The organism is Rahnella sp. PD4, from assembly GCF_049199325.1.
GTDB lineage: Bacteria > Pseudomonadota > Gammaproteobacteria > Enterobacterales > Enterobacteriaceae > Rahnella > Rahnella perminowiae.
In genome coordinates this window covers 749,464-864,806 of record NZ_JBLZQF010000002.1, presented here as the reverse complement: position 1 = coordinate 864,806, position 115,343 = coordinate 749,464, and the positions used below count along the sequence as shown (strand labels likewise).

The window sequence follows — 115,343 nt, the reverse complement described above, 5'->3', positions numbered from 1 at the left end:
CGACAAAAACGATCTTCTTCTCAACGGCTGACAGTTCAAACTGAATCGTCGCCAGGAATTCCTGTGCTGCCGCTTTCAGTGCGTCCGCTTTATCGGCGGCAACCGCCAGAGTCGCAATGGCTTCACGCGGGATGGCGTTACGCAGCGTGCCGCCGGTAAAGTCCAGCAGGCGCAGACCCAGGGTCCCCGCGTTGTCTGCCAGGAAACGTGCCAGCAGTTTGCTGGCGTTGCCCAGACCTAAGTGAATTTCAGCGCCGGAGTGGCCGCCTTTCAGGCCTTTCAGGGTCAGTTTCAGCACGCTGAAACCGGCCGGAACCGCTTCACGGCTCAGCGGCAGTGTGGCGGTAAAATCAATCCCGCCGGCGCACCCCATGTAGATTTCGCCTTCGGTTTCAGAATCGGTGTTGATCAGAATTTCAGACTGTAACCAGTTCGGTTGCAGGCCGAATGCGCCCGCCATGCCGGTTTCTTCGGTCATGGTCAGCAGCACTTCCAGCGGGCCGTGTTCTACGCTGTCATCAGCCAGAACCGCCAGCGCGGATGCCATACCGATACCGTTGTCAGAACCCAGCGTGGTGCCGCGGGCTTTTACCCAACCGTCTTCAATAAATGGCTGGATCGGATCTTTAGTGAAATCATGAACAGTATCGTTGTTTTTCTGCGGCACCATATCGAGGTGAGCCTGCAGGGCAACGGCTTTGCGGTTTTCCATGCCCGGGGTGGCCGGTTTGCGCAGCAAAATATTGCCAACTTCATCACGCTCAGCGTGGATACCCTTTTCCTGTGCCCATTCAACGATGTGTTTTGCCAGCGCTTCTTCGTGATAAGAAGGGTGCGGAATAGAACAAATTTTGGCAAAAATATCCCACAACGGTTGTGGCGAAAGCTGAGACAGTTCAGACACTATAAGTCTCCTGTAACAGTCAGCTCATTCAGGCTCCGTTTGCAGGGGAACTGACTGAGATGCTGTAGGTTTAAGGTTAAGTAATCCCCGCCAGACTGTGTGGCGAGTGGCCTGACAGAATATCACTTAATCTTAACCTGTGCGCGGGCACGGGGAGAAATTCCGGGATTTTTGGGGCGCAGGGACCCGATAATCGCTGGTTTTTGTGAGCCGGACTCACTATAATCTCGCGCAACCTTTTTTCCCCCCACTACTTTTTTAGAAGCCGTTAATTCACTGGCTGGGACACCTTTATGAGCGAAAAATACGTTGTAACCTGGGACATGCTGCAAATCCACGCCCGCACCATGGCTAAACGCCTGCTGCCGGCAGAACAATGGAAAGGCATTATTGCCGTCAGCCGCGGTGGCCTGGTTCCGGCAGCGTTGCTGGCTCGCGAGCTGTGCATTCGCCATGTGGATACCGTCTGTATCTCCAGCTACGACCATGATAATCAGCGCGAAATGCAGGTGCTGAAACGCGCAGAAGGCGACGGTGAAGGCTTCATCGTGATCGACGATCTGGTGGATACCGGCGGCACCGCGAAAGCGATCCGCGAAATGTACCCGAAGGCGCATTTCATCACCATCTTCGCAAAACCAGCCGGTGCTCCGCTGGTCGATGACTACGTGATCGACATCCCGCAGAACACCTGGATCGAACAGCCGTGGGATATGGGGGTTGTCTTTGTGCCTCCGTTAGTGGGTAAGTAATTTTCCCTTACTGTTGATAAACGCCTGGCTCATTGCCGGGCGTTTTGCTTTTGTTGACTTGAAATCCTTTCCGCTTGACCTCATACCTCAGTTGTCGCAACGTGGGCGGGTTATAATCCCGTCTAAATGATCGCCTGCGGGCGACCTGCTGCTTGCTAACGGAGGATCTTGCATCATGGCTCCAGCCAATCTTACGGAAAAACTGTTTAAACCTTCGTTCAAATACCCGGAAACATCGACGCTGGTTCACCGCGTTCATCACCATAATACGCACCCGCCGATGCACTCTGCACTGGAAGGCGACACGGTCCATTGCTGGTACCGTACGATTAACCGTTTGATGTGGATGTGGCGCGGGGTCGATCCGCTGGAAGTGGAAGAAGTGCTGTCGCGCATTGCTGTCTCCCAGGCGGAACACAGTGATCCGTTGCTGCTTGATACTGTAATTGGTTACCGTAATGGCAACTGGATCTACGAATGGTCAAAACAGGCGATGCACTGGCAGCAAAAAGCCGCCGAAGAAAAAGACCCGGATGTGGCGAGCGACTACTGGCTGAAAGCCGCCAACCTTTACAGTATTGCCAGTTATCCGCATCTGAAAGGCGATACGCTGGCGGAACAGGCGCAGGCGCTGGCCAATAAAGCCTTTGAAAAATCCTCGGAACATTCGCCTTATGAACTGAAAGAGCTGGAATTTAAGATCTCCGGCGGCACGCCGATCACCGGTTTCCTGCACCTGCCGGACGCAGGCAAAGCGCCGTTCCCGACGGTGATGGTGTGTGGCGGTCTCGATACCTTGCAGAGTGACCATCAGCGCCTGTTCCGTTCGTATCTTGCGCCGATGGGCATTGCCATGCTGACCATTGACATGCCGTCGATCGGTTTTTCGTCGAAGTGGAAACTGACCCAGGACACCAGCTTCCTGCATCAGCAGGTGCTGATGCAGCTTTCGGATGTGCCATGGGTTGATGCCAGCCGCGTCAGTTTGCTCGGCTACCGTTTTGGTGCCAACGTTGCCGTGCGGCTGGCGTATCTCGAACCGCGCCGCGTGCGTGCAGTCGCCACTCTGGGGGCGCTGGTGCATACACTGCTGAGCGACCCGAAATGCCAGGAACAAGTGCCGGACATGTATATGGATGTGCTGGCGAGTCGTATTGGCATGTCGAGTGCGTCTGATTCGGCATTGAAAACCGAACTTAATCGTTATTCTCTGAAAACGCAGGGGCTGCTCGGGCGGAGAACGCCGACGCCCATGCTGGCTGCATACTGGGAGAACGATATTTTCAGTCCTAAGAGCGAAGCTAAGCTGATTGCGGATTCTTCCGCTGACGGCAAGCTGTTGCCTATCCGCAGCGAGCCGCTTTACGGACATTTTGACAGCGCTTTACATGAGATTTGCAGCTGGCTGCAAAACCATATGCGTTAACTTAACAGTTGCTAATTCCTAACGGTTTGTTAAAAAGGATCGTCTTTCTATGGAGGTTGTACTATGACGTTACCAAGCGGTCATCCTAAAAGCAGGCTAATGAAACGTTTCGGTACACTGGGACCGTACATCAGAGAAGGGAAATGCGAAAACGACCGCTTTTTCTTTGACTGTTTAGCTGTCTGCGTGAACGTTAAGCCCGCGCCGGAGAAGCGTGAATTCTGGGGCTGGTGGATTGAATTACAGGCCGAAGCAGAACGTTTTACCTATGTTTATCACTTCGGATTGTTTGATAAAGACGGCATCTGGAAAGCGCAAAACATTAAAGATGCTGAAGTGCGCGAGAAACTTGAGACGACATTAAAAGGGTTCCACAAAAACCTGAATGCTATGATTGAAGAGATGTCCCTCAGACTGGAACCCGCTGATGATTTCAGCGAAGATCCGGTGAAGCTCTCCGCCTGACTTTCTGTACTACCCATTCCCACGATGAATACTGCTATTATAGCGTTATGCCGGTTGGCATAACGCTTCTCACTGGTTACAAAGACAAAGAAGCCCTTCTTTTTCACATTAATGGAACGATTATGAGTGGTAGTCAGACACTGGTTGTAAAACTGGGCACCAGCGTGCTCACTGGCGGCTCACGCCGCCTCAACCGTGCTCACATTGTTGAGCTTGTCCGCCAGTGCGCGCAGCAACATGCGGCAGGGCACCGGATTGTGATTGTCACGTCGGGCGCGATTGCCGCCGGGCGCGAACATCTTGGCTACCCCGAACTCCCCGCCACCATTGCTTCCAAACAACTGCTGGCTGCCGTCGGGCAAAGCCGTTTGATCCAGCTGTGGGAGCAATTGTTCTCGATTTATGGCATCCACATTGGTCAGATGCTGCTGACGCGTGCCGATATGGAAGACCGCGAGCGGTTCCTGAACGCCCGCGACACGATGCACGCGCTGCTTGATAACCATATCGTGCCGGTCATTAACGAAAACGATGCGGTGGCCACCGCTGAAATTAAAGTCGGCGATAACGATAATCTCTCCGCGCTGGCCGCTATTCTGGCGGGTGCTGATAAATTGCTGCTTCTGACCGATCAGCGTGGTCTGTTTACTGCGGATCCGCGTACCAACCCGCAGGCAGAGCTTATCCGCGAAGTCATGACCATTGATGATGAACTGCGCGGCGTGGCGGGTGACAGTGTTTCCGGTCTCGGCACCGGCGGCATGGCCACCAAACTGCAGGCGGCGGATGTCGCGTGCCGTGCGGGCGTCGATACCATTATTGCTGCGGGCAGCCTGCCGGGCGTGATTGGCGATGTCATTAACGGTATTTCGGTCGGCACACGTTTTCACGCGATGGAAACCCCGCTGGAAAACCGTAAGCGCTGGATCTTCGGCGCACCGCCAGCCGGTGAAATCACCATCGACGACGGCGCGGTTTCTGCCATGATGGAGCGCGGCAGTTCGCTGCTGCCAAAGGGGATCCGCGAAGTGAAAGGCGATTTCTCGCGTGGCGAAGTGATCCGCATCCGCAACCTGAACGGGCGTGACCTCGCGCACGGCGTCAGCCGCTATAACAGCGATGCGATGCGCATGATTGCCGGTCATCATTCTCAGCAGATCAGCGAAATTCTCGGTTACGAATACGGCCCGGTTGCCGTTCACCGTGACGACATGATTGTCAGTTAAGGAGCTACAGATGCTTAACGAGATGGGAAAGGCCGCGAAAGCCGCGTCCTGGCAGCTCTCCACCCTCAGCACCGCGCAGAAAAACCGTGCGCTGATGCTGATGGCCGACATGCTCGAGGCCAACAGCCAGAGCATTATTCTTGCCAACGAACTCGACATGGCCGCTGCCCGCGAAAGCGGCATGAGCGAAGCGTTATTAGACCGCCTGCTGCTGACGCCCGCGCGTTTATCGGCGATTGCCAGCGACGTGCGCGATGTATGCCGCCTGAGCGATCCGGTCGGGCAGGTGATTGACGGTTCACAGCAGGACAGCGGTTTGCGTCTTGAACGCCGCCGCGTGCCGCTCGGCGTGATCGGCGTGATTTACGAAGCGCGTCCGAACGTCACCATCGACGTCGCCAGCCTGTGCCTGAAAACCGGCAACGCCGTGATCCTGCGTGGCGGTAAAGAAACGCACCACACCAATCAGGCGACGGTTAACGTCATTCAGATGGCGCTGGAAGAATGCGGATTGCCGAAAGCTGCGGTTCAGGCGATTGAAAGCCCGGATCGCGCACTGGTCGCAGAACTGCTGCGCCTGGATAAATACGTCGACATGCTGATCCCGCGCGGTGGCGCGGCGCTGCACAAACTGTGCCGCGAACAATCCACCATTCCGGTGATCACCGGCGGAATCGGCGTGTGTCATACGTTTGTGGATGAAAGCGTCGATTTCGACAAAGCGCTGACCGTGCTGGAAAGCGCCAAAGTGCAGCGTCCGAGCGCCTGTAACAGCCTCGAAACCGTACTGGTGCATCAGGCGATTGCCGCCCGTTTCCTGCCGGAACTGAGCGACAACATGCACCGCGCAGGCGTTACGTTGCACGCCAGCGAATCCGCGATGCCGTATCTGCAAAACGGCCCGGCGAAAGTGCTGGCGGTGACCGAAGAAGATTATTCAGATGAATGGTTGTCACTGGATCTGAACGTGACGGTGGTGGATGATCTGGATGCCGCCGTGGCGCATATCCGCACCTACGGCACCGAACATTCCGATGCGATCCTCACCCGTTCCATCAGCAGCGCGGACAGGTTCGTGCGCGAAGTGGATTCCTCTGCGGTTTACGTCAACGCCAGCACCCGTTTCACCGACGGCGGCCAGTTCGGTTTAGGCGCAGAAGTGGCGGTCAGCACACAAAAACTGCACGCCCGCGGCCCGATGGGATTAGAAGCCCTGACGACTTACAAATGGATTGGTTACGGCGACGATTTAGTCCGTCCTTAACCCGCGGCACCGGTGGATTTTTCGTCATGAAGCCGGTGCTAAATCCCTATTTCATTCAGGGTGATGAGAAAAGCAGCAAACGCACAGCAGGGGGCTTGACGGCAGCGTCAGATTTCACTAATTTAGCACCCCGTAGTTCCCCGGTAACACTTCAAAATGCCGACTTAGCTCAGTAGGTAGAGCAACTGACTTGTAATCAGTAGGTCACCAGTTCGATTCCGGTAGTCGGCACCATTTCAGCTTTAAACTCCTTGATTATCAAACGTTCATGTAGAATGGCACCTCAGCTTTCTGTCTATTTTTGTTCCTGTATTCCCATCAAAATACCGACTCGGCCAGATCTCTCTAGCTTCAACCCCAATCGTCTTTGCAATAATCATTTCACCTTTCGGCCACGGTCTTGCCAGCGAATTGGAAAGGGTGGATGAACTCAACCCCGCGTCCCTCGAAACAGCTGCCATTGTTGTCCCTTTCTTTCTGATTGCCGGATGATATCTGCAGTGTGCCAATCTTTTGAACCTGTCATATAAGACTCCCTGTTAATGGTGAATACTAAGTTATCCTTAGCATGTGTGGCGCTTAAAAATAACACAATAGAAAACTAAGAATAACTTAGTAAAAGGTTGGCTCCGGCATCATGTTGATCAAGAGACTCAAGGAAGCGCGTTTGCGTGCTGGGCTTTCTCAATACAAGTTAGGCGTTCTGGCGGGTGTTGATGAGGCATCGTCGAGCGCACGGATGAATCAATATGAAAAAGGTAAACATCAGCCGGATCTGGAAACGGTGAAGCGAATTGCGAAAGTATTGGATGTGCCTGTGGCTTATCTCTATGCCGAAGAAGACGACCTTGCTGCGCTGATTATTGTATTTCATGAAAATAGAAAGCAGTCAGTTTAGTGTTTTCAAGCTCAGGGAGCCAAAAAAATGAGTCAGAAACTTTTAACCTTCGCCAGATCATTTATTAATGGCGAGATCTCAGCCGAAGATTTCGCCGACCCCTATCAGATGTTATGGAAAACTGAGGGTGAAAATGGTGATTTGCTGAAAGATCCCTATCAGGACAGCGAAAAATGTTCGACCATTTTTTGTCTTGCAGATCAATTCAATCCTGACAATGATCGTGAGAAAGATGAATTTGATGCTGATGAACTTAAAGCGCGGGTTCGGGCCGTTTTGGATAACGAATGACCCTCAGGTTTCAACTGAATCCAGATAAGAGAAAAATATGCAGCTCAAAGATACGTTTGAAGAATACTCGGAAACCGAATTTATTGCGCTGGTGAAAGATATTTTCGATGTGCATGGCAGCGAGTCATATCAGGACAGTTTACTGGAAAATTTCAGCCGGGTTACCGGGCATCCTTCAGGTACTGATTTAATTTTTTATCCTGAAGGCGATAAAACAGTAACTCCAGAGAGTATAGTTAACGAAATTAAACAGTGGCGGACTTCTGTCGGGAAAGCATTGTTTAGAATCTGATGAATCTCTATGTCATCCGAATTCAGGCGGCAGATCATATTTCTGTTGCCTGTGATTTATCACGAATGTTATTTCTCTGCATTTTGCGCAGCAGCGATAAGTTTACCGCATAATGCCTGGCTTTCAGCGGGGCAGGATTCAGATGACAGCGTAATGATCCGATTCAGGTCATCCGTATCGAGTGTAGAATCGAAGTAGTGCCAGAAATGAGAGCGAGTGACAGAACAGTTACGACAATTTTCATTTTATATCCATCAATTATCATGTGTTATTTTATGCGCTGACTGCATTTTAATGTTGAACGTAACCTTACATGAAGAAACCTGTAAGGGTATTTGTGCCATAAATATTTTATATACATTTACCATAACCCCTTATTAGTAATGATGGGTCTTTTTTGTCTTATCTGTTTATATGAATGAACCCGGTAATCTAAGCAATTTATCTCTTATGATTTAGCTCAATCTTTATGGGTTTATATTTATTGTTCGTTGTGGGTGTTTATTTTAGCTGCTTATCATACCGGTGAAACTCACCTCAACGGACGAAAAATAAATATGGAAATGCAATTCACTAATGAACTGAATCAGGAATTACTGGATGTTATCAACGCCTCTCCTTTCACCACTGAACAACTGGCTGAAATGGATGATAGCGCGCGGGCGGTGGTTGAGGAACAGACCGCGTTTGCCCGCCAGCATCCTGTGATTGCGATTTACCGGCTGGCGGTTCCGGGCATCGGAGCATAACGGATGGGGTATCGCTCAAATTGTTATGGTCGCGGGCAGGCGCTGCACGGTGATAAAACCACGACGGGCGCGGTGTGTCTGACCTCTCTGCCCAATGCGACGGAACACGGGCTAGGTGTGATCCGCATCGGTGATGTCACGACCGCCTGCCCGAAATGCGGCCTCACCGGAAAAATCACCAGCGGAGAACCGCATTCCACCTTTGACGGCCTCGCTTCTGCTGTGGACGGTTCGGATGTTTTATGTGGTTGCCCGCCGGGGACGAACCGGGTTATCGCACCGCTCGGACAGTGGATGGGAAAAGGTAAATCCCCTTCTGAACTCGCACAGGAAAAGTGGGAGGCAGGGCGGGCCGCAGTATTACAGGTTCAGGCTGAGAAAGAAGCGGCAGAACAGGCCAGACGCTCAATGCCGGTGTTTGCGAAATCCGCGGAATGTGGCGCAGGAAATACCGAAGCACGAACCTGTGAGGAGCAGCATCATAACTTCGGGCGGATGTCTTACGGCGTACCGACGCCGGTCGCAGGCATAAAGCCCGAAATTGAGCAGCACGCGCAGGCGGCGAAGCGTAAGAAGTCAGCCGGTGATAAAACGCCGTGGTACAAAAAGATGTTTGGCGGGAAGGCTGATACGCCCGCACAGTCTGGCATGCCGCTGGCACTCCCCGTGGCAACGGGGGGCAGCACTCAGCTAATCGCGTCGGGCATGAGTGCACTGTACGGGGTGACGTCAGTCCGCCTCGGCAGCCTGTTCGTGAATCCGGTAACCGTCGGTGTTATCGGAACCTTTTATTCGAACGAGCTGAACGCTGGTGAGGCGGATATTTTAAGCGACAGCCAGCTTGCGGCACTGGCCGGAAAGTCCGCCCCGACGCGGATCCGCTTTCAGTGGACGAAGGATAAATATGGGCGGTTAATTCCCGTGGCTTATCACACCGGCGCTGACAGCGGTCTGGATCAGGTTCGCGTGCGCCCGATGGAGCGGAACACATTCACGGGTAACTATGAGTTCTGGGCGGATGGCGCGGAAAAGCCCACCATCATCTGGACACCCGACGAGCTGGAGTTCAAAGTCCCCGGTAATACCGGTAGCCGTGATCAACCGTATTTACCTTCGACCATCACCGTATTACCGTTACCCGGCGCGGAAGAAATGGGCAGTACCTCAACCTCGCTGCCGATCCCGGATGAATCCTCATTTGATGATTACATCCTGGTCAATCTGCCGTACGGCATGCCGCCGGTTTATATTTATCTTAGCCAGAGCCGGTCGGGTATACCTAATAAAGATTACGATTACCATCCGGCTCCTGAAACAGAAGAAATCTCAGGTCTTTCAGGATTGAGACAATCCAAAAAGAAAACACCAAAGCAAAGTGGTGGTGGATTAAGAGAGCGCTGGGTTGATAGCAAAGGGCGCCGAATTTATGAGTGGGATTCACAGCATGGTGAACTTGAGGAATATCGAGCGAGTGATGGTGAACATCTTGGTTCCGTAGATCACAAAACAGGACAACAGCTGAAACCCGCTGTTAAAGGTCGAAATATTAAACGGTATCTGTGAGGCTTGAGATGGGATTAGCTCTGAAACTTGAATGGTTTGATAAAGCTGATGAATTGTTAGTTGGTAAAGAAGTATCTGTCGACCTGGGCAATGATGGCAGCCTTATAAAGAAATTTTCCCTGCCTTTTAATGGAAGGATTTACGATGGTGGATTTGATGTGTTACAGGCGTGGAGGAGTGATTTACAGCCATTATTTCAGCACAGAATTGATTTCAGTCGATATGATTATCAGTTGGTTTTCAAAAGAACAGATAGTTAATAAGTAGTGAATGCTGATGCCCTTATTGTAAACAGTAGCTTTCTATGAGAAGGCGGTAATGAGATTTGGAGATTAAGATCTCCAGGTCCTCAAATCATGAATAATCTCAGACTAAAGATAACTAGCCCTAATCCATCATATTAGGGCTTTTGAATTTTCAGCAATTGCTTCTTGTCAACCCAGTTCCGGCAGCCCCTCAATCAGTTTGTCCAGCGTGACCGGATAATCCCGCACCCTGACGCCCGTTGCGTTATAAATGGCATTGGCGATGGCGGCGCTGACGCCACACAGGCCCAGTTCGCCGACGCCTTTGGCTTTCATGGGTGAAGAAATCGGGTCGGTGTCTTCCAGGAAAATCACTTCCTGATCGGGAATATCGGCGTGAACCGGCACTTCATAGGCTGCCAGATCGTGATTCACGAAATATCCCAGATTCGTATCGACATTCAGCTCTTCCGTCAGCGCCGCGCCGATGCCCATGGTCATGGCACCGATCACCTGGCTGCGTGCTGTTTTCGGGTTAAGTATCCGGCCCGCAGCGCAGACGGCAAGCATCCGGCGGACACGGGTTTCGCCCGTTGCGATATCCACGCCGACTTCCGCAAAGTGCGCGGCGAAAGTGGATTGCTGGAATGTCTTGTCCAGTCCGCCGAATTCTATGGTGTCTTCCACGGTGAGGGTTCCGCTGGCAGCAGCCTGTGCGAGCGGAGCGGTGCGGGCGTCCTGACAAATCAGTCCGTCGGTAAACACCGCTTTATCCGCATCAAAACCGAGTTTTTCAGCGATGGCCTGGCGCAATTTTATGCAGGCGGCATACACACCGGCGGTGGAGGTATTGGCCCCCCATTGCCCGCCCGATCCGGCGGAGACCGGGAAGTCGGAATCCCCCAGCCGTACCCCCACTTTTTCCAGCGGTACGCCCAGCATCTCGGCGGCAGTCTGGGCGATGATGGTGTAACTGCCGGTGCCGATATCGGTCATGTCGGTTTCGACGGTCACGGTGCCCCGGGCGTCGAGATGCACCCGTGCGCCGGATTTCTCCAGCAGGTTGTTACGAAAGCCCGCTGCGACGCCGATACCCACCAGCCAGCGTCCGTCGCGAACCTGCGCCGGAATGGCATTACGGCGGTGCCAGCCAAATTTCTCCGCGCCGGTGCGCAGACATTCGATCAACTGGCGGCGTGAAAAGAAGCGTTCAGTATTGAGCGGATCGACCTGCGTGTCGTTAAGGATGCGAAACGCCACCGGATCGACTCCGGCTTTTTCCGCCACCTCATCAATAGCGATTTCCAGTGCCATCAGGCCGGGCGCTTCGCCGGGTGCGCGCATGGCATTGCCTTCCGGCAGATCTAATTGAGCCAGCCGCAGTCCGGTCAGACGGTTTTTGCCCGCATAGAGCAGCTCACTTTGCTGCACCGCCGTCTCAGGTGTGCCGCCGGGCAGGTTACCGGACCAGCTTTCATGGGCGATGGCACTGATGCGGCCTTTTTCATCCGTGCCGATGCGGATGTGCTGAATAGTGGCCGGACGGTGCGTGGTGTTGTTGGGGATCAGGGGGCGCGGCAGCATGACTTTGACCGGCCGGTTGGCGGCACGGGCCGCCAGCGCAGCCAGTACGGCATCACTGCGCAGGAACAGTTTGCCGCCGAAACCACCGCCGATGTACGGCGATATCACCCGCACGTTCTCTTCAGGGATATTGAGCGTTTTAGAAAGCTCGCTGCGACACCAGGCGATCATCTGGTTCGAGGTGCGCAGGATCAGTTTATCCCCTTCCCAGACGGCCAGCGAAGCATGCGGCTCCATCGCCATATGGCTCTGATCCGGCGTGGTGTACAGGGCATCATGCTGCACCGCTGAGGCCGCGAAGGCACGGCCAAAATCGCCAGCGGTTTTATCCGGCGTATCTTCCGGTGGCGTAGTGACAGCAGGCTTTTGCTCCGCAAGGCTGTACGCGCCTTTCCCGCGCAGGTAATCCACTTTTATCAGTGATGCCGCAGCGCGCGCCTGTTCGAAGGTCTCCGCGACCACCACGGCGATCGCCTGATGATAGTGTTCAATTTGCGGGCCGCCGAGCAGGGTCGCAGCATTCATGTCGCCTTTGCCCAGCTTACCGGCGTTGTCAGCGGTGACAATCGCCAGCACGCCGGGCGCGGTTTCGGCATCATGTAAATCCATGGCAGTGATCCGGCCTTTGGCAATGGCGGAACCGACCACATAACCGTACGCGGCACCCGGCACGTCATTCTGCCATTCATAGGCGTAGGGCGCGGTACCGGTGGTTTTTAACGGACCGTCGATACGGTCATGCGGTTTGCCCACCACTTTCATCTGGTCGATCGGATTGTCTGTTGCAGGCGTATCGAATTTCATCTGTTATGCCCTCGCTTCAGTCAGCACGGAGGTGAGCGTTCGCTTTGCCAGTATCAGCTTGAACGCATTCTCAGGTGTCGGTTGCGCATCGGCGAATAACCGCGCGTAAACTTCCCCCGCGCCTTGCGGCACCTGGGCATCCGCTTCTGCCAGCCGCCAGGGTTTATGTGCGACGCCGCCCAGCGCAACACGGCCCGTGCCATCGGGCTGAACGATGGCGGCGACAGACACCAGCGCAAAGGCATAAGAGGCGCGGTCACGCACTTTACGGTAAATATGGGTGCCGCCGGCGGGTGGCGGCAGGGTGACGGCGGTGATCAGTGCTCCCGCAGCCAGCACGGTTTCCAGATGCGGCGTGTCGCCCGGTGCGCGGTAGAAACCGGCAAGCGGAATACGGCGCACCGCACCGTCAGGGTTGACGGTTTCGACCACAGCATCGAGCAACTGCATCGCAACGGCCATGTCGCTCGGATGGGTGGCAATGCAGGCCGTACTTGCGCCGACCACTGCATGCTGACGACTGAAGCCTTTCAGGGCCGCGCAGCCACTGCCGGGCTGGCGTTTATTGCACGGCTGATGGGTGTCGTAAAAATACGGACAGCGGGTGCGCTGAAGCAGGTTACCGGCCGTCGTGGCCTGGTTGCGTAACTGGCCGGAGGCACCGGCCAGCAGGGCCCGCGACAGCACGGCATAGTCGCGGCGGATACGTAAATCTGCCGCCAGATCGGTATTGCGCACCAGCGCGCCGATCCGCAAGCCACCGTTACCGTCGGGTTCAATGGTATCCAGCGCCAGCCCGTTGACGTCGATCAGGTGAGAGGGTTGCTCAATCTCCAGTTTCATCAGATCCAGCAGGTTGGTGCCGCCTGCAATAAATTTTGCGCCCGGATGTTGTTGTGCGCTGCCTGCGGCGTCGGCGGGCGTTTGCACCCGTTCATAGGTAAAAGCTTTCATGGTTTTTGCCCCCCGGCGACGTCTTCAATGGCGGCAAGAATGTTGGAATACGCACCGCAGCGGCAGATATTGCCACTCATGCGTTCGCGGATCTCTTCTGCGGTTCGCCCTGGCGGTGAGACCAGATCCGGCGTGACGTGGCTCGGGATCCCTGCCTCGATTTCCTGCAACACCGCTACTGAGGAGCAGATCTGCCCCGGCGTGCAGTAACCGCACTGGTAGCCGTCGTGTCTGATAAACGCAGCCTGCATCGGGTGCAGATTGTCAGGTGTGCCGAGACCTTCAATGGTGGTGACATCGGCATCCTGATGCATAACCGCCAGCGTCAGACAGGCATTGATGCGGCGGCCATCAACAATAACGGTACAGGCGCCGCACTGACCATGGTCGCAGCCTTTTTTGGTGCCGGTCAGTTGCAGATTCTCCCGCAGCGCATCCAGCAGGGTGGTACGTGTATCAACGACCAGCTGGCGGATCTGACCGTTCACTTTCAGTTTCAGGTGGGACTGATGTATTTCGTTGCCATCGTTGTCATGGTTGCTCATACCAGACCTCCGGTATTACAAAAATTAAATCGGAAAAGGGAGATGTACTCGCGGGTTTTTTTCCGGAATTTTTTATCACGAAGCTTTAAGCATAGTCGGCGATGGCGTTGGGATTAATCCTGAAGTCCGGTTTCTCCGGTGTGTTCCTCTTTTCGTCCTGCATCTTGTGATCGCACATTTAGTTAACGATCATTAAATAAATTGCTTGCGCAACCTCTCGCAGGCGCTTAGTATTTACTTATCGAACGTTAATTAATAAATAACGTTGACCTGAAACCGGGACACCTGAAACAGGCTATCCCATCAAAATTCGAAGAACAGGAATTAACATCATGAAAACTATCGCAATGACTCTCGCCGCTCTGACACTGGCAACCGCTTCTTTCTCCACCCTGGCAGCAACTGAAGTGCAGTCAGCTCCCGCAGGTCAGCAATCCCTGGGTGTCGTCGGGGCGTCAACCACCGGTTCACTGTCAGGCCTGCAATCAGAACTGAATGCTAAAGCCACCCAGGCGGGCGCAAGTTCATACCGTATTATCGGTGCATCCGGTAATAATCAGCTTTACGGTACCGCAGAAATGTATAAATAAGCTGAGCAGTAACAAGCAGTAAGCAGAAGAGGCGGCGGTTGCCGCCTTTTTCGTGTCTGCGATTAGCGGAATTTATGGAAGTGGTTATTGCGGATTTTCCGGTTGATATAACCATGCAGGCCGCTGCCGGCTTTTGCCATGGCGATCATGTGGTCAACGTCCGTTACCCCCGGGCGGATGGTATTATAGATGTAATGCCAGCCGTCTTTGAACTTTACGGTAATTGAATCTTCCGTCGTCGTGAAAGCGATGATACCCGAATTGCCCCCCGGTTTTGGTACTTTTCCATATTCCCCTTCCTGATTGATGAAGCCATTCACGACCTGAATAATAATAGCTATAAATTTTTGCAGGTTATGTGAGTAAGAAAGCTTTTTTGGCAAAACGTCCCGGCGGCATCCCTGTGTAGCGGGTAAATGCCACACCGAAAGCGCTGACCGAACGGTAACCGGTGCGTTCGGCAATATCGGCAAGGGGCAGTTCGCCTTCTCTCAGCAGCCGTTTGGCGATCGCCATTCGTAAGGCCATCAGATACGCCATCGGCGGCATGCCGACGGCGCGGTTGAAGCGCTCGCACCAGCCGGATCGCGACATCGCCGCTGCCCGTGCCAGTTGTGCGATTGTCCAGCCCGCTGCGGGCGAACCGTGCATACAACGCAACGTGATGGCCAGTTTCGGGTCCGATAATCCGCGCACCAGGCCCGGTGACGCCGCAGTCACAGCCGCTGAGCGGAACGCTTCTATCAGCAATACTTCCAGCAGGCGGGTCATCACCATTTCCCGCGCGGGTTTATCCGCGCGATATTCCTCACCGAACATCTGCACCAGCGTCGATAAACGTTTTTCTCCGCGAACGTGCAGCCATTGTGGCAGCAACGACACCAGCAGCGCTGAATCCGGCGAACCGAAAACGCAATTTCCGACCAGCATCCGCATATCCACCACGCTGTCAGGGTTACCGACACGTGCGCCACCGGGCATAGGTGTGATGGGTGTGGTGATTGTTTCCCCGGTAACGGGCGGCTGGCGGTCAAGGCTGGAGGTTGAAAAACGCTTTGCTTCCGGGATCAGCACAAAATCGCCTTCGCTGAGCAGAAGCGTTTCACGATGATCATCGTTTTCTATTGTCAGGTAACAGGATCCCTCCAGCACCGCGAAGTAGAAAGGGCGTCCTGTTTCAGCGCGCTGAACCGCCCACGGTGCGGAGGCAGCCACCAGTTTTGAGAACGGAGCGCCAGGCTGAAGTAACGAAATAACGTCTGCTAAAGGATCTACCATTTGGACGATCTCGACAAAAAGATGGATATCTGAACATAGGGATCCCGGAAAGAGTTGCCTATCTTAAAGATCTTGTCCACTGTTACGGAGTTTTCCATGTCATCACCATCAACCATTCTGATCACCGGTTGTTCTTCAGGTTTCGGCCTCGACATTGCGCGTCATTTTCTTGACAAAGGCTGGCGGGTGATCGCCACGATGCGTACACCCAAAAACGATCTGTTGCCGGGATCCGACGCATTGCGCATTCTTCCGCTTGACGTCACCGACCCCGAAAGTATCCGTCGCTGTTTTGAAGACGCCGGGCCAATAGATGCACTGGTCAATAATGCCGGTATCGGCCTGATTGGTCCGCTGGAAGGGGAAAAATTCAGCAGCGTGCGTCAGATTTTCGAAACCAACACCTTCGCCACGATTGCCATGACGCAGGCGGTATTGCCGCAGTTCAGGGCGCGCCGGTCCGGGGTGATTGTAAATGTGACGTCGAGTGTGACGCTGAAATCGCTGCCGCTGCTCTCGGTTTACACCGCCAGCAAAGCGGCGGTGAATGCTTTCACCGAATCCCTCGCACTGGAGCTGGCGCTGTTTAACATCCGCGTGCGGCTGGTTCTGCCGGGGCGTGCGCCGGGCACCCGCTTTGGCGCTAATGCCCGACATCTGATTGCCGATACCCTTCCCGAAGCCTATGAGGAATTCAGGAACACGGTCTTTTCTTCGTTGCAGGACACCAGCACGCCGGTGACTTATTCACAGGATGTCGCCGATGCGGTTTGGGCAGCGGTCACCGATCCTGATGCGCCGATGCGAATTCCAGCCGGAGCCGATGCGGTGGTCCTTTCCTAAAGTTTAACGCCTGATAAACGAAGCAAAAAGAAGGCGCTTTTTAAGAATACGGGAGTAGATAACGCCAGGCGGCGGGGAATAGAATTGCCCGTCGTTTTACTCTCATTACGAAGGCTCAGAATGAAAAAACTCTTCCTCATTGTCATGGTTTCAGCGCTGGCGGGTTGCGTGGGTTATCACCATAAAGCCGAAAGACACCAGACCGGGATGGCGAATCCTGCCGCTGTGTATTGTCATGAAAGAGGCGGGAGATCAGTGAGTGTGCAAACGCCTCACGGCGTTCGTGCAGACTGCGTATTCCCTGACGGCCGCGGTATTGATGAATGGGAGTTATACCGCCGGGATCATCAGTAAATCTGCTGTCCGCAGGCTGAAAATCAGGCTTTCCCCGCAAGAGGAAAGCCTTTTTTAATCACCCGTTATCCGTGAGCCATTATGTGTGGATTTCCCGTTTATCGGTTCACGGCGGGATGTGATACTTTGGAACAGTATCGTGCCGGTGGGAATCTCTCACCGTGTTGAATTCAGAACAGCACAGAGGGTTTATGGCGGTCATTTCCGGACAGATTATCGAGCAGGCGAAGCAGTGGCGTCGCGACTTTCACAGGCGACCTGAACTTGGCCTGAATGAGCATGGCACCGCAAAAATAATCAGCGAACTGTTATTGTCTTTTGGTCTTGACGTGCACACCGGCATTGCTGTGACTGGCATTGTTGCCACATTGCGAAATGGCGAAGGCCCCGCGATCGGTCTGCGTGCGGATATCGATGCATTACCCATTCATGAACTCAATGATTTTACTCACCGGTCACAAAACCCGGGCCTGATGCATGCCTGCGGGCACGACGGCCATACCTCCATTTTGCTGGGCACGGCAAAACATCTGAGTGAGAATCGCCATTTTCGTGGCACTGTCCATTTCATTTTTCAGCCTGCTGAGGAAAACATCGGCGGCGGTGAAATGATGGTGAAAGAAGGGCTGTTCGAGCGTTTTCCGATGCAGGCAGTTTACGCGTTGCATAACTGGCCGGGGCTGCCGGTTGGTGAGGTGGCGGTCAGTCAGGGGCCGATGATGGCGTCGCAGGACAATTTCTATATCACGCTGACCGGCAAAGGTTGTCACGCGGCGATGCCGGAACGGGGAGCTGATCCTGTGGTTGCCGGTGCGCAGCTGATTTTATCATTGCAAAGCCTGATTTCGCGCCGTTTGTCACCGCTGGAACAAACGGTAATCAGCCTGACCCAGCTTCAGGCGGGCGAAGCCATCAATGTTATTCCTGAAACGCTGCATATGTCGGGTACGCTGCGCTGCCTGAGTAGTCATACCCGTGAAACCTGCTGGCGGCTGATTGAAGAATACGTCAATGCGGTGCCGTTGCCGTATGGCGTGAAAGGGGAAGTGCGCTGGGAATTAGGCTATCCGGTTACGCAGAACCATGCGGCACAGGCGGAAATTGTGCGCGATGCGGCGAAAAACACGCCGGGCATTGAGAAAGTGCATTTCAATAATGCGCCGTCGATGGCTGCAGAGGATTTTGCTTATCTGCTGGAAGCGTGTCCCGGCGCCTATTTCTGGCTGGGGGCCGATGGCGCCACGCCTTCGGACTCGCTGCATAGCCCGCGCTATGACTTTAATGATGACATTATTCCGCTCGGCATTGGTGTACTGACGTCACTGGTGGAACGCGAACTGAAAGCGTAATGTGGCGCACTGTCGGAAAAAACCAGACGCTTCACCGTGTCTGGTTTTTTTGTTAACGGACCAAACGGCCTGTCGGGTGAGTTACACCCGGAAGTGTCCGACTGCGACGGCCAGTCCGGTGGCTTGTTGCTGCAATGCGCCAGCCGCCCCGGTGGATTCCTGAACCATCGCCGCGTTCTGCTGCACCATGCCGTCGAGCTGGGTGATGGCACGGTTAATTTCGTGAATACTCAGCATCTGCTCTTCAGACGCATGGGTGATTTCCAGCATGACACTGCTGACGTTCGACACATTGCTGACGATTTCGCTCATGCTGTCGCTGGCGAGACGTACCTGCGCTGAGCCGGACGCCACGCTGCTGACTGTCGATTCGATAAGCACTTTGATCTCTTTCGCCGCCTGCGCGCTGCGCTGTGCGAGGCTGCGGACTTCGCTGGCGACCACCGCAAAACCGCGTCCCTGTTCACCTGCGCGAGCGGCCTCGACGGCGGCGTTCAGCGCCAGAATGTTGGTCTGGAAAGCAATACCGTCGATCACACCGGTAATATCCCCGATTTTTGACGAAGCGCTTTCGATGCTTTCCATCGTTGTTATCACTTTGGTCACCACTTCGTCACCGCGTGTGGCTGCTTCGGAAGCGGCTTTCGCAGTATCGGATGCCTGCTTAGCTGAGCTGGCTGACTGAGAAACCGTCGCCGTGATCTGCTCAAGTGAGGCAGCCGTTTGTTGCAGACTGGCCGCGGCAGATTCCGTACGGCCGGACAGATCGTTATTCCCGGCGGCGATTTCATCGGCAGCGATTTTAACGGATTCACTGGTGGTGCGGATTTCCGACATCACCTTACTGAGTTTATCGACGAAAGTGTTGAAGGCATGCGCGATTTGCGTCACTTCATCATGTCCGTCAACCGGCAGGCGCTGCGTCAGATCATCCTCGCCCGAACTGATCGCATTGAGCGTATCGCGCACCACCGACAGGCGGTGGAACGATTTGCTGATTATCAGCCCAATGACGGTGGCTGAAATCAGCACAATCACCAGCAGGGTAACGACCGATGAAGTCAGCAGCGATCGCATTCCGGCTGTGGACTCCTTCTTATCCTGCGCCACCAGCGTGAACCATTCCGTGCCTGCCACCGGCATTGCACGGACGCGTTTGATCGCGCCATTCAGACGAATATCCACCGGCGCATTCGCGGTAAACACATCCTGCAAATTCACCCCTTCTGCCAGTGCGGTAAACGGCTTCAGCGCCAGACTGGCGTCCGGATGGGCGATAATTACGCCGGATTTATCCACCAGCATGCCAAAACTGCCCGGCGTCGGATGAAGGGTATTAACGTTGTTAATGACGCTGTCCATCGATACATCGCCTGCCACAACCGCTTTCAGAGTGCCTGCTTCCATCACAGGTACGGCGAAAGTGACCACCAGTTTACCTGTGCCTGCGTCGATATAGGGCGGTGTGGCCACCGGATGGCCGGCGGCTTCAGCCTGCCTGTACCACGGGCGGCCGGTCGGGTCGTAATCTGCGGGCACACCGGCCGGATCGGAAAACTTCGCGGTGCGGTTTGCGTAACCGACGTACACGTTGGTAAACCCACCCGCACCGGCGATTTGTTTGAGCACCGGGATCGGATCTTCGGACATTGCGACCTGTTGCAGTGAAACGATCATCCTTGTTTTCGAACTTACCCAGTCGCGGATCCCTTGTGTCTGGCTGATGGTCAGGGCGTTCAGCGTGCTGTCTGTCGCCTGACTGTTGTACTTGTTTGCAACGGTATAACTCAGGAAGGTATTGATAATCAGTGAGCAGGCCACGATGGCGATGCAGGCCGTGATAATGCGCGAACGGATAGTCTTAAGCATGGGCGTTTCCCTGGAAGGAATCTTAAGTTTCAGGTATCGGCAAAGGGGCAAAAAACTTGACCCTCCGCCTGCCCGATCTCGCATCAATGTCCGAAGTCAGGATGAATATCCTGCCTTTTTGGCGTTTAGCGCAGCATTACGCCTCACCGTCCCCGCCGGCTTTCTTCTTATCTGCATGTCCCAGTGAACGTTCCGGGAAACAGATATCGCGTACACGCTGTTTGAGCGGTGCGGCGTCCGGAAAACCACCGTCGCGTTTGCGTTCCCAGATGACTTCGTCATCGACTTTAATCTCGTAAATGCCGCCCGTGCCGGGGATCAGCGTCACCGATGCCAGATCGGTACTGAACGAGTTGAGCAATTCCTGCGCCATCCATGCGGCGCGCAGCAGCCAGTTGCATTGTGAGCAGTAAGTGATGGTGATGGCAGGAAGTTTTTCCATGATATGAACCTCTTAACGCAGCTTTATCGAATTTTTAGAAAGCAGATAAAACCCAGAAAATAGCATGATGCGATGTGATTTTCTGCAACAGCAGATGTGGCCGAACGTTGTATCCGCTGATAATCCTCGTAAATCAGCAAATTAGCGTACAGGCAGAAAAAGCTTTCTGCCTGTTTTTCTTCTGTCCTTTCATTCCTTTTCAAATCCACGCAAAATCCCAATTCTGGCAGGCGATAATAAGAGATGCGGGCGTGAATTCAGGTTTGATGGTATTACATGGCAATCACTCAGAAGCACTGAGGGACGTGCTGGTCACGTGGATGGCGGCGCATCCGCTGTCGCCGCTGGAAAATGAAGTGATTCTGGTGCAGAGCAACGGCATCAATCAGTGGCTTAAACTGGCGCTGGCACGCGATGTGGCCGAGGGGGGCTGCGGGATTGCAGCGGCGCTGGATATCAGCCTTCCGGCGCGCTTTTTCTGGCAGGTGTACCGCGCGGTGCTCGGCAAAGACCAGGTGCCGGAATCGTCGCCTTTCGACCGTCCGCTGCTGACCTGGCGGCTGATCCGCTTGTTACCCGAACTGCTCACCGAACCGGTTTTTGCGCCACTGACCCGTTTTTTAAAAGATGACGGCGACATGCGTAAACTGCATCAGCTGGCGCAGCGTCTGGCGGATTTGTTTGACCAATATCAGGTTTACCGCGCCGACTGGCTGGAAGACTGGGGTAACGGGCTGGATGTTCTGCGCACCAGCCGCAAAGGCAGCGAACCTTTGCCCGAAAATCTGCTGTGGCAGCCACAGTTATGGCGCGCATTACTGGCGGATGTCCCTGAAAGCGAACGCGGCACCAGCCGTGCGGCGCTGCATCAGCGGTTCCTGCAACACGCGCAAACTATTCCTGAAGATCAGCGTCCCGACGGGTTACCTGCCCGGCTGGTGGTGTTTGGTATTTCCTCTCTGCCGCAACAATCCTTTGAAGTGCTGGCCGCCCTCGGCCGCTGGACGCATATCTTTATGTGCGTACATAACCCGTGTGAACACGACTGGAGCGATATCATCGCTGATAAAGATCTGTTACGCGCGCAAAGGCTACGTCAGCAACGCAAACCGGGAATGCCGCCGGTGATAGCCGAAGATGAACTCCATCAGCATGCACATCCGCTGCTGGCGGCGTGGGGCAAGCAGGGGCGTGATTATATCGGCCTGCTGAATGAATATGACAATCACGAATCTTATGCGTCACAGCTGGCACCGGTGATCCCGCGTATTGACCTCTTTACTTCAAACGGTACCGATACACTGTTGCATCAGTTGCAGGAGGACATTTTGCAACTGCGTCCTCTGGCCGAAACAATCAATGAATGGCCGGCCGTTGATGTTCAGCATGACGATTCCCTGCGTTTCTTTATTACCCACAGTGCTCAGCGCGAAGTGGAAGTGCTGCATGACCGGTTGCTGGCGGCACTGGCTGCTGACCCGACGCTGAAAGCGCGCGACATTATTGTGATGGTCCCTGATATCAACGGTTATGCGCCGCACATTCAGGCGGTATTTGGCCTGACGGAGCGCAGTGATCCGCGCTATATCCCGTTCACTGTGGCCGATCAGGGGCCGCGTCAGAACACCCCGTTACTCGGTGCGCTGGAAAGCTTGCTGGCGCTGCCGCAGTCGCGTTTTGCAGTCAGCGATTTGCTGGATTTACTTGACGTACCGTCGGTGCGTCAGCGCTTCGGGATTGAAGAACAACAACTGCCTCTGCTGCACCGCTGGCTCAGAGCCGCCAATGTACGCTGGGGGCTGCATGCTGAACAGCGTCAGAGCCTTGAGCTGCCGTTATCGCCGGAACAAAACAGCTGGTTCTTTGGCCTGCAACGCATGCTGCTGGGTTACGCCGTAGGCAGCGGCGATGCCTGGAAAAATATCGAACCACTCGATGAAATCGGCGGGCTGGATGCGGCGCTGATTGGCCCGCTGTCACATCTGCTGAACTGCCTCGATGACACCTGGCGTCAGTTACGTGAACCCGCAGCACCGCAGGTGTGGGGCGAGCGGCTGCGAACCCTCCTTTCCCGGTATTTTGCCGAAGATGACGGCGAAGACGGTTTTATTTTAGTGCGTCTTGTCGGCGAACTGGAACTTTGGCTCGAAGCCTGTGAAAGCGTAGATTTACAGGCCGAACTGCCGCTTTCTGTGGTACGTGATCACTGGCTGGCGCAGATTGACCAGTCGGGGCTGACCCGGCCGTTTTTCGGCGGCGCGGTGACGTTCGCCACGCTGATGCCGATGCGTGCCATTCCTTTCCGCCACGTGTACCTGCTGGGTATGAACGACGGCGATTATCCGCGTAACCGCGTGCCGATGGATTTCGACCTGATGGGGCGGGATTACCGCCCGGGCGACCGTTCACGTCGCGAAGACGACCGGTATTTGTTCCTCGAAGCGCTGCTTTCTGCGCGTGAGCGCTTACACATCAGCTGGGTTGGCCGCAGCATTCATGACAATACCGAACGCCCGCCATCCGTGCTGGTGGCCCAGTTGCGCGACCATCTGGCGGCAGGCTGGGAAGCAGACAATGGCGAAAAATTATTGCCTGCGCTGACCACCGAACATCGTCTGCAACCGTTCAGCCGCGACTACTTCTGTCAGGGCAGTCCGCTGTTCAGCTATGCGCATGAATGGCGCGCGGGGCTGGAAGCTGAAGCCGCCGCCGTGGCGACACAACCGCTGCAACCGGTAGCGCAGGAAGGCGCACTGACGCTGCGTCAGCTGTCAGATTTCCTGTCAGATCCGGTGCGCAGTTTCTTCCGCCAGCGGCTGAACATCTGGTTTGAGCTCGAAGATCCGGGCAGTGAGGATCAGGAGCCGTTCGACATCAATGCGCTGGTAAACTGGCGGTTGCAGGACGAGCTGATCCGTGCGCAAAAACGGGCGCTGGAAGCGGGCGTTTCGCGTCAGGATGTGTTGCGCCAGCAACTCGAACGCATTGAGCGACGCGGTGAGCTGGCACCGGGCGAATTTGCCGTCGTACTGAGTGAAGATCTCGCTGAGCCGATGGACACCTTATTCGCCAGTTATCAGCAGGTCCTCGATGCATGGCCGCAGCCGCTGGTGAATGAGGCGCTGGAATGGCATGCGGGCGAGGTCAGTTTCTCCGACTGGCTGGTGGATTTACGCGCCAGCCCGCAGGGTGACCGTGCGCGCGTGGTGCTGGAAAGCATCGGCATCATGACCAAAGAACGCAGCTACCGTTTCGACCGGCTGCTGCCGTATTGGGTCGCGCATCTCGCCGGTCACCTTGGCGGCAAGCCTATGCACACCGTCATTATCAGCAAGAATGGCACGGCTGAACTGCCGCCGCTGGAAATTGCACAGGCGCGTGCCCTGTGGGACACACTGATCGAAACCTGGAAGGCGGGGCAGTTGCGTCCGTTGCCGCTGGCGGTGAAAACTGCATTTGTCTGGCTGAAAAAAGAAGGGACAGAAAACAGCCCACCGGACAGCGACGCCTGGATTTCAGCCCGTGACAGTTATGAAAATCACGATCCGGCAAACATGAAATTCGGTGAGCGCGACAGTAATCGCTATCTGGCCCGCGCCTGGCCGGATTTCAGCGCACTCTGGTCTGACGGTGAATTTGCCCGCCTCGCGCAGACGCTGCTGGCGCCGCTGAGAAATCATCTTTCCCGCAGTAAAAAAGGAACGAAGGAATGATGGAACAATGTTTAACATCAGCATCAGCGGTGCCTTCTGTGGTGCCATCAGCGCTGAATGTGCTCAATTTTCCGCTGACGGGCAGTCGTCTGATTGAAGCCAGTGCCGGGACGGGGAAAACCTTCACCATCGCGGCGCTTTACGTACGGCTGGTACTCGGCCATGGCGGCAACAATGCCTTCGGCCGCCCGCTGACGCCGCCGGAAATTCTGGTCGTAACCTTTACCGATGCGGCCACTAAAGAGCTGCGGGATCGTATCCGCGAACGTCTTTCTACTGCGGCGATGTGTTTCTTAACCGATCCGCTGGCACCGTCTGCCTGCGACGAATTTTTGCAAACTTTGCGCGCGGAGTATCCGCCGGAGCAATGGCCTGGCTGCGCCCGTAAGCTGCAACTGGCGGCAGAATGGATGGATGAATCGGCCGTTTCGACCATTCACGGCTGGTGTAACCGTATGCTTGGCGAACACGCGTTCGACAGCGACAGCCTGTTCACCCAGACACTGGAAACCGATCAAACCGAACTGCTGATGAATGTGGTGCGTGATTACTGGCGCAGTTTTTATTTCTCCCTTGGCGGACAGGAAATCCGTACGCTGCGCGGATGGTGGCGTTCGCCTGAAGATCTGCACCGCAGCGTGATGCCGCTGCTGGAATATGCCGCAGAACTGGGCTCAGATCAGACGCCCGCCGATGTGTGCGAAACGGTGAATAACCAGAAAGCGGCAGAACTGGCGGCGCTCAAACAAGACTGGCCGCAATGGACTGAGGAACTCAATGTTCTCTTAGACGATGCTTCCTCTAAAAAACTTGTCAACGGAACAAAATTACGCCCCTCTTACTACGAGCCGTGGCTGCGTAAACTTCGGATCTGGGCAACCACAGATGACGTTAAACCTGATTTAGGCAAAGGCTGGGACCGTCTGACTCATGCAGGATTAAAAGATGCCTGGAAACAGGGTGAACCGCCTGTACACCCGGCGCTGACTGCGATGGAAACCCTGAAAGCCCGGCTGGAAAGCCTGCCGGATGCCCGCAGCGGGTTGCTGCAACACGCCTGCCGCTGGATCAAAAACCGCTTTGACGCCGAGCAGAAAAAGCGCGCGCAAATGGGCTTTAATGATTTACTGATCCGCCTGGATGCTGCGCTGGGCAGCGATAACGGCGAACGGCTGGCGGAGATCATCCGCACGCAATTCCCGGTGGCGATGATCGACGAATTTCAGGATACCGATCCGCTGCAATACCGTATTTTCGACGCCATTTACCGCGTGGCGGAAAACGTGCCGGAGCAGGGGCTGATCCTGATCGGCGACCCGAAACAGGCGATTTACGCTTTCCGCGGTGCCGATATTTATACCTATCTGCGTGCCCGCCGCGATACCGGTGGCCGCCACTACACGCTGGCGACCAACTTCCGTTCTACCCGCGCGATGGTGGCAGCGGTGAATCAGGTGTTTGAACTGGCCGAGAAACGTCTGGCCGGTGAAGGCGCATTCCTGTTCCGGCGTGGTATGGAGAATCAGGTGCCGTTCCTGCCGGTGGAAGCCAAAGGACGCGCTGATACGCTGGTGATTGATCATGCCGAAGCCGCTGCGCTGACGCTGTGGTATCCGGAAAACCAGCCGGAAGCATTGCCGAAAACGCAGTACGTTCAGCTGATGGCGGACGGCTGTGCGACGGAAATTGTTCGCTTACTGCAGCTTGGTCAGCAGGGCGCTGCCGGTTTTGGGATCCCCGGCGAAACGCTAAAGCCGGTGATGCCGGGCGATATTGCCGTGCTGGTGAATACCGGCCGTGAGGCGTCGGCCATGCGTGCTGCGTTGTCAAAACGTGGTGTGCGTAGCGTGTATCTGTCTGATAAAGAATCAATTTTTAAAAGCGCCCAGGCGGCTGAATTACAATACTGGCTGGCGGCCTGTGCCGCGCCGGAAAACGATCGTCTGCTGCGCGCTGCGCTCGGTACGCCTTCGCTGAACCTGAGTTGGGAAGCCCTCGACAGGCTGAACCAGGATGAAAGCGAGTGGGAACGCTACGTAAAACAGTTTCAGGATTTGCGCACCTGCTGGCGCAGGCAGGGCATTTTACCGATGCTGCGTCGCCTGATGTGGGAATTCGATGTACCGCGCCGCCTGCTCGGGCGCGGTGACGAACGTGCGCTGACCGATCTGCTGCATCTTTCCGAACTGCTGCAACAGGCCAGCGTTCAGCTCGACGGCGAGCACGCGCTGATCCGTTATCTGGCGCAACAGTGTCAGGATGAACATCAGGGGGGCGATGCGCGTAAACTGCGCCTTGAGAGTGATGCTGCTCTGGTGAAGGTGGTCACGGTGCATAAGTCCAAAGGGCTGGAATATCCGCTGGTGTTCCTGCCTTTTGCCTGCGCTTTCCGCGCAGTGAAAAAACAGGACTCACCGCTGAAATGGCATACACCGGAAGGTGAGCTGAAAGTGGGGCTCAGTGCCTCCGACGAGCAACTGGCTCTGGCCGACCGCGAACGTCTGGGGGAAGATCTGCGTAAGTTCTACGTCGCGTTGACACGTTCACGTTATGCATTGTGGTTGGGAATGGCTCCGCTGAAAGAATTTGAAAAGAGTGCACCTGGCTATCTGTTCCACGGCGGCGAGGCCATCGCTGCGGATACACTGCCTGCCAGTTTGCAGGCGCTGGAAACCGACACGATTCGCGCCTGGCCGCTGCCCGTTGCTGATAGCGCAATCTATCGTGGCGAACAGACGTTGCCTGAGCTCGGGCCTCGTCCGCCGCTGCGTACGCACAAAGCCCCCCGCTGGTGGGTGTCGAGTTTCTCCGGTCTGCAAATCGCCCCGGCGGGTACGTATATCCTGCCGGAAACGCTCCTCCGCGAGTCTCTGAACCGCGAACTCCCTGGTGAAATCGAAAGCGCGGCGCAGGACAGTTATTTAGAAGATCAAAAAGTGTTTGTGGAAGAAAAAGAGCCGGTGGCGGCTCTGTTGCAACCAATGACCGGTGAAAATTTGTATGCGTTCCCGCGCGGTCCTGCGCCGGGAAACTTTCTGCACGGTTTGCTGGAATGGGCGGGTGACGAAGGATTTGCGGCGCTGGCGGCCGATCCGGCGAAAATCGCCGATCAGATCGCCCGGCGTTGTAACCGGTGGGGCTGGGAAAAGTGGATTGTGCCGCTGACCGGCTGGCTGACAGCACTACTGACGCAGCCGCTAGGCCTGCCGGACGGCGAAGCCTTCATGCTGGCGGAACTGCCACCTTATCAGGTCGAAATGGAATTCTGGTTTTCACTCAAACAGGTGCCGACCCGTCGTCTCGACATGCTGGTTCAGCAATACACGCTGGAAGGCGCGGAGCGCGCGCCGCTGCTACCGGAAGATCTCAACGGCATGCTGAAAGGTTTTATCGATCTGGTGTTTGAACATAACGGGCGTTATTACGTGCTGGATTACAAATCCAACTGGCTTGGTGATGATGCCAGCGGTTATGACCAAAAGAATATGATGCAGTCGATGCTTGATCATCGCTACGATTTACAGTTCACGCTGTATCTGTTCGCGCTGCATCGCCTGCTGAAATCCCGCCTGCCGGATTATGACTACGACCGACACATCGGCGGCGCGGTCTATCTCTTTCTGCGCGGCAGCCATGCGCCGGGCAACGGCATCTGCGTTCAGCGGCCGGATAAAGCCCTGATTGAACAACTGGACGTTCTGTTCAGCGGCAGTGAGGAACGCGTATGAAAATCAACAGCCGTGAGGACATTGAGTCTCTGCTGGCGAGCTGGGTGGAATGTGGCTGGTTGCGCGAACTGGATCGTGCGCTGGCAACGTTTCTGGCGAAAGCAACGCCGGATGCCCACCCGTTGTTATTACTGGCTACCGCGCTGACCAGTTATCAGCTCGGGCGGGGACATGTGTGTCTGGATTTACAGGCCACACTTGATGACTGCGCCTTTTCTCTTTCGCTGCCGCCGGAGGGCGATCATGCTGACGGTGCGGTGATCCGCCCGGCTGCGGTGCTGGATAATCTGAGTTTGCAGGAATGGCTGGCGGCGCTGGCTCACCCGACGCTGGTCGGGCACGGAGAAGGATGTTCGCCGCTGGTGCTTACCGGCCAGCGCCTGTATTTGCGCCGTTACTGGCAGTACGAACAGAACGTGCGGGCGGCAATTGAACAACGTCTGGCACGCAGCGTGCTGCATACGCTCCCGGTGGCGTCGCTGCGTGCACCGCTCACTGCGTTGTTCCCGGCAGAGGGGCAATCCGCTCACACGAACTGGCAGAAACTGGCCTGCGCGCTGGCGGCGGGCAGTGCGTTCAGCATTATTACCGGCGGACCGGGCACCGGTAAAACCACCACGGTGGTGCGACTGCTGGCGTTATTACAGACGCTGGCGCTGGAGGAAAGCAATCAGCCGCTGCGTATCAGGCTGGCCGCGCCGACCGGCAAGGCGGCAGCCCGGCTCAATGAATCCATTGCCGGTGCGGTCTCAAAGCTGGATCTCAGCGCCCTTAGCAACGGCAATGCGGTGCGCGAAAGTATCAACACCGATGTGGTGACGCTGCACCGTCTGCTCGGCAGCCGCCCGGATACGCGGCATTTCCGCCATCACCCGGGCAATCCGCTGATGCTGGATGTGCTGGTCGTCGATGAGGCATCAATGGTCGATCTGGAGATGATGGCCGTATTGCTGGCGGCATTACCGGAACAGGCGCGTCTGATCCTGCTTGGTGATAAAGATCAGCTGGCGTCGGTGGAAGCGGGTGCCTTGCTGAGTGAGTTATGTCAGCGCGCCAGCAGCGGCCATTATCTGCCGCAAACCCGCGACTGGCTGCAAAGTGTGACCGGCGAACAGATCCCTGATGCGCTGGTTGATCCCCAAGGTACGGCGATGGATCAGGCGGTAGTGATGCTGCGACACAGTTACCGGTTTGATGCACAAAGCGGGATCGGTCAGCTGGCGGAAGCGGTAAATGACGGCGATGTGAAAGCGCTGAAACAGGTCTGGCAACACGGATACGCTGATCTGGCACAACTGACATTAAGCGCAGATGATGACGCCGGACTGCGTGACTGGGTGGTGAAAGGTGGTGCGAAACATTTCCCGGCATCGGCAACACGCGAGGGCGCGGAATCCCCGGCTGGCTATCAACATTACCTCAACGTAATGATCAGGGAACGGCCGGCAGACGATGAACCGCCGGAAGCGTTCAACCGGTGGGCGACCCGCGTACTTCTTGCTTACAGCCAGTTCCAGCTGCTGTGCGCCTTACGTGGCGGACGCTGGGGCGTGGAAGGGCTGAATCAGCGTATCGCTGACATCCTGCGAAAAGAAGGGTTACTTAAGGCCTCGCTCGGCTGGTATCCGGGGCGTCCGGTACTGGTGACCCGCAATGATTACAGTCAGCGCCTGATGAACGGCGATATCGGCATTACGCTGGAGATCCCGCAGCGTCTTACCGATGGTACTGTAGTGCCCACCCTGCGTGTGGCATTTCCGGCCGGAGACGGCACGCAGGATATCCGCTGGGTGATGCCGGGGCGTTTGCAGGCGGTGGAAACGGTATTTGCCATGACGGTGCACAAATCGCAGGGATCTGAATTTACCCATACCGCGCTGCTGTTGCCGGAGAATCTCAGCCCGATCCTGACGCGCGAGCTGATTTATACCGGCATTACCCGTGCGCGTCACTGGTTCAGTCTGGGATGTGTCGGCGGCATAAATGCTGTATTACCGGATGCGGTGAAGCGTCGGGTGTTACGTGCCAGCGGATTAATTGAAAGTGCGTAAGGCGTGTCTGAAGGCAGAAATCAGTATTCGTACGCGTGAACCCTGACGGGTTTACGCAAAGTGCGGGATTTACTGCCCGCCACTTTTGTGGCTTTGTCCGGATCGCCGGCGACAAATTCCAGCGTCGGCGAATAATAAAAAGGCAACCAGCCGCCGTAGCCATTCTCCCACTCCCAGCGAACCGGGCAGGGCCACAGAATGTCTTCATGCATGATGTAATAAGTCCATCGTCCATGTGGACGACGAGGTTTCGGTGTTTTCATAAACGGGCGAACGGGCTCTTAAAAATCACTCAGGATATTCTGGCTCGCGTTGCGGAAGGTTTCAACCCCCTGGCCGGGTTGATGCTTATTTAAGCGGTTTTAAACGGGATCCTTTGCAAAACTTTACCCCCAGATCATCGCCGCCCAGCGTAACAGCATCAGTGCGCCACAGATACACAGCAGTACCACAACCATTTTCCAGTGCTTGGTCATCATCCGTTTAGTTACCATTTCTCCTCCTGCCATCCGGGCGTTTTAGCCCGCCATGTGCTGGTTCACATAGTGAACAACATGTTCTTTCAGTTCAGGAACGGCCTGATCGGCGAGCCATTCAAACACCATCAGCAGCAGGGCCGCCGCAGCAATAACGGACAAAAGTATAAGGGTTTTGTGACGTGCTTCCATGATTCTCATTGGTTCTGAATTGCCTGTTTTTTACTCTATCAGAATAAGCCGCACCCTGCGCGGCTTCGATGTTCCGGTTCCGGAAAAATTTAATAAATTATACCTTTTCGCCGGTTCCGAAACTTTGATCCTGTTTCTGCTCTTCAGGGATGAGTACTGTCTCTGCATGACGTGCTCCGGGGCGGAAACCGTTCTTTCGGGCGCAGATGGCAATCATCAGCCCGGCGACGATCAGCAACTGCATGGCCCACGGAAAAACAGTAATGCCTGCGGTTTCCAGCACAATGCCTCCGGTTAACCCGCCACCGGCAATCGCCAGATTCCACGCTACCACCACCATCGATTGCGCCATGTCGGCATGCTCGCCGGTGGCGTCAGCAATTGCCGTTTGCAGCAAAGTGGCGGCGCCGCCAAAAGTCAGCCCCCATAGCGCGACACACACCGCTACCGTCAGCGGAGAAGAGGGGTTCAGCGCCAGTATCAGGGAAAGCAGGGCAAACATAAACAGGCTGGTCAGCAGGGTGCGCCGCAAATGCTTATCCACCAGCATGCCGGTAATGCCAATGCCTGCCAGCGCACCGAGGCCGAAAACCAGCAATATCTGATCGGCACTGGCGTCGAGCCCGGACAGGCGCAGGAATGGCACGATGTAGGTATAAAGCAGATTATGTGCCAGCATCCACAGCAGGATCACCATCAGAATACTGCGTACGCCGGGCAACATCAGCACCTGCCTCAAAGGCTGGCGCTCACCGGCGGACTGGCCAGGATAGTCCGGCACTTTCCGCACCACCCAGACAATCAGCAGCACCGTAATAACAGACATTACGCCGAACGCCATCCGCCATCCGAGTGCGGAACCCATCCAGGTGCCCAGCGGGACGCCGACAGACAGCGCCAGCGGTGTGCCGACCATCGCCACTGATAATGCGCGCCCTTGCTGATGTACCGGCACCATCCGCCGTGCATAACCGGCCAGTAATCCCCACGCCAGCCCGGCTGACGCACCGGCTACCCAGCGGGCGAAGAGCGTCAGGAAATAATTCGTTGAAAACGTGGTGAGGGTATTAAAAATCAGAAAGCCAAAGATTGCCGTCAGCAACGCCGTGCGGCGGTTCCAGCCCCGTGTCAGAGCCGCCAGCGGGATGACGGCCATCAGCGAACCGGCGGCATACAGCGTCACCAGTTGCCCGGCCATCGCCTGTGAAATATCGAGACTGGCCGCGATCTGAGGCAACAGTCCGGCGGGAAGGGTTTCCGTCATGATGGCGATAAAACCGGTCAGCGCCATCGCCAGTAAAGCCGAAAGCGGCAGAGGGGATTTCAATACAGGGGAATTCATGATTGAACTCCATACACAGCATCGCGCAGTTGTGTAACGAACGGGCCTGACATGCCCTCATACAGAGTATTGGTGAAGGCGACGACGCTCAGTCCGGCGTTACGGTCAACGAACCAGGAATGGCCGTAAGCCCCGCCCCAGCGCCATGTGCCGGCCGACTCCGGTGAAGCGGCGGCCTGCGGATCCCGTAATACCGAAAAACCTAATCCAAAGCCCAGTCCCGGCGATTCCGGCAGTTCGGCACCACGGGTCTGATCCCGTCCCATTTCATCGACCAGCGCCGCTGAGACTAACGGAGCGCCGCCGCAACGCAGCATTTCCAGCATTTTCAGTACGTCAGTCGCGCTGCTGACCATACCCGCGCCGCCGGAAGGATAAGCCTGAGCGTTGAGTGCGCGTAAGGGAGAATATTCAATCCCCACGGTATTGTCGAAAGCGGCGACCTTTTCTCCTTCGCACAGCCGGTGGGGTTGCGGCACATCACTGACATACGCCGTAGCCAGCCGCGCCGGGTCACGGGCGACAAAACCGGTGTCATGCATGTTCAGCGGGCCGGTCAGTTGCATTTCTACCACTTCAGGGAGAGGCCGTTTGCCTACCTGTTCCAGCACTGCGCCCAATACATCGACGGCCAGCGAATATCCCCATGACGTGCCCGGTGTATACAACAAAGGCACGCCCGATAAACGCCGCAGATTTTCCGCCAGCGAAATACCGCTGCTGTCCATTCCGTCAGAAACGCCTGCATGTGCATAAGGGCCATTTTCGTCCGGCTCAAAAAAGCGGTAACTCAGCCCGGCGGTATGACTTAATAACTGCCGTACTGTAATGCGTGCCGGTTGTCCGTCTGGCAGGACAGGGCGAAACTGTGGCAACACGGTTTCAATATTGTCATCCAGCGCCAGCTTTCCCTGAGTGATCAGCGTCATTGCTGCGGTCGTCACAATGGGCTTGCTGACCGATGCCAGGCGAAAAAGCGTGTTTTCAGTCATTGGTTGGCGGCTTTCCCGGTCGGCAAAACCGGCAGCCTGGTGATAAACAATCTCACCGTGAAGGGCGACCAGGGCAACGGCACCGACCAGTCTTTGTGAGTCAATGGCTTGTGCGATAACGCAATCAAGCCGGGATTTCAGTGAAGAGGAATTCATGAGATATCTCAGTTTCAGAAAGTGTTAAATCACGATAGAGATCTCCTCAGTGCGGAAAAAGTAGGGTAGATTTCCATAATATACGGACGCTGATGTCCGGAATCGGGAGCGACAATGGAAAATCTCAGTAGCCTGAATGTGTTCGTCCATGTGGCAGAAACCCGAAGCTTTGTCGCGGCAGGGCGGATTTTGGGCGTGTCGGCGTCGGCGGTGGGCAAAAGTATTGCGCGCATGGAAAACAAGTTGAATGTGCGGCTGTTTCACCGCAGTACCCGCAGCGTGGCGCTGACCGCCGAAGGGACGCTGTTTCTCGAACGCTGCCGCAGGATTGTGGCGGAACTTGAAGCCGCGCAAAGCGAGCTGTCGCAACTGGCGGAATGCCCGCGTGGCAGGTTGCGGCTGAGTTTGCCGCAGGTCAGCACATTACTTTTGCCGGTGCTGGGGGAGTTTATGCGCCGTTATCCCGATATCGAACTGGATCTGGATTTCACCGATCGGATTGTTGATGTGGTGGAAGAGGGGTTTGACGCTGTGGTGCGCACCGGCCAGCTGGCTGACTCCCGATTGTCGATGCGTAAGCTGGGCACTTTCCATCATTTACTGGTCGGTGCGCCTGCCTATTTTGAACAGCACGGTACGCCTGCGAAGCCCCAGGAACTGGTTGATCACTGTTGTCTGCATTTTCGTTTTCCCAACAGCGGCAAGCTTGAGATATGGCCGCTGCCGGAATATCAGGATTTGGCGCTACCGGTATCAATGGTTTGTAATAATATTGAAACCCGCCAATGCTTTGCGCTGCAGGGGCTGGGCATCGCTTGTCTGCCTGATTTCAGTATTCGCAAAGAGCTGGCGCGCGGGCAACTGGTGACCGTGCTGGATGATTACGTGAAGCGCAGCGGTGACTTTTATATTTTATGGCCGTCCGGCGGTTATATGACACCGAAGTTACGGGTGCTGATTGATTTTCTCAGCGAACGGGTTTTCCCTGAAAAGCCTGAGCTGGCGCTGCGATGTCCTAATTAAACCTATCTTTAACTGAGGGAGTGTGTGATGAGTCATTCTGTCTTAATTGAACGTTTTTGTGCCGACGATCAGCGCGGTGTGGTTGAAGTGATCCTCCCGATCCAGAATCACGAATTTGGTATTGCCATCACCGAAGCGCAGCAGCCTGATCTGCATGATATCCCGCAATTTTATCAGTGCGGCACCGGGGATTTCTGGGTGGCACGCTATGAAGGGAAAGTCGTGGGCACGCTGGGGCTGAAAGATATCGGCAACGCGCAGACGGCACTGCGCAAAATGTTTGTCAGCGCACCTTTTCGTGGCAGGGAATACGGCGTCGCCGCATTGTTACTCAACACGTTGCTGCACCATGCGCAGACGAAAAATGTGAAAGATATTTTTCTCGGCACGACAGACAAGTTTCTGGCGGCACATCGTTTTTATGAAAAAAACGGTTTTAAGGAAGTCAGGGTGCCGGATCTCCCGTCAGCTTTCCCGCTGATGGCGGTAGACAGTAAGTTTTACCGTCTAACTTTCTGATTTGTAAGGCTGTCAGGTCGCTGTCATGTCCATGTCAGGTTGCTGTCGTGTTGATTTCCAATCTTACGTTGCATGCTGATTGGGTGTTCAACATTCACTCTACAGGTAAAACTTATGCATCAGAGCAAAATCAGGCAACTTCGCATTTCCCGCGCATGGTCTCAGGAGCAACTGGCAGAACTTTCGTCACTGAGCGTGCGCACGGTACAGCGTATCGAAAATGGCGAGCAGGCCAGCCTTGAGACTCTCGGCGCTATCGCGGCAGCCTTTGATATCAAGGTGTCTGAACTGACAGAAAACGATGTGCAAACGGGCAGTTCGCCGGGGCAGGCGCTTGACGAACAGATAGAAAAAGCCAGATATCAGGTGGTGGAAGAAAGCGGTTTTTATCGTTCCGTTCTGTTGTGGGCGGTGATCAACGCAGGTTTGTTCGCGCTAAACCATTACACCTCACCGGATTCAAACTGGTTCGTCTGGCCTCTGTGTATCTGGGGTAGCATTTTATTATTACGTGGTTTACGCATCTTTGTATTTCGTGGAACGTTAGAGCGCTGGCAGAAGGCGCGTTTACAAAAATTAATACGCAAGCCCTGAGGGGAGACGTTCAGCTAAAGCGCCATGATTAGTCACAAGCAAGACCGCCCTGACTGAGACACATCAAAACCCTTGCCTGACATACTGCTATCCTCTGTAATATTCAGGGTCATTAGCTCAACGGACAGAGAATGGATCAGCAGTGGCGGTTTGCATTTAATCTTAAAAGACTGATATTGCTTCTTGCGCTGATGAGTACGCTTGTCACCTTGCTCAGCAGCTATCTGGCAATTTTCCAGGTAGAGAAGAAACTCCTCATCGAATCCTCCCTGCGGGCGAGTCAGTCGTTTGCAACCCGGCTGTCGCTGACGGCCGATTTGTTTTTCAATGCGGCACAGAAGCAGGTTACCTATAGCGCTGATTTACTCGGTGACCGGTTTAATAATGTTGATGCGCTGACCGAAGAAGCTGATCGTTTGCAGGTACAAAGTAAGCGCTTCAGTTCGGTGCTGGTGGTGGATAAAACCGGCGTTGTGCGCGCGGCTTCACGAAACTCTGCGGCGATGGTCGGTTTAACTCTGGTGTCTGAGGCCAATACCGTTGCACTGAAAACCCGCAATCCGGTGCTCAGCTCGCCCTTTCGCACCCCGCAGAACAATCACATAATTGTGCTTTCCTCCCCCATCCGTAATGCGCGAAGCGGCTATCTTGGGTATCTGGCGACTGAAATTGATCTGGGTAAAAACAGTATTGTGGATACGCTGATTAATGCCCGCAATTACCGCAAAGATGCCTACATTTATGTCATCGACCGTGAAGGTGACGTGTTGTATCGCGCCGCGTCAGGCTGGATCGAGAGTGCGCCGCAGGGGCATGTGAACAAGGCATTGCTGGGCGGCCGGGAACAGGGTTTTTTACGTATGGATAACCTGCAGGGCGAGGAATCCCTGGCCGGTTTTTCCACGATGGAAGTGGCGGGCTGGACGGTACTGGTGCTGCACCCGGCAAAAGATGATGTGGTGCTGTTATATCACGTCATGATGCAGGTTTTGTTATACACGCTGCCGATTGTCATTCTGGTGTTCATCTGCATCTGGCTGCTGACGCGCTATATTTCACGCCCGCTGCGACAGCTGGCCTCGAAAGCTGACACCATGGATTCACATGATGTTTCCGAGGAAATTCAGCAGATCAATGCCTGGTATTATGAAGCGTCGAAGCTGAAAACGGTGATGTTGCAGGGGATCAGGCTGTTGCATCAACGCATCGAACAACTGAGTGCCGAAGCCCATACTGACCCGATGACCGGGCTGCTGAACCGGCGCGGCTTTTATGAGGCCGTGGATAAACAGCTAACGGAGTCGTCGCGCATCGCGGTTATTACACTCGATATCGATCACTTCAAAAAAATAAACGATACCTGCGGGCATGATGTGGGCGATGTGGTGATCACCCAGCTGGCGCGCCATATTCTGAGTAATTCGCGGGAGGGCGATTTGTTATGCCGCATGGGGGGCGAGGAGTTTCTGTTACTGCTGCCTGATGCATCACTGACACAGGCTATTCAGCTTGCTGAACGTTTGCGTAAACAGGTTGAAGTGCAGCAGTTTGAGGGCGCCGGTCAGGTGACGATTTCACTCGGAGTAACGCTGTTTTATCCTGGCAAAGTCAATATTGACGGGGCATTGAAAACGGCAGACAAAGCGCTGTATCAGGCCAAAAATGAAGGGCGTAACCGCGTGGTAAATCTATAAGTACGACTGTACGCATCAGGCTCAATGGGGAGAAAAGGCTCAGGCACCGTGCCTGAGCTTATTTTTAGCGGGAACCCGGCAGCAGGGATTCCGTGCATTTGAAGACGTCTTCGCGGAATTTTCGTGAGGCGTCATCCAGATCAGCCTGGTTGGCGACATCTGCACGGTTGGCTTCCAGCGCCTGATTGACGGCGAGGGTGAAGGCATTTTCCTGGCTGGCATTAAGCACATTACCCACGCTGCCGAACAGCAGACGCATGGCGGAAATCTGCACCAGGAGCTCACGGTTTACGCGCTCAAGCTGGTCAACACGTTTGTTCAGGGTTTCATCACTCATAGGTGTCTCCTTATTTAATTGCCGCACACCATAACAAAAGCACTGCCATGAAAAAACCGTCTTACGGTGGCGGAGGCTTTGCCTGACGGATTAACGCACCATTTGCTGCATCTGACGGCTGAGTTGCATCAGTTGTGCATTCAGCGGCACCAGCTGTTGCTGAATGGCATTGTATTTATCCAGCTGCTTCTGGTTGGCGAATTGCAGACGATTGCCGGTGATGGTGACATTTTTACCCTGATTTTTGATGAAGTCGGCTTTCGCCACAATCAGGTTCAACACCTGCGGCAATAAATCGAATACCTGTTCCGTGATTTGTGTCGGTTTAACGATGGTTTTCTCGTAGGCCTGATCATAAATCTTCTTCAGGTCATCTGGCTGTTTCAGTGCCGCATGCCGGGTATCGGCCTGGGTTTTGAGCAGCACAATTTTTTCTTTCCATTTTTCACTGCTGTCAGCCATTTTCTTCAGATCATCGCGTTGTTCCAGCAGATTACTGACGCTGTTTACGCCGTTCATGCCGGCAAAAACAGGTACCAGCGAAGAATCCAGTTCGATATTCATCTGATGATGAAAACCGGTGATGATCGCGTAATCTTGGGTGTAATCGCCAAACTGTTTTTTCTGCGCTTCGGTCAGTTGCGGGACGGCCAGTGCGGGTTTATCGAGGATCCGCGACTGAAGAAAATCTATAAAAGCTTTGCGTTGCGCGGGTTCTTTATCACCGCAGCCGCTGAGGGCAAACATCATCAGCAACAACATAAAAGGCAGCAAAAATACGCGGTGGAAAGCCTGAGAGCGGGGCGCTGAATGCATAATTTCCGTGTTCCTTTATCTCCATCATCAGAGTCTTAACCTTAACGCATAAAGATAATTTTTTGCTAGATCGGTATAGCTATCTTCGCTAACGTCACCCTCAGAGTCATTTATTCAGGGAATGTATAACTTTGAAGCAAAAGTCATTTTCGATAAAACAGTTCGCGCCCGCGCTGGCCATAATGATCCTGGCCGGATGTACATCGACGAAAAAAAGCGAAACGCCGGTGCAAAATCCGCATGATGTGAAAGCGGATATTGTGAGGCTGATGCCAGCATCGGCCCCTGACAGAAAAGGTTGGGCGACTGATATTACGGCCGCTTTTACGACGCAGGGCATCCCGGCGACGACCGAAAACATCTGTTCCGTGCTGGCGGTGGCGCAACAGGAATCCAATTTCAACGCCGATGCGCCGGTGCCGGGATTAGGCAAAATTGCCTGGAAAGAGATTGACCGGCGCGCCGATGCGGTTCATGTGCCTAATTTCCTGGTGCACACAGCGCTGTTGCTGAAATCCCCGAACGGAAAATCCTACAGTGAGCGGCTGGATAACGTAAAAACCGAGAAACAGCTGAGCGCTATTTTTGATGATTTTATTGATATGGTGCCGATGGGACAGAAGCTGTTCGGTAATTTGAATCCGGTGCATACCGGCGGGCCGATGCAGGTCAGCATCGCGTTTGCCGAGCAAAACGCCAAAGGCTACCCGTATAAAATCGACGGTTCGATCCGCAACGAAGTGTTCAGCCGCCGTGGCGGTGTGTATTTTGGCGTCAGACACCTGTTGGGATATCCGGCGAATTACACGCAACCGTTGTACCGCTTTGCCGATTTTAATGCCGGTTGGTATGCCAGCCGTAACGCCGCGTTTCAGAGCGCGGTAAGTAAAATATCGGGCATTCCGCTGGCACTGGACGGTGACCTGATTAACTACGGCACGGATAAACCGGGCGGCACAGAGCTGGCGGTACGCACACTGAGCAAACGTCTGGACATCAGCAATTCGGCCATCCGTAAGGCCCTGGAGAAGGGAGAGCAACTGGGGTTTGAAGATACCCGGCTCTATAAGCAGGTCTTTGCGCTGGCAGATAAAACCACCGGCAAACGTCAGCCGCGCGAAATGCTGCCGGGTATCACGCTGGAAAGTCCGAAGATTACCCGCAAGCTGACCACCGCCTGGTTTGCCAAACGGGTGGACGGCCGCCGCGCAGATTGTATGAAAAGAGCGGGAGGATAAGGTTTAAAGCCTGCCGGAGCAGGGTGGGCTTTCTCATTATTTAATCGGACTACAGCCGTTGTCACGGGCGGCCTGAGCGTTATTTTCCCCTGGAATAAAAACACCGCTAATATCATTGTGTTGAAATAAAAGCTTGCTTAATAAATCCGGCTGTGTGTAAATAGCGTCAACGGTTTGTGGTTAAGACCTATTTATGTAAGACATTTTAGTAAAGCAGTTCCTGGTTCAAGTGATATAGCAAATCCTTTCTCCGACGAATTTCCTTCTCTGATGCATCCATAAGTATTTCAAATAAAAACAGACCTATATTGCCCTATGGCATCATAAAATAAAAACGAAGAAGGTATTTCCTATGTCTAATAAAATGACTGGTTTAGTAAAATGGTTTGACGCTGGTAAAGGTTTCGGTTTCATCTCCCCTGCAGACGGCAGCAAAGACGTGTTCGTTCACTTCTCTGCAATCCAGAGCAATGATTTCAAAACCCTGGACGAAGGTCAGAACGTTGAGTTCACCATCGAAAATGGTCAGAAAGGCCCATCAGCGGGTAACGTTGTCGTTCTGTAATGTCGCCTGATATTGAAGGCAAACACTCTGCAATAGCGAAGATGGGTTAAACCCGGAGCAGCCAGAATAATTGTTTCAATATCGACATTATTAATGACAAAAATAAACCCTGGCCAACGCCGGGGTTTATTATTTATTAAGCTTCTGAATTTATTTCTGGAGCCATAACAGAAAAGCCGGTTGAATTATTATTCCCCCCCAGTCGTTTTTTCTGTTATGAAAAGGTCGTGCTCAGGCCGCGCAATGTCGGAGTGTTCGATGGACGCTTGCGCCATAATATGACGGCCGGGAAAGCACCGGCACTTCTTCCCTTCATACTTTAAGCCGCAGATGCGTTGGCCGCACTCAGTCACCCGAATCACTTACATAAGTAAGCTCATCGGGACTCCTTCTCTTGCCGCCTTCCTGCAACTCGAATTATTCGTGAATAAGAGCAAATCGCTCATCTTCCCAAATCCCAAATCCCCATTGATGCCTTTGCCGGAAAACAGGCAAAAAAAAGCCCGCACGCGGCGGGCAAAATAACAGGGTTCTACAGGGGTATTACACAGGGACATCACACAACATTTGATGGATTTAAGATACCAAACCTTGTGTATGGTTTTGTCATCACCCGGTAAGGTTAATCCAGCAGATGTAAGCCTTATTTGTCCGCATAATGCGTAATCACCTGATCAATTTTGGCGTCCGCCAGCGCAATTCCTTTCTGTATCAACGACTCTGAACCGATGCCTGCCAGCACGATAACGACGGCAACAATCATTAATCCTTTGTATGTCATGGCTTGCCCTTTCGCATTTCTCAATCAATAGCAGCATTATGCGACGATACTCACGGTATCGCCACAAAGCAGGGGAAAACGCAGGGAAAGATGTTATGCGCCTAAATGGCCGACGGTGAAATAAGTTACCAGACCAACGATAACCAGCAGCGCGATGGCGGCTGCAGTATAGAGAATGATGCGCTTCGGGCTGTAAAATGCCATGAAATGTCCTTATTTATCCGTCGTCAATGCTGCTTCATCCGCGAAGTTCCATCATCAAAGCCATCACATAACCGATGCCGACGGAACCTCCCGCCATCATTAGCCAAAAAGCAGTTGCCTTCATGTCACACTCCTTGTGCGGGACGGTATGTCCCAACAATTTGTCAGAGAATAAAATTATAACAATCATATAATCCGTATGGATAAATAAGTGTTCTTATTTTAAGCAATCCGTCTGGAAATCCCTTTCTGAACTGTGAAGTTCCTCGCTAATCTGTCTAAAAGCAATGATGAAGCTGAGCGGGGGGTTGTGCTTATGCACATCGTTTAATGCATTGATAATATGCAATAACTGTGTGAGTTATTCCTTGCTGGTGATCAAAGCTTGGGCGGCTGCACAATGGCAAATCCCGGTGTTCCCATCTTACTTAGTGTTGCAGTTGTTCATAATTTCAACGCTAAGGGAACACCATGAACGGTCATGAAAACAAAGCGGTACGCAGTGCAAACCGCAAATTCTTTGCCCGCACCATTCCTATGCTCATCCTGATGTTGATCATTAATCAAATCGACCGCACCAACGTGGGCTTTATCAAACACAGCCTTGAAACTGACGTGGGCATCAGTACCGCCGCGTTTGGTTTCGGTGCCGGGTTGTTCTTCGTCGGCTACGCGCTGTTTGAGATCCCCAGCAATATGCTGATGGACAAGTATGGTGCGCGCGTCTGGCTGACACGCATCATGATCACCTGGGGTGCGGTAGTTTTTGCCATGGGCTTTGTCACGACACCGATGCAATTCTACGTGCTGCGGTTTTTGCTCGGCGTCGCCGAAGCCGGTTTCTTCCCGGGGATCCTGTTTTACTTTCGTAAATGGGTGCCGAATATTTACCGCGGCCGTGCCACGGCTTTGATCCTCACCGGTTCGGCGGCGGCATATTTGCTTTCCGGTCCGGTTACCGGCGGCTTGCTGGAACTGCATGACTTTATGGGATTGCCCGGCTGGCAGTGGGTGCTGTTTATTGAAGGTGCACTGTCGGTGCTGGTCGGGATCGTGGCGGCATTCTTTCTGGTGTCGAAACCTGAAGAGGCAAAATGGCTGACTGACGAGGAAAAACTGGCACTGAGTACGGCGCTGAACACGGAATCCAGTTCGCGTGATTTACATACACAGGGGCAGTCGCGGTGGAAGCTGATCACTGACGGGAAAATGGCGTATCTGTGTTTTCTGTTCTTTGTGATGTGTATGACCGGTTACACGCTGGTGTTCTGGCAGCCGGAGATCATCGGACGTATTCCGGGGCTGTCCCCTTTCCAGATTGGCATGCTGAATTCCGTGCCGTGGATTTGTGCGATTATCGCTATCAATATTCTTGGTCGCGTCAGCGACCGTTTCCGCGGCAGTCGTGAAACCATTCTGGCGCTGGCGCTGATTGTGGCGGCGGTCGGCACCTGTCTGTGCACTGTCGGCAGTCCGTGGTTTGGCTTGTTTGCACTGTGTGTGGTGTGTATCGGGACAAAATCCAGTGCCGTGTTGTTCTGGCCGATCCCGCAAAGCCAGTTGCCGTCATCGATCGTGGCGCCGGGGATTGCGCTGATCAATTCTCTTGGCAATCTTGGCGGTTTCTTCGCACCGGCGGTGTTTGGCTATCTGCAACAAACCACCGGCAGCACCACGGCGGGCTTGTATATCCTCAGCGGGATTTCAGTTTTTGCCGCTATCACACTGTTCTTCACCAAAACTCATCGCACCCCAACTCAACCCGAATATCACGCCCCGCAGGGAATGGAGCCAAAACATCATGTCTGATACGCCAAAAATTGTCGAAATGCAGGTCATTCCGGTTGCCGGTTACGACAGTATGCTGCTGAACATTGCCGGTGCGCATCACTGCTATTTCACCCGTATTTTGCTGGTGCTCAAGGACAATGCCGGGCATACCGGCGTGGGGGAAGCGCCCGCCACCGGTGTGGTGCTGAAGATCCTCACGGATGCCATCCCGCATATCGTCGGGCAGGAAATTGGCATCATGAATCAGCTGGTCAGTGATTTACACAAACGCGATCTGGAGGAAAACCGCCAGCCGAAGCCTGTGTTGCCGGGTTTCCGTCCGTGGGATCTCGAACGTCATCATAATGCTGTTGCGGTGCTGGAAACCGCACTGCTGGATCTGATGGGACAGTTTCTCAATCAGCCAGTCGCGCAACTGCTCGGGCCTGGTAAACAGCGCGATGAAGTTCCGGTGCTTGGTTATCTGTTTTATATCGCTGACAGGCAGAAAACCGATCTGGAATATCAGGACGGAAAGCGGCAGGAGGGGCAGCATCCGTGGTACCACCTGCGCCATCAGGAGGCGATGAGCCACGACAAGGTAGTACAACTGGCGGAAGCGGCGCAGGATAAATACGGCTTTAAAGATTTCAAACTCAAGGGCGGTGTACTGGCAGGCGAAGTCGAAATTGAAACGGTAAGGGCGCTGAAAAAACGCTTTCCGCAGGCACGGATCACGGTGGATCCGAATGCGTCCTGGTCGCTGGATCAGGCGATTTCGCTGTGCAAAGACATGCACGGGATTTTGTCTTACGTGGAAGATCCGTGCGGCGCAGAGCAGGGGTTTTCCGGGCGCGAAACGCTGGCGGAATTTAAGCGCGCCACCGGATTACCGGTCGCGACCAATATGATTGCTAACGACTGGCGGCAGATGAGCCATGCGCTGCAACTGAATGCGATCGATATCCCGCTGGCTGATCCCCATTACTGGTCGATGCGCGGGGCGAATATTATCGGTACGTTATGCAATGCGTGGGGGCTGACGCTTGGCTGTCATTCGAATAATCATTTTGATGTATCGCTGGCGATGCTGGCGCATCTCGGAGCCGCCGCGCCCGGTGAAATCACCCCATTCGATACGCACTGGATCTGGCAGGAAGGTCAACATCTGACCAAAAATCCGTTACAGATTAAAGACGGTAAACTGGCGCTGAATGAACTGCCGGGGCTGGGCGTTGAACTGGATATGGATGCGGTCGGCATTGCCCATCAGCGTTACAACAACCTGCGGCACAAAGATCGCGATGATGCGATCGCCATGCAGTATCTGATCCGCGGATGGGCGTTTGACGGCAAGCGCGCCACACTGGTTCGCTGACGTCAGGCTGACCGGCGTGGGGTTACGGCCGGTATTTTCGCTTTCAAAAAGATTACTTCAGATAGTCGGTGCTGGCGTTCAGTTTGGTATGTGCGCCTGCATCGATCGTCGTGGACGGTCTGGTGCCGCTTTCGCTGGCTTTACGGTTCAGTTCGGAAGCCACTTCCTGTGCGCTGGAAGGATAAGCCTGAGCCAAACTGTTGAAAGTGGTCATGGCTATCATCAGGCCAAAAAGAGCGAGGGTGGTGCGTTTCATTTTGCGGGTGTCCGGTCTGTTCACATTTTGTCATAAGGGGGTGTGATTCAGCGGCCGATTTTATATGCTTTATTCATAAGAAACGGGAGCAAATTGTGCTCCCGTTCATCATTTATGCTGCGCTCAGCTGCTGTGTTACACGTGCTGGAGCGTATTATGCGCTTCTTGTGACTTATTCGGTAAGCGAATCGTGGCAGAAAGAACCAATGACACAATCAATAATGCGGTGATGATGCTGAAGGTCACTGCGAAACCACCAAACAGAGAAGCCACCAGGGAAGCAAAGATGCTGCCGATACCGAAGCCCAGATACAGCAGGCCGTAGTTTTTGGTCATGTTGTTCAGGCCGAAGAAATCGCTGACCAGTGACGGATAAACGGTGATAGTACCGCCGAAGCTGAAAGCGACGCAGGCCACGGAGAGGAAGAACATCATTTCGTTCATCTGGGTGAACAGCATCATGCTCATACCCGCCAGTGAAACAATCTGTGCAATAGAGATAACGCGGATACGCTGCATTTTATCAGACAATACACCCAGCACCAGACGACCGCTCAGGTTGGCAATCGCAATCACGGTCACGGCGTTAGCCGCCGTCAGCGCATCCAGTTTGACCAGGCTCTGACCGATATCTTTCGCCACACCAATCACATACAAACCGCTCATGCAGGCGGTCAGGAACATCAGCGCCAGCATCCAGTATTGCGGCGCACGAATCGCTTCGGCCAGCGTGAAATCACGGCTGTCGTTGCTGTTGTCATTCAGACTATTTTCTTCGCGGGTTACGGCGGCCGTTTCTTGTTTCGGTGCATCTTTCATCATCAGTGCGCCGGCAATCACCATGACCATCGCCACACCGCCCCAGATCATAAAGGTGCTTTGCAGACCTTCTGTCGCCAGCAGGTGACCGCAGACAAATTTAAATAACAGGCTGCCCAGGCCGTAAGCACCGATTGAACAGGCTGAAATCATCCCCTTACGTTCAGGGAACCATTTCACACAGTTAGTCAGGGTCAGCAGATAACCGGCACCGTCCGCCAGACCGACCAGCACACCTGCGCTGATGTACAGCATGATGACGTTATCGGAATGCGCGGTCAGTGCGAAGCCGGCAGCCATCAGTAAACCGGCGGCGATGGTGACGGTACGCACACCAAAACGTTCCTGAAGTTTACCCGCAACGGAAGAGGCGAGAGCCAGACACAGGCTCAGGATACCGAAAGTCAGCGCTACGCGGCTGATCGGTTCGCCGAGTTTTTCAGACAACTGACCGTTAAACAGACTCCAGGTATAAACGGAACCCAGCGCCAGCTGAGTAAGAATAGTACCGGCCAGTGTGAGCCAGCGGGTACGGTTGTTGTTCTGCATGCCAGATTTGTCACTCATAGTGGGTTCTCCCGAGCGAAGTAGATTCAATTAACTGTGGCTATGATAAGTCTGCTGAATGGATGCGGATGATTTGTGGCGTGAGATGCATGAGTTGCGGAATGAAATGCATCCATGACGGCATGAGTCGCCATTTTCGGGCTAAATTCATCCCAAAATTGGACTTAAAGCACCGCTGCAGGCCTTGCGGGACGCGGGTTTTAGTTGATCTGGATCACTAATCCGTCATTTAGTTTTTTCGGGCAGGGTAACAAACTTTTTTGGAAGGCATTGTTGTGCCGTCGGAGACGTCCGGCTCGGGAGATTTAAATGATTACGCTGTAAAAACGAGCCGTTTTGGCTCGTTTTCGTTTCTATGCTCTGACCTACAATGCCCCGGCATTCAGCGCAGCATTAATCGCAGCCGCGACGCCGGTCGGGTTTTCCCACATCATTGAGTGACCGGCTTGCGGCACAATGGCGGTCTGAATACCCTGTTGCGGCAGAACGGCGACATCCGGTTCAGGCAGTGAAAATTCACCAAACAGTACCGTCGCAGGCATTTCCAGCTGATAAAGCTGTTCGCGCCATGATACCGCTTCACCTCTGACCAGCCCGGTTGCCTGACGGTGGATAGCCAGCGGCGAGGCGATGCCCATACACCCTGCCCAAATGTGATCGTTACCGCGTACTGCGACATTAATCAGGTGTGCATGGCCCTCGCGCAGATACTCTTCTTCTGAGTACTGAGCAACCGCGCGGCTGAAGGTGCCACCGCCGGCATCCAGATTTGGCTCGGCGACAATCAGACGCTGGATCAGATCAGGACGTTGCGCTGCCACCATAATGGCGATGCTGCCGCCCATGCTGTGACCGATTAAATTGACTTGCGGCACACTCAGACTCTCCAGCCAGGCAATCACACAATCAGTATGCGCCTGCAGGCTGTAGCTGAAATTATCGGGTTTATCGCTGTAACCTGAACCGGCGAAATCCAACAGCAGCGAGCGTCGCGGACGCAGGAAGGCATCTGTCGCCACCCGGGGAAAATCGCATGAGGCCGCACAGCCCAGACCGTGTAAGAAAACCAGCGGGACGCCCAGCCCTGACAATTCATGGAAACGTAAATGCATTTCCGTACCGGGAACTTTGAACGATTTCATCTCAATCCTTTGTTAACAACTTAAATGCAATCTGCGGATTATAGGCAGGATCTTTCCAGGTGGCAGCACAAAAAACGAGTAAACGCGCTTCCCTGAACGGGGTTATCATAAATGATGGCGGATTTTAGTTAAGTCATTCAGCTTGCGAATATTTTTTTCGCGAGCGCTTTCTATCAGTCAGACAAGTGATAGCATGGAACTCTTGCTCACTTTATGGATTTATCTGATGGTCAGGTTAGGCAGTTATGTGGCGGTTTCCCTGGTGCTGGCGTCGTTTTCAGCATCTGCTGTCACTCAGTATCAATGTGTATTAACGCATCATACTCAGTCCGATGATGGCAACGATGTTTCTGAGGTCGTCAATAAAAATGCACAGGTTTATGACGCAGGTAACACGTTCAGTTTTTCTCCCGATGGGAGCAAAATGGTGACCAGCCCGGAACTGACGGACATCATTGGCAAAGACAATCAGCCAATGAAAGCCGGTGCGCAAGATAACCTCATGTATATTCACGTAAAAGACAGTTTTGTGGTCGCGACGCAAACTGAAGGTTATGTCTACGGCGATTGCAAAGTGAATACTGCGAAATAAAAAGCCCGGCCACCACATTTTCTGAATCCGGGGTGTTACGCCTGTCCGCAACGCCCTGCAATAAATAGAAACACTCCAGCCAGTTCATTAGCACACTTCTTATAGTCGCCTGTTGCCCGACGGGCTATTCTTGCGCACTTTTCCGGTATCCAGTTTTTTCATTTTCGCCCGCTTCAAGAAGCAGACAAAAAAGGTATTTGCCCGCTTATGGCCTTACTTAACGACGAAATCCGCGACCATACCGCCGAGTCCGTCCTTTTCGTTCGTCGTGCCGTGATCGCATTTCTGGTCGTGATCCTCCTGTCGTCTGCACTGGTGTTTAATCTGTATCACCTGCAGATAGGCATGCATGATTTTTACCAGACCCGCTCAAATCAGAATGACATCAAAATGCTGCCGATCGCACCCAGCCGCGGGTTGATCATGGATCGCAATGGTGTCGTGCTGGCGCAAAATATCACCCTGTATCAGATTGAAGTGATCCCGGGAAAAGTTCCTGATCTTAAAGCTACGCTAAATGCGCTGAAACCCATTGTCGGTCTGACGCAGGATGATCTGGACAGTTTTCATGATGCGATGATCCATGGACGACGCTTTGCGCAGATCCCGCTGAAACTGGCGCTCACGGATGTCGAAGTCGCACGCTTTTCCGTTAACCAGTTTGATTTTCCCGGCGTCTCCATCAGTACCTATCAGCAACGCCGTTATCCGTATGGCGCAGAACTGGCACATGTCGTGGGTTATGTTTCGAAGATAAACGATAAAGATGCCAAACGTCTTGAAGCAGAAGGTATCGCCGAGAATTACGCCGCTGATCACGATATCGGCAAGCAGGGCGTTGAAAAGTATTATGAAAATATTCTGCATGGCCGCACAGGTTATCAGGAAGTTGAAGTCGATAACCATGGTCATGTGGTGCGCTTACTGAAAGAGGTTCCGCCGCAGGCCGGGCAAAATATTTATCTGACGCTGGATCTGGATTTGCAGCAGTACATCGAAAAAGTGCTGAAAGGGCAGCGTGCGGCGGTGGTGGTGATGGATCCGCGTGACGGCGGGATCAAGGCAATGGTCTCCAGCCCGAGTTATGATCCGAACCCGTTTGTGAACGGCATTTCCAGTAAACAATACAGCGCGTTGCTGAAAAATCCGGATCTGCCGCTGATCAACCGTGTGACACAAGGGCTGTATCCGCCGGCTTCGACGGTGAAACCTTTTATGGCGACATCGGCGCTGTTTGAAGGCGTTATCACGCCACAAACCACTTTCTTCGGCGCGCCGACCTGGACGCTGCCGGGCACCACGCGCCATTACCGCGACTGGTTAAAAACCGGTCACGGTATGCTGAATGTGACCAAAGCTATCGAAGAATCTGCCGATACATTCTTCTATCAGGTGGCCTATGAAATGGGCATCGACCGTATCCATACCTGGCTGAGTAAATTTGGCTATGGTCAGTCGACCGGTATTGATCTGGATGAGCAATATAACGGTGTGCTGCCGAGCCGTGAGTGGAAAATGAAGGTTCACAAAAAAGGCTGGTTCCAGGGGGATACGGTTTCGGTAGGTATCGGCCAGGGTTACTGGGTGGCGACGCCGATTCAGATGGTACGGGCGCTGAGCGCACTGGTGAACAACGGCAAGCTGGAAACGCCCCATCTGCTGTATTCTGCAAAAAGTGGAAAAGTAGTTACCCCTTATAAGATGCCGCCAACGCAGCAAATTGCTGATCCAAAATCGCCGATCTGGGGCATCGTGAAGAACGGCATGTTCGGGATGGCTAATCTCCCGAACGGTACCGGCTATAAACTTTTCCATACCGCGCCTTATCAGATCGCGGCCAAATCCGGCACATCACAGGTATTTAGTTTGCGGGAGAATCAGGTCTATAACGCTAAAATGACGCCGGTACGTTTACGTGACCACATTTTCTATACTGCGTTTGCGCCTTATAAACATCCGACAGTGGTGATGGCGTTGATCATGGAAAATGGCGGCGGCGACGGCGTCGTAGCAGGGCCAACGGCGCGTGCGATCCTCGACCATATTTTCCTGCCGCCACAGGCGGCAATTTGTGATCCGGCGAAAGCGGATAATCCGGCTGACTGCGAACAGCCGGTACCGACACCCAATTCGCTGGGCTTTAGCGAGCATTGATGCCGGGCGTCGGATCACATCATCTTGCGTTATTAGATCGGCAAGGTGTGCAACTTGCTGATATCCCTGCCGTTAAACAGCGAAGCTGCGTTCTGGCGGCAGAGCGGGATTTCGTTTGAATAAGGGCCGGATACTCATCCTCAAATAATCAGTATCTTATAAAACCGGGTGTCATTGTTAGGGGACGACATCAGGGTATACCCCATACTTATCGATATTGACTCAAATTATCTCGTATTCTAACTGGTTGATTTCTGCCGCTTTAGCGGCGACTGCTTCGGGTGATTCCGCACAATAATCATACATATCGTTACTTTCTGTATGTTCGACAACCACTATTTTGCGCACCCGGATCCTTTGTGTTGCCGGCAGACCGGCATATATCTTAACTCCCGGGCGACCGATAATGAGCACTTCATTATGCGATTCAATATGGCGTTTTTTCTTATCTTCTGACAATAGTGTCTGAGGCGTCAGCAGTCGTTGATATCCTCCTTCACACCGGTAGTCGTCTTTACCTTCTCCGCGGAATATCGCACGACTAAGGGCTGAAGCATCGATAATCCTGCCACCGGCATAGCCATTTTTACGCCCGACGTGATTAGGAAACCAGACGTCAGTCGGATGCGTCCCCAGAATATTTTGTACCGGGACTTCCAGAATTAAGGCAGTGGCGCAATACATTCCGGTATACCGCTTGGTTTTGCTTAAGGGTTGGATATCTTTTAAGTCAACCAGCGAGGTGCTGATAATATCCCAACTGCTTAAAAGAGATTCGGCGCGTTGGTGGCAAAACGGACTCTCCGCGCCTTCAAAGGCATGAATCAGAACATAGTTTTTTGGCAGGGAACGCCAGTTGTTGAGTATTTTTTCTCTGTCCCCGGATAAATATTTAATATCCTGTTTTTTAATAAATGTAATTCCCGACTTTTTATGTGAAAACATACTGCCTCAGTGGTTTATTTTTAGGGTTATCCCCGAAATATAACACGTGATCCTTTTTGAATGGCTTAATACATAATTAAAAATAATTGGATTGTTAATAATTATTTGTTTTTGCTATGGTTTTGACAGTATTATCTGATGTGTTTTAGATGTTCTTATTTCCTGTGGGTAAAACAAAATTGTATGATCCCAGATGTCATAAATTAAGCGTTTTTAGAGGGTTCACCTCCTGAGAAATAATAATCCTTTGAAACTGCAAAGATAATTAACAGGAAATCACTCTGTTGTGAGTTTTTAACCCCACGCGATCCGGTTATTCGTTTTTACACCGGTTGTCGGCTGAGTGTACCCAACGGCAGGCATCCGACGTAGCCGACAGGTGTGTGGAGGCCTTACCGGCCGGCTCAGGCCCGGCGATGTGCAGCGATAAGCTGCTGAGCAAAAAAGCCGGCATTAACTCCTGACAGGATGTGTCTAAAAATAGCGACAATAGCCTTTTGGGTTGTCTCCATTTGGAGACATTTAACTGTTTGATAATTAACGATTCGGTTTGCGCGGTGGGATACTGTTGCGATTCAGCGACACCTTGGGTGTTTTTCCAACGGATTATTGCGCCTTATGAGGAAGCTTGAAATATTATTAAAATAAAAATTATTAAAATTCATACGCTTGAATATTTTCCTTTAAAGTTGGCACGTATCCTGCTAGATTGCAGCAGTTGCTCATTCACCTGATTATGATTGGCTCACGCGAAAGCGTTGATATGCTCATAATGTCCGAATGACGCCAAAGAAACGGTGCCTATCGTTCACCCGACCGATAATCGTTGCGCAAGCACGTTATCAAGCATCGAACGACACGTTGAGTGAGGCACCACCTTTTCCGGCCTGCTGAATTTTCTGAAGAATATTCAGCAGGCCAACCCTTCGCCGTCTGTCTCTCCTGTTTCCCCATCTTGTTAACCTCCCCGACGACACTGGCTGTTTAAACCGTTGTCCGCTAGCATGACTTTATCTGTGGTAAATGAGATGAATTCGTTGAAAAGAAGACGTTTATTCCCCGGTTCGTTACGTCAGCTGGTCTTAATGGCTTTCCTGCTGGTGATGCTGCCGTTACTGGTATTGGCTTATCAGGCTTATGACAGTCTGGATCAGCTCAGCCGGCAGGCGGCGCGTATCAACCGCACCACGCTCAGTGATGCGCGCCGTAGTGAATCGATGTCCGGCATTGCGCTGGAAATGGAACGCAGCTATCGCCAGTATTGTGTCCTCGACGATCCGACGCTTTCCCGCCTTTATCAGAATCAGCACAAACAATATGCCCAGTTGCTGGATGCGCATGCGTCTGTGCTGCCGGATCTGCGCTATTACCAGACGCTGCGCACTTTGCTGACACAACTGACACAACCAACCTGTCTGAATAACTCACCGGATAAAGACTCCTCTGCACGACTGGAAAATTTCTCACGCACTAATGCTGAGATGGTTCAGGCAACCCGGGAAGTGGTGTTCTCGCGCGGACAGCAACTTCAGCGTGCGATTGCCGAACGCGGCCAGTTTTTTGGCTGGCAGGCGCTGGTGCTTTTTCTGCTCAGTGGCGCATTGGTGGTGCTGTTCACCCGCATGATTATCGGGCCGGTAAAAGGCGTCGAGCGGATGATCAACCGGCTGGGCGAAGGGCGCAATCTGGGGGATGTGGCCCGCTTTAAAGGGCCGCGGGAGATCCGCTCGCTGGTACAGCGTATCGTCTGGCTGAGTGAACGCCTTGCCTGGCTGGAGTCACAACGCCACGAATTTCTGCGTCATATTTCTCATGAACTCAAAACTCCGCTCGCCAGTATGCGTGAAGGCACCGAGCTGCTGGCGGATGAAGTGGCCGGGCGGCTGACGCCGGATCAGAAAGAAGTGGTGGCTATTCTTAATAACAGCAGCCGCCACCTGCAAACGCTGATTGAACAACTGCTCGACTACAACCGCAAGCTGGCGGATGCACCGACGCTGAGTGTGGTTGTTGATCTTAAAGCGTTGGTGGACGACGTTGTGACCGCTAACAGCCTGCCTGCCCGCGCAAAAAAAATCCGCAGTGAAGTGACGATCGAAGCGCCCCGGTGTCTGGCAGAACCGACTTTACTGAGACGGGTGCTGGATAATCTCTATTCCAATGCGGTGCACTACGGGGCTGAATCCGGTACTATTTGGGTCCGCAGCCGGCACGAAAACGGACGGGTGATGATCGAGGTGGCGAATACCGGAATGCCGATCCCGCAGGCCGAGCGCGCGATGATTTTTGAACCTTTTTACCAGGGTAGCCAGCAGAGAAAAGGGGCTGTAAAAGGCAGCGGTCTGGGGTTGAGTATTGCTCAGGACTGCATTCGTCGCATGCATGGAGAGCTGCAACTGGTTGCCGTTGAGGATGCGGACGTTTGTTTCCGTATTGAATTGCCCCTGACGGCTGAGAAGAATGAATAATGATCAAATTTTTAAGCGGTTTGTATGCGCTGTTACGCTGCCGGGTGGTCTTAGTGGGTGCACCGCTGGTGCTGGCAGGCTGCGTGCCGCATTCCGGCAATAACCATTATTATCAGCAAGTTTCCGATCAGATCGTGCCAGACAGCAAAGTGATCGACTTTCGTATTGCACCTTGTGAAACGCTCTGGGCGCTGGACGACAGCGACGCGATGACCAATTCACTGTACTGGTTACGGGCGATGGATTGTGCTGACCGGATGAGTGACGCGCAGGCGCGTTATCAGGCGCAGCAGATCCCGGCAACCCAGTGGGAAAGGGTGTTTAAACAAAGCATTCTGCTTTCCGGTGCGGATCCCGATCAGCAGCAGCGTCGCGCGTTGCTGGCGAAAGTCAGCGAGTACCGCGGCCAGATGCCGGGCTCGATTCGCCCGCTGGTACAGTTATGGCGTGAACGGCAGAATCTGCAGGTAGTACTGGGGGATGAAAAAGCCCGCAATGCCCGCCAGCAGGCGCTGAATGAAGAAAAAATTCAGACGCTGACCGCCGGACAACAGGTGCTGGAAAATAATCTTACGGATATGCGGCGTAAGCTGGAAAACCTGACCGATATTGAGCGCCAGCTTTCCTCGCGCAAACAGAGTCAGGGCGATTTGCCGGATAACGATACCAGCACGCCTGTGAAGGCAGCTTCCGGTAATGCGGTCAAACCTGCCGAAACCTACGTGCCGCCCGCTAAGGATCAGAACGCAAAATGACGATACGTAAAGCTGCCAGCTTATTGCTGGTTGATGACGATGCCAGCCTGTTAAAACTGTTGGGCATGCGCCTGACTAGCGAAGGTTTTCGTGTCACCACCGCCGAAAGCGGTGCTGAAGCGCTGCGTGTGCTGCACCGCGAACGTATTGATCTGGTGCTGAGCGATTTGCGCATGGATGAAATGGATGGCATGGCGCTGTTCGCCGAAATCCAAAAATTCCAGCCAGGCATGCCGGTGATCATTCTGACCGCGCATGGCTCTATTCCCGATGCGGTCGCCGCTACCCAGCAGGGCGTATTTGGATTCCTCACCAAGCCGGTTGACCGCGATGCGCTGTATAAGGCTATCGATGAAGCTCTGGCGCAGTCCAGTCCGTCGGCTGATGAAAGCTGGCGCGAATCGATTGTTACCCGCAGCCCGATCATGTTGCGTCTGCTTGAACAGGCCAATATGGTGGCGCAGTCTGATGTCAGTGTGCTGATTAACGGCCAAAGCGGCACCGGTAAAGAAGTGCTGGCACAGGCCATTCACGCTGCCAGCCCGCGCGGCAAAAAAGCTTTTATCGCCATTAACTGCGGCGCTTTACCGGAACAGTTACTGGAATCCGAGTTATTTGGCCATGCTAAAGGCGCATTTACCGGCGCGGTGAGCCATCGTGAGGGGCTGTTCCAGGCGGCGACCGGCGGCACGTTGTTCCTTGATGAAATCGGCGATATGCCGTTGTCGCTGCAGGTGAAATTACTGCGTGTACTGCAGGAGCGTAAGGTGCGTCCGCTGGGCAGCAATCAGGATATTGATGTGGATGTACGCATTATTTCTGCAACACACCGTGATTTGCCGAAAGCGATGGAGAAGGGTGAATTTCGCGAAGACCTGTTTTACCGCCTTAACGTCGTCAGCCTGAAGTTGCCAACGCTGAGTGAAAGATCAGAAGACATTCCGCTGCTGGCCAATCATCTGCTGCGTGTCGCGGCACAAAGGCATAAACCTTTTGTGCGCAGTTTTTCTACGGACGCGCTCAAACGGCTGATGGTCGCCAGCTGGCCGGGCAATGTGCGCCAGTTAGTGAATGTTATCGAGCAATGCGTGGCGCTGACTTCTGCACCGGTGATCAGCGAAGCTCTGGTGCAACAGGCACTGGAAGGAGAAAACACCGCACTGCCAACGTTTGCCGATGCGCGGAATCAGTTCGAACTGAACTACCTGCGTAAGCTATTACAAATCACCAAAGGTAATGTGACGCAGGCGGCACGTATTGCCGGGCGTAACCGCACCGAGTTTTATAAGTTGCTCTCCCGCCATGCGTTAGAAGCGACCGATTTTAAAGAGTAACGGGAATTTACTTTCAGAGGCTTGAGGTACATTCCTGCCGCTGAACTATGATACCTTTAGCGCCTTCGCATGCCACAGGCATCCGAAACCAGATTGTGAACCATGCTGCCGCGCAGGAAGGCGGAGAGCAAACGAATGATTATAAGGGTCCGCCATGAAAAAGATTGATGCGATTATCAAGCCATTCAAACTCGACGATGTCCGTGAAGCATTAGCGGAAGTCGGGATTACCGGGATGACTGTGACCGAAGTGAAAGGCTTTGGCCGTCAGAAAGGTCACACCGAACTCTACCGTGGTGCGGAATACATGGTCGATTTCCTGCCGAAAGTGAAAATCGAAATTGTCGTGGCAGATGATATCGTGGATACCTGTGTGGAAACCATTATGACTACCGCGCAGACCGGTAAAATCGGTGACGGTAAAATCTTCGTGTTTGATGTAGCACGAGTGGTCCGTATCCGTACCGGGGAGCAGGACGAAGAAGCGATTTAATGTTTCATCAGGGCGGGTAATTGCCGGTTACCCGCTCTGTATTTTCCCTTTCCTATCCCTGTTGATCCCATCTTGTTATACCAATCACTCTTTAACCAAATCACACCCAACCCTCTGTTTATTCTGTTTCGATGACCCGCTTTTGTTCCGTAGACGGAAAAACCCTGTTCGGCGATCACCACAAAAAATGCTATTTGTTAGTTTTTTGTGAAGGTTGAAGGGTTTTTATTGTGACTTCGTTGAAAAAGTGAGAGTAAAATCACACTTGTTGTTATACCAGTTAGAAAAACTTGTCAGGTACGTTGTAATCACTCACTAAAATAATTCAGGGTGAAAGTATCCGGCAACCAACACTGGTGTGGATTGATCTCCGTTGATCGTGGTTTTCACGCCCATTCAAAAGGCTTTGCAATGTCACAACAAGAAAAACCCATACGTATTTCCCGTCGCGTATTTTTAGGGGGCGCACTGGCGGCGCTTTCCGTTCCGCTGATGAATAAGCTGCTGCTCAGCCCGGTCTATGCCGCGCCGGTTGCCGGTTTGTCTCAGGCAAAACAGGATTTCACCCAACTTTCTCTGTATCTGACCGGTCACGAACAGTTAGATCCGGCCCTTTCTGAACGTTATTACCAGACGATGTTGCAGTTGTACCCGGACTTCACCGCACAGGTTCAGGCATTGCAGGGATTTATCACGGCGAATCATATTGACGCCGCTGATCTGCAAAAAACGCTGGATGCACAGCAGCCTGCGCTGGCGAAACTGCCGCGCAGCATCCTTCAGGCGTGGTATCTCGGGGTGGTCGGCGAGGGTAAACAGGCCGTTTGTCTGGCGTATGAAAATGCGCTGATGAATGTTGCGGTTCGCGATCACCTCAATCCGCCGAGCTATGCCTACGGCGCTTACGGTACCTGGGCAAAACAGCCCGTCTGAAAATAACGTTCCAAAAGGGTTAAGCAATGAGTGAACAACTTTCCGCTGACGTCGTCGTCATCGGCTCAGGGATCTGCGGCTCGCTGGTCGCACAGCGTCTGGCAAAACAAGGTATCTCCGTCATTATTCTGGAGTCCGGCCCGCGCATTGACCGCGGAACGCTGACTGAAAACTTCCGTAATTCGCCGCGTAAAAAAGACTTTATGTCGCCGTATCCGTATTCCGACTGGTCGCCACATCCGGTGTATAAACCGGAAGATAATGATTATCTGCAACAGCAGGGGCCGTATCCGTTCCCGGCGGAATATATCCGTATTATGGGTGGCACCACCTGGCACTGGGCGGCACAGGCGTGGCGTGTTCTGCCAAACGATATGAAGATCAACACGCTGTACGGTGTCGGGCGTGACTGGCCGTTGTCATACGAAGAACTGGAACCGTTTTATTACGAAGCTGAAGTGAAAATGGGCGTCTCCGGTGCACCTGACAACGGCTCACCGCGCAACCAGCCCTTCCCGATGGAACCGGTCGCCGAATCCTGGCTGCAACAGCGTTTTCGTGAGCGACTGGCACCTGGCGGTTATGACGTGATTGTTAACACTACCGCGCGTAACAGCCGTAACTATGACGGACGTCCGGCCTGTTGCGGTAACAATAACTGCATGCCGATTTGCCCGATCGACGCACAATATCACGGCGGCATCGCTGCGCAGGCTGCTGAGGCGGCGGGCGCAAAACTTATTACCAACGCCGTGGTTTACCGTCTGGAACATGACGAAAAAGGCCGCATTGTCGCCGCGCATTATTATGATCCGGATAAAGGTGAGCATAAAGTCACGGCGAAAAACTTCGTTCTGGCAGCCAACGGCATTGAAAGCCCGAAACTGCTGCTGATTTCTGCCAGTGATAAATATCCGGACGGGCTGGCAAACAGTTCCGGCACCGTCGGGCGTCACCTGATGGATCACCCGAGTAATTCTCTGACGTTTGAAACCGAAGAACCGTTGTGGGCAGGGCGCGGGCCGATGAGCCCGGCTTCAATCAACAGCCTGCGCGACGGCGATTTCCGTAAAGATTACGCCTCGTTCCGTATCGATATCGCCAACTCTTCCCAGGTGCAGTCGGTCACGCAGGATTTGCTGGCGGAAGGCGTCTACGGCATCAGTCTGGATAACGAAATTCGTCGCCGGGCGTCGCACCAGACCAGCCTGAAAAACGTGATGGAACAGCTGCCCAATTACGATAACCGCATCATTCTCAGCGATAAAAAAGACAAACTGGGTATTCCGAAACCGGCAGCGATTTACCACATGGATGATTATGTGCATCGCGGTATGGCGCGTGCGGTGAAGGAATACACCGAAATTGCCCGACTGATGGGGGGCACCAACTTACGCTTCAGTAAGCCGGGCGTTTACGGCAACAACCAGCACATCACCGGCACGATGAGCATGGGTCATGACCCGAAAGATTCTGTGGTAGATGCATTCGGACGCACCCATGACCATGAAAATCTGTTCATCACCAGTACCGGCGTGATGCCAACCTCGGCCACGGTCAATTCCACGCTGACCGCTGTTGCGCTGGCATTACGTACCGCTGATCATCTTGCCAAAACTGCGCTATAGGCTGACTGACATGACTCTGAACCGTTTCACTTACAAACGTCTGACGGGCGCGTTGCTGGCCTTTGGCCTGAGCCTGACTGCGGGCACGGCTTACGCCGCGTTATCGCCGGAGCAGGATGCGCTGATCAGGAAAGGCGAATATATCGCAGTAGCCGGAGACTGTGTGGCATGCCATTCCACCGAAGGTGGCAAGCCGTTTGCCGGCGGCCTCGGGCTGGCGACGCCGCTGGGCACCATTTATTCGAGCAACATCACACCCTCTAAAAAAGACGGTATCGGTAATTACACGCTGGAACAGTTTGAACATGCAGTGCGCGACGGCGTGCGCGGCGATGGCGCGAATCTGTATCCGGCGATGCCCTACACCTCGTATGCCAAAATCAGCGATGACGATATGAAAGCGTTGTATGCCTATTTTATGCAGGGTGTATCACCGGTGGATGTGCCATCAACGCCGACAGCATTGCCGTTCCCGTTCAACGTGCGTCTGTCGATGGCGGGCTGGAACTTGTTGTTCCTCGAAAAAGGGGCGTTTAAAGCCGATCCGTCGAAAAGCGATCAGATCAACCGGGGGGCCTATCTTGGCGAAGCACTCGCACACTGCAGCACTTGCCATACGCCACGTAATGCGCTGATGGCAGAGCAGGGCGATAAAGCGCTGAGCGGCAGCAGTCTGGGCACCTGGTTTGCACCGAACATTACGTCGGATGCGGTCAGCGGTATTGGCAACTGGAGCACGGATGAAATTGCCGGTTACCTGAAAACGGGTCACGCACCGGGCAAGGCGCAGGCGGCAGGGCCGATGGCTGAAGCGATTGACCACAGCCTGAGCCATCTGAGCGACAGCGATTTGCAGGCGATTGCCGTCTGGCTGAAACAAACCACGCCGGTCAGTCAGGAAGGACAGGCGAAAGCCGCCGATCAGTTCGGATCACCGGCGAATTATGTCGATACGCTGCGTGGCGTTCCGCGTCCGGCTGACGCCGGAAAAATGACCGGCTGGCAGGTGTATGACGGTTATTGTGCCAGTTGCCATCAGCCCGACGGGCGTGGCAGCAAAGACGGTGGCCTGCCGTCGCTGATGAATAACACTGCGCTGGGACATCTGAACAGCGACAATCTGGTGATGGCGATTTTACATGGCGTGCAGCGCGGGCCGGAAAACAAAGATGTCGCGATGCCGGCCTTTGAGCATTTACTGTCAGATACGCAGGTCGCTACGCTGAGCAATCAGCTGTTGAAGCAGTTTGGCAACGATCAGGCGAAAGTTACGCCGGAGCGGGTGAAAGAATTGCGTGCAGGCGGCAAACCTTCGCCGCTGCTGGAACTGGCGCACTGGGGAATGGGCATTGCCGGGCTGGTGGTTATCCTGCTGATTGCTTTATTCTTTATGCGTCGCCGTCGTCCTTAATACCTGCTGACGCAGCAATAATAAAGGCTGACATTCTGTGTCAGCCTTTTTTTCGTGCAGGGATTAAATCACTTTATGCGGGCCGAAACATTCGTAGTGAATGTTAGCTTCGCTGATGTTCATCGCCAGCAGTTGTCTGGCGACGAACTGCATAAAGCCCACCGGTCCGCACAGATAGAAATGCATGTCCGGGGTGCTCAGTGACCCGCTGACTTTGCTCAGATCCATCAGTCCCTGATACTGGAAATCTTCTCCGGGTAAATCATCAGCCTGTGGCAGGTTATACCAGACATGATGTTCCAGTTGCGGCAGGCTTTCCTGCGCGTTTTTCACTTCACCGGCAAACGCATGCACCGCGCCGTTTTCCGCGGCGTGCAACCACTGAACCGGGGCAGGGTGTCCGCGCTGTGCCAGTGTGTTGAGCATGCCTAACATTGGCGTCTGACCGACACCGGCGGATATCAGCGCCACCGGCGTGATATCGCTGATGTCCATAAAGAAATCACCGTGCGGGGCGGCAAGATGAATAATATCGCCCGGTTGCGCGAAATTATGCAGGAAGTTGGACACCGCACCTTGCCCTTCGCGTTTTACCGCGATGCGGTAGCTTTTGCCATTCGGTGCCTGTGTCAGGGAATACTGACGGATTTCCTGATTCTCCAGTGAAGCATCACGAATATACACCGCCAGATATTGCCCCGGTTTGAAGTCCGCCACCGGTTTACCATCGACAGGCTCCAGCACGAAAGAGGTAATGAGCTCACTTTGCGGTTGTTTTTCGGCAATACGGAATTCACGCGTACCGTGCCAGCCACCGGTTTTTTCTGCACTGTCCTGATAAATTTCAGCTTCACGGTTGATAAACACATCCGCCAGCACGCCATAGGCTTTGCCCCACGCATCCAGCACTTCCTGGCCCGGACTGAACATTTCATCCAGCGTTGCCAGCAGGTGAGTCCCGACAATATTGTATTGCTCAGGCTGAATGGTAAAACTGGTGTGCTTTTGCGCGATGCGCTCCACGGCAGGCAGCAGCGCCGCCAGGTTTTCAATATTGGCGGCGTAAGCGCAGATGGCATCGAACAGCGCCTGACGCTGATCGCCGTTGCGCTGGTTGCTCATATTAAAGATGTCTTTCAGCTCGGGGTTATGTGTGAACATGCGGTCATAGAAGTGTGCGGTCAGTTTCGGGCCAGTCACAGCGAGCAAAGGGATAGTGGATTTAACGGTGGCGATAGTGGCTGAATCAAGCATGGTGAACTCCGGCTCTGTGAGAATTTTATATAACATGCATTTAAAATGCATGTTATATAAACCGACTATTGCTGTAAACCCCCCTAAAGGGGTAAGGGCTTTCCCCCGCAGGGGCCGGGTCACAAAGCTGAAATTTGTGCATGACCGGGTGAATAAATATCTCTTGATTATGGGCAGAGGTTCGCAGATCAAAGCCTTGCTGTATCTGGAGCCAATCGTTTGCCTAAAAACCTCAAACTGACCCTATCCGAAGGCCGCTTAAACATTTACACTGTGGCGCAGAACCCGGAAGGGGCTTTTTTTTAGTTTGTTGAGTCAGGAGATGCGGATGTTAAAGCGTGAAATGAACATTGCCGATTATGATGCTGAGCTGTGGGCAGCAATGGAAAAAGAAGTTGTTCGTCAGGAAGAACATATCGAGCTGATTGCGTCAGAAAACTATACCAGCCCGCGTGTCATGCAGGCTCAGGGTTCGCAACTGACCAACAAATATGCCGAAGGCTATCCGGGCAAACGTTATTATGGTGGCTGTGAGTACGTCGACATCGTAGAACAACTGGCCATCGACCGTGCAAAAGAATTGTTCGGTGCAGATTTCGCCAACGTTCAGCCGCACTCCGGCTCACAGGCAAATTTCGCGGTGTATACCGCATTGCTGCAACCGGGCGACACTATTCTGGGGATGAACCTTGGCCATGGTGGTCACCTGACTCACGGTTCACCGGTTAACCTTTCCGGCAAACTGTATAACGTGGTGCCTTATGGCATCGACGAAAGCGGCGATATCGATTACGAAGACGTGAAACGTCAGGCCGAAGCGCATAAACCAAAAATGATCATCGGCGGCTTCTCCGCATTCTCCGGTATCGTTGACTGGGCAAAAATGCGTGAAATTGCCGACAGCGTTGGTGCTTACTTCTTCGTTGATATGGCACACGTTGCCGGTCTGATTGCTGCAGGCGTTTACCCGAACCCGGTTCCTCACGCACATATCGTGACCACCACCACGCACAAAACGCTGGCCGGTCCACGCGGCGGTCTGATTCTGGCGAAAGGCGGTGACGAAGAGTTCTATAAAAAACTCAATTCCGCTGTCTTCCCGGGTGGCCAGGGCGGCCCGCTGATGCACGTGATTGCCGGTAAAGCAGTCGCACTGAAAGAAGCGATGGAGCCTGAGTTCAAAGCTTACCAGCAACAGGTGGCTAAAAACGCACAGGCCATGGTGGCTGTGGTGCTGGAACGCGGCTACAAAGTGGTATCCGGCGGCACACACAACCATCTGTTCCTGATGGATCTGGTGGATAAAAACCTGACCGGTAAAGAAGCGGATGCTGCACTGGGCCGCGCTAACATCACTGTGAACAAAAACAGCGTGCCTAACGATCCGAAGAGCCCGTTTGTGACTTCCGGTGTGCGTATCGGTACACCAGCCGTCACCCGTCGCGGTTTCAAAGAAGCCGAAGCGCGTGAACTGGCTGGCTGGATCTGTGACGTGCTGGACAACGTGAACGATGAAGCAACCATCGAACGCGTTAAACAGAAAGTGCTCGACATCTGTGCACGCTTCCCGGTTTACGCGTAATATTTGCGAAGCCGTTAAGCTGCGAAAACCCGCTCCGGCGGGTTTTTTTATGGGCATGTATCAGAATTTGTGAGCTGGCAGACATTCCTGAAGTCAGAAAGCGTCTGCGGATTGCTAGCGATTGTGAGCTTTGTCAAAGTATTGGCCTCACACCGGAGGATTTATGGAATTGCGTTCCACGCGCTGGCTTGCACTCAGTTATTTCACCTACTTTTTCAGTTACGGTATTTTTCTTCCCTTCTGGGGCTTGTGGCTCAAAGGCGAGGGGATCTCCTCCGAAAGCATCGGCCTGCTGCTCGGTGCCGGTCTGGTCGCCCGCTTTCTCGGCACGCTCATCATTTCTCCCTCCATCAAAGACCCTTCTTACCTTATTACCGGTCTGCGTATTCTGGCGCTGCTTACGCTGGCGTTTGCCGTCGGTTTCTGGTTTGGCAACGGCTGGGCATGGCTGATGATTAACATCGCCGGATTCAGTCTGTTCTTCGGTCCGCTGGTGCCGCTGACCGATGCGCTGGCAGGTACGCTACAACGGCAGATCAATATGGATTATGGCAAGGTGCGCGTCTGGGGTTCCATTGCCTTTGTGATTGGTTCGGCGGTCACAGGCAAACTGGTCGAGGTGTATGGCCATAACGCGATTCTCTATACGCTGACCGCAGGCGTGGCGGCGATGCTGCTCGGCATGTTATTGCGCCCGAGCGTGAAGCCGGCGGGAGAGCCGCGTGCAAGCGGGGCGCCGGGTATTTCGTGGAAAGCGTTGCTGAGCGAAAAACCGGTCTGGCGTTTTCTGTTATGTGTGACGCTGTTACAGGGGGCTCACGCAGCGTATTACGGTTTCAGTGCCATTTACTGGCAGGACGTGGGCTATTCTTCCACAACTATCGGCTATTTATGGTCGCTGGGTGTGGTGGCGGAAGTGCTGGTATTCACCTTCAGTAAACAGCTGTTCAGCCGCTGGTCGGCACGGGATCTTCTGCTGCTTTCGGCCGTATGCGGCGTGTTGCGCTGGACAATGATGGGGGCGTTTACCGCTTTGCCGTGGCTGATTGTGATGCAGATTTTACACTGTGGCACGTTTACGGTCTGCCATCTGGCGGGCATGCGGTTTATTGCTGCACGGCCAGGTGATCAGGTGATCCGTCTGCAATCGGTGTATTCCGCACTGGCAATGGGGGGCGGCGTGGCAGTGATGACCATGTTATCCGGTTTCCTGTTCGAACATCTGCATGCCGGATTATTCTGGGTGATGGCGTTGCTGGCAGTGCCGGCTATTTTCCTGCGTCCGGCTGTGACGCCGTCAACGGTTGCGACATCAGCCCGTTAGGGAGCTTCGAGCAGCGAGCGGATACGTTTCCGCTGCTCTTTTGCCAGCGGTAACTGCGTGTGGATCACCAGCGGATCGGCGTCAGTGCTGCGGGTGGCGTAGGGGGTGACAATCATCGCTACGCCACTCGGTGCGCCGAATTTATAGAAATCCGCCAGCGTCTGATATTTGATGTTCAGCGGCAGCAGCGTCGCCTCGCGGATTTGCTGCTCGACGGCTTCTTCCAGCTGCGGATTATCGTGGGTCAGCAGCAAAATTTGTTTCTCCTGCAAGGCGTTACCCTGCATCAGCCATGCACCAAAGGTGATGGCCACCAGCCCGACTTCATCTTCTGAAAGCGTAATCAGGTATTCGTGCTCAAACCCCTGTAACGCCTCGCGGGTGGTACGCACCAGACGCGGATACATCCGGTTCACTTCTTCCTGCATCAGGTTATCGATGCCGATGCCGAAATGACAGCGTTCAATTGCCGGGCCCAGATGAGCGAAAAGCTGACCGACCAGTCCTTCGTAACTGCTGAATTTCATGCCGGCAATATCCTGAAAACGCGCCACCATATTTTCAATTTCTAATAACAGGCGCTGATCTTCCGTTGAGCCGGAACTCTGATAACTGTGGATTTTCAGCATCCGTAACATCAGCGTGAAAAACTCACATTCGCAGTCATCCAGACGGCCTTTGCTGAGTGCCTGCAACTGGCTAAACAGTTCGCGGGCGGCAGGATATTCCGGTTTTTCACGCAACCAGCGCCGCTGTTGTTCGGTAAAACGCAAGCCGGTCGGGCCGTTGTTTTGCCACAGACAGTATTGAAGACAGATAAGCATCAGCTGGCGGTCATGTCCGCTCAGCGGCCTGGGCAGCAATGCACCGCAATCTTCGAGCATCAAACCCAGAATATCGGTGCGCAGTGCCGCTTTCGGGCAGGTCTGGCCTTCAAATGCGATGTGCAACCATGGGATGAAATGGCGCGAAACGAAATCCGGGGAAATACGTAATGTGCGGCGCAAACCCTGAAATAAACACAGCCGCTGAGCAAGCGCGTCGCCCTGAATACGGCACTGTTTTTCGCTATATTGCAGCACATCAAGCTGGTGGATCCGCTGAATTTCGCAGGTCACTTCTGCCAGATCTTCCCACGTGATGTCTAATGCGACGCCATTAATTTCACTGATGATCTCCAGCTGAACCGCCGTCAGCGGCGCGTAAAGCATCAGCAACACATGGCAACGGCGTTGCGTAGCGGAAAGCGCAGGGGAGGGCTGTTTTTCTGGATTCATATCACCTGCCGAAAAAGTATCGCCTGAAATTATTAGTCAAGCATAGCAAAGCGAATGCCCGCAATAAGGCGCGGAGATTGGCTTTTACTCCGGCTTACAACTCAGATCACAGATATTTTTGACGACCGCTTAAATGCACAGCAAAATACTGTTACTTAGTAACAATATAATGGCGCCAGATATGGAAATGACGTTACACCAGGCCCGGAACCGGCCTTTTCCCCGTTACGTTAAATGGCTGTGCGCTGCGCTGTTGTGCCTGCCCGCCACGGTGCTGGCGCACCCGCACAGTTTTATTGATATGCAGACCACACTGGTGACAAATGAAACCTCACTGACCGGGCTGAAAATGGTGTGGACGATGGATGAAATCACCTCGGCAGATTTACTCTATGACGCGCATAACGCCAAACCGGGTTCGGATATCTGGAAGAAACTGGCGGCGGAAGTGATGGCGCGCGTGCTAAGCCAGCATTACTTCACAGATTTCTATCGCGATGGAAAACCGGTGAAGTATCTGGATCTGCCCAGTGAATATCAGCTTTCCCGCAAAGGCGATCAGGCGGTGCTGGAGTTCGTCCTGCCGCTGGCGAAACCACAAGTGCTGGAAGGCAAACCCATGGAATTCTCCACTTTCGATCCTTCGTATTTTGTCGATATGACATATAAAGACAACACCGCGCTGCATTTGCCACCGGCGCTGGAAAAACGCTGTACGCTGGCGCTGTTTACAGCAAAGCCGGATGCCTCGCTGCAAAACTATGCCCTGTCACTCGATAAGGCTGATGCCCCGCCGGAAGACATGGATCTTGGTCAGCAATTTGCCCAGAAGGTGACGCTGGAATGTCATTAATCTCCACGCCATCGAAAACGCTGTCCTGGCGCGATCTCTGGCCGCTGGCGGTATTTCTGTTGCTGCTGGCGGGCGGTGCTTGCCTGTTAATCCATTACTGGCCGCGTATTTTGCTCAGCAGCATTATCTGGCAGCGGGAGTTACATCAGGAACTGGCCGGATTGCTGCGGCAGGTGAAACAAAATCCTGCGCAGGCGGGGATGACGCTGGCGGGCTTCAGCCTGATTTACGGCGTAATCCACGCTATCGGGCCGGGGCACGGTAAAATCGTCATTACCACCTACCTGGCGACACATCCTTCACGGCTGAAAACCAGCCTGAAGCTGACCTTCGCGTCGGCGATTGTGCAGGGACTGGTGGCGATATTGCTGGTCAGTGTGGTCCTTGGCGTGTTGCAGCTCTCTTCGCGACAACTGCATCAGAGCAGTTTCTGGATGGAGCGGGGCAGTTTCATTCTGGTGATGTTGCTCGGATTGCTGTTGTGCTGGCGAGCCCTCAAACGGGTGTGGCAAACCCTCAAAGATCTGCGCCGGCCACCGGCGATGAAAATCCGCAGCCTTTCCCCGGCGGTCAGTAATACGCATGTTCATGATGAATATTGCGGCTGCGGCCATCAGCATGTGCCCAGCGATCAGCAGCTTCAGGCGGGTGATGATTTGCGCACGAAGGTAGCGATTGTGCTGGCGATGGGGCTACGTCCGTGTTCCGGCGCGATCATGGTTTTGCTGTTTGCCAAGGTCATTGACGTCTACATCTGGGGCGTGATTTCGGCGATCACTATGGCTGCCGGCACCTCGCTGACCGTATCACTTATCGGTGTACTGGTGTTTTACAGCCGTGCGCTGGCCGTCAAACTCAGCGCCAGCCGTACGCCTGCGGCGTGGCAGCGGATTGCCTGGTCGCTGCTGGCACTGACCGGCGGGATGATATTGCTGGGAGCGGGCATCTTGCTCTACAGCACCGGCGGCGGTGATATTTCACCGATAACCGGCGGCCCATTCAGGGGATAAACCGCAGGCATAAAAAAACGGACGCCCGGTGGGACGTCCGTTGTTGTTTGTATCATTCAGCGGCGGGATTAACGCTTCAGCGCTTCGCTCAGTTCATCACGCATGGTCATCAGAATGCCTTTAACGACGCGCGGGTTGCCGGCAACAATGTTACCTGACGAGAAGTGGTTATGGCCGCCAACGAAGTCAGTCACCACGCCGCCGGATTCACGCACCAGCAGTTCGCCACCGGCGAAATCCCAGGGCTTCAGGGCGATTTCGAAGAAACCGTCAACGCGGCCAGCGGCCACGTAGGCCAGATCCAGTGCAGCAGAACCGGTGCGACGGAAGTCTGCACATTCGGTGAACAGTTTGCCCACGACATTCATGTAGCTGGTTGCGTGTTGTTTTGCTTTGAACGGGAAGCCGGTTGCCAGAATGGTGCCGTCGAGATCTTTCGCGTGAGTGCCACGCAGACGGTAACCGTTCAGCTGTGCGCCCTGACCGCGGGTCGCGGTGAAGAGTTCGTTACGCATCGGGTCATAAACTACCGCAACTTCAGTGCGGCCTTTGATGCGCACGGCGATAGAGACAGCGAAATGTGGGAAGCGTTTAACGAAGTTGGTGGTGCCATCCAGCGGGTCGATAATCCATTGTACGTCTTTGTCTTCGCCTTCCAGCTCGCCACACTCTTCACTGATGATGGTGTGTTTTGGATAGGATTTGCGAATGACATCGATAATCATGTGTTCTGCATCGCGGTCTACGTTGGTAACAAAATCGTTGGTACCTTTTTGGGTAGATTCTACAGAGTCTGGCGTTTCGTAATGTTTGGCAATCAGGTTACCGGCCTTGCGCGCAGCGCGCACGGCGATGGTGAGCATCGGATGCATGGATATCTTCCAACTAGGATGTTAAAGAACGGGAATACGGGAAACGGCGCGCAGTATAGCAGGGGTTCTGAAAATTAACTACCGTTGTGTTAGGCTGTTGTGATTTTCCGTCTGGTAAGAGTTCCTATGCTGCCCAATATCCGCATTGTATTAGTAGAAACATCCCACACTGGCAATATGGGGTCAACCGCCCGCGCCATGAAAACCATGGGATTATCAAGTCTTTATCTGGTCAATCCGCTGGTGAAACCTGATTCTCAGGCCATCTCTTTATCTGCCGGTGCCAGCGATGTGATCGGTAATGCGACCATCGTTGATACGCTGGATGAAGCGCTGGCCGGTTGCAGCCTGGTGATCGGCACCAGTGCGCGTTCCCGCACCTTGCCGTGGCCGATGCTGGAACCGCGTGAATGCGGAGAGCTCAGCGCGAAAGCCGCACAAACCGCGCCGGTGGCACTGGTGTTTGGCCGTGAACGTGTCGGGCTGACCAATGAAGAACTGCAAAAATGTAACTATCACGTTTGCATTCCGGCCAATCCTGAATACAGTTCGCTGAATCTGGCAATGGCCGTGCAAATTATCGCGTATGAAGTGCGCGTCGCCTATCTGGCCTTGCTGGAAGCGGCAAAACCGCAGATTGAATATGAAGAAACGCCTTATCCTCTGGTCGATGATCTTGAGCGTTTTTATCAGCATCTGGAAAAAACCTTGCTGGAAACCGGCTTTATTCGTCAGGCACATCCGGGTCAGGTAATGAGCAAACTACGCCGTCTGTTTACCCGTGCGCGACCTGAATCTCAGGAGTTAAACATCCTGCGCGGTATTCTGACATCGATTGAAAAGACCAATAGCAGCAAAGAGTAAGCGCCAGGGGTTGAGGATAAACATCAAACCTTTGCTTGTTAATCAACAGATTACTTCTTACCCGTGAATGGCGACAACTGGGCGGAATATAGGGTCAGGTAATACTTGAGTAAATTACTAGGTTAAATAGTTGACTGATTTACTCAGGAATGGCAGACTCATTTACATGTTCCGCACGATTGAATTTTTAAGTCATTTTAAACAGGTAACCATGCTATGAGACTGACATCCAAAGGCCGTTATGCCGTGACCGCTATGCTCGACGTTGCACTGCATTCCCAGGAAGGACCAGTACCCCTGGCTGACATTTCTGAGCGTCAGGGTATTTCCCTTTCTTACCTGGAGCAGCTTTTCTCTCGCTTACGTAAAAATGGTCTGGTTGCCAGTGTTCGTGGTCCGGGCGGTGGTTATCTGTTAGGTAAAGACTCGGGTGATATCGCCGTTGGCGCGGTGATCACGGCCGTTGACGAATCCGTTGACGCCACCCGTTGTCAGGGTAAAGAAGGCTGCCAGAATGGCGAACGTTGCCTGACTCATACCTTATGGCGTGATCTGAGCGAGCGCATCAGCGGCTTCCTGAACAATATTACACTGGCAGAACTGGTCAACAACCAGGAAATCCTGGAAGTGGCTGACCGTCAGAACGGTGAAGTCCGTCGTCAGCCAAATGGCCGTCAGATGGAAACCATCAACGTCAATCTTCGAGCCTGATCCCCGTCATCCTTCGCGCCGCCCCGGCGTTGGCTGCTGTCGCAAACCCCGGTCACATACTAGTGTATGCTCCCGGGGATGTGCTCTGTTGCCGCCTTGATGCGACACGAATGATTTAGGGGAGCATGTGAATTTTGATGTTACTAAAAGCCCGCTGAAATGCAGATTTCCGCGGGCTTTTGCTTTTCAGACGTCATTTCTTACCGATTAGTGCCCGCAAAGCGTCATTTCCCTTTTAAGAAGTTGTGAACCCGTTTTAAACTGGTTGTCGTTTTTTTTATTCTTTCGTTCGAAACCGAACGCGCAGTCCGGAGCTACCTGCCATGAAATTACCTATTTATCTTGATTACTCTGCCACGACGCCGGTTGATCCGCGTGTTGCACAGAAAATGATGCAGTGTCTGACACTGGACGGTACTTTCGGTAATCCGGCCTCCCGTTCTCATCGTTTTGGCTGGCAGGCAGAAGAGGCCGTGGATGTGGCGCGTAACCAGATTGCGGAGCTGATTAATGCGGATCCCCGTGAAATCGTCTTCACGTCAGGCGCAACCGAATCTGACAATCTGGCGATTAAAGGCGCGGCTCATGCACAGCGTGCGAAAGGTCACCACATTATTACCAGCCAGACTGAGCACAAAGCGGTGTTAGACACCTGCGCGCAGCTGGAGACGGAAGGCTTTGAGGTCACCTACCTGACGCCGCAGGCCGACGGTGTTATTCCATCAGCAGCCATTGAAGCCGCGTTGCGCCCGGATACGATTCTGGTGTCCATCATGCAGGTTAACAATGAAACCGGCGTTATCCAGGATATCGCAACAATTGGCGAGCTTTGCCGCAGCCGGGGTATTCTTTTTCATGTGGATGCAACCCAAAGCGTGGGGAAAATCGCGATTGATCTCAGCGAATTGCAGGTTGATCTGATGTCGTTTTCCGCCCATAAGATTTACGGCCCGAAAGGCATCGGGGCGCTGTATGTGAGTCGTAAACCGAAAGTAAGGATTGACGCGCAAATCCACGGCGGCGGTCATGAGCGCGGCATGCGTTCAGGTACCTTGCCGGTGCATCAGATTGTCGGAATGGGCGAAGCGTATCGTATTGCCAAAGAAGAAATGACCGCTGAAGTGGCGCGTCTGTCCGCACTGCGCGATCGTCTGTGGAAAGGCATTCAGCAGCTTGATCGGGTGTTTCTCAATGGCGCGCCGGAACATGCTGCGCCCAATATTCTCAACGTCAGTTTTGCCGATGTTGAAGGAGAATCTCTGATTATGGCGCTCAAGGATCTGGCTGTTTCGTCCGGTTCCGCCTGTACGTCCGCGAGCCTCGAACCCTCTTACGTGCTGCGTGCGCTGGGATTAAGCGAGGAGCTGGCACACGGCTCAATCCGTTTTTCTCTCGGGCGCTGGACCACAGAAGAAGAAATTGATTATGCAATTGCGCTGGTGGTGAAATCTGTCCGTCGCCTGCGTGAGTTGCCCCCTGTTTATACAAAATAATGAAGTGCCGCCCGATGAAAGGGTGATTTGCCTGTCATTGAAAATGAATATTCATTGAAGATAAAAAACATCAGGAGTGCTGTTATGAGTTCCGAAGTCACGACCAATGAAGCAATGTCCGTATTCCTTTCTTCTCAGCCTGCCGATGCGCGCTGGGGTGAAAAAGCCACACTGAGCACCGATTCTGCCGGGATGACCATTCATCTCAATAGCGGCGATGTGCTGACGGTCATTGCCCGTGCCGCGCGTCGTATCGACGGCCAGGGAGTCAAAAATATTAAACTGGCCGGTGAAGGCTGGGATCTCGAAAACAGCTGGGCTTTCTGGCAGGGCTTCCGTGGTCCGAAAGGAACACGCCATGTTGAATGGGCCGAATTGTCCGAAGATGACGCGAAAACGCTCAGGCAACGGCTGAAAATCATCGACTGGGTACGAAATACCATTAATACCCCGGCAGAAGATTTGTCCCCAGAACAACTGGCCACCCGCGCGGTTGATCTGATGTGTGAATTTGGTCACGACAAAGTCAGCTACCGTATCACCAAAGGCGACGACCTGCGTCAGCAAAATTATATGGGTATCCACATCGTCGGGCGCGGTTCTGACCGTCAGCCGGTCTTGCTGGCGCTTGATTACAACCCAAGCGGAGACGCTGAAGCGCCGGTTTATGCCTGCCTGGTCGGTAAAGGCATTACCTTTGACACCGGCGGTTACAGCCTGAAACCAAGCGGTTCCATGGATTCCATGAAAGCAGATATGGGCGGCGCAGCCACCCTGACCGGCGCACTGGCGCTGGCAGCGGCTAACGGCCTGAACAAACGCGTAAAACTGTATCTGTGCTGCGCGGATAACATGGTCAGCGGTAATGCACTGAAACTCGGCGATATCATCCGTTACCGCAACGGCAAAACCGTTGAAGTGATGAATACCGACGCCGAAGGCCGCCTGGTGCTGGCCGATGGTCTGATCGATGCGTCTGCGCAAAATCCTGAACTGATCATTGATGCTGCCACACTGACCGGTGCGGCGAAAACAGCGCTGGGTAACGATTATCACGCCCTGTTCAGCTTTGACGATGCACTGGCGGGTGAACTGCTGGAAAGCGCAAAATCCGAACACGAACCGTTCTGGCGCCTGCCGCTGGAAGAATTCCACCGTTCTCATCTGCCATCCAACTTTGCTGAACTGAATAATATTGCCGGTCCGGCACACACAGCGGGTGCGAGTACGGCGGCGGCCTTCCTGTCTCATTTCGTCACGGAATATAAGAAAGGCTGGCTGCACATTGACTGTTCTGCAACGTACCGTAAAAGCGCAGCGGATCAGTGGTCTGCCGGTGCAACCGGTCTCGGCGTGCGAACTGTGGCTAATTTATTGTTAGCTAAAGCGAAGTAAGCAGTAAAATTTGCATGAAGCATAACGGGGCGCTTAACAGTGCCCCGTTTATACCATTACCGGAGTCAAGAACCATGAGTGTCCCACACGATCATCTGCCTGCTGGTGCTGCGGCAACTGACGGTGAAAACGAGCTGGAGCGGCTGCTTCGCCTGTCTGTCACCGCACCTGCGTGGCGTCCGGCGTTTTATCAAACCTTGCTGGAATCCACTGTGTTTGTGCTCGGTGATGCAGGGCAGGATAACGCGGAAAAGCAGGGCAGTGTGGCGATCACCGCTGGCAGTGAACTGAATATTTTGCACTGGGAAAAACAGGACGGCAGCTCGATTATCCCTTTCTTTTCCTCGGTGGACGTTCTGGAAAAAGCCAGTGCCGGTGAAAGCCCGGATGAGCAGGCATTTGTCGCGCTGCCTGCCCGCGTGCTGTTTGAAATGACGCAGGGGGAAGAATTGTTTCTCAATCCCAAGTCGGAATATGGCAAGGAATTTTATCCGGGCGAAGTCACGCTGTTGCTGAACAGTGGCGGGCTGAATGCGCCGTCTGAGCTGGTGCTGGATAAAGAAAGCCAGTTGCTGATCGGCCAGCCGGAAGAATATCCTTCTACCATGATCGATGCGCTCACTACGCTTTTCGCCCGGAAGAAACCGGTGCGCCGCGCATTTATGGCGCTGATCCACGATAAAGCCGTGGATGATCAGCCCAACCTGCTGATCGGTGTTGAAGCGGACGGTGATGAACAGGAGATCGATGCGCTGATCCGCGAGGCGGGCAATGTGGCGAGTGAAACCTCTCCCGACGATCGTCCGGTGGATTTCTGTATCGTTTCTGAAAAAGAGCGCGGTATCAGCCATTACCTGATCAGCCACACGCAGCCGTTCTATCAGCGCAAGTGGGGAAGCTGGTTGCGCAATATCATTCCTTCTTCCGGTCAGGCATAAAAGTGACGATACACCAGGGGAAACGCCGTTTTGCCCCTGTTTTGTTTAAGGGAAATAGGTGGTTTAGGTTCGATAGTGAATCAATCACACATTTTTTTAATTAAATGTTGTGATTCGGGTAGGCAATCGTAACTTCGCTCCCTATAATCACCGCCATTTTACGGCAGGTATAACATTAAATTAACCGGCCCTACCTATAAAAGTCTGACAGAGGTTTTTTCATGACTATCGAACGCACTTTCTCCATCATCAAGCCAAACTCCGTAGCGAACAACGACATCGGTGCTATCTATGCCCGTTTCGAACGTGCTGGCTTCACCATCATCGCGTCTAAAATGCTGAAACTGACGAAAGAACAAGCGGAAGGTTTCTACGCAGAACACAAAGGCCGTCCGTTCTTCGACGGTCTGGTTGAATTCATGACCTCCGGCCCGATCATGGTTCAGGTTCTGGAAGGCGAAAATGCCGTTCAGCGTAACCGTGACATCATGGGTGCAACTAACCCGGAAAACGCGCTGGCCGGTACCCTGCGTGCAGACTTCGCTGACAGCTTCACCGCTAACGCTGTGCACGGTTCTGATGCTGTAGAATCTGCACAACGCGAAATCGCTTACTTCTTCACCGAAAGCGAAATCTGCCCGCGTTAAGATTTTTGAGTCACCGTTGCCGGAAGATGTGCCGCAAATTCACAAGAATTTTGCCACTGCGACTTTCCAAACATGGCAACCGTGCCCTAAAATTTGTACAATGTTGCGCCCCGAATGAGCCAGCCTCTTCGGGGCGCAATTTTATTTGCAGGCCAGCCGTTTTCTGTCAGGTCAGGCTCTGCACTTCCAATACGCCATAACGTGTAACAACGAGGCCATTTTCATCATGTTAGAATCCAACACCGCCGAGCCAACTTTGTCTGAAAATAACGCTGTTTCCGCAGAAGCCGTGAATACTGTCGTGCCTGCTGCTGCAAAAATTAACCTTCTTGACCTCAACCGCAAGCAAATGCGTGAGTTCTTCATCAACATGGGCGAAAAACCGTTCCGTGCAGATCAGGTCATGAAGTGGATGTATCACTACTGCAGCGATGATTTCGAGCAAATGACCGATATCAATAAGGCCTTGCGTGAAAAGCTGGCCCGCGTTGCAGAAATTCGTGCACCGGAAGTCGCGTCAGAACAACGTTCAACGGATGGCACCATCAAATGGGCAATTCAGGTGGGCGGACAGCTGGTCGAAACCGTCTATATCCCGGACGGTGACCGCGCGACCCTTTGCGTGTCCTCTCAGGTCGGCTGCGCACTGGAATGTACTTTCTGTTCCACGGCGCAACAAGGCTTTAACCGTAACCTGCGCGTGTCCGAAATTATCGGCCAGGTATGGCGTGCGGCAAAAATTATCGGTGCGGCGAAAGTGGCCGGTACACGTCCCATCACCAACGTGGTGATGATGGGGATGGGCGAACCTTTGCTGAACCTTAATAACGTGGTTCCGGCGATGGAAATCATGCTCGACGATTTCGGTTTCGGCCTGTCGAAACGTCGTGTCACCCTTTCCACCTCGGGCGTGGTCCCTGCGCTGGATAAACTGGGCGATATGATTGATGTCGCGCTGGCGATTTCTCTGCACGCACCTAACGACACCATTCGTAACGAAATTGTGCCGATCAACCGCAAGTACAATATCGATACTTTCCTGGCCGCCGTTGAGCGTTACATTGGCAAATCCAATGCCAATCAGGGCCGCGTCACCATCGAATACGTTATGCTGGATCACATCAATGATGGCACCGAGCATGCGCATGAACTGGCTGAACGTCTGAAGAATACGCCATGCAAAATCAACCTGATCCCGTGGAACCCGTTCCCGGGCGCACCGTATGGCCGCAGCTCGAACAGCCGTATCGATCGCTTCTCTAAGGTATTGATGGATTATGGTTTTACTGTGATCGTGCGTAAAACCCGCGGCGATGATATTGATGCCGCGTGCGGGCAGCTGGCCGGTGATGTTATTGACCGAACCAAACGTACGTTGAAGAAAAAAATGGCAGGCGAGCAGCAGATTTCTGTTAAAACCGTCTGATCCCAAGAAATATGCAGGGCTTTGCCGTGCCGTTCTGGTTAAGCCCACTGTTTTATTGTCGCTGGCAGGGTAAAGGGAATTAAGCATGGCAATGAAGGGCAGTGTGAGAATGTTGATGGTCACAGGTGTGGCTTTGGCGTTACTGGCTGGCTGTTCCGGTTCACCTAAAGAAATACCACCGGCCAGTGGCGCAGCACAAACGCGTCTGGAGCTGGGCATGGCGTATCTGAAACAGGGGAACATGGAGGCGGCCAGACAGAATCTGCAAAAAGCCGTTGACGGTGCGCCGCAGGATTATCGGACACAGCTTGGTATGGCCCTTTACGAGCAAAAAAACGGCAATCAGAAAGCCGCACAAACCCGCTACCAGCAAGCGTTGCAGCTTGCGCCGCAAAATGGGACGGTCTTAAATAATTACGGTGCGTTTTTGTGTAGTTTAGGGCAGTATGTACCCGCACAACAGCAGTTTAGCGCCGCAGCTAATGCGCCTGATTACGGTCAGGTTGCTGACAGTCTGGAAAATGCAGGCTACTGTTTTCTGAAGGCCAATCAGAATGAGGAAGCGCGAGTGTTACTAAGCCGGGCATTGAAAGTGGATCCCGATAAAGGCGCACCCTTGCTGACTGAGGCAACCAAAGAATTTGGAGAAGGGAATCGCGCTCAGGCGAAATTATTACTGGATGTATACCAACATGTTCTGCCAGCCACTGCCGACAGCCTCATGTTACAAATTCGATTCGCTGCGTTAGCGGGCAATCCGGATAGCGTTCAACGCTACGGTAAGCAACTTGCGCGTAGTTATCCACAATCTAAACAGTACCAGCAGTTCTTAGCCAATGAATACTGAAGCCCCTCAAGAAAATAATGCAAAACTGACCACAGGCGAACGTCTGCGTCAGGCTCGTGAACAGTTAGGTCTCAGCCATCAGGCCGTTGCAGAACGCCTGTGTCTGAAAGTCTCTACTATTCGCCAAATCGAAGAAGAAACGACGCCGGCCGATCTTGCGCCGACTTTCCTGCGTGGTTATCTGCGTTCTTATGCAAAACTGGTTCATGTCCCTGAAGAAGAATTATCAGGTCTGATCGGTAAACAAGCCCCAATTAAAGTGCCTAAAGTGGCTTCAATGCAGGGGTTCTCTCTCGGCAAGTCTCGCAAAAAACGTGATGGCTGGCTGATGGGCTTTACCTGGCTGGTGGTGTTTGTGGTGATTGGCCTGACCGGTGCGTGGTGGTGGCAAAATCATCAGGCACAACAGCAGGAAATCGCCACAATGGCCGATCAGTCATCGGCACAGCTCAGTCAGGATAATGGTCAGGGGCAAGCGATCCCTCTGGGCGACAATGCGAATTCTGCACCCACAACAGAAGATACCCCTGCTGATCCGGCGCCTGCCGCAAACGCAACACAACCGCAGAATTCTATTCCGCTGAATACCGCGCCGGGCGCAGCCGCCAGCAATACACCTGCTGTATCAGGCACGTCAGCCGCTCAGGCACCTGCTGCTGTCTCTACCAGCCAGCCCGCTACGCCTGAAAATGGTCTGCCAACCGGTGATGCACAAACTGCAGCCGCCGCGGGGGGAGATCCACAAGCTGTGACCTTTACTTTTAAAGCTGACTGCTGGTTCCAGATTGATGACGCGTCAGGGAAAACCCTGTTCAGTGGCATGAAGAAAGGCGGTGAAACCTTCAGCGTGAAGGGCACTGCGCCATACAAACTGAAAATCGGTGCGCCGGGGGCGGTAGATATCCAATTCCAGGGCAAGCCGGTTGATTTAAGTCGTTTTGTAAAATCAAGCCGTGTTGCACGCCTGACCTTAGCTGCCGAGTAATCGGCAGTTTGTCAGACGATGGCAACGATGGAGAGTGAAGCAATGCATAATCAAGCACCCATTACCCGTCGCAAATCAACCCGGATTTATGTCGGCAAGGTGCCTGTAGGTGACGGAGCACCGATTGCAGTGCAATCGATGACCAACACCCGCACCACAGATGTCGCGGCGACGGTCGCACAAATCAAATCACTGGAACGCGTCGGTGTCGATATTGTTCGCGTTTCTGTGCCCACTATGGATGCGGCAGAAGCATTCAAACTTATCAAACAGCAGGTTAATGTCCCGCTGGTCGCTGATATTCATTTCGATTACCGCATCGCCCTGCAGGTTGCAGAATACGGCGTTGATTGCCTGCGTATTAACCCAGGTAATATCGGTAACGAATCCCGCATCCGTTCCGTGGTCGATTGCGCCCGCGACAAAAATATCCCTATCCGCATCGGTGTGAACGGTGGTTCCCTGGAAAAAGATATCCAGGAGAAGTACGGCGAACCGACGCCGCAGGCGTTGCTGGAATCGGCGATGCGCCACGTGGATATTCTTGACCGTCTTAATTTTGACCAGTTTAAAGTCAGCGTAAAAGCCTCTGACGTTTTTCTGGCTGTTGAGTCTTATCGCCTGCTGGCTAAACAGATTGTTCAGCCTCTGCATCTTGGAATTACCGAAGCCGGTGGTCTGCGTGCAGGTTCTGTTAAATCGGCCATTGGCCTGGGCTTGCTGCTCTCAGAAGGTATCGGTGACACGCTGCGTATTTCGCTGGCGGCCGATCCGGTTGAAGAGGTCAAAGTCGGATTCGATATTCTCAAATCCCTGCGTATCCGTTCCCGTGGTATCAACTTTATTGCCTGCCCGACCTGTTCGCGTCAGGAGTTTGATGTCATCGGTACTGTGAATGCATTAGAACAACGTCTGGAAGATATCATCACGCCAATGGATGTTTCGATCATCGGCTGTGTGGTTAACGGTCCGGGCGAAGCGCTGGTTTCCACCCTGGGCGTGACCGGCGGTCATAACAAAAGCGGTTTCTATGAAGACGGTGTTCGTCAGAGAGAACGCTTTGATAACAACGATATGATCGACCAGTTAGAAGCTAAAATTCGCGCCAAAGCGGCGTTGATGGATGAGAGTAAACGTATCGTTATCAATCATCTTGAAAAGTAACATCGGTTGCGGGTGTCAGCGTACATCTGCATTATATTGAACCCGACTGGGGCAATGGCGTTGTGCGTTGAACCACAGGCCACAAAGCCCCTATAATCGGGTTCATTTTTTATAAAACGATAGAGAACTGACGTGGCAAAGAATATCCAGGCCATTCGCGGCATGAACGACTACCTGCCAGAAGACACAGCACTGTGGCAACGTATTGAAGGATCGCTGAAACAAGTGCTCGGCAGTTACGGCTATAGCGAAATTCGTATGCCGATTGTAGAGCAGACCCCATTGTTTAAACGCGCTATCGGTGAAGTCACTGATGTCGTGGAAAAAGAAATGTATACCTTTGACGACCGCAACGGCGAAAGCCTGACGCTGCGTCCGGAAGGTACGGCAGGCTGCGTGCGCGCCGGTATTGAACATGGTCTGCTGTACAATCAGGAACAACGTCTGTGGTACATCGGCCCGATGTTCCGTTACGAACGCCCGCAAAAAGGCCGCTATCGCCAGTTCAATCAGTTGGGTGTGGAGGTCTTTGGCCTGCAAGGACCTGACATTGATGCCGAATTAATTCTGCTGACCGCCCGCTGGTGGCGCGCACTGGGGATTTCTGAGCACGTTACGCTGGAACTGAACTCTATTGGCTCGCTGGAGGCACGCGCGAACTATCGTGACGCGCTGGTCGCTTTCCTTGAGCAGCACAAAGACACGCTGGATGAAGACTGTAAACGTCGTATGTACAGCAATCCGCTGCGTGTACTTGACTCCAAAAATCCGGATATTCAGACATTATTAAATGATGCGCCTGAACTGGGTGATTATCTTGATGAAGAATCAAGAGAACACTTTGCAGGTCTGTGTGAACTTTTAGAGCAGTCTGGTATCCCATATACGATTAATCAGCGACTTGTGCGCGGTCTGGATTATTACAACCGCACCGTGTTCGAGTGGGTAACCAACAGCTTAGGCTCTCAAGGTACGGTATGTGCCGGTGGCCGGTACGACGGTCTGGTTGAACAACTCGGTGGTCGTGCAACACCGGGTGTCGGTTTCGCCATGGGGCTGGAACGTCTGGTTTTACTGGTTCAGGCCGTAAACCCGGACTTCAAAGCGCCGGCGATCGTTGATGCCTACGTGATCTCATCCGGTACCGGCACGCAAAGCGCAGCGATGCAACTGGCTGAAACACTGCGTGATGCGCTGCCTGAGCTGAAAGTCATGACTAACTACGGTGGCGGCAACTTTAAGAAACAGTTTGCCCGTGCTGATAAATGGGGTGCGCGTGTGGCCCTGGTATTAGGCGAAACTGAAGTCGCTAACCAGCAGATCGTCGTTAAAGATCTGCAGAGTGGAACGCAAGAAACGCTGGCGCAAAGCGAAATCGTCGCGCGCCTGGCTTCGATGTTGGGTTAAGGAGAAGGACACTGTGGAAGTCTATACCACTGAGAATGAACAGGTTGATGCTGTACGTCGCTTCTTTGCGGAAAACGGTAAAGCGCTGGCCATTGGCGTTGTTCTGGGTATTGCAGCCCTTGGCGGCTGGCGTTTCTGGCAGAGCCATCAGGACTCAGCCCTGACGGAAGCCTCTGCGTCTTTCCAGCAAGCGAATCAGTTGCTGACCAGCAATAACGCGAAAGGCGTAGCTGATCTCGAAAAATTTGCGCAGAGCAATGACAATAATTACGGCGTATTTGCCGCCCTGCAACTGGCTGATCATTTTGTCGAAACCCGTGATTTCGCCAATGCTGAAAAGCAATTAGCGCAGGCGCAAGGTCAGGCCAAAGAAGATAATTTACGTTCGCTGGTGAACTTACGTCTGGCGCGTGTCCAGATGCAGCAAGGCAAATTTGATGATGCACTCAAAACGTTAGACGGCGTGAAGGGTGAAGGCTGGACGGCTATGCAGCAAGGCATCCGTGGTGATGTTCTGCTTGCCAAAGGTGATGCAAAAGGTGCGCGCGAAGCCTACAGCAAAGGAATTGATTCTAAACCCTCTCAAACGCTGCAAACCATGCTGCGTATGAAATTGAACAACTTAGCCAGCTAAGGGGAACCCCGATGCAATTGCGTAAAACACTCTTGGTAGGATGGGTTTCTGTTGCCCTGCTAAGTGGCTGTTCATTGTTTAACAGCGAAGAAGACGTGGTCAAAATGTCTCCGCTGCCAAAAGTTGAGAACCAATTTACTCCGACGCAAGTGTGGAGCAAATCCGTAGGCGATGGCATTGGCGAATTCTATTCCAATCTGCGTCCGGCCTGGCAGGACAGCACTATTTTTGCCGCTGATCGTTTTGGTCTGGTTAAAGCACTTGACGCTGACAGTGGTAAAGAAAAATGGAGCGTGAATCTGTCTGAAAAGACCGGCTTCCTCTCCCGCAATATTTCAGCACAGCTTTCAGGCGGCCTGACAGTTTCAGGTGATCACGTTTACGTGGGCAGTGAAAAAGCGATCGTTTATGCATTGAACACAACTGATGGTAAAATCGCCTGGCAGACCAAAGTGGCGGGTGAAGCATTGTCCCGTCCTGTTGTCAGTGATGGTCTGGTTCTGGTTCACACCGGCAACGGTATGTTGCAGGGGCTGAACGAATCCGACGGTACCATTCAATGGACCGCTAACCTCGATATGCCAACACTTTCTCTGCGTGGCGAATCAGCGCCTGCGGTGGCCTTTGGTGCGGCAATCGTCGGTGGTGATAATGGTCGCGTCAGTGCCGTGCTGATGAAAGAAGGTCAGCTGATCTGGCAACAACGTATTTCTCAGACCACCGGTACGACTGAAATCGACCGTCTGAGCGATGTGGACACCACGCCGGTTATTGTTGATGGCGTGATTTATACGCTGGCATACAATGGCAATCTGGTGGCGATGGATCTGCGTTCTGGTCAGATTATGTGGAAGCGTGATGTCGGTTCTGTGAATGACATCATCGTCGACGCAGGCCATATTTATATGGTTGATCAGGATGACCGCGTGATGGCGCTTGATACTCAGGGTGGTGTCAGCGTATGGCGTCAAAGTGAATTGCTGCACCGTAACCTGACGGCACCTGTGCTGTATAATGGTTATATTGTGGTCGGCGATTCCGAGGGCTATCTGCACTGGATCAACACCACTGATGGCCGCTTTGTTGCTCAGCAGAAAGTCGACAGTGACGGCTTCCTGAGCGCGCCGATTGTGGCAAGCGACAAGCTGGTTGTACAAGCGAAAGGTGGCGAAGTTTACTCCTTCACCCGCTAATACCGCGACCGGCATCGGGCTCTGAGATCGGATGATCCCGGGCTTTAAAACGGCTCCTGAATGGCTCAGGGGCCGTTTCGTATTATAAAATATGCGTAATCACGGCTGATGAATCAGGCCGTAACAGTTTGAATTATAGTGGTTTGCATTGAGATTTCGCAGGCCAGCTATTTGCGTTTAGCACCATATATACTATGCATCATAAAAACATTGAGGCTTCAAAATGATACCTGTCGTTGCGCTTGTTGGGCGCCCGAATGTGGGTAAATCCACTTTATTTAACCGTTTAACCAAGACGCGTGATGCGCTGGTTGCGGATTTCCCGGGGCTTACGCGTGACCGCAAGTATGGTCGTGCCGAAATTGAGGGTAATGAATTCATCATCGTAGATACCGGCGGTATTGACGGTACGGAAGACGGCGTTGAAACCCGCATGGCAGGGCAGTCTCTGCTGGCTATCGAAGAAGCGGATATCGTGCTGTTTATGGTCGATGCCCGTGCAGGCCTGATGCCTGCCGATCAGGGCATTGCCCAACATCTTCGCAGCCGTGAAAAAGCGACCTTCCTGGTCGCGAACAAAACCGACGGCCTGGATCCGGACAGCGCAACCGGTGATTTTTATTCACTCGGTTTAGGCGAGGTGTATGCTATCGCGGCTTCACATGGCCGTGGCGTCACCCAGCTGATTGAACATGTGCTGATCCCGTTCGTGGGTGAAAAGCCGGAAGAAGTGGAACTGACCGAAGAAGAGGCCAACGCGGCGTACTGGGCCGAACAGGAAGCCACCGGTGATGAAATCCCTGAGGACGAAGAAGATGATTTCGAGCCGCAGTCTCTGCCCATCAAACTGGCGATTGTCGGGCGTCCCAACGTAGGTAAATCCACACTGACTAACCGTATTCTGGGTGAAGAACGCGTGGTGGTTTATGACATGCCAGGCACCACCCGCGACAGTATTTACATCCCGATGAACCGCGACGACCGTGAATATGTTCTGATCGACACTGCCGGTGTACGTAAGCGCGGGAAAGTCACTGAAACTGTAGAGAAATTTTCAGTAATCAAAACCCTGCAGGCGATTGAAGATGCCAATGTGGTGATGTTGGTTATTGATGCCCGCGAAGGCATTTCTGATCAGGATCTCTCGCTGTTAGGCTTTATCCTCAATAGCGGGCGCTCACTGGTTATTGTGGTCAACAAGTGGGATGGCATGAGCGAAGAAGCGCGTGCTCAGGTTAAAGATCAGCTGGATCTGCGCCTTGGCTTCGTTGATTTCGCCCGCATTCACTTTATCTCTGCCCTGCACGGCAGCGGCGTCGGTAACCTTTTCGAGTCTGTGAATGAGGCGTACACCTGCGCGACCACGCGTGTGAGCACTTCCTTACTGACCCGTATCATGCAAATGGCGGCTGACGATCATCAGCCACCGCTGGTGAATGGTCGCCGCGTGAAGCTCAAATATGCTCATGCCGGGGGGTATAACCCGCCAATCGTGGTGATCCACGGTAATCAGGTGAAAGACCTGGCCGATTCCTATAAACGCTATCTGATGAACTATTTCCGTCGTTCACTGAAAGTGATGGGTACGCCAATCCGTATTCAGTTCAAAGAGGGTGAGAACCCGTTTGAAGGCAAGCGTAATACGCTGACACCAAATCAGCTGCGCAAACGTAAGCGCCTGATGTCACACCTGAAAAAAAGTAAATAATCTGCAGGCGGGGCGCATAGAATGTGCCCCTTTTTTTTCGTCTTCGTTTCCCTGCAAGGAGCTGGCTGGATGTTCTGGCAGACCTGGAGTTTTGCATTTGGTGTTACGGTCCCAAACCTACTGATCTTGTTGCTGGGCATGGTGCTGCGCCGCACCGGCCTGATGGACGACAGCTTCAACGAGAAAGCCAGCCGGCTGGTGTTTAATATCGCCTTACCCTGCCTGCTGTTTTTCAGCGTAGCACAAGGGCATGATTCCTCAGGCTCAAACCTGCCGCTCGCCCTTTACGGGGGAATCGGTACCGTAGTTTCTTATCTGTTGCTGGAACTGGTGGCGATAAAACTGGTGAAAGACCCGCGTGAGCGCGGCATTTTTGTGCAGGGAGGCTTCCGGGCAAATACTGGTATCGCGGGGCTGGCTTATGCATCACTGGCCTTTGGCAGTGAAGGGATTGCGCTGGGCTCGATGTATCTGGCTGTGACGGTTATTTTGTTCAACGTCCTGTCGGTGATTACATTAACCCGCAGCCTGAAAGGCGGGCAGGGGAAAAGCATCGGGATGAAGCCTATCTTGCGCGGCATTATCACCAATCCGCTGATTATTGGTCTGGTCCTCGGGCTGGCGTTTAAGCACAGCCATTTACCTATGCCGGCGACCATTGCCAGCACCGGTGACTTTATTTCAGGTATGGCGCTGCCGCTGGCCATGTTATGCGCCGGTGCCAGCCTTGACTGGCAGGCGATGTTCCGCAGTTCTAACGTGGCAGCCTGGTCTTCTGCGTCACGTGTCATATTTGTGCCCGCGCTGATGACCCTCGGGGCAGGGTTGTTTGGCTTTCGCGGCGCGGCGCTCGGCGTTATATTTCTTTTTTCCTGTACACCGACCGCAGCGGGCAGCTACGTGATGACCCGCGCGATGGGCGGCAATGCGACACTGGCAGCTAATATTATTGCTGTCACCACGCTCGGATCATTTTTCACTACCGCACTGGGTCTGTATTTACTGCGGACGCTGGGTGTTATTTAGAAGGGAAAGACGATGGATGCACTTTGTCCGGTTTGCGGCCAGCCGATGAGCTGGGTAAGCGGTCACTTTCATTGTGACGCTGACCATGGCGACTTTACGCAAATCGCATTATGCCCGGATTGCCAGCAGCCGTTGCAGGCGCTTAAAGCCTGCGGAGCGGTAGATTACTTCTGCCAAAACGGGCACGGGATGATTTCTAAAAAACGGATACAGTTTACGTATTCGCCTTATTCGGAAGAGTGATCGTCAGGGGGAGCCTCTTTCCATAGGTTCACCAGTTCCTCGGGCGCTTCGGTTTCAGGAATAATGACAACCAGACTGGCTGAATGCTCTGCCGATGCATAATAAATCTCCAGCCGGAAATAACGCTGGTCTCCATGACCGGCGTTTTCTTTTTCCTGAGCATGGGGCAGTGCCTGATTGATGAGCTGGCAGATTTCCCGCCGCTTATCATCGCTCATGCCTGAAAGTTCAACCCGTCGCGGCCCGCTGAGTTTGGGGATAAACGCGATACCGCCTTCGCGGTAAATTTCAATCACCGCATTACTTTCCAGCGAATCTAAAGGTTTCATTTACATCACTCCGACCTGCTCCCAGGCTTCACGAACCGCTTGTGCAACGGAGGCGTCAAATCGTTTTTCCGCATGCTGAATAGTCAGTTGGGCGAAGGTGGCAAAGTCTGCATTTTTGGGCAGGGATTTATCACAGACCGTGTCATACCAGACGTAACCTGCACGTTCCCATGCATTCCCGCCCAGTTTAGTCGCCGCCAGATAAAATGCCCGGTTAGGTATGCCTGAGTTAATATGCACACCGCCGTTATCGTCGCGGGTATTCACATAACCGCTCATGTCCGCCGGTTGCGGATCTTTACCCAGCAGCGGATCATCGTAAGCAGTGCCGGGATGAGACATTGAGCGCAGGCCGGTCCCCTGAATGCCTTTTGCCAGCAATCCTTCACCAATAATCCAGTCGGCTTTATCAGCGGTTTGTTTCAGGTGGAATTGTTTCACCAGCGAGCCAAACACATCCGAGAGTGATTCATTCAGCGCGCCCGACTGGCCGTTATATTCCAGACCGGCTTCCGTTTCGGTAACACCATGGGAAAGCTCATGCCCGACAACGTCGATAGCAATCGTAAAGCGGTTAAAGATTTCGCCATCACCGTCACCAAATACCATCTGCTGTCCGTTCCAGAAAGCGTTTTGATAGCCTTTGTCATAATGCACGGTGCCGAGCAGTGCCAGACCTTTATTGTCGAGGGAATTACGCTGATACGCCTGCCAGAAGAAATCATACGTCACGCCCAGATAATCATAGGCTTCATCCACCGCCACATCGCCGTTACTGGCCTGGCCTTCCTTGCGCACAGATTCGCCCGGCAGCCGGGTGGTATTTTTGGCGTCATAAATATCGCGTTCTACCTGACCCGCTTTGGCTGTCACGATCTTCTGCGGTTTGGCGTAAGTCTGTGCCATTAACGTATTCACATGTACCAGGGTTTGTTTGGCACATCTGCGCTGGGGTTCTGAACCGTGTTCGATAATACGGTTAAGTATGTAAGGCGGGATAACGCTGTGGTAACGCTTTGCTGAACTGTGATTCATCGTGAATCTCCTTATCAAGAGTCACCCGAAGGTGAAAACAAGGTGTTCTGACTGCCTGATACTGAAAGCTGGTTAATGAATAGCCGTCACCGTCAGTATAGGACTGCTGAGCGCCAGGTCCGTTAAAGATGAGATTTATCTGTCCGGCTGCGGGTCATACAACGTATGCGGATGACAGGTCACGGCGCGTCCGCTGGCTTTTCTGACAGATTCACGCACCACCAGTTTTCCCTGCAACAGCTGCGTGGTATAAGGCGCATCGGGGCGCATCATGCGCCTTTGTAATAAGGAGATCGCTTCGGCACCGAGTTCATCGCGCGGCACATGCACCGCGGTCAACGGCACGTCATGAATTTCTGCCAGATTGAACCCGTCAGTACTGATAACGCTGATATCACCCGGCACGGAAAAACCGCGCTTTGCCAGCGCAGCAACCACACCGGATGCCATAAAATCCCCGCCGGCCAGGATGGCTGTCGGCAGCGGCTGGCCGGGCGGCAAGGCATCCAGAAATTCCAGCAGCGCCTGTTCGCTTTCCTGCGCCCCAAAACCTGACGTATTGAGCAAATGGTGGCGGTCACTGAAAACCTGATGATGGCGCGTGAATGCCTGTTTAATACCGGTGAGCCGCAGTTCCATGGTATGACGACGCAGGCATTGCACGGTCACGATATGAGTGTGGCCCTGAGAAAAAAGGTAGTCGCAGGCAAAATCGCCCATCGTCAGATGATCAGGACTGACGCTGTCATGGCGCATATGCCGGTCATGGCAGTTGATCAGTACACATGGTTTGCCCATGTCGGCCGCAAGCTGATGAATATGCGAATCGTCGATGCCGACCAGCAAGACGGCTTCGGTCTGCGGATCGGTCATTTTGGCAATGAACAGCGCGGCGTCGGCGTTTTCTTCTTCTATCGCGCAGTAGCGGACACGTACTTCGTGACGGGCGGTGGCAGCCAGAATGCCCTGGATCACCTTGTAGTAAAAAATATCGCTGCGCACATCAAAGGCCCGGGCCGGGGCGAAAATTAAAATATTGTTCAGCATCAGCCTGCCGGTCGAAAGGCCGTCGAAAACGCCCTGCGCCCTGGCACATTCCAGTACGCTGTCGCGCGCCTTGCTGCTGGTATTATTTTTTCCGGCTAAAACCCGTGAAACGGTACTGATCGACAATCCGGTCTGGTCGGCAATTTGCTGGATATTTAACTTTCCTTTCAAACTGTGATCTCCTTCAAAATGGCCCATGCAAAAATTTTCATATCTGAAGCTGTGATTCCCGTGAGCTTTTATCCTCCCTGAATTCCTTATGCAGTTATAGCGTGAAAGCTTTTGCAAAAAATCACGTTTCCCTCACAGAACCGGCTGCCTACTCTGCAGATGTACCTCACATAACACATCATCTGCGGCCAGGCCGACGGGTGGGAGAACCGATATGACAATTCAAATAAACACCGGGACAGCGGCGGTTGCAGGACGCCGAAAAATAAAAGCTTTACGCTGGTGGATGCTGGCGCTGTTCCTGCTCGGCGTGACAGTGAACTACGTCACCCGAAATTCTCTGGGATTACTGGCGGCTGAACTGAAAACCAGCCTGAACATGACCACCGAACAATATTCTTACATCGTCGCGGCATTTCAGGCGGCGTACACCCTTTTTCAGCCATTGTGCGGCTGGCTGATTGATGTGATCGGCCTGAAGCTGGGCTTCCTGATTTGCGCCTCAGTCTGGGCGGTGGTGTGTATGCTGCACGCCGGTGCGGGCAGTTGGATCCAACTGGCGGTTCTGCGCTTCTTTATGGGGAGTGCGGAAGCTGCGGCGACGCCTGCTAATGCCAAAGCCATTTCCGACTGGTTCCCGCGTAAAGAGCGTCCGGTCGCCGCCGGTTGGGCCGGCGTCGGCTTCTCGATTGGTGCCATGCTGGCACCGCCGATTATTCTGGTTGCACATATCTCGTTCGGCTGGCGTGGTGCATTCCTGTTCTGTGGCATCCTGTCGATGTTATGGGTGTTGTTGTGGTGGAAGTTCTACCATTCACCCGAAACGCATCCGAACCTCAGTAAAGATGAACTGGCGCTGATCCGCTCCGATAACGAACCACAGCAGACGCGTCTGCCGTTTATTAAATCACTGAAAATAGTCTGCAAAAACAAGAAATTCTACGGTATTGCTATCCCGGCATTTCTGGCGGAACCGGCTTGGGCGGTGTTCAGTTTCTGGGTACCTCTGTATCTGGCTAATGAACGCGGGATGGATTTAAAACATATCGTGATGTTCGCGTGGCTGCCGTTTCTCGCCGCCGACCTCGGCAGTATTGCCAGCGGATATCTCACTACGCTGTACCGCAAAGTCTTTGGCTGCACCCGCATTAATTCCATCGTCGCCAGCTCCGTCACCGGTGCATTTATGATGCTGTCCCTGGCGCTGGTGGCGGTCACGCAAAGCCCGTACGCCGCCATTGCGCTGATCTCCATCGGCGGCTTCGGCCATCAGGTTATTTCCTGCATGTTGAGCGCAGTGGTGGTAGAAACATTCGATAAAAGCCAGGTGGCAACCGTCAACGGTATGCGCGGTTCTTCGGCGTGGATCGCCAGCTTTCTGTTTTCACTGCTGATCGGCGCGGTTGCCGACAAAATGGGTTTCAATCCGCTGTTTATCGCGATGGGTTTCTTTGATTTGATCGGCGCAGTTTTCCTGATTGCCCTGATCGCTGAACGCCGCAATCCGGCAAAAAGGGAGGGAGTATGAAGACGTTAAAACACTGGGAGCTGGCCGGGCAGGACGATGCAGGTGTGGATCTGCGTGTTGATGGCCAGCATCTGTTTTCTCTGCGGGTGCTGGAACAGGGGCTGATTCGCATATTCATCCGGCGTAACGGCGCGTTGGCGCTGGATCGTACCTGGAGCATCGCACCACAAAATGATGTGCCGTGGGAAGGGCGCAACCGCCTGAGCAACGATGGTTTTTCGTTGCCGGGTTATCAGCTCGTACAGGACGAAGAACGCCTGATATTGACCACTGAGGCGCTGCGCGTCACGGTGCATCAGCCGCTATGGCTGGAGTGGGAGTATAAAAATGAGGCCGGTGTCTGGTTGCCGCTGGTGAAAGATCGTAAAACCGGCGCCTATATGCTTGGGGTGAAAAACGACGCGTCGGCACACTATCAGCTGCGCGAGGCGCAGGATGGCGTGTACGGGCTTGGCGAAAAAGCCGGTGACCTCAACCGCAGCGGCCGTCGTTTTGAAATGCGCAATCTTGATGCCATGGGCTACAACGCCGCCAGCACCGATCCGCTGTATAAGCATATTCCGTTTACCCTGACACGGCGCAATAATGTCAGCTTTGGCGTTTTTTACGACAATCTCAGCAATGTATGGCTTGATCTCGGCAATGAACTGGATAATTACCATCTGCCTTATCGTCGTTTCAGTGCGGAAGCGGGCGATCTGGATTACTACCTGTTTGTCGGCCCGACATCTCTCGACGTGACCAAAAAACTGGTGCGCCTGACCGGTAAAACCACCTTTGGCCCGAAATGGAGTCTCGGTTACAGCGGCTCGACCATGTATTACACCGATGCGCCGGATGCCCAGCAACAGCTGATGAAGTTCATCACGTTGTGCCAGCAGCACGAGATCCCCTGTGACTCCTTCCAGCTTTCATCGGGTTACACCTCGATTGGCAATAAGCGTTACGTCTTTAACTGGAATTACGACAAAGTACCGCAGCCGGAAGTGATGTCGAAAGCGTTTCTCGACGCCGGTATTCGTCTGGCGGCCAATATTAAACCTTGCCTGTTGCAGGATCACCCGCAATACGAACAGGTTGCCGGGCAGGGGTTGTTTATCCGCGACAGCGAAAACGATCAGCCGGAGCGTTCTGTTTTCTGGGATGACGAAGGGTCGCATCTCGACTTCACTCATCCTGGTGCCGTGTGCTGGTGGCAGAAAGGTGTGACGCAGCAGTTACTTGAAAAGGGCATCGGTTCGACCTGGAACGATAATAACGAATATGAAGTCTGGGACAGTGATGCCCGTTGCTACGGTTTCGGCAAGGCTATTGCTATTAAACACATTCGTCCGGTGATGCCGCTGCTCATGATGCGTGCGTCTTTTGAAGCACAGCAGAAATTTGCGCCGGAAACCCGCCCTTACCTGATTTCCCGTTCCGGCTGTTCCGGCATGCAGCGCTATGTGCAGACGTGGAGTGGCGATAACCGCACCAGCTGGCAAACGCTGCGTTACAACACCCGTATGGGGATTGGCATGAGTTTGTCCGGTTTGTATAACGTCGGGCACGATGTGGGCGGATTTTCGGGTGATAAGCCGGATGCGGAACTGTTTGTTCGCTGGGTGCAAAACGGCGTCATGCATCCGCGTTTCACCATTCATTCCTGGAATGATGATCACACCGTAAATGAGCCGTGGATGTATCCGCAGGTGACGCCGCTTATCCGCGATGCCATCCGTCTGCGTTATCGCCTTCTGCCGTATTTCTATACATTGCTGTGGCAGGCTCACGCGGATGACGAGCCGATGCTGCGCCCGACATTCCTCGATCATGAGCATGATAAAAATACCTTCGCAGAAACCGATGATTTCCTGATAGGCCGCGATTTGCTGGTCGCCAGTGTGGTTGATGAAGGACAGCGTGAACGCCAGATTTATCTGCCGGATAACGGCAATGGCTGGCGCGATTTTTATACTGGCGAATGGTTTGCGGGCGGGCAGACAATCACGCTGGATGCGCCGCTGGATCGTTTGCCGCTGCTGGTGCGCGCCGGTGCTGCATTGCCACAATCCCGCCGTCTGGCACATGTGGATGCCAGCAGAGATACGCTGCGTGAATTACATGTGTATCCGGCACCGGGTCAGGCGACCTCGTCAGGCATGCTGTTTGAAGATGACGGCGAAAGCCATCGCTGGGAGCAGAATCATGCGCTGTGGCTGAACTGGGATATCGTCAGTGACAATCAGCGAATCGACATCACGCTGACGCAGCGCGGTGATTTCAAACCGGCGTGGAAAACCCTGGATATCGTGCTGCCGCAAGGCGAAGCGCGTGAAGTGTGGGTCAATGGTGTGAAGACAAATAGCTATAATCTGTAAGCTTTTCAATCTCCTCCCTGCAAAAGGGAGGCGGCAGATGGGTTTTTAGCGTCTCCCCCTGCGACGGGGGAGGCCGGGAGAAGGTTTTAAACTCAACTCCGGGCTAAACCGCACGTTTCCGCGCTTTCTTTTCCACCACAACCGATTTCACTTCACTTTCAATCCAGCCATCGGCCAGACGGGTTTTCAGCGTATCGCCCGGTGCTGTTTGTGTGGTTTTCTTCAGCAATGCGCCCTGTGGTGTGGTGGTCACACTGTAGCCACGTGCCAGGGTCGCCAGCGGGCTGACGCCTTCCAGTTGCGTACAGGCAGTGCCGAAACGCTGACGGCTTTCCGCCAGTTGTGAAGACATCGCCTGTTGCAGCCGGTACTGAAGTTGCTGAACCCGTTGCTGGGCACGGTGAATGCGCGGTTGCGGTTGCTGTTGCGTCAGGCGCTGCTGTAAACGGTCGGTGCGACGCAGCATCTGACGCAACTGGTTTTGCATGGCTTCATCGAGACGACGGCGCAGCCTGAACAGCGCCGTCTGCTGGCGGGCCAGACGTAAATGCGGGTGCTGCTGTTGCAGACGGTGATTCAGGCGCGTGAAGCGCTGCGTCAGTTGGGCGAGATAATAATCCATCGCCATTTCGAGACGCTGCTGCTGCGACTGGATCTGGCGCAGCAATTCCAGCTGATTCCGGCTGATCAGTTCGGCGGCGGCAGACGGTGTCGGCGCGCGTAAATCCGCAACAAAATCGGCAATGGTGACGTCGGTTTCATGGCCAACGGCGCTGACGATGGGAATGCGGCTGGCGAAAATCGCCCGTGCCACGCGCTCATCGTTAAAGCTCCATAAATCTTCCAGCGAACCGCCACCGCGTCCGACAATCAGCACATCCACTTCCTCGCGGGCGTTAGCCAGTTGAATGGCGCGGACGATTTGCGCCGGGGCATCGGCACCCTGAACGGCGGTCGGATAAATAATGACGGGTAACGACGGGTCGCGACGCTTTAAGACATTTAAGACGTCGTGCAATGCGGCACCGCTGGCGGAGGTGATCACACCGACGCATTTGGCCGGGGAGGGCAGCGGTTGTTTATACTGCGCATCAAACAAACCTTCGGTGGCCAGTTGCTGTTTCAGCAGATCGAATTTTTGCTGCAATAAACCGTCGCCTGCTTCCTGCATACTTTCGGCAATCAGCTGATAATCGCCGCGCGGTTCGTACAACGTGATGGTCGCACGAACCAAAACCTGCTGACCATTTTGCGGACGGAATGTGGTGCGGCGGTTGGTATTACGGAACATGGCACATTTGACCTGAGCGCGGTCATCTTTGAGCGTAAAATACCAGTGGCCAGAGGAAGGCTGTGAGAAGTTTGAGATTTCACCGGAGAGCCAGACCTGACCCATTTCGTTTTCCAGCAACTGTCGGACCGTCTGATTGAGGCGGCTTACGGTAAAAATAGGAGGCGAAGAAGGTAGTGGCATGTGATCCAGATCAAATTCAAATACAGAGACTTAATCGAACGATACTACATGCCCGCAAAAGGTAATCAAGAAGTTTTTGAAATAGTTCTGGTCGAAATGCCTACTCACCTGTATACTCCCGCTGCAATATTTTATCTTTTCCGCATCCACCTTGGTGAGATATTGCCCATGCTACGTATCGCAAAAGAAGCACTAACGTTCGACGACGTTCTCCTTGTTCCAGCCCACTCCACAGTTCTGCCTAACACTGCCGACCTCGGTACTCAACTGACCGCTAAAATCCGTCTGAATATCCCTATGCTGTCCGCAGCGATGGATACCGTGACTGAAGCGAATCTGGCGATTGCTCTTGCACAGGAAGGCGGCCTTGGATTCATTCACAAGAACATGTCTATTGAGCGTCAGGCGGAAGAAGTCCGTCGCGTGAAGAAGCATGAAAGCGGCGTTGTTGCTGACCCTAAAACTGTCACGCCATCGACCACTTTGCGTCAGGTTAAAGAACTCACTGAAATTAACGGTTTTGCCGGTTATCCGGTCGTGACGGAAGAAAACGAACTGGTCGGTATTATTACCGGTCGTGACGTGCGCTTCGTCACCGATCTGGAACAGCCTGTGACCGCCGTCATGACGCCGAAAGAACGTCTGGTGACGGTCAAAGAAGGCGAAGCCCGCGAAGTCGTGCTGCAGAAAATGCACGAAAAACGCGTAGAGAAAGCGCTGGTGGTTGACGCGCAATTCCATCTGCTCGGTATGATCACCGTCAAAGACTTCCAGAAAGCCGAACGTAAACCTAACGCCTGTAAAGATGAGCAGGGCAGCCTGCGCGTCGGTGCTGCGGTTGGCGCGGGTGCGGGCAACGAAGAGCGTATCGATGCGCTGGTGGCTGCCGGTGTTGACGTATTGCTGATTGACTCTTCTCACGGCCATTCCGAAGGCGTGCTGGAACGTATCCGCGCCACCCGCGCAAAATATCCGGATCTGCAAATCATCGGCGGTAACGTCGCGACGGGCGCAGGTGCGCTGGCACTGGCTAAAGCGGGCGTGAGCGCGGTGAAAGTCGGTATCGGCCCTGGCTCCATTTGTACCACCCGTATTGTGACCGGCGTGGGCGTTCCGCAAATTACCGCTGTTTCTGACGCGGTTGAAGCGCTGGAAGGCACCGGTATTCCGGTCATCGCTGACGGCGGTATCCGCTTCTCCGGCGATATCGCGAAAGCCATCGCGGCAGGCGCAAGCTGCGTGATGGTGGGTGGGATGCTGGCAGGTACGGAAGAATCTCCGGGCGAAATCGAGCTGTATCAGGGCCGTTCGTACAAATCCTATCGCGGCATGGGGTCTCTGGGCGCCATGTCCAAAGGCTCTTCTGACCGTTACTTCCAGACGGATAACGCCGCAGACAAACTGGTACCTGAAGGTATCGAAGGTCGCGTAGCGTATAAAGGCCGTCTGAAAGAAATCATCCACCAGCAAATGGGCGGCCTGCGCTCCTGTATGGGGCTGACCGGTTGTGCTACCATCGACGACCTGCGCACCAAGGCTGAGTTTGTCCGCATCAGCGGTGCAGGGATCCAGGAAAGCCACGTGCATGACGTGACCATTACTAAAGAGTCACCGAACTACCGCATGGGTTCTTAATCCCACAGTCGCTGCTGCGCGTCGGCGATCCGGTGTGGGAAGCTGGCTTAAAATGCTCATTTACGTTATGTAAACTGCGCTTTTTCGCCAGCCTCCGCTTTGCCTCACGGGCGCCTGGATCGAGTCACTACAAATTTATATCCAGCCCGTATTTTCCGGGCTGATTAATATTCCGTTTTAACGCTTTTATTGCTTTCTGGAAAACGCCCCCTCATGAGCGAAAATATTCACAAGCACCGTATCCTGATCCTCGATTTCGGCTCCCAGTACACCCAGCTTGTTGCGCGCCGCGTGCGTGAACTGGGTGTCTATTGCGAACTCTGGGCCTGGGACGTAACCGAAGCCCAAATCCGCGAATTCAACCCGAACGGGATCATCCTGTCCGGCGGCCCGGAAAGTACAACCGAGCATGACAGCCCGCGTGCACCAGACTACGTCTTTGAAGCCGGTGTACCGGTTCTGGGCGTTTGCTACGGCATGCAAACCATGGCGATGCAGTTAGGCGGCCATGTTGAAGGTTCTAACGAGCGCGAATTTGGTTATGCGCAGGTGGAAGTTCAGACTGAAAGCGCGCTGATCCGCGACATTCAGGATGCCCTGAGCGAGAACAACAAACCGCTGCTCGATGTCTGGATGAGCCACGGCGATAAAGTAACGGCCATTCCGTCTGATTTCGTGACCGTTGCCAGTACCGAGACGTGCCCGTTTGCCATTATGGCGAACGAAGAAAAGCGCTTCTACGGTGTGCAGTTCCACCCGGAAGTGACGCATACCCGTCAGGGCCTGCGTATGCTCGAACGTTTCATCATGGATATCTGCGAGTGCGAAGCACTGTGGACGCCGGCAAAAATCATTGAAGACGCCGTTGAGCGTCTTCGTGTGCAGATCGGCGACGATCACGTCATCCTCGGTCTGTCCGGCGGTGTTGACTCCTCCGTGACCGCCATGCTGCTGCACCGCGCCATCGGCGACCGTCTGACCTGCGTGTTCGTCGACAACGGTCTGCTGCGTCTGAACGAAGCGGATCAGGTGCTGGAAATGTTCGGTGACCGTTTCGGTCTGAATATTGTTCACGTCGCGGCGGAAGAACGTTTCCTGTCTGCGCTGGCAGGGGTGGATGAGCCGGAAGCCAAACGTAAAATCATCGGCCGCGTCTTTGTTGAAGTATTCGACGAAGAAGCCTGCAAGCAGGATGAAGTGAAATGGCTGGCGCAGGGCACCATTTACCCTGACGTGATTGAGTCTGCGGCCTCTGCCACCGGCAAAGCGCATGTGATCAAATCGCACCACAACGTGGGCGGTCTGCCGAAAGAGATGAAACTGGGTCTGGTTGAGCCGCTGAAAGAGCTGTTCAAAGACGAAGTGCGTAAAATTGGTCTGGAACTCGGCCTGCCATACGACATGCTTTACCGTCACCCGTTCCCGGGGCCGGGGCTGGGCGTTCGCGTACTGGGCGAAGTGAAGAAAGAGTACTGCGACCTGCTGCGCCGCGCCGATGCTATCTTTATCGAAGAGCTGCATAAAGCCGACCTGTATAACAAAGTCAGCCAGGCTTTCACGGTCTTTCTGCCGGTCCGCTCTGTCGGCGTGATGGGCGATGGCCGTAAATACGACTGGGTTGTCTCTCTGCGCGCAGTCGAAACCATCGACTTCATGACCGCGCACTGGGCGCACCTGCCGTATGATTTCCTCGGCCGCTGCTCCAACCGCATCATCAACGAAGTCGACGGCATCTCCCGCGTTGTTTATGACATCTCGGGCAAGCCACCGGCAACGATTGAGTGGGAATGATTTAGCAAAAATAAAGGCTGAACGCCCGTAAAAACGCCAGTGCGATCGTAAGATCCACTGGCGTTTTTTATGCCTGGCATGCTCTCAGGGGATTATTTCAGATGCGCTGCAAACCCGCTTTTCCCCGGCGCAATGTCCGGTTTCAATATCAGTGACGGAATAGCGTAATCGCCGCCATTCTGCTGGCGAAATGAAATTGGCGTGGTGCTTTCTACTGTATCCAGCCGGTGAGCCATCTCCCCGCAAATTTGCGCGTAGCGGGTCTCATCCATGCGTCCGGTGCGGTAGAACACCAGTGGCGGCAGCACGGTAAAGCCCGGATAATGCAGCATGCCATGGTGGATCGGGAACAACAGGTCGTCGATCGGGCCGTTAATCCCACGCGCGCTGTAATGGGGTTCCCAGCCGCCGGTGGTGACCATCAGCATAGCGCGTTTTCCGGCCATTTTGCCTTCCCCGTAACGGTCGCCCCAGTGCGTGTCGGAATGCTCACCAACACCATAGGCAAATCCATAAGCATAAACACGTTCAACCCAGCCTTTCATAATGGCAGGCATTGAAAACCACCACAGCGGGAACTGGAAAATCACGGTATCCGCCCACTGTAATTTTTCCTGCTCGGCGGCGATGTCATCGCTTTGCGTGCCATTTTTGTAAGCGCGCTGAGAATCCTGCGAAGGGTGAAAAGGCCCCGGCGACGGTTCGGTGTTATCTCCTGCATCCAGCACGGCTTTCCATTGCATGGCATACAAATCCGAAATCTGCACATTGTGCCCGGCGGCCTGCAAATGGCTGACCGCAAAATCTTTCAGCGAGCCGTTCAGCGAGTGTGATTCAGGGTGAGCATAGACGATCAATACATTCATGACGAAACCTCCGTTAATGGGATAAAGGCAGAGTAGGTTGTCGTCAGGTATAGTTGAAATGAATTGATCATATAGCAGGTATAGCGATGAGTAATTTCGGTCGTCTGGATCTCAATTTGTTGCTGACGCTGGATGTTTTGCTGGCTGAACAAAATGTCACGCGAACTGCGCAGCGCCGTAACCTTTCGCAACCTTCGGTCAGCGTTCAGCTCGCTAAGTTGCGTGAATTTTTTGATGATCCGTTGCTGCTGCCGGGGCCGCGGGGAATGCGTCCGACGGCGCGTGCGGACGAATTGCGGGAACCGCTGCGGCAGGCCCTTGCCGCGCTGGAAAATGCGATCATTGCCGGAGAGGTTTTTGACCCGTCAAAGGCGAACCCTACCTGGACTCTGGGTGCCGCGGATTACGGCGAATCCACTATCGTTTTACCGGCCTTACGGGCATTGCGTATGGCCGCACCTTCCGCGCGGCTGTCTATTTTTGAAACATCACCTGCGCGGATTATCCACAAAATGGAGCAGGGTGAACTGGACCTGGCGTTTCATACCTCTGATGCGGTAATAAACGGGCTGCACAGCAGATTCCTGTTTGCCGAGCGCTATGTGCTGGTCAGCCGGAAAGGGCATCCGTCCGTCAACGGGCCGGTGACGCTGACAGAGTTCTGCGGGCTGGAGCATGTGATGGTTTCACCCGACGGCGGCGGATTTTATGGGTATACCGACACCGCGCTGGCGGCGGCGGGTTTAACGCGGCGTGTGGTCTTGTCAGTACCGCATTTCCTGTTTGTGCTTCAGGTGCTGATGACCACGGATCTGGTGGCGATGTTGCCCGAACGTTTAGTGCGGGGAAATCCTGCTTTGCAGATAACCGAAGCCCCGCTTGATGTACCGGGTTTTGACATGTTTATGGTGTGGCATGAACGTGCGCACCGTGACCCGGCACATCAGTGGTTACGGGAATTTATCGCTGATTCAGTCTGAAGGTTTATCATTCCCGGTAAACAAAAAAGGCAGCCCTCTGGCTGCCCTCATTGTTATGCTGTTTCGGGAGTTATTCTTTGAACAGCTTGGTATCGTTCGCCAGGCTGTCTACTACAACTTTTAAATCGTTAGCAGTGACTTTCTGAGTATCGTTGGCAACCTGCTTACCGAAGCCTTTACGCACGACTTTAATCACCGGTTTGCCGGTGCTGGCATCGATCAGCTCACCTTCAAAGTAAACTTCAGTATCACGCGTACGATGGCCTGTGGCGGTTTCAGTACCCGCAATAACCAGCGCGACCGGGATGACTTCATAGAACTGCAAACCCTCTGCCGAGGTGTTCACACCGGTGATCGCACCTTTGAAAATCAGTGTGCGCGGCCCTGCGTGATCTGTCAGTGGCATGCGCTCTGCCAGTGCCGGTTTCATGCGGCTGTTGGCGTAATCCAGCACCCCCTGCAAGGTAGCTTTGTCGATTTGTTCCGTTGGCTGAGGTTCCGGATAGAATTTAATCGGTTCGTATTTGATATAAGAATAATTGGCTTTTTTGAAAGCAGGATCTATCCAGCGCAGCACCGGATTACCTGATGCAGTTTTGACTTCCTTCAGACCGGAATAATCACCTAAAAAACCGGAGTATTTTTCTGTCTGGGTAATATGGCTGGTACAACCGGCCAGGAACAGCGCACCGGTCACTGCAGCAATCTGCATCAGTTTCATTGTTTTCATTCATACCCTCGAAATTTTTAAGGAAGCCATCGTATGTATAGCACTGCTGCGGAATTTAACCTCTTAACGACAAAGAAAAAATGATATTCGTCAGAACCACGAAAATAAGGTTTTTCGGGGTAATCATTTTCTTCTCAATTATTTCTTTGGTGAATGAAATAAATAGTATTCACCTTTTGGGCTGTCCCCCGCAGAGATGATGGTCCAGCCTTTTGACAGATAAAAAGCGACGGCATTTTTACTCTTGGCTAAACATTTCAGCGATCCCTGACGGGTAAAGGTTTCTTCAGCAGCGTGAAGCAATGCCGAACCTGCACCGGTTCCCTGATACTGCGGATCAACAAACAGGTTATGCAAAAAATTTTCCTGAGTGAAAATTGAGGCGAATCCCAGTAAATGTCCGTCACGTTCTGCGACCAGTATTGTCTCGCCGAGCACTGCCCGGTCAAAATCTTCCAGCTGAAAATCGTCTTCCAGCCATGTCCAGGTGTGCTTGCGCGAGGCCAGATAGAGCGTACGTAAAAACGGGCGGTCTGCTTCTTGATAAGGGCGTACAGTCATTGTTGAGGGCAAGCATTGACTCCTGAGGAAGTTTTTCATCAACGTATGTTATTCAGGTCTGTGCCCAGATACTGCCAGTGAAGCGGAATGAGTTCAATAAGCTTCACTGATTGGTTTTTTAACGCATTTGCTGATTGATCTTCTGACCTCCGCCGCCAATAATGCTCCCTTGACTCGGGGTGCCCGCTGCAAAGCAGGGCTGAGATTTTACCCGTATTACCTGATCTGGATTATGCCAGCGTAGGGAAGTCAGGTATCTCTCCTGATACCGCCTTCTTGAGCGCCGGTAGGGAGACTTATGAATACCCGACCTACCTACATTCCCGGCGCTTTAGCCGCCACTTCTCTGAAACAACTTCGCTTTGCTGCGCCGCTGGTTCACTGCCTGACCAATGACGTGGTGCAATCTTTTACCGCCAACGTCCTGCTGGCGCTGGGCGCGTCTCCTGCGATGGTGGTTGATCCCGCCGAAGCGGCACAATTTAGTGCCATCGCCGATGCCCTGCTGGTCAATGTCGGTACGCTGACACATCCCCATGCGCAGGCAATGCTGGCAGCCATTCAGGCAGGCAGTCAGGCCGGAAAGCCCTGGGTGCTGGATCCGGTTGCCGTCGGCGGCCTGAACTGGCGTACAGAATTCTGTCGTGAACTCATCACACTTAAACCCGCAGCAATCCGCGGCAATGCCTCCGAAATCCTGGCCCTCAGCGGCGTCAGTGCGTCCGGGCGCGGCGTTGACAGCGGCGATGATTCCTTTTCTGCTTTACCTGCCGCACAGCAACTGGCGCGTGAGACCGGCGCAGTCGTGGCTGTCACCGGTGAAACCGATTATGTCACCGACGGCCAGCGCAGTTGGGCTGTGGCTGGCGGGCACCCGATGATGACCCGAGTGGTGGGAACAGGATGCGCACTATCCGCAGTAGTAGCCGCCTTTGCGGCTTTGCCGGGCGATCGTCTGGATAACGTGGCCGCCGCCTGCCGGGTGATGTCCTGCGCGGGCGAACGCGCCTGTATGGCCGTGAAAGGGCCGGGCAGTTTCACGCCTGAATTCCTCGATAATCTGTATTTAATGGGCGAAGAATGGCTGAACGGCGAGGCAGACAATGAAACGTATTAATGCACTGACGATTGCAGGCACTGATCCGAGTGGCGGGGCAGGGATCCAGGCGGATTTAAAAACCTTTTCGGCGCTTGGCGCGTACGGTACCAGTGTGATCACCGCGCTGGTAGCCCAAAATACCCGTGGTGTGCAATCGGTCTATAACATTGAGCCAGGGTTTGTTTCAGCACAGCTTGATTCCGTACTGAGCGATGTGCGGATCGACAGTACCAAAATTGGCATGCTGGCAAACAGCCAGATTGTGGAAGCGGTGGCGGAGCGGATCCGGCATTATCAGCCACCGTTTGTGGTGCTGGATACCGTGATGCTGGCGAAAAGTGGCGATCCTTTGCTGCTGCCGGAAGCCGTTGATGCGGTGCGCCGTTTGCTGATCCCGCAGGCTTCGATGATTACGCCAAACCTGCCGGAAGCGGCGGCGTTACTGGAATGTGCGGTCGCAGTGAACGAAACCGAAATGCGTGAGCAGGGAGAAGCACTGCTGGCGATGGGATGTGGCGCAGTGCTGATGAAAGGGGGGCATCTGAGCGATGAGGAAAGCCCTGACTGGCTGTTTACACCGGGTTCCCGCGAGCGGTTTACTGCGCCGCGTGTGAATACCCGACATACTCACGGCACAGGTTGTACGCTGTCGGCCGCGCTGGCCGCTTTACGTCCGCGTCATCAACACTGGGCCGGTGCTGTGCGTGAAGCCAAAGACTATTTACAGCAGGCGCTGATGCAGGCCGATTCACTTGACGTCGGTCACGGCATCGGGCCGGTACATCATTTCCACCGCTGGTGGTAACCACAGATTATGCGAGGCGCAGGGTTTCACTCAGCGCCTGTTCAGCCTGACGGAATTTCGTCAGTGCCTGTTGCAAATGCACGGCATCAAACGGGTTCAGCGGATAAAATTTTTCTTCTTTACGCGGGCGCAGCATCACGCGAATTTTGTCCGCTGACATCCGTTCAAACAGATAGCTGGCAATATCGTCGTTCTCTTCGTCTTTCCATGACAGCAGCAATGCCGCCTGTTCGCCGCTGCGTCGGCCAATAAACTGCCCGTGCAACCACAGCCCTTCCAGTTCGCCATCTTTTTGCAGTTTTTTACCGCTGAACCATGGCGATTCAGCCAGCGAAACGAGGGATTGTGACGTGATTTCGCCGTGCAACTGGCGCCATTGCGGGCGGTTGTTATCCATCTGCCAGCAGGCCATGCCGAGATAATCGTTCAGTTCACGCCAGTCCTGCTCCAGCTTCTCCCTGAGTTCAGGATCCTGCACATGCATGAACTGTTGCAGGCCGGTCGCCTGTTCGCCCAGCTTGTTATAGGCGATCACGGTCATGGTGCGGGGCTTACGGCGGAACGTGACCCACAGCAGCACTTTGGGGATACGGAAAGTGATGGCCTGAACGGTGAGTTTGTAACGATTGCCACGCGACATCACCAGGCCGCTGGACGTGCCCCGTTTGTCCTGATAATTCCTCACCAGGACCACGCTGTTCTGGCCCATCCAGCCCGTGACGTAATGTTCTTTTTCGCTTTCTGCCACGTCCAGATCCCGGACGATCTGACTGATTTTCTCGTTATCGAGTTGGGAAAGGGAGAGTGACTGATCGGCACTGTAGTAGCTTTTTTTCAGGGTGGCAGCGGCTGGCATAAAAGTATCCACGATATTGATGTGGTTTACAGCTTACACCAAGTTGTCATACAGATTTCAGGGCTAACCCGCAAAATTTGAACGCCGTCGCAAACTGCTTGTGTTGTACTCTCTCCCTTTACTTACTCGGCATCAAACCAGTCACTGTTTTGTTCAGCAATGGGCGTAATGGTGGAAATCATTTCCTGCAAATGAATACGGATGGCTTTTTCTGCGGCGTCCGGGTCATGCGCTTGCAGTCCGTCAAAAATCGCATAATGCTGTGCAATCAGATTTTCCGGCGGTGACACTTTGCTGAGTGTCAGAAAGCGGACGCGATCCATTGTCGCTTTGATGTGCTCGACGGTTTCCCATGCCAGACGGCAGTCGATAATTTGTGCGATCGTGCGGTGGAACTCATCATCCAGTAGCAGGAATTCCTGCGTTTGCTGACGCTTTGCTGCCAGTGTCTGACGCTCAAGATTATGTCCGAGCAGCGCCAGATCTTTGTCCGTAGCGACCATGGCTGCACGGCGTACCACGGCGGTTTCAACGGCTTCGCGAATGAAACGTCCGTCAGCGACCCGTTTGGAGGAAATTTTCATTACATACGTACCGCGTTGCGGTAAAACCTGAACCAGTCCGGCTTCGGCCAGTTTGATAAAGGCTTCACGAACCGGCTGACGGGACACATTAAAGCGTGTGGAAATCTCTTTCTCCGACAGGAATGCCCCCGGTGCGATGGCACAGGTGACGATGTCCTGACGCAAGGTGCGATAAATCTGCTGATTAACCGGCACATTACTGAGAAATTCAAAGGAGTCTGTCATGGGCAAAAGTTGTCTTTAAAGTCGGAAGACCCCAATACTAACATGAGTTTTCTGATGTTTTTGAGATTGTTAGCGCAAGGTTTTATCAAATTATTGGGAGTTTATATGCTCACGGCAATACAGCTTTTTGTAGGCCGCAGGGGTAATGCCCAGTAGTTTACGAAATACCCGACGAAAATACGCCACGTCGTTAAACCCCGTCAGGCGTGCCACGTCCGCCACATTGCCGGTATTGGCCAGTAGCAGTTTTTCTGCTGCCGCGACCCGTTGTTTATGCAGCGCCTCTGTCAGCGTCATCTGAAAGGTCAGGCGGAAAACCCGCCCGAGATAATCGGCATTACAATGCAGCCGTTCCGCCAGTTCAGAGGCTCCCAGCGGCAGATGGAATTGTGTCGTAATCAGCTGACGGGCTTTATAGGCCAGCGCCACACCGGGGCCGCCCGGTTCAACATTCTCCGGCCAGGTGCGTGAGACTTCTTCTAACAACAAAATCAGAAACAGATCCAGAGAATTACCGCCGCGTTCCTGTTCATATAAAAATAATCTGAACAGCGTTAGCAGCGTTTCGCGGTCCCTGACTTTACAATGTTGTGGAATATTCAGCTGTAAAGAGGGATTATTTTGCTGTGAATTATTTATTGCTATATCTTTCACAATATCAAAATGCAGCCAGTAAAATTTTAAATCAGCATCAAAGGTGGTGACGCCTTTATGTTCCCTGCCGGGAAATAACAATAGACTTTCTCCTTCGTGTAAATCAAAACGGCTATTTTCTTCCTGTAAAGACAATGAGCCCCGGACAACATAAATTAATTCATGCGAACTGAGTCTCCGGGTCGGATGTGTGCCTATTCCGCGGGAAATGAACAAACCGCCGTTTTGTACTTTCACCGGGATATTGACGGGAAACGTAAGCATTTCAGTCATTTTAAGGCACTCATCAGGCTGGATATACCTGACAGTAGCATAGAGAACATGCATCTCCAGCCAGGTTTAAAGAGGTTTTGATCTGCTTCACAGATTCTGATCGTGAGTCGGAATTGTCCCGTTTAACTACTTTATCCTCTTCTTGTTGGCATGAGGCCATTATGCCAGATTTATGGCGTACCTTATTTAAATCCAGGGCTGACACCCATAATTAGCCTTATTTATTGTGTTCCTACAGCTTATTAATAACGATATAAAAGCGAGGAAAAATAATGCCAACAGATTCAGTTAATACCGGTTCTGCAACGGTAAACGGAGAGAGCAGAATAACTTCTGCCCATGCCAGACTTTCGGTCAGTGAAAAAATCGGTTACGGATTAGGTGATGCCGGTGGCACGATAATGACCTGTCTGATCACCAGTTTTCTGACATTTTTTTATACCGATGTTTTCGGGCTGACGCCTGCTATCGTCGGTACGCTGTTTATTTCCCTGCGGGTGATTGATGCGATTTCCGATCCGCTGATGGGCATACTGGCTGACCGTACGCAAAGTCGCTGGGGACGTTTTCGTCCCTGGCAGTTATGGATTGCGTTACCTGTTGGCGTGATCGGGTTTCTCACCTTTACGGTGCCCGGCCTGAGTGGAGATGCCAAAATTGCCTACGCCTTCTTCACGTACTTCCTGCTTTCCGTGTCGTATACGGCAATCAACGTGCCGTATTGCGCACTGATTAACACCATGACCACCGATCATCGCGAAGTGATGTCTTGTCAGTCGTGGCGCTTTGTCCTGTGCGGTGTAGCGGGCTTTATGGTATCCGTCGGGCTGCCGTGGCTGGTACAGGTGTTGGGTAAAGGCAATGCGGCACTGGGATATCAGCAGGGCGTGGGGTTGCTGTGTGCAGTGGCGGTAGTGATGTTTCTGTGGTGTTTCTTCACCGTGCGCGAACGCCTGCCCCTTGCGTTGCTCGGGCAGTTCAGCGTTAAAGAACACATCCGCGGATTGCTGAAAAACGATCAGTTGTTGCTGGTTTTACTGATGTCTTTCCTGCTGATCAATGTGTTCAATCTGCGCGGCGGCGGCTACATGTATTTCATCACGTATGTGCTGAAAGGCGGGGCAGGCTACGCTTCGCTGTTCTTCGGTATGGTGACACTGGCTTCCATTTTCGGCGCGGTCATCGTCAATCAGCTGACCAAATTCATCGACAGCGTGCGGCTGTATATGCTGACAAATCTGGTACTGGCGGTGTTTTCCCTGATGCTGTGGTTTGTTCCTGCCGGTGAACATCACCAGATATTGTGGCTCGGTATCATCTTTGTACACTGCGTGATCCTCGGGTTCACGTTGCCGCTGCATTTTTCCATCATGGCGTTCGCCGATGATTACGGGCACTGGAAAAACGGTATCCGTTCCTCCGGCATGAACTTTGCCTTCAACCTCTTCTTTATCAAACTGGCCTGGGCATCCAGTGCCGGGATCATCAGCCTGGTCTTCATTCTGGTCTCTTATCAGGCTGGCGCAGAGCACCAGACTGCGGCATCACTCGGCGGGATCACCTTGCTGGAAACCCTGTTACCGGCGGCGATGCATCTGCTGCTGGCGGGAACGCTGATGTTTTGCAAACTCGATAACAAATTGCTGTCGCGGATGTCGCACGATTTAGCTGCAAAAATTTAATTTAACTTTTTCAGGAGGTTGTATGCCGTTTTCTCCGGTAGATTCTTTAGAAGTGCCTTTGCAAAAGGTGAATGTTTCCGATGCATTCTGGCTGGAATATCAGCGTCTGGTGAAAGAGGTGGTGGTGCCGTACCAGTGGAAAGCGCTCAATGATGATGTCGCCGACGCCGAACCAAGTCACGCGATTGAAAATTTCCGTATTGCCGCCGGGCAAAGTGATGGTGAATTCTATGGTATGGTTTTTCAGGACAGTGATGTTGCTAAGTGGCTGGAAGCGGTGGCGTATTTACTGACGAAAACGCCGGATCCCGCGCTGGAGGAAACGGCCGATCAACTGATTGAGCTGATCGGCGCAGTGCAGCAACCTGACGGCTATCTGAATACTTACTTCACCGTCAAAGAGCCGCAACAACGCTGGACTAATCTGGCTGAATGTCACGAACTTTACTGCGCCGGACATCTGATTGAAGCCGGTGTGGCTTATGTGCAGGCCACAGGCAAAACCCGTTTGCTGGAGATTGTCTGCAAGCTGGCTGATCACATCGCACATGTCTTCGGGCCGGGTGAGAAGCAGTTGCATGGCTACCCGGGACATCCGGAAATTGAGCTGGCACTGATGCGTCTGTATGAACAAACCGCCGAAAAGCGTTATCTTGACCTGACCCGTTATTTTGTTGAGCAACGGGGTACACAGCCGCATTTCTACGATATCGAATATGAAAAACGTGGAAAAACATCGCACTGGAATACCTACGGACCGGCGTGGATGGTGAAAGACAAGGCCTACAGCCAGGCGCATGTGCCGGTGGCCTTGCAGACAACGGCTGTCGGCCATGCGGTACGTTTTGTGTATCTGTATGCCGGTGTGGCCCATCTGGCGCGGCTGAGTCAGGATCAGGAAAAACGCGAAGTGTGCCAGCGTGTGTGGGAAAATATGACCCGGCGGCAGATGTACATTACCGGTTCTGTCGGATCGCAAAGCAGCGGTGAAGCTTTTTCTTCCGATTATGATTTACCCAATGACACGGCTTATACCGAAACCTGCGCATCGATTGGCCTGATGATGTTCGCCAACCGTATGTTGCAGATGGATCCTGACAGCCGTTATGCCGACGTGATGGAGCGGGCGCTCTACAACACTGTGCTGGCCGGGATGGCGCTTGATGGCAAACATTTCTTCTATGTCAATCCTCTGGAAGTGCATCCGAAAAGCATTCCGTTCAACCACATTTATGACCATGTAAAACCGGTGCGTCAGCGCTGGTTCGGCTGCGCCTGCTGTCCGCCGAATATTGCGCGTCTGCTGACATCGCTCGGCCACTATATCTATACCCAGCGCCCGGACGGTGTGGATATCAATCTGTATATCGGCAGCGATGTCGAAGCGACAATTGGCGGAAAAGCGTTGCGGCTGAAACAGTCCGGCGGCTACCCGTGGACAGAATGCGTGCTGATTGACGTCGATACCGATCAGCCGCTGGAGGCGACACTGGCATTGCGTTTACCCGACTGGTGTGACAGTCCGCAGGTTTCGCTCAATGGTAATCCGCTGGCGCTGGCCAGCCTGACGCAACATGGATATCTGCGTCTGACCCGGACATGGCAGAAAGGCGATCGGCTTGAAATGATACTGCCGATGCCGGTGATACGGGTGAAAGGCAACGCGCTGTTGCGGCACGTTGCAGGCAAAGTGGCAGTGCAGCGGGGGCCGCTGGTGTATTGCCTTGAGCAGGCTGACAACGGCAGTGAGCTGCATAACATCCGCCTGCCGCATGATGCAACGTTCCGTCTGATTTCCGGCAGCGGACTGTTCGCCGGTAAAACATTATTGCAGGCTCAGGGCGGGCGCCGGGCATCCGTTCAGGCCAGTCAGCAGCCGCTTTATCACTATAATCCGCCTGTGGAAGACACTGTGCCGCAAACCCTGACCTTTGTACCGTACTTTACCTGGGCGAATCGCGGAGAGGGAGAAATGCGGGTGTGGGTGGACGAATAAAATCGCCATCCTGCAACCTGACTGAATATTGGCTGCGCTCCCCGTTGACGGGGAGCGACATGCACATTCAGACCATCAGCTGTGAGACAGCGTGGAGTCGGGCAGGTGTTTTGGCGGTTTAATCACGAAGAACACCAAAATAGCGCCCAGCGCGGCGACGCCGCCAGCGAGAATAAAGGCACTGTCAAAGCGTCCGGTGTTTTGAACAATGAAACCCGTCACGACCGGGCCGATGATACCCGAGACGCTGCCGACCAGATGAATAAATCCACTGGTGCCGCCGACGCGGGATTTATGCACCACATCCTGGATAATCGCCCAGTAAATCGCACCGGTCGTATACAGGAAGAAAATAGACACTGACATCAGGATGACTGCCGGAACCACGCTGGTGACAATCCCGGCGAGTGCGACACAAACAGCCGCAGCTAACAGGCTGACCACTAATATAATTTTACGCGACAGCAATAAGCGGCCGGTAATATTAAAAATTTTATCAGAAATATAACCACCTAATGCCAGGCCGACAAAACCCACAATCCAGGGAATAACCGTCGTCAGGCTCATCTCTTTAATATTCAGTCCATGTGCCTGTACCAGATAAGCCGGGAACCAGCTGAGGAAGAAAAATAAAATATAGTTGTAGCAGAAGAAGGCAAATGCAGTAACCAGAATAATCGGCTGACGTAAATAATACCCAAGACCATGTGAAGCCTGCGCCATATTCTCTTCTTCACTTAAATGCTCATTCTTCATTTCGTCAACTAAACGCAGTTCTTCCGGTGAAACGCGTTTGCTTTTCAGCGGATTATCCGCAACCGTAAAGAACCACACCACCATCCAGACGATGCCGATACTGGCAATGACCATAAACGCCGGACGCCAGCCGAAGGAAATTGCCAGATATCCGACAATCGGCCCAGCCACTGCGCCACCCAGGGGAGAACCGGCACTGAGCAAGCCCATCGCGGTTGCCGCCTGTTTCTTCGGGAACCAGCCGTTGATCATTTTATTTGCCGAAGCACAAATCGGGCCTTCGGCCATGCCGAATAATACCCGCAAAATCAGCATGGAATAAAAGCCGGTCGCGATAGCGGTCATGCCACAAAATACTGACCATAAGCCGACAGCTAATCCCATCACCAGCGTCGGGCCGAATTTATCCACGGCCAGGCCACCGATAAAGTTAAATATCGCGTAACCAAAGAAGAAACTGCCAAATATCATGCCGAATTGCTCGGGATTAATGGTCAGTTCTTTTTCTATCATAGGCACAGTAATCGACAGCGCAACGCGGTCGAGGTAATTGATCATATAAACCAGAAACAGCAGGAATACGATGATCCAGCGTAGGTTCTTAAACATAGATGCGTGCTCCACTTGTAGGTGTCGTTTTAATAGTGTTGCGTTTTTATAGGTAGAATATGAGGTACGGCAGGCGGGAAGATATTTGAAACCTTCCCGCCTTGTTGCAAAAATTAACGCTAAATCAGAATGTCAGTAAAACCTTGCAGCAGGAACGCTGATCTTTCTCGAACAGCGTTAATGCCGCTTCTACTTCACTGGCGGGCATCCAGTGCGTCACCAGTTTTTCGGGCGCGATTTTTCCCTGCTCCATCCATTCAATAACCTGCGGGAACCGGTGACTGTTCAGGCGTGAAGAAAACAGTGAAATCTCTTTGCTGGTGATACTTTGCTGCGTGATCAGGCTCGGCTCGCCGGAGAAACCCATCATACCGATACGTGCTGCCGGAGACGCCAGCAGAATGGCCTCCTGTAAGATCGCCGGATGGCAGGCAGCATCGACGATAAGTGTCGGGCGTATACCTTCTGCAGCCAGCACATCAGTCACGCTGCGGTCGCTGTTATTGATGATCCAGTCTGCGCCACTTGCCTGCGCCATCTGCAACCGTTCGTCGATACGGTCAGCGACAATGACTTTCTGCACCCCGTAAACCCCTTTCAGCACCTGAATCACCGTCAGTCCCATCGGACCTGCGCCGTATATCAGTGCGGTATCCTGCGGTGTCGGTTTGAGAAATGCCGTGATATTCGCTGCGATAGTAAACGGCTCGACCATGCTGGCGAGTTTGTCCGGGATCACTTCCGGCACCACATAGGCGTTTTTCGCCGGTGCACAGGCGTAATCACTGAAACCGCCATCGCGGTGGACGCCGATAACCTGCAGTTCTGCACAAACATTCGGGCGGCCGATCGAGCACGGGTAGCAATGCCCGCAACTGACTACCGGATCGATCACCACACGTTCGCCGATACGTGCGGTATCGACGCCTTCGCCGGTGCTGTCGATGTGGCCGAAGAACTCATGGCCGATAACCCGCGGGTATTTCGCAAACGGATTGTGGCCGTGATAAATATGCACATCTGAACCACAGATGCCCGCATGACTGACCCGAACTCGTACTTCGCCGGCGGCAGGTACCGGCAAAGCACGTTGCTCGATGACTAATTTTCCAGGTTGCTCAATAACGACGCTGTTCATGTTTCGCTCCCTTACCAGTTCCACAACGTGCCGTCTTCCAGACGGGCCACCGGCAGATACGCCGGCTCGTACGGATATTTCGCCGCCAGTTTTTCGTCAAACTCAATGCCCAGACCCGGTTTTTCGCCCGGATGCATGTAGCCGTTGTCGAACGTCCAGTTATGCGGGAAGACTTCCAGCATTTGCTCGGAATACCCCATATATTCCTGTACGCCGAAATTCGGCACCCACAGGTCGAAATGCAGGGCCGCAGCCATACAAATCGGCGAAAGATCGGAAGGGCCGTGCGAGCCGGTGCGCACCTGATATAACGAGGCGAAATCGGCGATGCGGCGCATACCTGTTATGCCGCCAGCGTGCGTCAGCGTAGTGCGGATATAGTCGATCAGCTGTTCTTCGATAAGCTGCTTGCAATCCCAGATGCTGTTAAACACTTCGCCGACGGCAATTGGTGTCACGGTATGCTGGCGGATCAGGCGGAAGCATTCCTGATTCTCAGCAGGCGTCGGATCCTCCATCCAGAACAGGCGATATTCTTCAATGCTTTTGCCAAAACGCGCCGCTTCGATGGGCGTCAGGCGGTGGTGCATGTCGTGCAGCAGATGTTCATCGAAACCAAATTTATTACGCACGGCTTCGAACAGTTTTGGCGTGAAATCGAGGTATTTTTCCGTTGACCATAACTGCTCTTCCGGCCAGTTGCCTTTCGTCGCCGGTTCGTAGGCCAGACCTTTGCCTTTCGCCATGCCATAAGTGGTTTTCATGCCCGGTACACCGCATTGTGCGCGGATCGCCTTAAAGCCCAGTTCTTTATGTTTGGCGTAATCATCGAGTACTTCATCAACGGAATGACCGGTGGTGTGACAGTAAACCATGACGCCGGTGCGGGATGCGCCGCCGAGCAACTGGTACAACGGCATATTGGCGGCTTTGGCTTTGATGTCCCATAACGCCATGTCCACGGCAGAAATGGCAGACATGGTGACCGGTCCGCGACGCCAGTAAGCGCCTTTATAGAAAAACTGCCAGATGTCTTCGATCTGATGCGCATCGCGGCCGATCAGCTGCGGACACACATGATCTTTCAGATAGGATGCGACCGGTAATTCGCGGCCATTTAGTGTGGCATCACCAATGCCGGTCAGCCCGCTTTCAGTGGTGATTTTCAACGTCACAAAGTTGCGTCCCGGACAGGTGACAAAAACTTCAGCATTCACGATTTTCATCGGTTACGACCTTTTGCAGTAAAAGTAGGATGCATTTTCTTTGGTTATAAATACGCCTTTTGCTAACTACCATACAAGTATGTTTAGCGTTTTTTGCCGGAGAGGATCACACTTTGTGAGGGAAATGTTGCAGGGATTAAAAAGAAAACGCCTGCGGTTAACAGGCGTTATTTGGCAGGAAAAAGCGGAGACTATTCCGCCAGGCGCATAACTTCGTTCCATACCGCTTCATCGACCGGGATGCCCAGACGGCGGTTTTGTTCACGGTTAGATGCAGCGGTCTGGCCCGGATAACGGACATCGCGGCTGTTTTCGGCAGGTTCCGACTGGTTAACGTAGTCTGCGACGCTGTCGGCCATGCGTTCGGTGAATTCGGCACCCCCGAGTTGTGTCGGGTCAAATACCATGAAAATCTGGCTGGCACCGGTGCAACTGCCTTTGCCAATTTTGTCGATCTCATTGGTGGGTGATCCGGCCGATAACAGCGCGGCCATGGCATCCAGCACAATGGCCAGTCCGGAGCCTTTCCAGTAACCCGTCGGTAAAATACGCATAGAGGCTTCGATAGGACCAGGATCGTCTGTGAGATGACCTTCTTTGTCGTAGCCGCCGGGGAAGGGCAGTTTTTCATTTTTCAGCCGCGTGACCTGCAATTTGCCGTAGGAATATTGCGACATTGCCATATCCAGTACGATCGGGCCTCTGGCACGGGGTACGGCCATCACGAACGGGTTGTTGCCCACTCGGGTGTTTTTGCCGCCCCACGCGGGCATGCAGGATTCAGTATTGGTCCAGCAAATCGCCGCCATGCCTTGTTGTGCCGCATGCCAGCCATAACTTCCGCCACGCATCCAGTGACTGCTGTTTTTCAGCGCGACAATGCCGACACCGTATTCCTTTGCCATCTCTGCCGCTTTATCAACGGCAAACAAGGCATTGGTGATGCCGATACCGCGGTTGCCATTATAGATGGCGATGGCACCAAGGGATTTTTCCAGCTCCGGTTTGGCATGAATATCAATCCAGCCCTTATTGACGTAATCGACAAAACGCGCCACACGGTTCAGGCCATGGGATGAAATGCCGTCGCAACTGGACTCTGTATGTATGCGTGCGCAGGTACGTGCGCTTGCTTCATCAAGTCCCGCTTTTTGCAGGGCGTGAAAGATAGTCTGTTGCATCAGGCTGAATTCAATTCTTTGCATGGTCGGCTCCGGTTGAGAGATCATCTGGCGTGAGTGTGGATAATTCTTCCGTCTGGCTAAGAATATTATTATCACCCCAACATTTTTCGTATGGCCAGCCGGTCAGCTGTTCGGTAATTAAGCGGGTTTCCGGTGTGACATCATATTTACTGCCGCCGGCTTTCAGGCGCTCAATCTCATTGACCAGCAACGCATGGTTATGACGTGTCAGACGGAATTTCATTGAACTGTATAAACCCACCAGCAGGAAGATGACTGAACCTGTGCCAAATACCAGCGTGATCCCGTACACGGCTTCAGCAGGTTGTGTTGCGCTTTTCGGGGTAAATCCGTAATGCTGTAATAACAGGCCAACCCCAAATAAAGCCACCGCCTGAACGGCTTTGCGCACGAAAGTCATGACGCCGGCGAATATCCCCTCGCGTCGTTTTCCGGTCAGCATTTCATCCACATCCGGAATAAAACTGTAAATATTCCAGCAAACATAACTGGTACCTGAACGGCCAACACCCATTAAAATGACGGAGAGATAAATCAGCGCCATATTAAACGGCAGTTGTAATAAATGGATGGCTAAAAACAACCCGACACTGGCTAACATAAATAACTGTGCGATACGGTAAGATGCGCCATTACCTAATTTCATGCACAGGAAAATAAACAGCGCGACACAGACAAACTGTACCAGTGTCATTAATGTCATGGCATTCGAGGCCGTCACGGCGTTTTGTCCGAGGACAAAAATAATGTAGTAGGCCAGCACTGCACCGAGTACGTCGAGAGCGACATAACCGCCCAGATACATCCCCACGTGCTGACGGAAGGTGCGTACTTTCATCGTCGAGATCAGGGATTTAAACAAATGTTTCATGTCGCGGCGAAAAGAGAGTTTTGGCGCGGCGACATCAACCGGGATCGGGCGCTCCCATGTGTAAAAGTAAAGCATCAGGATCACCACGGCAAACAGTACGCCGAAAATGACGCCCATAATCAGAAACGATGATGATGAATCTTCACCGAGATAGGCAATTATCCGGCCCGGTAACCAGGCGGCTAATATCGCGGCGCCGGTAGAGAAAAACATTCTCACGCCAGTCAGTTTGGTGCGCATTTTAAAGCTGGAGGTCATTTCCGCTGCCAGTGTTTCATAAGGTACAATGGCCAGCGTATAAGCGGCATAGAATAAAATATAAGTGAGCAGGTAATACCAGAATCCCATGCCGCTGACCCACATAATAATGTAGGTTACCATAATCAGCGGAGCACCAAATAAGAAGAAGAAACCTCGGCGGCCGTATTTTTTACCCCACGCATTACGGTAGAAATTATCCGTGACATACCCCATAAGCGGATCGAAAAAAGCGTCCAGCAGGCGTGCTGTAGCAATAACGGCACCGGCCTCTGCGGGACTTAATCCGGCATAGGTGGTATAGAAAAACATTATCCACAGACCCAATACCGCAAAACATCCCCCGCCGAAGAAATCTCCCCCGCCGTAGGCCAGCATATTTTTTACCGATATCGGTCTTTCTTTATGATGATTAATCATACTACCCCTGCATTCCGTCACCGGATAAATAAGAGTCGTAAAAAGAAATGCGTCGTTTGTGCCCGCAGAAGTTCATAAATGAAGTATTCAGCGACATCGGCAGAGTAAAATTAAGTAATGTATATCTACCATACAAGTATGCGAAACGGGTTTTATCGGACCAGATCACAAAAAAGAGAGCAGAATTCCTCTGTACTGCAAGACGGATCACAGTACAGAGAATGAACAATGAGAAGGGGGGATATCAGCCGAGCAGCTCACACTGAGGGGGTAAACGGCACTGAATGGCACCAGTCAACACTTCAATATGGAACTGTTTACCGGTCAGCGGTTCACCGTCAAGGTTGAAGGTCATGTCGTGGGGCGCGGTGATGTCGAGCCATGGCAGGCTGACGGAAACGATATTTTTGTTTTCTTCATTATTGAGCAGGCTGCGCAGGAATGACGGCAGCAGCTCTTCTGACGTCAGAAGACGGAGCTGCAGCAGGCCGTCGTTGATCAATGCGTCCGGGCAAATCTGTTGTCCGCCACCGGCCTGGCGGCCATTACCGATGCCGATCACCAGCGCATCGCCTTCCCACTGAAAATCCGGGCCTGTGATTTCGCAGCGATCCGCTTTGAGCGTATCCAGACGTAAAAGCCCGTGGATGAAATACGAAACGCCACCCAGTGCCGCTTTCAGTTTTTCCGGAGTTTCTGTGGTGATGCGCGTCCCGAAGCCGCCGGTGGCCATATTGATAAAGAAATGCTGACTATTGACGCGTGCCAGATCGATAGCAACAGCGTTGCCTTTTACCGCCAGCTGTAGTGCCTGCTCAGGCACCGGGGGGATATTGCAGGCGGTAGCGAAATCGTTCGCCGTCCCCAGCGGCACAATTCCCAGCGCCGGCTTTACACCGTTGAGTTGCGCCAGCGCACCCGCCACTTCGTTAATTGTGCCATCACCGCCGCCGGCGATCACGGTTTCACAGCCAAGACCAACGGCTTCGGCGACATAACGAGCCGCATCACCCTGCTCCCAGGTGACCCGTACATGCAGTCTGACGCCTTCGTCACGCAGTGCGCTCACCGCCTCGCGCAGTTCTTCGATGGCGGCCCCTTTTCCGTTTAAAATCAGCAGTGCTGTGGTCATGTATGCTCCTTTTATCTATACATAACAACAATAGATGATTGTGACCGTATTTGGCTATCGGATAAATCAGTGAAGCGTTCTCTTTGGTATTAAATAATTTCAGTTAAGGTCATTCAATAAAATACTTATTTATCTGCAAAAGATATTTTATTTTTTTAGGGAGGAAAGAGATTATTTGTTTGATGAATGGAAGTACAAGAAGTTGCCCGAATATTCAAAGAAAAGCCAGCTCAAGGGAGATTGAGCTGGCCAAGGAGGTGGTTCCTAGTGTAGTCCGGTGCTTTATTTTGCATTCGAAGTAAATTGCGAATACATATTAACCAGCTACTCTAAAAATAGATGTGATCGAATTCTTATTTTCGAAGAATTCCTTATTTTGAATGCGGATTCCGGGTGTCGGTTTCTTGCAGATTACGCAACAAAATAGCGAATTCCAGGCTG

At 53.4% G+C, this 115,343-nt stretch carries 104 protein-coding genes, 1 tRNA gene, 1 pseudogene and 1 riboswitch (2 of these 107 only partly in view); of the genes and pseudogenes, 65 read left to right on the top strand and 41 right to left on the bottom strand.

Features of this window, described 5'->3' with window-relative positions:
* Positions 1-904: the 5' portion of a beta-Ala-His dipeptidase gene (gene pepD, locus ACOZIO_RS08585; RefSeq protein ID WP_129992267.1), read on the bottom strand. Its footprint begins 557 nt before the window's first position; 904 of the gene's 1,461 nt are visible here — the first part of the coding sequence; its start codon is at positions 902-904; the stop codon falls past the left edge of the window.
* 293 nt (positions 905-1,197) lie between these two features.
* Between pepD and gpt the strand changes: the two genes are divergently transcribed.
* The 6 genes from gpt to ACOZIO_RS08555 all read left to right on the top strand — a co-directional run bounded on the left by gpt (position 1,198) and on the right by ACOZIO_RS08555 (position 6,271).
* Positions 1,198-1,656, top strand: coding sequence for a xanthine phosphoribosyltransferase (gpt, locus tag ACOZIO_RS08580; protein ID WP_013574288.1), 459 nt, complete (start codon positions 1,198-1,200; stop codon positions 1,654-1,656).
* Between the two features lie 175 nt (positions 1,657-1,831).
* Entirely contained in the window at positions 1,832-3,082 is a 1,251-nt protein-coding gene (frsA, locus tag ACOZIO_RS08575) for an esterase FrsA (protein ID WP_129992268.1), read from the top strand.
* Positions 3,083-3,145: 63 nt separating this feature from the next.
* Entirely contained in the window at positions 3,146-3,547 is a 402-nt protein-coding gene (gene crl, locus ACOZIO_RS08570; protein WP_421595184.1) for a sigma factor-binding protein Crl, read from the top strand.
* Between the two features lie 122 nt (positions 3,548-3,669).
* On the top strand, positions 3,670-4,773 hold the full coding sequence (gene proB / locus ACOZIO_RS08565; RefSeq protein ID WP_129992269.1) for a glutamate 5-kinase: 1,104 nt from the start codon (positions 3,670-3,672) through the stop codon (positions 4,771-4,773).
* 10 nt (positions 4,774-4,783) lie between these two features.
* Positions 4,784-6,037: a glutamate-5-semialdehyde dehydrogenase gene (proA, locus tag ACOZIO_RS08560; protein ID WP_235173769.1), complete on the top strand. Its 1,254-nt coding sequence runs from the start codon at positions 4,784-4,786 to the stop codon at positions 6,035-6,037.
* Positions 6,038-6,195: 158 nt separating this feature from the next.
* Positions 6,196-6,271 (top strand) — tRNA-Thr (locus tag ACOZIO_RS08555).
* A gap of 32 nt (positions 6,272-6,303) precedes the next feature.
* On the opposite strand, the pseudogene ACOZIO_RS08550 reads toward ACOZIO_RS08555, so the two are convergent.
* Positions 6,304-6,563: pseudogene (locus ACOZIO_RS08550) on the bottom strand (helix-turn-helix domain-containing protein).
* Between the two features lie 111 nt (positions 6,564-6,674).
* On the opposite strand from ACOZIO_RS08550, the gene ACOZIO_RS08545 reads away from it, so the two are divergent.
* The 6 genes from ACOZIO_RS08545 (at position 6,675) to ACOZIO_RS08520 (ending at position 10,090) form a co-directional block, all read left to right on the top strand.
* Positions 6,675-6,935, top strand: coding sequence for a helix-turn-helix domain-containing protein (locus ACOZIO_RS08545; protein WP_129955070.1), 261 nt, complete (start codon positions 6,675-6,677; stop codon positions 6,933-6,935).
* Between the two features lie 27 nt (positions 6,936-6,962).
* A complete protein-coding gene (locus ACOZIO_RS08540) occupies positions 6,963-7,226 on the top strand; it encodes a colicin immunity domain-containing protein (RefSeq protein WP_129955071.1) in 264 nt (87 codons plus the stop codon).
* Between the two features lie 37 nt (positions 7,227-7,263).
* Positions 7,264-7,518, top strand: coding sequence for a bacteriocin immunity protein (locus ACOZIO_RS08535; protein WP_217158235.1), 255 nt, complete (start codon positions 7,264-7,266; stop codon positions 7,516-7,518).
* Between the two features lie 557 nt (positions 7,519-8,075).
* The gene (locus tag ACOZIO_RS08530) at positions 8,076-8,267 is read left to right on the top strand and encodes a hypothetical protein (RefSeq protein ID WP_238486002.1); all 192 of its coding nucleotides are present in this window, start codon (positions 8,076-8,078) and stop codon (positions 8,265-8,267) included.
* 3 nt (positions 8,268-8,270) lie between these two features.
* Positions 8,271-9,830 (top strand): colicin E3/pyocin S6 family cytotoxin, encoded by a 1,560-nt coding sequence (locus ACOZIO_RS08525; RefSeq protein WP_421595183.1) that lies wholly within the window; start codon positions 8,271-8,273, stop codon positions 9,828-9,830.
* An 8-nt stretch (positions 9,831-9,838) separates the two neighbouring features.
* Positions 9,839-10,090, top strand: a complete 252-nt coding sequence (locus ACOZIO_RS08520) for a colicin E3-like toxin immunity protein (RefSeq protein ID WP_113877978.1) — start codon at positions 9,839-9,841, stop codon at positions 10,088-10,090.
* 174 nt (positions 10,091-10,264) lie between these two features.
* Here the strand turns inward: ACOZIO_RS08520 and paoC are convergent, their stop codons facing one another.
* Genes paoC through paoA form a run of 3 tightly spaced genes read right to left on the bottom strand, consistent with a single transcriptional unit; the run spans position 10,265 to position 13,962 of the window.
* A complete protein-coding gene (paoC, locus tag ACOZIO_RS08515; protein ID WP_421595182.1) occupies positions 10,265-12,463 on the bottom strand; it encodes an aldehyde oxidoreductase molybdenum-binding subunit PaoC in 2,199 nt (732 codons plus the stop codon).
* 3 nt (positions 12,464-12,466) lie between these two features.
* Entirely contained in the window at positions 12,467-13,417 is a 951-nt protein-coding gene (locus tag ACOZIO_RS08510; protein WP_421595181.1) for an FAD binding domain-containing protein, read from the bottom strand.
* A complete protein-coding gene (gene paoA / locus ACOZIO_RS08505) occupies positions 13,414-13,962 on the bottom strand; it encodes an aldehyde dehydrogenase iron-sulfur subunit PaoA (RefSeq protein WP_129955076.1) in 549 nt (182 codons plus the stop codon). Before paoA ends, ACOZIO_RS08510 begins: the two co-directional genes overlap by 4 nt.
* A gap of 332 nt (positions 13,963-14,294) precedes the next feature.
* On the opposite strand from paoA, the gene bhsA reads away from it, so the two are divergent.
* Positions 14,295-14,552: a multiple stress resistance protein BhsA gene (gene bhsA / locus ACOZIO_RS08500; RefSeq protein ID WP_129955077.1), complete on the top strand. Its 258-nt coding sequence runs from the start codon at positions 14,295-14,297 to the stop codon at positions 14,550-14,552.
* Positions 14,553-14,614: 62 nt separating this feature from the next.
* Here bhsA and ACOZIO_RS08495 read toward each other — a convergent pair whose 3' ends face one another.
* Together ACOZIO_RS08495 and ACOZIO_RS08490 are read right to left on the bottom strand one after the other, a co-directional pair.
* Positions 14,615-14,935: a hypothetical protein gene (locus ACOZIO_RS08495; protein WP_421595180.1), complete on the bottom strand. Its 321-nt coding sequence runs from the start codon at positions 14,933-14,935 to the stop codon at positions 14,615-14,617.
* Entirely contained in the window at positions 14,907-15,830 is a 924-nt protein-coding gene (locus ACOZIO_RS08490) for an AraC family transcriptional regulator (RefSeq protein WP_421595179.1), read from the bottom strand. Before ACOZIO_RS08490 ends, ACOZIO_RS08495 begins: the two co-directional genes overlap by 29 nt.
* 96 nt (positions 15,831-15,926) lie before the next feature.
* Between ACOZIO_RS08490 and ACOZIO_RS08485 the strand changes: the two genes are divergently transcribed.
* From ACOZIO_RS08485 to ACOZIO_RS08475, 3 genes are all read left to right on the top strand, one after another.
* Positions 15,927-16,673 (top strand): SDR family oxidoreductase, encoded by a 747-nt coding sequence (locus ACOZIO_RS08485; protein ID WP_129955080.1) that lies wholly within the window; start codon positions 15,927-15,929, stop codon positions 16,671-16,673.
* 120 nt (positions 16,674-16,793) lie between these two features.
* Positions 16,794-17,027, top strand: a complete 234-nt coding sequence (locus ACOZIO_RS08480) for a DUF333 domain-containing protein (protein WP_217220923.1) — start codon at positions 16,794-16,796, stop codon at positions 17,025-17,027.
* Positions 17,028-17,218: 191 nt separating this feature from the next.
* On the top strand, positions 17,219-18,376 hold the full coding sequence (locus tag ACOZIO_RS08475) for a M20 aminoacylase family protein (protein WP_217220924.1): 1,158 nt from the start codon (positions 17,219-17,221) through the stop codon (positions 18,374-18,376).
* 81 nt (positions 18,377-18,457) lie between these two features.
* Here the strand turns inward: ACOZIO_RS08475 and ACOZIO_RS08470 are convergent, their stop codons facing one another.
* Together ACOZIO_RS08470 and ACOZIO_RS08465 are read right to left on the bottom strand one after the other, a co-directional pair.
* Positions 18,458-20,245 carry a methyl-accepting chemotaxis protein gene (locus ACOZIO_RS08470; protein ID WP_217137882.1) on the bottom strand — a complete coding sequence of 596 codons (1,788 nt, stop codon included), beginning with the start codon at positions 20,243-20,245 and terminating at the stop codon, positions 18,458-18,460.
* 136 nt (positions 20,246-20,381) lie between these two features.
* On the bottom strand, positions 20,382-20,687 hold the full coding sequence (locus tag ACOZIO_RS08465) for a SelT/SelW/SelH family protein (protein WP_129955084.1): 306 nt from the start codon (positions 20,685-20,687) through the stop codon (positions 20,382-20,384).
* A 251-nt stretch (positions 20,688-20,938) separates the two neighbouring features.
* On the opposite strand from ACOZIO_RS08465, the gene recC reads away from it, so the two are divergent.
* The 3 genes from recC to recD are packed head-to-tail and all read left to right on the top strand — an operon-like array spanning position 20,939 to position 30,179.
* Positions 20,939-24,400 carry an exodeoxyribonuclease V subunit gamma gene (recC, locus tag ACOZIO_RS08460; protein ID WP_421595178.1) on the top strand — a complete coding sequence of 1,154 codons (3,462 nt, stop codon included), beginning with the start codon at positions 20,939-20,941 and terminating at the stop codon, positions 24,398-24,400.
* A complete protein-coding gene (gene recB / locus ACOZIO_RS08455) occupies positions 24,397-28,128 on the top strand; it encodes an exodeoxyribonuclease V subunit beta (protein WP_421595177.1) in 3,732 nt (1,243 codons plus the stop codon). Before recC ends, recB begins: the two co-directional genes overlap by 4 nt.
* A complete protein-coding gene (gene recD / locus ACOZIO_RS08450; RefSeq protein ID WP_129955087.1) occupies positions 28,125-30,179 on the top strand; it encodes an exodeoxyribonuclease V subunit alpha in 2,055 nt (684 codons plus the stop codon). The genes recB and recD overlap by 4 nt, the downstream gene beginning before the upstream one ends.
* Before the next feature lie 20 nt (positions 30,180-30,199).
* On the opposite strand, the gene ACOZIO_RS08445 is transcribed toward recD, so the two are convergent.
* The 5 genes from ACOZIO_RS08445 to ACOZIO_RS08425 form a co-directional block, all read right to left on the bottom strand.
* A complete protein-coding gene (locus tag ACOZIO_RS08445; RefSeq protein ID WP_205951619.1) occupies positions 30,200-30,442 on the bottom strand; it encodes a hypothetical protein in 243 nt (80 codons plus the stop codon).
* A 123-nt stretch (positions 30,443-30,565) separates the two neighbouring features.
* Positions 30,566-30,673: a small membrane protein YniD gene (gene yniD, locus ACOZIO_RS08440; RefSeq protein ID WP_013574326.1), complete on the bottom strand. Its 108-nt coding sequence runs from the start codon at positions 30,671-30,673 to the stop codon at positions 30,566-30,568.
* A gap of 24 nt (positions 30,674-30,697) precedes the next feature.
* Positions 30,698-30,847: a hypothetical protein gene (locus ACOZIO_RS08435; protein ID WP_217137925.1), complete on the bottom strand. Its 150-nt coding sequence runs from the start codon at positions 30,845-30,847 to the stop codon at positions 30,698-30,700.
* A gap of 97 nt (positions 30,848-30,944) precedes the next feature.
* A complete protein-coding gene (locus ACOZIO_RS08430; RefSeq protein ID WP_129991671.1) occupies positions 30,945-32,189 on the bottom strand; it encodes an MFS transporter in 1,245 nt (414 codons plus the stop codon).
* The gene (locus tag ACOZIO_RS08425; RefSeq protein ID WP_421595176.1) at positions 32,186-33,337 is read right to left on the bottom strand and encodes a serine hydrolase domain-containing protein; all 1,152 of its coding nucleotides are present in this window, start codon (positions 33,335-33,337) and stop codon (positions 32,186-32,188) included. Before ACOZIO_RS08425 ends, ACOZIO_RS08430 begins: the two co-directional genes overlap by 4 nt.
* Before the next feature lie 114 nt (positions 33,338-33,451).
* Between ACOZIO_RS08425 and ACOZIO_RS08420 the strand changes: the two genes are divergently transcribed.
* From ACOZIO_RS08420 to ACOZIO_RS08405, 4 genes are all read left to right on the top strand, one after another.
* On the top strand, positions 33,452-34,360 hold the full coding sequence (locus tag ACOZIO_RS08420) for a LysR family transcriptional regulator (RefSeq protein WP_129955091.1): 909 nt from the start codon (positions 33,452-33,454) through the stop codon (positions 34,358-34,360).
* 27 nt (positions 34,361-34,387) lie between these two features.
* Positions 34,388-34,879 carry a GNAT family N-acetyltransferase gene (locus ACOZIO_RS08415; RefSeq protein ID WP_217137876.1) on the top strand — a complete coding sequence of 164 codons (492 nt, stop codon included), beginning with the start codon at positions 34,388-34,390 and terminating at the stop codon, positions 34,877-34,879.
* A gap of 114 nt (positions 34,880-34,993) precedes the next feature.
* Positions 34,994-35,473 carry a 2TM domain-containing protein gene (locus tag ACOZIO_RS08410; protein WP_421595175.1) on the top strand — a complete coding sequence of 160 codons (480 nt, stop codon included), beginning with the start codon at positions 34,994-34,996 and terminating at the stop codon, positions 35,471-35,473.
* Positions 35,474-35,604: 131 nt separating this feature from the next.
* On the top strand, positions 35,605-37,167 hold the full coding sequence (locus tag ACOZIO_RS08405; RefSeq protein ID WP_217137875.1) for a sensor domain-containing diguanylate cyclase: 1,563 nt from the start codon (positions 35,605-35,607) through the stop codon (positions 37,165-37,167).
* A 64-nt stretch (positions 37,168-37,231) separates the two neighbouring features.
* Here the strand turns inward: ACOZIO_RS08405 and ACOZIO_RS08400 are convergent, their stop codons facing one another.
* Complete coding sequence (locus ACOZIO_RS08400) at positions 37,232-37,504, bottom strand: hypothetical protein (RefSeq protein WP_129955095.1); 273 nt, start codon at positions 37,502-37,504, stop codon at positions 37,232-37,234.
* 90 nt (positions 37,505-37,594) lie between these two features.
* Entirely contained in the window at positions 37,595-38,320 is a 726-nt protein-coding gene (locus ACOZIO_RS08395) for a DUF3053 domain-containing protein (protein ID WP_238483361.1), read from the bottom strand.
* Positions 38,321-38,502: 182 nt separating this feature from the next.
* On the opposite strand from ACOZIO_RS08395, the gene ACOZIO_RS08390 reads away from it, so the two are divergent.
* Both ACOZIO_RS08390 and cspE read left to right on the top strand, forming a co-directional pair.
* Complete coding sequence (locus ACOZIO_RS08390; protein ID WP_217220932.1) at positions 38,503-39,558, top strand: DUF1615 domain-containing protein; 1,056 nt, start codon at positions 38,503-38,505, stop codon at positions 39,556-39,558.
* A 352-nt stretch (positions 39,559-39,910) separates the two neighbouring features.
* Positions 39,911-40,123, top strand: coding sequence for a transcription antiterminator/RNA stability regulator CspE (cspE, locus tag ACOZIO_RS08385; RefSeq protein WP_013574336.1), 213 nt, complete (start codon positions 39,911-39,913; stop codon positions 40,121-40,123).
* A 643-nt stretch (positions 40,124-40,766) separates the two neighbouring features.
* Here cspE and ACOZIO_RS08380 read toward each other — a convergent pair.
* Complete coding sequence (locus ACOZIO_RS08380) at positions 40,767-40,904, bottom strand: hypothetical protein (protein WP_165383765.1); 138 nt, start codon at positions 40,902-40,904, stop codon at positions 40,767-40,769.
* A 675-nt stretch (positions 40,905-41,579) separates the two neighbouring features.
* Between ACOZIO_RS08380 and ACOZIO_RS08375 the strand changes: the two genes are divergently transcribed.
* A complete protein-coding gene (locus tag ACOZIO_RS08375) occupies positions 41,580-42,917 on the top strand; it encodes an MFS transporter (RefSeq protein ID WP_129955098.1) in 1,338 nt (445 codons plus the stop codon).
* On the top strand, positions 42,910-44,256 hold the full coding sequence (locus ACOZIO_RS08370) for an enolase C-terminal domain-like protein (RefSeq protein ID WP_217137873.1): 1,347 nt from the start codon (positions 42,910-42,912) through the stop codon (positions 44,254-44,256). The genes ACOZIO_RS08375 and ACOZIO_RS08370 overlap by 8 nt, the downstream gene beginning before the upstream one ends.
* A 52-nt stretch (positions 44,257-44,308) precedes the next feature.
* On the opposite strand, the gene ACOZIO_RS08365 is transcribed toward ACOZIO_RS08370, so the two are convergent.
* The 3 genes from ACOZIO_RS08365 to ACOZIO_RS08355 all read right to left on the bottom strand — a co-directional run bounded on the left by ACOZIO_RS08365 (position 44,309) and on the right by ACOZIO_RS08355 (position 47,040).
* The gene (locus ACOZIO_RS08365; RefSeq protein ID WP_129955100.1) at positions 44,309-44,512 is read right to left on the bottom strand and encodes a hypothetical protein; all 204 of its coding nucleotides are present in this window, start codon (positions 44,510-44,512) and stop codon (positions 44,309-44,311) included.
* Positions 44,513-44,647: 135 nt separating this feature from the next.
* Positions 44,648-45,898 carry an L-lactate MFS transporter gene (locus ACOZIO_RS08360; protein WP_258453744.1) on the bottom strand — a complete coding sequence of 417 codons (1,251 nt, stop codon included), beginning with the start codon at positions 45,896-45,898 and terminating at the stop codon, positions 44,648-44,650.
* A 365-nt stretch (positions 45,899-46,263) separates the two neighbouring features.
* The gene (locus tag ACOZIO_RS08355; protein WP_129955102.1) at positions 46,264-47,040 is read right to left on the bottom strand and encodes an alpha/beta fold hydrolase; all 777 of its coding nucleotides are present in this window, start codon (positions 47,038-47,040) and stop codon (positions 46,264-46,266) included.
* A gap of 193 nt (positions 47,041-47,233) precedes the next feature.
* Here ACOZIO_RS08355 and ACOZIO_RS08350 point away from each other — a divergent pair, with 193 nt between their 5' ends.
* Positions 47,234-47,632: a hypothetical protein gene (locus ACOZIO_RS08350; RefSeq protein ID WP_235173780.1), complete on the top strand. Its 399-nt coding sequence runs from the start codon at positions 47,234-47,236 to the stop codon at positions 47,630-47,632.
* A gap of 207 nt (positions 47,633-47,839) precedes the next feature.
* Positions 47,840-49,786, top strand: coding sequence for a penicillin-binding protein 2 (mrdA, locus tag ACOZIO_RS08345; protein ID WP_129955103.1), 1,947 nt, complete (start codon positions 47,840-47,842; stop codon positions 49,784-49,786).
* Between the two features lie 222 nt (positions 49,787-50,008).
* On the opposite strand, the gene ACOZIO_RS08340 is transcribed toward mrdA, so the two are convergent.
* Positions 50,009-50,731: a hypothetical protein gene (locus tag ACOZIO_RS08340; protein WP_129955104.1), complete on the bottom strand. Its 723-nt coding sequence runs from the start codon at positions 50,729-50,731 to the stop codon at positions 50,009-50,011.
* Positions 50,732-51,759: 1,028 nt separating this feature from the next.
* On the opposite strand from ACOZIO_RS08340, the gene ACOZIO_RS08335 reads away from it, so the two are divergent.
* The 7 genes from ACOZIO_RS08335 to ACOZIO_RS08305 all read left to right on the top strand — a co-directional run bounded on the left by ACOZIO_RS08335 (position 51,760) and on the right by ACOZIO_RS08305 (position 59,753).
* Positions 51,760-53,199, top strand: a complete 1,440-nt coding sequence (locus ACOZIO_RS08335; protein WP_421595174.1) for a sensor histidine kinase — start codon at positions 51,760-51,762, stop codon at positions 53,197-53,199.
* Positions 53,199-53,954, top strand: a complete 756-nt coding sequence (qseG, locus tag ACOZIO_RS08330) for a two-component system QseEF-associated lipoprotein QseG (RefSeq protein WP_217137871.1) — start codon at positions 53,199-53,201, stop codon at positions 53,952-53,954. The genes ACOZIO_RS08335 and qseG overlap by 1 nt, the downstream gene beginning before the upstream one ends.
* A complete protein-coding gene (glrR, locus tag ACOZIO_RS08325; RefSeq protein WP_129955107.1) occupies positions 53,951-55,288 on the top strand; it encodes a two-component system response regulator GlrR in 1,338 nt (445 codons plus the stop codon). Before qseG ends, glrR begins: the two co-directional genes overlap by 4 nt.
* 154 nt (positions 55,289-55,442) lie before the next feature.
* Entirely contained in the window at positions 55,443-55,781 is a 339-nt protein-coding gene (gene glnB, locus ACOZIO_RS08320) for a nitrogen regulatory protein P-II (protein WP_013574351.1), read from the top strand.
* Positions 55,782-56,192: 411 nt separating this feature from the next.
* Positions 56,193-56,714 (top strand): sorbitol dehydrogenase family protein, encoded by a 522-nt coding sequence (locus ACOZIO_RS08315; protein WP_129955108.1) that lies wholly within the window; start codon positions 56,193-56,195, stop codon positions 56,712-56,714.
* 26 nt (positions 56,715-56,740) lie between these two features.
* Positions 56,741-58,342, top strand: coding sequence for a GMC family oxidoreductase (locus tag ACOZIO_RS08310; RefSeq protein WP_129955109.1), 1,602 nt, complete (start codon positions 56,741-56,743; stop codon positions 58,340-58,342).
* A 10-nt stretch (positions 58,343-58,352) separates the two neighbouring features.
* A complete protein-coding gene (locus ACOZIO_RS08305; RefSeq protein ID WP_129955110.1) occupies positions 58,353-59,753 on the top strand; it encodes a cytochrome c in 1,401 nt (466 codons plus the stop codon).
* A 63-nt stretch (positions 59,754-59,816) separates the two neighbouring features.
* On the opposite strand, the gene hmpA is transcribed toward ACOZIO_RS08305, so the two are convergent.
* On the bottom strand, positions 59,817-61,007 hold the full coding sequence (gene hmpA, locus ACOZIO_RS08300) for an NO-inducible flavohemoprotein (protein ID WP_421595173.1): 1,191 nt from the start codon (positions 61,005-61,007) through the stop codon (positions 59,817-59,819).
* A 328-nt stretch (positions 61,008-61,335) separates the two neighbouring features.
* On the opposite strand from hmpA, the gene glyA reads away from it, so the two are divergent.
* Both glyA and ACOZIO_RS08290 read left to right on the top strand, forming a co-directional pair.
* Positions 61,336-62,589, top strand: coding sequence for a serine hydroxymethyltransferase (gene glyA, locus ACOZIO_RS08295; RefSeq protein ID WP_129955112.1), 1,254 nt, complete (start codon positions 61,336-61,338; stop codon positions 62,587-62,589).
* A gap of 163 nt (positions 62,590-62,752) precedes the next feature.
* Complete coding sequence (locus ACOZIO_RS08290) at positions 62,753-63,913, top strand: 3-phenylpropionate MFS transporter (protein WP_217137869.1); 1,161 nt, start codon at positions 62,753-62,755, stop codon at positions 63,911-63,913.
* Here ACOZIO_RS08290 and csiE read toward each other — a convergent pair.
* Positions 63,910-65,190: a stationary phase inducible protein CsiE gene (gene csiE, locus ACOZIO_RS08285; RefSeq protein WP_129955114.1), complete on the bottom strand. Its 1,281-nt coding sequence runs from the start codon at positions 65,188-65,190 to the stop codon at positions 63,910-63,912. The genes ACOZIO_RS08290 and csiE overlap by 4 nt on opposite strands.
* A 181-nt stretch (positions 65,191-65,371) precedes the next feature.
* Between csiE and ACOZIO_RS08280 the strand changes: the two genes are divergently transcribed.
* Both ACOZIO_RS08280 and ACOZIO_RS08275 read left to right on the top strand, forming a co-directional pair.
* Complete coding sequence (locus tag ACOZIO_RS08280; protein ID WP_421595172.1) at positions 65,372-66,043, top strand: DUF1007 family protein; 672 nt, start codon at positions 65,372-65,374, stop codon at positions 66,041-66,043.
* Positions 66,034-67,053, top strand: a complete 1,020-nt coding sequence (locus ACOZIO_RS08275) for a nickel/cobalt transporter (protein ID WP_217157751.1) — start codon at positions 66,034-66,036, stop codon at positions 67,051-67,053. Before ACOZIO_RS08280 ends, ACOZIO_RS08275 begins: the two co-directional genes overlap by 10 nt.
* A 68-nt stretch (positions 67,054-67,121) precedes the next feature.
* Here the strand turns inward: ACOZIO_RS08275 and suhB are convergent, their stop codons facing one another.
* A complete protein-coding gene (suhB, locus tag ACOZIO_RS08270) occupies positions 67,122-67,925 on the bottom strand; it encodes an inositol-1-monophosphatase (RefSeq protein ID WP_129955117.1) in 804 nt (267 codons plus the stop codon).
* Positions 67,926-68,051: 126 nt separating this feature from the next.
* Here suhB and trmJ point away from each other — a divergent pair, with 126 nt between their 5' ends.
* The 16 genes from trmJ to ACOZIO_RS08190 all read left to right on the top strand — a co-directional run bounded on the left by trmJ (position 68,052) and on the right by ACOZIO_RS08190 (position 84,606).
* Positions 68,052-68,789: a tRNA (cytosine(32)/uridine(32)-2'-O)-methyltransferase TrmJ gene (gene trmJ, locus ACOZIO_RS08265; RefSeq protein ID WP_129955118.1), complete on the top strand. Its 738-nt coding sequence runs from the start codon at positions 68,052-68,054 to the stop codon at positions 68,787-68,789.
* Positions 68,790-69,005: 216 nt separating this feature from the next.
* On the top strand, positions 69,006-69,500 hold the full coding sequence (iscR, locus tag ACOZIO_RS08260) for a Fe-S cluster assembly transcriptional regulator IscR (RefSeq protein ID WP_129955119.1): 495 nt from the start codon (positions 69,006-69,008) through the stop codon (positions 69,498-69,500).
* 323 nt (positions 69,501-69,823) lie between these two features.
* On the top strand, positions 69,824-70,993 hold the full coding sequence (locus ACOZIO_RS08255) for an IscS subfamily cysteine desulfurase (protein ID WP_129955120.1): 1,170 nt from the start codon (positions 69,824-69,826) through the stop codon (positions 70,991-70,993).
* Between the two features lie 84 nt (positions 70,994-71,077).
* Complete coding sequence (gene pepB, locus ACOZIO_RS08250; protein WP_129955121.1) at positions 71,078-72,388, top strand: aminopeptidase PepB; 1,311 nt, start codon at positions 71,078-71,080, stop codon at positions 72,386-72,388.
* 74 nt (positions 72,389-72,462) lie between these two features.
* Positions 72,463-73,326, top strand: a complete 864-nt coding sequence (sseB, locus tag ACOZIO_RS08245) for an enhanced serine sensitivity protein SseB (RefSeq protein ID WP_129955122.1) — start codon at positions 72,463-72,465, stop codon at positions 73,324-73,326.
* Between the two features lie 221 nt (positions 73,327-73,547).
* On the top strand, positions 73,548-73,973 hold the full coding sequence (gene ndk, locus ACOZIO_RS08240) for a nucleoside-diphosphate kinase (RefSeq protein ID WP_015696252.1): 426 nt from the start codon (positions 73,548-73,550) through the stop codon (positions 73,971-73,973).
* Between the two features lie 226 nt (positions 73,974-74,199).
* On the top strand, positions 74,200-75,399 hold the full coding sequence (locus tag ACOZIO_RS08235) for a bifunctional tRNA (adenosine(37)-C2)-methyltransferase TrmG/ribosomal RNA large subunit methyltransferase RlmN (protein ID WP_129955123.1): 1,200 nt from the start codon (positions 74,200-74,202) through the stop codon (positions 75,397-75,399).
* A 109-nt stretch (positions 75,400-75,508) separates the two neighbouring features.
* Complete coding sequence (pilW, locus tag ACOZIO_RS08230) at positions 75,509-76,246, top strand: type IV pilus biogenesis/stability protein PilW (protein WP_205951621.1); 738 nt, start codon at positions 75,509-75,511, stop codon at positions 76,244-76,246.
* Positions 76,236-77,231 (top strand): cytoskeleton protein RodZ, encoded by a 996-nt coding sequence (rodZ, locus tag ACOZIO_RS08225; protein ID WP_129955125.1) that lies wholly within the window; start codon positions 76,236-76,238, stop codon positions 77,229-77,231. The genes pilW and rodZ overlap by 11 nt, the downstream gene beginning before the upstream one ends.
* Positions 77,232-77,273: 42 nt before the next feature.
* Positions 77,274-78,395, top strand: a complete 1,122-nt coding sequence (gene ispG / locus ACOZIO_RS08220) for a flavodoxin-dependent (E)-4-hydroxy-3-methylbut-2-enyl-diphosphate synthase (RefSeq protein WP_129955126.1) — start codon at positions 77,274-77,276, stop codon at positions 78,393-78,395.
* Positions 78,396-78,527: 132 nt separating this feature from the next.
* Positions 78,528-79,802, top strand: a complete 1,275-nt coding sequence (hisS, locus tag ACOZIO_RS08215; protein ID WP_129955127.1) for a histidine--tRNA ligase — start codon at positions 78,528-78,530, stop codon at positions 79,800-79,802.
* A 13-nt stretch (positions 79,803-79,815) separates the two neighbouring features.
* Positions 79,816-80,436: a YfgM family protein gene (locus tag ACOZIO_RS08210; RefSeq protein ID WP_129955128.1), complete on the top strand. Its 621-nt coding sequence runs from the start codon at positions 79,816-79,818 to the stop codon at positions 80,434-80,436.
* A gap of 11 nt (positions 80,437-80,447) precedes the next feature.
* Positions 80,448-81,629 (top strand): outer membrane protein assembly factor BamB, encoded by a 1,182-nt coding sequence (bamB, locus tag ACOZIO_RS08205; protein ID WP_129955129.1) that lies wholly within the window; start codon positions 80,448-80,450, stop codon positions 81,627-81,629.
* 223 nt (positions 81,630-81,852) lie between these two features.
* Positions 81,853-83,337 (top strand): ribosome biogenesis GTPase Der, encoded by a 1,485-nt coding sequence (der, locus tag ACOZIO_RS08200; RefSeq protein WP_421595171.1) that lies wholly within the window; start codon positions 81,853-81,855, stop codon positions 83,335-83,337.
* A gap of 69 nt (positions 83,338-83,406) precedes the next feature.
* Positions 83,407-84,363, top strand: a complete 957-nt coding sequence (locus tag ACOZIO_RS08195) for an AEC family transporter (RefSeq protein ID WP_129955131.1) — start codon at positions 83,407-83,409, stop codon at positions 84,361-84,363.
* Between the two features lie 12 nt (positions 84,364-84,375).
* On the top strand, positions 84,376-84,606 hold the full coding sequence (locus ACOZIO_RS08190; RefSeq protein WP_129955132.1) for a zinc ribbon domain-containing protein: 231 nt from the start codon (positions 84,376-84,378) through the stop codon (positions 84,604-84,606).
* Here ACOZIO_RS08190 and ACOZIO_RS08185 read toward each other — a convergent pair.
* From ACOZIO_RS08185 to ACOZIO_RS08175, 3 genes are all read right to left on the bottom strand, one after another.
* On the bottom strand, positions 84,591-84,935 hold the full coding sequence (locus tag ACOZIO_RS08185) for a protealysin inhibitor emfourin (protein WP_129955133.1): 345 nt from the start codon (positions 84,933-84,935) through the stop codon (positions 84,591-84,593). The genes ACOZIO_RS08190 and ACOZIO_RS08185 overlap by 16 nt on opposite strands.
* On the bottom strand, positions 84,936-85,970 hold the full coding sequence (locus ACOZIO_RS08180) for a M4 family metallopeptidase (RefSeq protein ID WP_129991681.1): 1,035 nt from the start codon (positions 85,968-85,970) through the stop codon (positions 84,936-84,938).
* Between the two features lie 135 nt (positions 85,971-86,105).
* Positions 86,106-87,188, bottom strand: coding sequence for a LacI family DNA-binding transcriptional regulator (locus ACOZIO_RS08175; protein ID WP_129991682.1), 1,083 nt, complete (start codon positions 87,186-87,188; stop codon positions 86,106-86,108).
* A 214-nt stretch (positions 87,189-87,402) separates the two neighbouring features.
* Here ACOZIO_RS08175 and ACOZIO_RS08170 point away from each other — a divergent pair, with 214 nt between their 5' ends.
* Positions 87,403-88,716 (top strand): MFS transporter, encoded by a 1,314-nt coding sequence (locus tag ACOZIO_RS08170; protein ID WP_129955136.1) that lies wholly within the window; start codon positions 87,403-87,405, stop codon positions 88,714-88,716.
* Positions 88,713-91,076, top strand: a complete 2,364-nt coding sequence (locus tag ACOZIO_RS08165; protein WP_129991683.1) for a TIM-barrel domain-containing protein — start codon at positions 88,713-88,715, stop codon at positions 91,074-91,076. Before ACOZIO_RS08170 ends, ACOZIO_RS08165 begins: the two co-directional genes overlap by 4 nt.
* Before the next feature lie 103 nt (positions 91,077-91,179).
* Here the strand turns inward: ACOZIO_RS08165 and xseA are convergent, their stop codons facing one another.
* A complete protein-coding gene (gene xseA / locus ACOZIO_RS08160; protein ID WP_129952154.1) occupies positions 91,180-92,550 on the bottom strand; it encodes an exodeoxyribonuclease VII large subunit in 1,371 nt (456 codons plus the stop codon).
* Between the two features lie 168 nt (positions 92,551-92,718).
* On the opposite strand from xseA, the gene guaB reads away from it, so the two are divergent.
* On the top strand, positions 92,719-94,185 hold the full coding sequence (gene guaB, locus ACOZIO_RS08155; protein ID WP_015689478.1) for an IMP dehydrogenase: 1,467 nt from the start codon (positions 92,719-92,721) through the stop codon (positions 94,183-94,185).
* Positions 94,186-94,398: 213 nt separating this feature from the next.
* A complete protein-coding gene (guaA, locus tag ACOZIO_RS08150; RefSeq protein ID WP_013574385.1) occupies positions 94,399-95,976 on the top strand; it encodes a glutamine-hydrolyzing GMP synthase in 1,578 nt (525 codons plus the stop codon).
* 92 nt (positions 95,977-96,068) lie between these two features.
* Here the strand turns inward: guaA and ACOZIO_RS08145 are convergent, their stop codons facing one another.
* Positions 96,069-96,842: an NAD(P)H-dependent oxidoreductase gene (locus ACOZIO_RS08145; protein ID WP_129991684.1), complete on the bottom strand. Its 774-nt coding sequence runs from the start codon at positions 96,840-96,842 to the stop codon at positions 96,069-96,071.
* Between the two features lie 86 nt (positions 96,843-96,928).
* Between ACOZIO_RS08145 and ACOZIO_RS08140 the strand changes: the two genes are divergently transcribed.
* A complete protein-coding gene (locus ACOZIO_RS08140; RefSeq protein ID WP_421595170.1) occupies positions 96,929-97,822 on the top strand; it encodes a LysR family transcriptional regulator in 894 nt (297 codons plus the stop codon).
* Positions 97,823-97,892: 70 nt separating this feature from the next.
* On the opposite strand, the gene ACOZIO_RS08135 is transcribed toward ACOZIO_RS08140, so the two are convergent.
* Both ACOZIO_RS08135 and ACOZIO_RS08130 read right to left on the bottom strand, forming a co-directional pair.
* Positions 97,893-98,552, bottom strand: coding sequence for a DUF3313 domain-containing protein (locus tag ACOZIO_RS08135; RefSeq protein ID WP_129952160.1), 660 nt, complete (start codon positions 98,550-98,552; stop codon positions 97,893-97,895).
* A 138-nt stretch (positions 98,553-98,690) separates the two neighbouring features.
* Complete coding sequence (locus ACOZIO_RS08130) at positions 98,691-99,113, bottom strand: GNAT family N-acetyltransferase (protein WP_205951575.1); 423 nt, start codon at positions 99,111-99,113, stop codon at positions 98,691-98,693.
* Between the two features lie 165 nt (positions 99,114-99,278).
* A riboswitch (TPP riboswitch) is annotated at positions 99,279-99,377 on the top strand.
* 34 nt (positions 99,378-99,411) lie between these two features.
* On the opposite strand from ACOZIO_RS08130, the gene thiM reads away from it, so the two are divergent.
* Positions 99,412-100,230 carry a hydroxyethylthiazole kinase gene (gene thiM, locus ACOZIO_RS08125; RefSeq protein ID WP_129952162.1) on the top strand — a complete coding sequence of 273 codons (819 nt, stop codon included), beginning with the start codon at positions 99,412-99,414 and terminating at the stop codon, positions 100,228-100,230.
* The gene (thiD, locus tag ACOZIO_RS08120; RefSeq protein WP_129952163.1) at positions 100,217-101,017 is read left to right on the top strand and encodes a bifunctional hydroxymethylpyrimidine kinase/phosphomethylpyrimidine kinase; all 801 of its coding nucleotides are present in this window, start codon (positions 100,217-100,219) and stop codon (positions 101,015-101,017) included. Before thiM ends, thiD begins: the two co-directional genes overlap by 14 nt.
* A 7-nt stretch (positions 101,018-101,024) precedes the next feature.
* Here the strand turns inward: thiD and ACOZIO_RS08115 are convergent, their stop codons facing one another.
* From ACOZIO_RS08115 to ACOZIO_RS08105, 3 genes are all read right to left on the bottom strand, one after another.
* A complete protein-coding gene (locus ACOZIO_RS08115) occupies positions 101,025-101,873 on the bottom strand; it encodes a hypothetical protein (RefSeq protein ID WP_129952164.1) in 849 nt (282 codons plus the stop codon).
* A 122-nt stretch (positions 101,874-101,995) separates the two neighbouring features.
* Positions 101,996-102,682, bottom strand: coding sequence for a GntR family transcriptional regulator (locus ACOZIO_RS08110; protein WP_129952165.1), 687 nt, complete (start codon positions 102,680-102,682; stop codon positions 101,996-101,998).
* Positions 102,683-102,772: 90 nt separating this feature from the next.
* On the bottom strand, positions 102,773-103,609 hold the full coding sequence (locus ACOZIO_RS08105) for an AraC family transcriptional regulator (RefSeq protein ID WP_129991688.1): 837 nt from the start codon (positions 103,607-103,609) through the stop codon (positions 102,773-102,775).
* 272 nt (positions 103,610-103,881) lie between these two features.
* Between ACOZIO_RS08105 and ACOZIO_RS08100 the strand changes: the two genes are divergently transcribed.
* Positions 103,882-105,291 carry an MFS transporter gene (locus ACOZIO_RS08100; protein WP_129952167.1) on the top strand — a complete coding sequence of 470 codons (1,410 nt, stop codon included), beginning with the start codon at positions 103,882-103,884 and terminating at the stop codon, positions 105,289-105,291.
* 22 nt (positions 105,292-105,313) lie between these two features.
* The gene (locus ACOZIO_RS08095) at positions 105,314-107,287 is read left to right on the top strand and encodes a glycoside hydrolase family 127 protein (RefSeq protein ID WP_217158056.1); all 1,974 of its coding nucleotides are present in this window, start codon (positions 105,314-105,316) and stop codon (positions 107,285-107,287) included.
* A 75-nt stretch (positions 107,288-107,362) separates the two neighbouring features.
* Here ACOZIO_RS08095 and ACOZIO_RS08090 read toward each other — a convergent pair whose 3' ends face one another.
* The 7 genes from ACOZIO_RS08090 to yegQ all read right to left on the bottom strand — a co-directional run.
* On the bottom strand, positions 107,363-108,652 hold the full coding sequence (locus ACOZIO_RS08090; protein ID WP_129991690.1) for an MFS transporter: 1,290 nt from the start codon (positions 108,650-108,652) through the stop codon (positions 107,363-107,365).
* A gap of 124 nt (positions 108,653-108,776) precedes the next feature.
* A complete protein-coding gene (locus ACOZIO_RS08085; protein WP_129952170.1) occupies positions 108,777-109,790 on the bottom strand; it encodes a Zn-dependent oxidoreductase in 1,014 nt (337 codons plus the stop codon).
* An 11-nt stretch (positions 109,791-109,801) separates the two neighbouring features.
* Entirely contained in the window at positions 109,802-111,016 is a 1,215-nt protein-coding gene (gene rspA, locus ACOZIO_RS08080; protein WP_129952171.1) for a starvation-sensing protein RspA, read from the bottom strand.
* Positions 111,017-111,207: 191 nt separating this feature from the next.
* Positions 111,208-112,221, bottom strand: a complete 1,014-nt coding sequence (yiaK, locus tag ACOZIO_RS08075; protein WP_129952172.1) for a 3-dehydro-L-gulonate 2-dehydrogenase — start codon at positions 112,219-112,221, stop codon at positions 111,208-111,210.
* Positions 112,208-113,770: an MFS transporter gene (locus tag ACOZIO_RS08070; RefSeq protein ID WP_129952173.1), complete on the bottom strand. Its 1,563-nt coding sequence runs from the start codon at positions 113,768-113,770 to the stop codon at positions 112,208-112,210. Before ACOZIO_RS08070 ends, yiaK begins: the two co-directional genes overlap by 14 nt.
* Positions 113,771-114,014: 244 nt before the next feature.
* Entirely contained in the window at positions 114,015-114,902 is an 888-nt protein-coding gene (yegS, locus tag ACOZIO_RS08065) for a lipid kinase YegS (RefSeq protein ID WP_129952174.1), read from the bottom strand.
* Positions 114,903-115,273: 371 nt separating this feature from the next.
* Positions 115,274-115,343 carry the 3' portion of a tRNA 5-hydroxyuridine modification protein YegQ gene (gene yegQ / locus ACOZIO_RS08060; protein ID WP_421595169.1) on the bottom strand. Its footprint extends 1,316 nt past the window's final position, so only the last 70 of its 1,386 coding nucleotides appear in the window; the start codon falls outside the window, past its right edge; the stop codon is at positions 115,274-115,276.

What these genes read in the sequence shown, in the direction of transcription:
- gpt (WP_013574288.1), top strand. Translation starts at nt 1,198, where the DNA reads ATGAGCGAAAAATACGTTGTAACCTGGGACATGCTGCAAATCCACGCC.
- frsA (WP_129992268.1), top strand. Translation starts at nt 1,832, where the DNA reads ATGGCTCCAGCCAATCTTACGGAAAAACTGTTTAAACCTTCGTTCAAA.
- crl (WP_421595184.1), top strand. Translation starts at nt 3,146, where the DNA reads ATGACGTTACCAAGCGGTCATCCTAAAAGCAGGCTAATGAAACGTTTC.
- proB (WP_129992269.1), top strand. Translation starts at nt 3,670, where the DNA reads ATGAGTGGTAGTCAGACACTGGTTGTAAAACTGGGCACCAGCGTGCTC.
- proA (WP_235173769.1), top strand. Translation starts at nt 4,784, where the DNA reads ATGCTTAACGAGATGGGAAAGGCCGCGAAAGCCGCGTCCTGGCAGCTC.
- ACOZIO_RS08545 (WP_129955070.1), top strand. Translation starts at nt 6,675, where the DNA reads ATGTTGATCAAGAGACTCAAGGAAGCGCGTTTGCGTGCTGGGCTTTCT.
- ACOZIO_RS08540 (WP_129955071.1), top strand. Translation starts at nt 6,963, where the DNA reads ATGAGTCAGAAACTTTTAACCTTCGCCAGATCATTTATTAATGGCGAG.
- ACOZIO_RS08535 (WP_217158235.1), top strand. Translation starts at nt 7,264, where the DNA reads ATGCAGCTCAAAGATACGTTTGAAGAATACTCGGAAACCGAATTTATT.
- ACOZIO_RS08530 (WP_238486002.1), top strand. Translation starts at nt 8,076, where the DNA reads ATGGAAATGCAATTCACTAATGAACTGAATCAGGAATTACTGGATGTT.
- ACOZIO_RS08525 (WP_421595183.1), top strand. Translation starts at nt 8,271, where the DNA reads ATGGGGTATCGCTCAAATTGTTATGGTCGCGGGCAGGCGCTGCACGGT.
- ACOZIO_RS08520 (WP_113877978.1), top strand. Translation starts at nt 9,839, where the DNA reads ATGGGATTAGCTCTGAAACTTGAATGGTTTGATAAAGCTGATGAATTG.
- paoC (WP_421595182.1), bottom strand. Translation starts at nt 12,463, where the DNA reads ATGAAATTCGATACGCCTGCAACAGACAATCCGATCGACCAGATGAAA.
- ACOZIO_RS08510 (WP_421595181.1), bottom strand. Translation starts at nt 13,417, where the DNA reads ATGAAAGCTTTTACCTATGAACGGGTGCAAACGCCCGCCGACGCCGCA.
- paoA (WP_129955076.1), bottom strand. Translation starts at nt 13,962, where the DNA reads ATGAGCAACCATGACAACGATGGCAACGAAATACATCAGTCCCACCTG.
- bhsA (WP_129955077.1), top strand. Translation starts at nt 14,295, where the DNA reads ATGAAAACTATCGCAATGACTCTCGCCGCTCTGACACTGGCAACCGCT.
- ACOZIO_RS08490 (WP_421595179.1), bottom strand. Translation starts at nt 15,830, where the DNA reads ATGGTAGATCCTTTAGCAGACGTTATTTCGTTACTTCAGCCTGGCGCT.
- ACOZIO_RS08485 (WP_129955080.1), top strand. Translation starts at nt 15,927, where the DNA reads ATGTCATCACCATCAACCATTCTGATCACCGGTTGTTCTTCAGGTTTC.
- ACOZIO_RS08480 (WP_217220923.1), top strand. Translation starts at nt 16,794, where the DNA reads ATGAAAAAACTCTTCCTCATTGTCATGGTTTCAGCGCTGGCGGGTTGC.
- ACOZIO_RS08475 (WP_217220924.1), top strand. Translation starts at nt 17,219, where the DNA reads ATGGCGGTCATTTCCGGACAGATTATCGAGCAGGCGAAGCAGTGGCGT.
- ACOZIO_RS08470 (WP_217137882.1), bottom strand. Translation starts at nt 20,245, where the DNA reads ATGCTTAAGACTATCCGTTCGCGCATTATCACGGCCTGCATCGCCATC.
- ACOZIO_RS08465 (WP_129955084.1), bottom strand. Translation starts at nt 20,687, where the DNA reads ATGGAAAAACTTCCTGCCATCACCATCACTTACTGCTCACAATGCAAC.
- recB (WP_421595177.1), top strand. Translation starts at nt 24,397, where the DNA reads ATGATGGAACAATGTTTAACATCAGCATCAGCGGTGCCTTCTGTGGTG.
- recD (WP_129955087.1), top strand. Translation starts at nt 28,125, where the DNA reads ATGAAAATCAACAGCCGTGAGGACATTGAGTCTCTGCTGGCGAGCTGG.
- ACOZIO_RS08445 (WP_205951619.1), bottom strand. Translation starts at nt 30,442, where the DNA reads ATGAAAACACCGAAACCTCGTCGTCCACATGGACGATGGACTTATTAC.
- yniD (WP_013574326.1), bottom strand. Translation starts at nt 30,673, where the DNA reads ATGGTAACTAAACGGATGATGACCAAGCACTGGAAAATGGTTGTGGTA.
- ACOZIO_RS08435 (WP_217137925.1), bottom strand. Translation starts at nt 30,847, where the DNA reads ATGGAAGCACGTCACAAAACCCTTATACTTTTGTCCGTTATTGCTGCG.
- ACOZIO_RS08430 (WP_129991671.1), bottom strand. Translation starts at nt 32,189, where the DNA reads ATGAATTCCCCTGTATTGAAATCCCCTCTGCCGCTTTCGGCTTTACTG.
- ACOZIO_RS08425 (WP_421595176.1), bottom strand. Translation starts at nt 33,337, where the DNA reads ATGAATTCCTCTTCACTGAAATCCCGGCTTGATTGCGTTATCGCACAA.
- ACOZIO_RS08420 (WP_129955091.1), top strand. Translation starts at nt 33,452, where the DNA reads ATGGAAAATCTCAGTAGCCTGAATGTGTTCGTCCATGTGGCAGAAACC.
- ACOZIO_RS08415 (WP_217137876.1), top strand. Translation starts at nt 34,388, where the DNA reads ATGAGTCATTCTGTCTTAATTGAACGTTTTTGTGCCGACGATCAGCGC.
- ACOZIO_RS08410 (WP_421595175.1), top strand. Translation starts at nt 34,994, where the DNA reads ATGCATCAGAGCAAAATCAGGCAACTTCGCATTTCCCGCGCATGGTCT.
- ACOZIO_RS08405 (WP_217137875.1), top strand. Translation starts at nt 35,605, where the DNA reads ATGGATCAGCAGTGGCGGTTTGCATTTAATCTTAAAAGACTGATATTG.
- ACOZIO_RS08400 (WP_129955095.1), bottom strand. Translation starts at nt 37,504, where the DNA reads ATGAGTGATGAAACCCTGAACAAACGTGTTGACCAGCTTGAGCGCGTA.
- ACOZIO_RS08395 (WP_238483361.1), bottom strand. Translation starts at nt 38,320, where the DNA reads ATGCATTCAGCGCCCCGCTCTCAGGCTTTCCACCGCGTATTTTTGCTG.
- ACOZIO_RS08390 (WP_217220932.1), top strand. Translation starts at nt 38,503, where the DNA reads ATGATCCTGGCCGGATGTACATCGACGAAAAAAAGCGAAACGCCGGTG.
- cspE (WP_013574336.1), top strand. Translation starts at nt 39,911, where the DNA reads ATGTCTAATAAAATGACTGGTTTAGTAAAATGGTTTGACGCTGGTAAA.
- ACOZIO_RS08380 (WP_165383765.1), bottom strand. Translation starts at nt 40,904, where the DNA reads ATGACATACAAAGGATTAATGATTGTTGCCGTCGTTATCGTGCTGGCA.
- ACOZIO_RS08375 (WP_129955098.1), top strand. Translation starts at nt 41,580, where the DNA reads ATGAACGGTCATGAAAACAAAGCGGTACGCAGTGCAAACCGCAAATTC.
- ACOZIO_RS08370 (WP_217137873.1), top strand. Translation starts at nt 42,910, where the DNA reads ATGTCTGATACGCCAAAAATTGTCGAAATGCAGGTCATTCCGGTTGCC.
- ACOZIO_RS08365 (WP_129955100.1), bottom strand. Translation starts at nt 44,512, where the DNA reads ATGAAACGCACCACCCTCGCTCTTTTTGGCCTGATGATAGCCATGACC.
- ACOZIO_RS08360 (WP_258453744.1), bottom strand. Translation starts at nt 45,898, where the DNA reads ATGAGTGACAAATCTGGCATGCAGAACAACAACCGTACCCGCTGGCTC.
- ACOZIO_RS08355 (WP_129955102.1), bottom strand. Translation starts at nt 47,040, where the DNA reads ATGAAATCGTTCAAAGTTCCCGGTACGGAAATGCATTTACGTTTCCAT.
- ACOZIO_RS08350 (WP_235173780.1), top strand. Translation starts at nt 47,234, where the DNA reads ATGGAACTCTTGCTCACTTTATGGATTTATCTGATGGTCAGGTTAGGC.
- mrdA (WP_129955103.1), top strand. Translation starts at nt 47,840, where the DNA reads ATGGCCTTACTTAACGACGAAATCCGCGACCATACCGCCGAGTCCGTC.
- ACOZIO_RS08340 (WP_129955104.1), bottom strand. Translation starts at nt 50,731, where the DNA reads ATGTTTTCACATAAAAAGTCGGGAATTACATTTATTAAAAAACAGGAT.
- ACOZIO_RS08335 (WP_421595174.1), top strand. Translation starts at nt 51,760, where the DNA reads ATGAATTCGTTGAAAAGAAGACGTTTATTCCCCGGTTCGTTACGTCAG.
- qseG (WP_217137871.1), top strand. Translation starts at nt 53,199, where the DNA reads ATGATCAAATTTTTAAGCGGTTTGTATGCGCTGTTACGCTGCCGGGTG.
- glrR (WP_129955107.1), top strand. Translation starts at nt 53,951, where the DNA reads ATGACGATACGTAAAGCTGCCAGCTTATTGCTGGTTGATGACGATGCC.
- glnB (WP_013574351.1), top strand. Translation starts at nt 55,443, where the DNA reads ATGAAAAAGATTGATGCGATTATCAAGCCATTCAAACTCGACGATGTC.
- ACOZIO_RS08315 (WP_129955108.1), top strand. Translation starts at nt 56,193, where the DNA reads ATGTCACAACAAGAAAAACCCATACGTATTTCCCGTCGCGTATTTTTA.
- ACOZIO_RS08310 (WP_129955109.1), top strand. Translation starts at nt 56,741, where the DNA reads ATGAGTGAACAACTTTCCGCTGACGTCGTCGTCATCGGCTCAGGGATC.
- ACOZIO_RS08305 (WP_129955110.1), top strand. Translation starts at nt 58,353, where the DNA reads ATGACTCTGAACCGTTTCACTTACAAACGTCTGACGGGCGCGTTGCTG.
- hmpA (WP_421595173.1), bottom strand. Translation starts at nt 61,007, where the DNA reads ATGCTTGATTCAGCCACTATCGCCACCGTTAAATCCACTATCCCTTTG.
- glyA (WP_129955112.1), top strand. Translation starts at nt 61,336, where the DNA reads ATGTTAAAGCGTGAAATGAACATTGCCGATTATGATGCTGAGCTGTGG.
- ACOZIO_RS08290 (WP_217137869.1), top strand. Translation starts at nt 62,753, where the DNA reads ATGGAATTGCGTTCCACGCGCTGGCTTGCACTCAGTTATTTCACCTAC.
- csiE (WP_129955114.1), bottom strand. Translation starts at nt 65,190, where the DNA reads ATGAATCCAGAAAAACAGCCCTCCCCTGCGCTTTCCGCTACGCAACGC.
- ACOZIO_RS08280 (WP_421595172.1), top strand. Translation starts at nt 65,372, where the DNA reads ATGGAAATGACGTTACACCAGGCCCGGAACCGGCCTTTTCCCCGTTAC.
- ACOZIO_RS08275 (WP_217157751.1), top strand. Translation starts at nt 66,034, where the DNA reads ATGTCATTAATCTCCACGCCATCGAAAACGCTGTCCTGGCGCGATCTC.
- suhB (WP_129955117.1), bottom strand. Translation starts at nt 67,925, where the DNA reads ATGCATCCGATGCTCACCATCGCCGTGCGCGCTGCGCGCAAGGCCGGT.
- trmJ (WP_129955118.1), top strand. Translation starts at nt 68,052, where the DNA reads ATGCTGCCCAATATCCGCATTGTATTAGTAGAAACATCCCACACTGGC.
- iscR (WP_129955119.1), top strand. Translation starts at nt 69,006, where the DNA reads ATGAGACTGACATCCAAAGGCCGTTATGCCGTGACCGCTATGCTCGAC.
- ACOZIO_RS08255 (WP_129955120.1), top strand. Translation starts at nt 69,824, where the DNA reads ATGAAATTACCTATTTATCTTGATTACTCTGCCACGACGCCGGTTGAT.
- pepB (WP_129955121.1), top strand. Translation starts at nt 71,078, where the DNA reads ATGAGTTCCGAAGTCACGACCAATGAAGCAATGTCCGTATTCCTTTCT.
- sseB (WP_129955122.1), top strand. Translation starts at nt 72,463, where the DNA reads ATGAGTGTCCCACACGATCATCTGCCTGCTGGTGCTGCGGCAACTGAC.
- ndk (WP_015696252.1), top strand. Translation starts at nt 73,548, where the DNA reads ATGACTATCGAACGCACTTTCTCCATCATCAAGCCAAACTCCGTAGCG.
- ACOZIO_RS08235 (WP_129955123.1), top strand. Translation starts at nt 74,200, where the DNA reads ATGTTAGAATCCAACACCGCCGAGCCAACTTTGTCTGAAAATAACGCT.
- pilW (WP_205951621.1), top strand. Translation starts at nt 75,509, where the DNA reads ATGTTGATGGTCACAGGTGTGGCTTTGGCGTTACTGGCTGGCTGTTCC.
- rodZ (WP_129955125.1), top strand. Translation starts at nt 76,236, where the DNA reads ATGAATACTGAAGCCCCTCAAGAAAATAATGCAAAACTGACCACAGGC.
- ispG (WP_129955126.1), top strand. Translation starts at nt 77,274, where the DNA reads ATGCATAATCAAGCACCCATTACCCGTCGCAAATCAACCCGGATTTAT.
- bamB (WP_129955129.1), top strand. Translation starts at nt 80,448, where the DNA reads ATGCAATTGCGTAAAACACTCTTGGTAGGATGGGTTTCTGTTGCCCTG.
- der (WP_421595171.1), top strand. Translation starts at nt 81,853, where the DNA reads ATGATACCTGTCGTTGCGCTTGTTGGGCGCCCGAATGTGGGTAAATCC.
- ACOZIO_RS08195 (WP_129955131.1), top strand. Translation starts at nt 83,407, where the DNA reads ATGTTCTGGCAGACCTGGAGTTTTGCATTTGGTGTTACGGTCCCAAAC.
- ACOZIO_RS08190 (WP_129955132.1), top strand. Translation starts at nt 84,376, where the DNA reads ATGGATGCACTTTGTCCGGTTTGCGGCCAGCCGATGAGCTGGGTAAGC.
- ACOZIO_RS08185 (WP_129955133.1), bottom strand. Translation starts at nt 84,935, where the DNA reads ATGAAACCTTTAGATTCGCTGGAAAGTAATGCGGTGATTGAAATTTAC.
- ACOZIO_RS08180 (WP_129991681.1), bottom strand. Translation starts at nt 85,970, where the DNA reads ATGAATCACAGTTCAGCAAAGCGTTACCACAGCGTTATCCCGCCTTAC.
- ACOZIO_RS08170 (WP_129955136.1), top strand. Translation starts at nt 87,403, where the DNA reads ATGACAATTCAAATAAACACCGGGACAGCGGCGGTTGCAGGACGCCGA.
- ACOZIO_RS08165 (WP_129991683.1), top strand. Translation starts at nt 88,713, where the DNA reads ATGAAGACGTTAAAACACTGGGAGCTGGCCGGGCAGGACGATGCAGGT.
- xseA (WP_129952154.1), bottom strand. Translation starts at nt 92,550, where the DNA reads ATGCCACTACCTTCTTCGCCTCCTATTTTTACCGTAAGCCGCCTCAAT.
- guaB (WP_015689478.1), top strand. Translation starts at nt 92,719, where the DNA reads ATGCTACGTATCGCAAAAGAAGCACTAACGTTCGACGACGTTCTCCTT.
- guaA (WP_013574385.1), top strand. Translation starts at nt 94,399, where the DNA reads ATGAGCGAAAATATTCACAAGCACCGTATCCTGATCCTCGATTTCGGC.
- ACOZIO_RS08145 (WP_129991684.1), bottom strand. Translation starts at nt 96,842, where the DNA reads ATGAATGTATTGATCGTCTATGCTCACCCTGAATCACACTCGCTGAAC.
- ACOZIO_RS08140 (WP_421595170.1), top strand. Translation starts at nt 96,929, where the DNA reads ATGAGTAATTTCGGTCGTCTGGATCTCAATTTGTTGCTGACGCTGGAT.
- ACOZIO_RS08135 (WP_129952160.1), bottom strand. Translation starts at nt 98,552, where the DNA reads ATGAAAACAATGAAACTGATGCAGATTGCTGCAGTGACCGGTGCGCTG.
- ACOZIO_RS08130 (WP_205951575.1), bottom strand. Translation starts at nt 99,113, where the DNA reads ATGACTGTACGCCCTTATCAAGAAGCAGACCGCCCGTTTTTACGTACG.
- thiM (WP_129952162.1), top strand. Translation starts at nt 99,412, where the DNA reads ATGAATACCCGACCTACCTACATTCCCGGCGCTTTAGCCGCCACTTCT.
- thiD (WP_129952163.1), top strand. Translation starts at nt 100,217, where the DNA reads ATGAAACGTATTAATGCACTGACGATTGCAGGCACTGATCCGAGTGGC.
- ACOZIO_RS08115 (WP_129952164.1), bottom strand. Translation starts at nt 101,873, where the DNA reads ATGCCAGCCGCTGCCACCCTGAAAAAAAGCTACTACAGTGCCGATCAG.
- ACOZIO_RS08110 (WP_129952165.1), bottom strand. Translation starts at nt 102,682, where the DNA reads ATGACAGACTCCTTTGAATTTCTCAGTAATGTGCCGGTTAATCAGCAG.
- ACOZIO_RS08105 (WP_129991688.1), bottom strand. Translation starts at nt 103,609, where the DNA reads ATGACTGAAATGCTTACGTTTCCCGTCAATATCCCGGTGAAAGTACAA.
- ACOZIO_RS08100 (WP_129952167.1), top strand. Translation starts at nt 103,882, where the DNA reads ATGCCAACAGATTCAGTTAATACCGGTTCTGCAACGGTAAACGGAGAG.
- ACOZIO_RS08095 (WP_217158056.1), top strand. Translation starts at nt 105,314, where the DNA reads ATGCCGTTTTCTCCGGTAGATTCTTTAGAAGTGCCTTTGCAAAAGGTG.
- ACOZIO_RS08090 (WP_129991690.1), bottom strand. Translation starts at nt 108,652, where the DNA reads ATGTTTAAGAACCTACGCTGGATCATCGTATTCCTGCTGTTTCTGGTT.
- ACOZIO_RS08085 (WP_129952170.1), bottom strand. Translation starts at nt 109,790, where the DNA reads ATGAACAGCGTCGTTATTGAGCAACCTGGAAAATTAGTCATCGAGCAA.
- rspA (WP_129952171.1), bottom strand. Translation starts at nt 111,016, where the DNA reads ATGAAAATCGTGAATGCTGAAGTTTTTGTCACCTGTCCGGGACGCAAC.
- yiaK (WP_129952172.1), bottom strand. Translation starts at nt 112,221, where the DNA reads ATGCAAAGAATTGAATTCAGCCTGATGCAACAGACTATCTTTCACGCC.
- ACOZIO_RS08070 (WP_129952173.1), bottom strand. Translation starts at nt 113,770, where the DNA reads ATGATTAATCATCATAAAGAAAGACCGATATCGGTAAAAAATATGCTG.
- yegS (WP_129952174.1), bottom strand. Translation starts at nt 114,902, where the DNA reads ATGACCACAGCACTGCTGATTTTAAACGGAAAAGGGGCCGCCATCGAA.